108 protein-coding genes and 1 pseudogene (1 of these 109 running past the window's edge) are annotated in these 115343 nt (G+C 49.9%); 66 read left to right on the forward strand and 43 right to left on the reverse strand.

Going from position 1 to position 115343, the window contains the following annotated elements; translation table 11 throughout:
* Window positions 1-158 precede the first annotated feature (158 nt).
* Window positions 159-464, reverse strand: coding sequence for a hypothetical protein (locus tag FIM25_RS01960; RefSeq protein WP_139445490.1), 306 nt, complete (start codon window positions 462-464; stop codon window positions 159-161).
* A gap of 88 nt (window positions 465-552) precedes the next feature.
* Window positions 553-822 carry a hypothetical protein gene (locus FIM25_RS01965; RefSeq protein ID WP_139445744.1) on the reverse strand — a complete coding sequence of 90 codons (270 nt, stop codon included), beginning with the start codon at window positions 820-822 and terminating at the stop codon, window positions 553-555.
* A gap of 25 nt (window positions 823-847) precedes the next feature.
* Here FIM25_RS01965 and FIM25_RS01970 point away from each other — a divergent pair, with 25 nt between their 5' ends.
* Window positions 848-1660 carry an HAD-IC family P-type ATPase gene (locus FIM25_RS01970; protein ID WP_139445746.1) on the forward strand — a complete coding sequence of 271 codons (813 nt, stop codon included), beginning with the start codon at window positions 848-850 and terminating at the stop codon, window positions 1658-1660.
* A 4-nt stretch (window positions 1661-1664) separates the two neighbouring features.
* On the opposite strand, the gene FIM25_RS01975 is transcribed toward FIM25_RS01970, so the two are convergent.
* Window positions 1665-3071: an amidophosphoribosyltransferase gene (locus FIM25_RS01975; protein WP_139445749.1), complete on the reverse strand. Its 1407-nt coding sequence runs from the start codon at window positions 3069-3071 to the stop codon at window positions 1665-1667.
* Window positions 3072-3504: 433 nt separating this feature from the next.
* Between FIM25_RS01975 and ilvD the strand changes: the two genes are divergently transcribed.
* The 7 genes from ilvD to FIM25_RS02010 all read left to right on the forward strand — a co-directional run bounded on the left by ilvD (window position 3505) and on the right by FIM25_RS02010 (window position 12837).
* Complete coding sequence (gene ilvD, locus FIM25_RS01980; RefSeq protein WP_139445752.1) at window positions 3505-5175, forward strand: dihydroxy-acid dehydratase; 1671 nt, start codon at window positions 3505-3507, stop codon at window positions 5173-5175.
* Window positions 5176-5239: 64 nt separating this feature from the next.
* Entirely contained in the window at window positions 5240-6934 is a 1695-nt protein-coding gene (gene ilvB, locus FIM25_RS01985) for a biosynthetic-type acetolactate synthase large subunit (RefSeq protein WP_139445754.1), read from the forward strand.
* 12 nt (window positions 6935-6946) lie between these two features.
* Window positions 6947-7435, forward strand: coding sequence for an acetolactate synthase small subunit (ilvN, locus tag FIM25_RS01990; protein ID WP_139445757.1), 489 nt, complete (start codon window positions 6947-6949; stop codon window positions 7433-7435).
* A 185-nt stretch (window positions 7436-7620) separates the two neighbouring features.
* The gene (locus FIM25_RS01995) at window positions 7621-7953 is read left to right on the forward strand and encodes a CGGC domain-containing protein (RefSeq protein WP_139445759.1); all 333 of its coding nucleotides are present in this window, start codon (window positions 7621-7623) and stop codon (window positions 7951-7953) included.
* Between the two features lie 211 nt (window positions 7954-8164).
* Window positions 8165-9754 (forward strand): citramalate synthase, encoded by a 1590-nt coding sequence (gene cimA, locus FIM25_RS02000; protein ID WP_139445764.1) that lies wholly within the window; start codon window positions 8165-8167, stop codon window positions 9752-9754.
* Between the two features lie 498 nt (window positions 9755-10252).
* Entirely contained in the window at window positions 10253-11794 is a 1542-nt protein-coding gene (locus tag FIM25_RS02005) for a 2-isopropylmalate synthase (RefSeq protein ID WP_139445767.1), read from the forward strand.
* Window positions 11795-11949: 155 nt separating this feature from the next.
* The gene (locus FIM25_RS02010; RefSeq protein ID WP_139445770.1) at window positions 11950-12837 is read left to right on the forward strand and encodes a DMT family transporter; all 888 of its coding nucleotides are present in this window, start codon (window positions 11950-11952) and stop codon (window positions 12835-12837) included.
* A 4-nt stretch (window positions 12838-12841) separates the two neighbouring features.
* On the opposite strand, the gene FIM25_RS02015 is transcribed toward FIM25_RS02010, so the two are convergent.
* From FIM25_RS02015 to FIM25_RS02040, 5 genes are all read right to left on the reverse strand, one after another.
* Entirely contained in the window at window positions 12842-15475 is a 2634-nt protein-coding gene (locus tag FIM25_RS02015; RefSeq protein ID WP_139445772.1) for a hybrid sensor histidine kinase/response regulator, read from the reverse strand.
* On the reverse strand, window positions 15472-16614 hold the full coding sequence (locus FIM25_RS02020; protein WP_139445775.1) for an ABC transporter substrate-binding protein: 1143 nt from the start codon (window positions 16612-16614) through the stop codon (window positions 15472-15474). The genes FIM25_RS02015 and FIM25_RS02020 overlap by 4 nt, the downstream gene beginning before the upstream one ends.
* Before the next feature lie 36 nt (window positions 16615-16650).
* On the reverse strand, window positions 16651-18657 hold the full coding sequence (locus FIM25_RS02025) for a methyl-accepting chemotaxis protein (RefSeq protein ID WP_139445778.1): 2007 nt from the start codon (window positions 18655-18657) through the stop codon (window positions 16651-16653).
* A 575-nt stretch (window positions 18658-19232) separates the two neighbouring features.
* Window positions 19233-19496 (reverse strand): acyl-CoA thioesterase, encoded by a 264-nt coding sequence (locus tag FIM25_RS02035; RefSeq protein WP_179953084.1) that lies wholly within the window; start codon window positions 19494-19496, stop codon window positions 19233-19235.
* A gap of 75 nt (window positions 19497-19571) precedes the next feature.
* Complete coding sequence (locus tag FIM25_RS02040) at window positions 19572-20552, reverse strand: phosphotransferase family protein (RefSeq protein ID WP_139445785.1); 981 nt, start codon at window positions 20550-20552, stop codon at window positions 19572-19574.
* A 230-nt stretch (window positions 20553-20782) separates the two neighbouring features.
* On the opposite strand from FIM25_RS02040, the gene map reads away from it, so the two are divergent.
* From map to FIM25_RS02055, 3 genes are all read left to right on the forward strand, one after another.
* Complete coding sequence (map, locus tag FIM25_RS02045; RefSeq protein WP_179953085.1) at window positions 20783-21688, forward strand: type I methionyl aminopeptidase; 906 nt, start codon at window positions 20783-20785, stop codon at window positions 21686-21688.
* A gap of 113 nt (window positions 21689-21801) precedes the next feature.
* Entirely contained in the window at window positions 21802-22302 is a 501-nt protein-coding gene (locus FIM25_RS02050) for a YchJ family protein (protein WP_139445787.1), read from the forward strand.
* 19 nt (window positions 22303-22321) lie between these two features.
* On the forward strand, window positions 22322-23137 hold the full coding sequence (locus tag FIM25_RS02055; protein ID WP_246051966.1) for a 1,4-dihydroxy-6-naphtoate synthase: 816 nt from the start codon (window positions 22322-22324) through the stop codon (window positions 23135-23137).
* A 138-nt stretch (window positions 23138-23275) separates the two neighbouring features.
* On the opposite strand, the gene FIM25_RS02060 is transcribed toward FIM25_RS02055, so the two are convergent.
* On the reverse strand, window positions 23276-23482 hold the full coding sequence (locus FIM25_RS02060; protein WP_139445791.1) for a hypothetical protein: 207 nt from the start codon (window positions 23480-23482) through the stop codon (window positions 23276-23278).
* 461 nt (window positions 23483-23943) lie between these two features.
* Here FIM25_RS02060 and FIM25_RS02065 point away from each other — a divergent pair, with 461 nt between their 5' ends.
* From FIM25_RS02065 to FIM25_RS02080, 5 genes are read left to right on the forward strand one after another with little or no spacing between them, the layout of a single operon-like run.
* On the forward strand, window positions 23944-25413 hold the full coding sequence (locus FIM25_RS02065) for a 4-hydroxyphenylacetate 3-hydroxylase family protein (protein ID WP_139445793.1): 1470 nt from the start codon (window positions 23944-23946) through the stop codon (window positions 25411-25413).
* 25 nt (window positions 25414-25438) lie between these two features.
* Window positions 25439-25618, forward strand: coding sequence for a hypothetical protein (locus FIM25_RS02070; RefSeq protein ID WP_139445795.1), 180 nt, complete (start codon window positions 25439-25441; stop codon window positions 25616-25618).
* Complete coding sequence (locus FIM25_RS02075) at window positions 25615-26376, forward strand: SDR family oxidoreductase (RefSeq protein WP_139445797.1); 762 nt, start codon at window positions 25615-25617, stop codon at window positions 26374-26376. Before FIM25_RS02070 ends, FIM25_RS02075 begins: the two co-directional genes overlap by 4 nt.
* A 58-nt stretch (window positions 26377-26434) precedes the next feature.
* Window positions 26435-26569, forward strand: a complete 135-nt coding sequence (locus tag FIM25_RS17650) for a hypothetical protein (protein ID WP_265423928.1) — start codon at window positions 26435-26437, stop codon at window positions 26567-26569.
* A 38-nt stretch (window positions 26570-26607) separates the two neighbouring features.
* Entirely contained in the window at window positions 26608-26916 is a 309-nt protein-coding gene (locus tag FIM25_RS02080; protein ID WP_139445799.1) for a putative quinol monooxygenase, read from the forward strand.
* Window positions 26917-27209: 293 nt separating this feature from the next.
* Here the strand turns inward: FIM25_RS02080 and FIM25_RS02085 are convergent, their stop codons facing one another.
* Together FIM25_RS02085 and FIM25_RS02090 are read right to left on the reverse strand one after the other, a co-directional pair.
* Window positions 27210-28760, reverse strand: a complete 1551-nt coding sequence (locus FIM25_RS02085; protein WP_139445801.1) for a sigma-54-dependent Fis family transcriptional regulator — start codon at window positions 28758-28760, stop codon at window positions 27210-27212.
* Between the two features lie 161 nt (window positions 28761-28921).
* On the reverse strand, window positions 28922-29146 hold the full coding sequence (locus FIM25_RS02090; RefSeq protein WP_342774317.1) for a HAMP domain-containing protein: 225 nt from the start codon (window positions 29144-29146) through the stop codon (window positions 28922-28924).
* Here FIM25_RS02090 and FIM25_RS17655 point away from each other — a divergent pair.
* The gene (locus FIM25_RS17655) at window positions 29145-29279 is read left to right on the forward strand and encodes a hypothetical protein (protein WP_281279280.1); all 135 of its coding nucleotides are present in this window, start codon (window positions 29145-29147) and stop codon (window positions 29277-29279) included. The two genes, FIM25_RS02090 and FIM25_RS17655, sit on opposite strands and share 2 nt — an antisense overlap.
* Before the next feature lie 154 nt (window positions 29280-29433).
* On the opposite strand, the gene FIM25_RS02095 is transcribed toward FIM25_RS17655, so the two are convergent.
* Together FIM25_RS02095 and FIM25_RS02100 are read right to left on the reverse strand one after the other, a co-directional pair.
* A complete protein-coding gene (locus FIM25_RS02095) occupies window positions 29434-29871 on the reverse strand; it encodes an acyl-CoA thioesterase (protein ID WP_179953087.1) in 438 nt (145 codons plus the stop codon).
* Between the two features lie 309 nt (window positions 29872-30180).
* A complete protein-coding gene (locus FIM25_RS02100) occupies window positions 30181-31146 on the reverse strand; it encodes a class I SAM-dependent methyltransferase (RefSeq protein ID WP_139445807.1) in 966 nt (321 codons plus the stop codon).
* 255 nt (window positions 31147-31401) lie between these two features.
* Here FIM25_RS02100 and FIM25_RS02105 point away from each other — a divergent pair, with 255 nt between their 5' ends.
* The 3 genes from FIM25_RS02105 to FIM25_RS02115 all read left to right on the forward strand — a co-directional run bounded on the left by FIM25_RS02105 (window position 31402) and on the right by FIM25_RS02115 (window position 32788).
* The gene (locus tag FIM25_RS02105) at window positions 31402-31845 is read left to right on the forward strand and encodes a VOC family protein (RefSeq protein ID WP_179953088.1); all 444 of its coding nucleotides are present in this window, start codon (window positions 31402-31404) and stop codon (window positions 31843-31845) included.
* A gap of 85 nt (window positions 31846-31930) precedes the next feature.
* Window positions 31931-32293 (forward strand): NifB/NifX family molybdenum-iron cluster-binding protein, encoded by a 363-nt coding sequence (locus tag FIM25_RS02110; RefSeq protein ID WP_139445811.1) that lies wholly within the window; start codon window positions 31931-31933, stop codon window positions 32291-32293.
* A gap of 24 nt (window positions 32294-32317) precedes the next feature.
* On the forward strand, window positions 32318-32788 hold the full coding sequence (locus FIM25_RS02115) for a DUF4440 domain-containing protein (protein WP_139445813.1): 471 nt from the start codon (window positions 32318-32320) through the stop codon (window positions 32786-32788).
* Between the two features lie 114 nt (window positions 32789-32902).
* Here FIM25_RS02115 and FIM25_RS02120 read toward each other — a convergent pair whose 3' ends face one another.
* The 9 genes from FIM25_RS02120 to FIM25_RS02160 all read right to left on the reverse strand — a co-directional run bounded on the left by FIM25_RS02120 (window position 32903) and on the right by FIM25_RS02160 (window position 42178).
* Entirely contained in the window at window positions 32903-33361 is a 459-nt protein-coding gene (locus FIM25_RS02120) for a type II toxin-antitoxin system VapC family toxin (RefSeq protein WP_179953089.1), read from the reverse strand.
* The gene (locus FIM25_RS02125; protein ID WP_179953090.1) at window positions 33351-33650 is read right to left on the reverse strand and encodes a type II toxin-antitoxin system Phd/YefM family antitoxin; all 300 of its coding nucleotides are present in this window, start codon (window positions 33648-33650) and stop codon (window positions 33351-33353) included. Before FIM25_RS02125 ends, FIM25_RS02120 begins: the two co-directional genes overlap by 11 nt.
* Before the next feature lie 179 nt (window positions 33651-33829).
* Window positions 33830-34168, reverse strand: a complete 339-nt coding sequence (locus FIM25_RS02130; protein ID WP_139445820.1) for a type II toxin-antitoxin system PemK/MazF family toxin — start codon at window positions 34166-34168, stop codon at window positions 33830-33832.
* Window positions 34169-34417 carry an AbrB/MazE/SpoVT family DNA-binding domain-containing protein gene (locus tag FIM25_RS02135; protein WP_139445822.1) on the reverse strand — a complete coding sequence of 83 codons (249 nt, stop codon included), beginning with the start codon at window positions 34415-34417 and terminating at the stop codon, window positions 34169-34171.
* Between the two features lie 425 nt (window positions 34418-34842).
* Window positions 34843-37005 carry an L-lactate dehydrogenase (quinone) large subunit LdhH gene (gene ldhH, locus FIM25_RS02140; RefSeq protein WP_218961223.1) on the reverse strand — a complete coding sequence of 721 codons (2163 nt, stop codon included), beginning with the start codon at window positions 37003-37005 and terminating at the stop codon, window positions 34843-34845.
* A complete protein-coding gene (locus FIM25_RS02145) occupies window positions 36998-37573 on the reverse strand; it encodes a LutC/YkgG family protein (protein ID WP_139445824.1) in 576 nt (191 codons plus the stop codon). Before FIM25_RS02145 ends, ldhH begins: the two co-directional genes overlap by 8 nt.
* A 156-nt stretch (window positions 37574-37729) precedes the next feature.
* Complete coding sequence (locus FIM25_RS02150) at window positions 37730-39016, reverse strand: (Fe-S)-binding protein (RefSeq protein ID WP_139445826.1); 1287 nt, start codon at window positions 39014-39016, stop codon at window positions 37730-37732.
* 4 nt (window positions 39017-39020) lie between these two features.
* Complete coding sequence (locus tag FIM25_RS02155; RefSeq protein WP_139445828.1) at window positions 39021-40403, reverse strand: FAD-binding oxidoreductase; 1383 nt, start codon at window positions 40401-40403, stop codon at window positions 39021-39023.
* Window positions 40404-40486: 83 nt separating this feature from the next.
* Window positions 40487-42178: an L-lactate permease gene (locus FIM25_RS02160; protein ID WP_139445830.1), complete on the reverse strand. Its 1692-nt coding sequence runs from the start codon at window positions 42176-42178 to the stop codon at window positions 40487-40489.
* A gap of 506 nt (window positions 42179-42684) precedes the next feature.
* Here FIM25_RS02160 and FIM25_RS02165 point away from each other — a divergent pair.
* The 3 genes from FIM25_RS02165 (at window position 42685) to FIM25_RS02175 (ending at window position 48353) form a co-directional block, all read left to right on the forward strand.
* Complete coding sequence (locus FIM25_RS02165; protein WP_139445833.1) at window positions 42685-46098, forward strand: ABC transporter substrate binding protein; 3414 nt, start codon at window positions 42685-42687, stop codon at window positions 46096-46098.
* An 11-nt stretch (window positions 46099-46109) separates the two neighbouring features.
* Window positions 46110-47522 (forward strand): sigma-54-dependent transcriptional regulator, encoded by a 1413-nt coding sequence (locus tag FIM25_RS02170; protein ID WP_139445834.1) that lies wholly within the window; start codon window positions 46110-46112, stop codon window positions 47520-47522.
* 528 nt (window positions 47523-48050) lie between these two features.
* A complete protein-coding gene (locus FIM25_RS02175) occupies window positions 48051-48353 on the forward strand; it encodes a Dabb family protein (RefSeq protein ID WP_139445836.1) in 303 nt (100 codons plus the stop codon).
* A 61-nt stretch (window positions 48354-48414) separates the two neighbouring features.
* On the opposite strand, the gene FIM25_RS02180 is transcribed toward FIM25_RS02175, so the two are convergent.
* The 3 genes from FIM25_RS02180 to FIM25_RS02190 all read right to left on the reverse strand — a co-directional run bounded on the left by FIM25_RS02180 (window position 48415) and on the right by FIM25_RS02190 (window position 51097).
* Entirely contained in the window at window positions 48415-49686 is a 1272-nt protein-coding gene (locus FIM25_RS02180; protein ID WP_139445838.1) for a bifunctional folylpolyglutamate synthase/dihydrofolate synthase, read from the reverse strand.
* A gap of 166 nt (window positions 49687-49852) precedes the next feature.
* Window positions 49853-50056 carry a 30S ribosomal protein S21 gene (rpsU, locus tag FIM25_RS02185; RefSeq protein WP_179953091.1) on the reverse strand — a complete coding sequence of 68 codons (204 nt, stop codon included), beginning with the start codon at window positions 50054-50056 and terminating at the stop codon, window positions 49853-49855.
* A 369-nt stretch (window positions 50057-50425) separates the two neighbouring features.
* Window positions 50426-51097, reverse strand: coding sequence for an adenylate kinase (locus tag FIM25_RS02190; RefSeq protein WP_139445840.1), 672 nt, complete (start codon window positions 51095-51097; stop codon window positions 50426-50428).
* Between the two features lie 296 nt (window positions 51098-51393).
* Here FIM25_RS02190 and coaE point away from each other — a divergent pair, with 296 nt between their 5' ends.
* The 18 genes from coaE (at window position 51394) to FIM25_RS02280 (ending at window position 70478) form a co-directional block, all read left to right on the forward strand.
* Window positions 51394-52023 (forward strand): dephospho-CoA kinase, encoded by a 630-nt coding sequence (gene coaE / locus FIM25_RS02195; RefSeq protein ID WP_139445842.1) that lies wholly within the window; start codon window positions 51394-51396, stop codon window positions 52021-52023.
* A 316-nt stretch (window positions 52024-52339) separates the two neighbouring features.
* Window positions 52340-53587 (forward strand): transcription termination factor Rho, encoded by a 1248-nt coding sequence (gene rho / locus FIM25_RS02200; RefSeq protein WP_139445844.1) that lies wholly within the window; start codon window positions 52340-52342, stop codon window positions 53585-53587.
* 31 nt (window positions 53588-53618) lie between these two features.
* Window positions 53619-53837 (forward strand): 50S ribosomal protein L31, encoded by a 219-nt coding sequence (rpmE, locus tag FIM25_RS02205; protein ID WP_139445846.1) that lies wholly within the window; start codon window positions 53619-53621, stop codon window positions 53835-53837.
* Between the two features lie 238 nt (window positions 53838-54075).
* Entirely contained in the window at window positions 54076-55143 is a 1068-nt protein-coding gene (gene prfA / locus FIM25_RS02210) for a peptide chain release factor 1 (protein WP_139445849.1), read from the forward strand.
* On the forward strand, window positions 55130-56020 hold the full coding sequence (prmC, locus tag FIM25_RS02215; protein ID WP_139445851.1) for a peptide chain release factor N(5)-glutamine methyltransferase: 891 nt from the start codon (window positions 55130-55132) through the stop codon (window positions 56018-56020). The genes prfA and prmC overlap by 14 nt, the downstream gene beginning before the upstream one ends.
* A 196-nt stretch (window positions 56021-56216) precedes the next feature.
* Window positions 56217-57065 (forward strand): 30S ribosomal protein S2, encoded by an 849-nt coding sequence (gene rpsB, locus FIM25_RS02220; protein WP_139445853.1) that lies wholly within the window; start codon window positions 56217-56219, stop codon window positions 57063-57065.
* 138 nt (window positions 57066-57203) lie between these two features.
* Entirely contained in the window at window positions 57204-57800 is a 597-nt protein-coding gene (tsf, locus tag FIM25_RS02225) for a translation elongation factor Ts (RefSeq protein ID WP_139445855.1), read from the forward strand.
* A gap of 4 nt (window positions 57801-57804) precedes the next feature.
* Window positions 57805-58518, forward strand: a complete 714-nt coding sequence (gene pyrH / locus FIM25_RS02230; RefSeq protein WP_218961224.1) for a UMP kinase — start codon at window positions 57805-57807, stop codon at window positions 58516-58518.
* Window positions 58519-58605: 87 nt separating this feature from the next.
* The gene (frr, locus tag FIM25_RS02235; protein WP_139445860.1) at window positions 58606-59163 is read left to right on the forward strand and encodes a ribosome recycling factor; all 558 of its coding nucleotides are present in this window, start codon (window positions 58606-58608) and stop codon (window positions 59161-59163) included.
* Entirely contained in the window at window positions 59153-59893 is a 741-nt protein-coding gene (locus tag FIM25_RS02240; protein WP_139445862.1) for an undecaprenyl pyrophosphate synthase, read from the forward strand. Before frr ends, FIM25_RS02240 begins: the two co-directional genes overlap by 11 nt.
* A 102-nt stretch (window positions 59894-59995) precedes the next feature.
* The gene (locus FIM25_RS02245; RefSeq protein WP_179953092.1) at window positions 59996-60802 is read left to right on the forward strand and encodes a phosphatidate cytidylyltransferase; all 807 of its coding nucleotides are present in this window, start codon (window positions 59996-59998) and stop codon (window positions 60800-60802) included.
* Window positions 60803-60806: 4 nt separating this feature from the next.
* Entirely contained in the window at window positions 60807-61958 is a 1152-nt protein-coding gene (locus FIM25_RS02250; RefSeq protein ID WP_139445867.1) for a 1-deoxy-D-xylulose-5-phosphate reductoisomerase, read from the forward strand.
* Window positions 61959-62061: 103 nt separating this feature from the next.
* A complete protein-coding gene (gene rseP / locus FIM25_RS02255; RefSeq protein WP_139445869.1) occupies window positions 62062-63402 on the forward strand; it encodes an RIP metalloprotease RseP in 1341 nt (446 codons plus the stop codon).
* Between the two features lie 438 nt (window positions 63403-63840).
* Window positions 63841-66846 (forward strand): AIR synthase-related protein, encoded by a 3006-nt coding sequence (locus FIM25_RS02260; RefSeq protein WP_139445871.1) that lies wholly within the window; start codon window positions 63841-63843, stop codon window positions 66844-66846.
* A complete protein-coding gene (purQ, locus tag FIM25_RS02265; protein WP_139445873.1) occupies window positions 66843-67649 on the forward strand; it encodes a phosphoribosylformylglycinamidine synthase I in 807 nt (268 codons plus the stop codon). Before FIM25_RS02260 ends, purQ begins: the two co-directional genes overlap by 4 nt.
* A 104-nt stretch (window positions 67650-67753) precedes the next feature.
* Window positions 67754-67951 (forward strand): hypothetical protein, encoded by a 198-nt coding sequence (locus FIM25_RS02270; protein ID WP_139445876.1) that lies wholly within the window; start codon window positions 67754-67756, stop codon window positions 67949-67951.
* A gap of 131 nt (window positions 67952-68082) precedes the next feature.
* Entirely contained in the window at window positions 68083-69447 is a 1365-nt protein-coding gene (locus tag FIM25_RS02275) for a YjgN family protein (RefSeq protein ID WP_139445879.1), read from the forward strand.
* Window positions 69447-70478 carry a M48 family metallopeptidase gene (locus FIM25_RS02280; protein ID WP_139445881.1) on the forward strand — a complete coding sequence of 344 codons (1032 nt, stop codon included), beginning with the start codon at window positions 69447-69449 and terminating at the stop codon, window positions 70476-70478. The genes FIM25_RS02275 and FIM25_RS02280 overlap by 1 nt, the downstream gene beginning before the upstream one ends.
* A gap of 151 nt (window positions 70479-70629) precedes the next feature.
* On the opposite strand, the gene FIM25_RS02285 is transcribed toward FIM25_RS02280, so the two are convergent.
* The 13 genes from FIM25_RS02285 to gspG all read right to left on the reverse strand — a co-directional run bounded on the left by FIM25_RS02285 (window position 70630) and on the right by gspG (window position 84685).
* The gene (locus FIM25_RS02285; RefSeq protein WP_139445883.1) at window positions 70630-71169 is read right to left on the reverse strand and encodes a DUF3334 family protein; all 540 of its coding nucleotides are present in this window, start codon (window positions 71167-71169) and stop codon (window positions 70630-70632) included.
* A gap of 335 nt (window positions 71170-71504) precedes the next feature.
* Window positions 71505-73595 (reverse strand): elongation factor G, encoded by a 2091-nt coding sequence (gene fusA, locus FIM25_RS02290; protein ID WP_139445885.1) that lies wholly within the window; start codon window positions 73593-73595, stop codon window positions 71505-71507.
* Between the two features lie 332 nt (window positions 73596-73927).
* Window positions 73928-75598, reverse strand: coding sequence for a type II secretion system ATPase GspE (gspE, locus tag FIM25_RS02295; RefSeq protein ID WP_139445887.1), 1671 nt, complete (start codon window positions 75596-75598; stop codon window positions 73928-73930).
* Entirely contained in the window at window positions 75591-77630 is a 2040-nt protein-coding gene (gene gspD, locus FIM25_RS02300; RefSeq protein ID WP_139445889.1) for a type II secretion system secretin GspD, read from the reverse strand. The genes gspE and gspD overlap by 8 nt, the downstream gene beginning before the upstream one ends.
* Before the next feature lie 35 nt (window positions 77631-77665).
* Entirely contained in the window at window positions 77666-78532 is an 867-nt protein-coding gene (gene gspC / locus FIM25_RS02305; RefSeq protein WP_139445891.1) for a type II secretion system protein GspC, read from the reverse strand.
* A 7-nt stretch (window positions 78533-78539) separates the two neighbouring features.
* Window positions 78540-79412 carry a type II secretion system protein GspN gene (gene gspN / locus FIM25_RS02310; protein WP_139445893.1) on the reverse strand — a complete coding sequence of 291 codons (873 nt, stop codon included), beginning with the start codon at window positions 79410-79412 and terminating at the stop codon, window positions 78540-78542.
* Between the two features lie 15 nt (window positions 79413-79427).
* Window positions 79428-79967: a type II secretion system protein GspM gene (gspM, locus tag FIM25_RS02315; protein WP_139445895.1), complete on the reverse strand. Its 540-nt coding sequence runs from the start codon at window positions 79965-79967 to the stop codon at window positions 79428-79430.
* Between the two features lie 6 nt (window positions 79968-79973).
* Window positions 79974-81380 (reverse strand): PilN domain-containing protein, encoded by a 1407-nt coding sequence (locus tag FIM25_RS02320; protein ID WP_139445897.1) that lies wholly within the window; start codon window positions 81378-81380, stop codon window positions 79974-79976.
* A 212-nt stretch (window positions 81381-81592) separates the two neighbouring features.
* The gene (locus FIM25_RS02325; RefSeq protein ID WP_179953093.1) at window positions 81593-82645 is read right to left on the reverse strand and encodes a type II secretion system minor pseudopilin; all 1053 of its coding nucleotides are present in this window, start codon (window positions 82643-82645) and stop codon (window positions 81593-81595) included.
* On the reverse strand, window positions 82642-83355 hold the full coding sequence (locus FIM25_RS02330; protein WP_139445901.1) for a prepilin-type N-terminal cleavage/methylation domain-containing protein: 714 nt from the start codon (window positions 83353-83355) through the stop codon (window positions 82642-82644). Before FIM25_RS02330 ends, FIM25_RS02325 begins: the two co-directional genes overlap by 4 nt.
* Window positions 83352-83741 carry a type IV pilus modification PilV family protein gene (locus FIM25_RS02335; protein WP_139445903.1) on the reverse strand — a complete coding sequence of 130 codons (390 nt, stop codon included), beginning with the start codon at window positions 83739-83741 and terminating at the stop codon, window positions 83352-83354. The genes FIM25_RS02330 and FIM25_RS02335 overlap by 4 nt, the downstream gene beginning before the upstream one ends.
* Entirely contained in the window at window positions 83734-84216 is a 483-nt protein-coding gene (locus tag FIM25_RS02340; protein WP_179953094.1) for a prepilin-type N-terminal cleavage/methylation domain-containing protein, read from the reverse strand. Before FIM25_RS02340 ends, FIM25_RS02335 begins: the two co-directional genes overlap by 8 nt.
* Before the next feature lies 1 nt (window position 84217).
* The gene (gene gspG / locus FIM25_RS02345) at window positions 84218-84685 is read right to left on the reverse strand and encodes a type II secretion system major pseudopilin GspG (protein WP_139445907.1); all 468 of its coding nucleotides are present in this window, start codon (window positions 84683-84685) and stop codon (window positions 84218-84220) included.
* Window positions 84686-84868: 183 nt separating this feature from the next.
* Here gspG and ndk point away from each other — a divergent pair, with 183 nt between their 5' ends.
* The 5 genes from ndk to FIM25_RS02370 all read left to right on the forward strand — a co-directional run bounded on the left by ndk (window position 84869) and on the right by FIM25_RS02370 (window position 88604).
* The gene (gene ndk / locus FIM25_RS02350; RefSeq protein ID WP_139445909.1) at window positions 84869-85282 is read left to right on the forward strand and encodes a nucleoside-diphosphate kinase; all 414 of its coding nucleotides are present in this window, start codon (window positions 84869-84871) and stop codon (window positions 85280-85282) included.
* 2 nt (window positions 85283-85284) lie between these two features.
* A complete protein-coding gene (locus FIM25_RS02355) occupies window positions 85285-86064 on the forward strand; it encodes an RNA methyltransferase (protein ID WP_139445911.1) in 780 nt (259 codons plus the stop codon).
* Between the two features lie 429 nt (window positions 86065-86493).
* Window positions 86494-86958: a pyridoxamine 5'-phosphate oxidase family protein gene (locus FIM25_RS02360; protein WP_139445913.1), complete on the forward strand. Its 465-nt coding sequence runs from the start codon at window positions 86494-86496 to the stop codon at window positions 86956-86958.
* A 50-nt stretch (window positions 86959-87008) separates the two neighbouring features.
* Window positions 87009-87617, forward strand: a complete 609-nt coding sequence (locus tag FIM25_RS02365) for a superoxide dismutase (protein WP_139445915.1) — start codon at window positions 87009-87011, stop codon at window positions 87615-87617.
* Between the two features lie 123 nt (window positions 87618-87740).
* Window positions 87741-88604 (forward strand): LEA/WHy family protein, encoded by an 864-nt coding sequence (locus FIM25_RS02370; protein WP_139445917.1) that lies wholly within the window; start codon window positions 87741-87743, stop codon window positions 88602-88604.
* 125 nt (window positions 88605-88729) lie between these two features.
* Here FIM25_RS02370 and FIM25_RS02375 read toward each other — a convergent pair whose 3' ends face one another.
* Together FIM25_RS02375 and FIM25_RS02380 are read right to left on the reverse strand one after the other, a co-directional pair.
* Complete coding sequence (locus FIM25_RS02375; RefSeq protein ID WP_139445918.1) at window positions 88730-88990, reverse strand: hypothetical protein; 261 nt, start codon at window positions 88988-88990, stop codon at window positions 88730-88732.
* A gap of 125 nt (window positions 88991-89115) precedes the next feature.
* Complete coding sequence (locus FIM25_RS02380) at window positions 89116-91185, reverse strand: site-specific recombinase (RefSeq protein WP_139445920.1); 2070 nt, start codon at window positions 91183-91185, stop codon at window positions 89116-89118.
* Window positions 91186-91847: 662 nt separating this feature from the next.
* On the opposite strand from FIM25_RS02380, the gene FIM25_RS02385 reads away from it, so the two are divergent.
* Genes FIM25_RS02385 through FIM25_RS02395 form a run of 3 tightly spaced genes read left to right on the forward strand, consistent with a single transcriptional unit; the run spans window position 91848 to window position 95813 of the window.
* Complete coding sequence (locus tag FIM25_RS02385; RefSeq protein ID WP_139445923.1) at window positions 91848-93602, forward strand: ABC transporter ATP-binding protein; 1755 nt, start codon at window positions 91848-91850, stop codon at window positions 93600-93602.
* Complete coding sequence (locus FIM25_RS02390) at window positions 93589-95526, forward strand: ABC transporter ATP-binding protein (RefSeq protein WP_179953095.1); 1938 nt, start codon at window positions 93589-93591, stop codon at window positions 95524-95526. The genes FIM25_RS02385 and FIM25_RS02390 overlap by 14 nt, the downstream gene beginning before the upstream one ends.
* Window positions 95526-95813: a hypothetical protein gene (locus tag FIM25_RS02395; RefSeq protein WP_139445927.1), complete on the forward strand. Its 288-nt coding sequence runs from the start codon at window positions 95526-95528 to the stop codon at window positions 95811-95813. Before FIM25_RS02390 ends, FIM25_RS02395 begins: the two co-directional genes overlap by 1 nt.
* Window positions 95814-96221: 408 nt before the next feature.
* Here the strand turns inward: FIM25_RS02395 and FIM25_RS02400 are convergent, their stop codons facing one another.
* On the reverse strand, window positions 96222-96494 hold the full coding sequence (locus FIM25_RS02400; protein WP_139445929.1) for a hypothetical protein: 273 nt from the start codon (window positions 96492-96494) through the stop codon (window positions 96222-96224).
* Window positions 96495-96779: 285 nt separating this feature from the next.
* On the opposite strand from FIM25_RS02400, the gene FIM25_RS02405 reads away from it, so the two are divergent.
* Window positions 96780-97430 carry a TVP38/TMEM64 family protein gene (locus tag FIM25_RS02405; RefSeq protein WP_139445931.1) on the forward strand — a complete coding sequence of 217 codons (651 nt, stop codon included), beginning with the start codon at window positions 96780-96782 and terminating at the stop codon, window positions 97428-97430.
* A gap of 14 nt (window positions 97431-97444) precedes the next feature.
* Here the strand turns inward: FIM25_RS02405 and gspF are convergent, their stop codons facing one another.
* Entirely contained in the window at window positions 97445-98665 is a 1221-nt protein-coding gene (gene gspF / locus FIM25_RS02410; RefSeq protein ID WP_139445933.1) for a type II secretion system inner membrane protein GspF, read from the reverse strand.
* A 238-nt stretch (window positions 98666-98903) separates the two neighbouring features.
* Between gspF and FIM25_RS02415 the strand changes: the two genes are divergently transcribed.
* The 3 genes from FIM25_RS02415 (at window position 98904) to FIM25_RS02425 (ending at window position 103566) form a co-directional block, all read left to right on the forward strand.
* Window positions 98904-100622 carry a methyl-accepting chemotaxis protein gene (locus FIM25_RS02415; RefSeq protein ID WP_139445935.1) on the forward strand — a complete coding sequence of 573 codons (1719 nt, stop codon included), beginning with the start codon at window positions 98904-98906 and terminating at the stop codon, window positions 100620-100622.
* A gap of 39 nt (window positions 100623-100661) precedes the next feature.
* Window positions 100662-101219, forward strand: a complete 558-nt coding sequence (locus tag FIM25_RS02420) for a YqgE/AlgH family protein (RefSeq protein WP_139445937.1) — start codon at window positions 100662-100664, stop codon at window positions 101217-101219.
* A 79-nt stretch (window positions 101220-101298) separates the two neighbouring features.
* Window positions 101299-103566, forward strand: a complete 2268-nt coding sequence (locus FIM25_RS02425) for a dynamin family protein (RefSeq protein ID WP_139445940.1) — start codon at window positions 101299-101301, stop codon at window positions 103564-103566.
* A 23-nt stretch (window positions 103567-103589) separates the two neighbouring features.
* On the opposite strand, the gene FIM25_RS02430 is transcribed toward FIM25_RS02425, so the two are convergent.
* Complete coding sequence (locus tag FIM25_RS02430; protein ID WP_139445942.1) at window positions 103590-104210, reverse strand: putative metalloprotease CJM1_0395 family protein; 621 nt, start codon at window positions 104208-104210, stop codon at window positions 103590-103592.
* A 224-nt stretch (window positions 104211-104434) separates the two neighbouring features.
* Here FIM25_RS02430 and hisB point away from each other — a divergent pair, with 224 nt between their 5' ends.
* From hisB to FIM25_RS02485, 13 genes and pseudogenes are all read left to right on the forward strand, one after another.
* The gene (gene hisB, locus FIM25_RS02435; protein WP_139445944.1) at window positions 104435-105022 is read left to right on the forward strand and encodes an imidazoleglycerol-phosphate dehydratase HisB; all 588 of its coding nucleotides are present in this window, start codon (window positions 104435-104437) and stop codon (window positions 105020-105022) included.
* Window positions 105023-105089: 67 nt separating this feature from the next.
* Window positions 105090-105845 carry a 1-(5-phosphoribosyl)-5-[(5-phosphoribosylamino)methylideneamino]imidazole-4-carboxamide isomerase gene (hisA, locus tag FIM25_RS02440; RefSeq protein ID WP_139445946.1) on the forward strand — a complete coding sequence of 252 codons (756 nt, stop codon included), beginning with the start codon at window positions 105090-105092 and terminating at the stop codon, window positions 105843-105845.
* Window positions 105846-106004: 159 nt separating this feature from the next.
* Window positions 106005-107795, forward strand: coding sequence for a DNA primase (gene dnaG, locus FIM25_RS02445; RefSeq protein WP_179953096.1), 1791 nt, complete (start codon window positions 106005-106007; stop codon window positions 107793-107795).
* On the forward strand, window positions 107792-109657 hold the full coding sequence (gene rpoD / locus FIM25_RS02450) for an RNA polymerase sigma factor RpoD (RefSeq protein WP_139445949.1): 1866 nt from the start codon (window positions 107792-107794) through the stop codon (window positions 109655-109657). The genes dnaG and rpoD overlap by 4 nt, the downstream gene beginning before the upstream one ends.
* 169 nt (window positions 109658-109826) lie before the next feature.
* Complete coding sequence (locus tag FIM25_RS02455; protein ID WP_281279289.1) at window positions 109827-110360, forward strand: NAD-dependent epimerase/dehydratase family protein; 534 nt, start codon at window positions 109827-109829, stop codon at window positions 110358-110360.
* Window positions 110361-110685: 325 nt separating this feature from the next.
* A complete protein-coding gene (locus FIM25_RS02460) occupies window positions 110686-110919 on the forward strand; it encodes a type II toxin-antitoxin system Phd/YefM family antitoxin (protein WP_139445953.1) in 234 nt (77 codons plus the stop codon).
* The gene (locus FIM25_RS02465; protein ID WP_139445955.1) at window positions 110916-111302 is read left to right on the forward strand and encodes a type II toxin-antitoxin system VapC family toxin; all 387 of its coding nucleotides are present in this window, start codon (window positions 110916-110918) and stop codon (window positions 111300-111302) included. The genes FIM25_RS02460 and FIM25_RS02465 overlap by 4 nt, the downstream gene beginning before the upstream one ends.
* Before the next feature lie 176 nt (window positions 111303-111478).
* Window positions 111479-111631: a hypothetical protein gene (locus FIM25_RS16975; RefSeq protein ID WP_179953097.1), complete on the forward strand. Its 153-nt coding sequence runs from the start codon at window positions 111479-111481 to the stop codon at window positions 111629-111631.
* Window positions 111632-111670: 39 nt separating this feature from the next.
* Entirely contained in the window at window positions 111671-112606 is a 936-nt protein-coding gene (locus FIM25_RS02470; protein ID WP_246051987.1) for an Rpn family recombination-promoting nuclease/putative transposase, read from the forward strand.
* A 376-nt stretch (window positions 112607-112982) separates the two neighbouring features.
* On the forward strand, window positions 112983-113243 hold the full coding sequence (locus FIM25_RS02475; protein ID WP_139445959.1) for a hypothetical protein: 261 nt from the start codon (window positions 112983-112985) through the stop codon (window positions 113241-113243).
* Window positions 113244-114794: a DegT/DnrJ/EryC1/StrS family aminotransferase gene (locus tag FIM25_RS02480; RefSeq protein ID WP_139445961.1), complete on the forward strand. Its 1551-nt coding sequence runs from the start codon at window positions 113244-113246 to the stop codon at window positions 114792-114794.
* A 174-nt stretch (window positions 114795-114968) separates the two neighbouring features.
* Window positions 114969-115278: pseudogene (locus FIM25_RS17755) on the forward strand (Gfo/Idh/MocA family protein); the annotation flags it as partial.
* Window positions 115279-115296: 18 nt separating this feature from the next.
* Window positions 115297-115343, forward strand: the start of a protein-coding gene (locus FIM25_RS02485; protein ID WP_425456376.1) for a Gfo/Idh/MocA family oxidoreductase. 667 nt of this gene lie beyond the right edge of the window; 47 of the gene's 714 nt are visible here — the first part of the coding sequence; it begins with the start codon at window positions 115297-115299; its stop codon lies off the right edge, out of view.

Genomic DNA, 115343 nt, shown 5'->3' on the forward strand with positions numbered 1-115343 from the left:
GGAGGATGAGGCCGTGCCTTATGCACGGCCTCATCCTCCAGGCGGCGCATCAGACGACGCAGACTCAGAATCACAAAAAATATCAGAAAAATATTGGCCACCATGGGTATGGCAACCCAGTAAAGAAGCGTATCCACAGAGTCCTCTTCCAAAAGATGTCAGGCCCGGGTATTCACAAGACTTCCCACGCCTCCGGAGTGCTGCGTTTCCAACGCTTTCTCCTGCTTCTCCTGCCCTTCCCTTTTTTCCGAATCCCGGCCTTCCTGCCTGCCTTCCTTACCATCTCTCCCTGCTTTAAAGGCTTCTTCGCTGAGCTGTACTTCTTCACGCCTGCGGGCATCCCGCTCCGGCTGTACAGCATTGGCAGCCTGGGAGGAATCATAGGGCTGCGCCTTAAGATTATGGGCTTCCCGTACGGCCCCTCCCTGTTGAATCACCATATTGAGATTGGGTATGGTCGTCATGATGGCCTCCCCTTAAAAAGGTTTCTTAAATCAAAAAACAAAGCCCTTAAGGACTTTTTCATAAAAATAAGAAGCCCTTTATGAAAGCTCAACCCATGGAAATGCGGGTAAAGACCACCCGGAGTACCGGAGCGTCATGGAAAGACTCATTTAGAGCATCAATCAGGCTCTTTTGCAAGTTTTCTTCCGTAATTTCCGTATTTTTAGATGCATCCACAGCCCTTTTCAAAGACTGAAAAATCACATCCCGGAAACGGGCGGGTTCTTTCTCAAAAGATATGGCAGCCTGCTGGGAAAGGTCGATGGAGAGATCTGCCATGAGGTAGGCCGTGTGGGTAACCCCCGGCGAAGAAGGCACAATAAAACCGGGAAGGCCGCAGAGAATGAAGGACTGTTTCTTCCCCCTACAGAAAATTTCAGCAGGTGTGGGAGGTGCCGGTGTCAAGGCTTTGGTGGATGGTCATGCCATTTTAATTGGTCGGCCGGACTGGGTGGCGGATGAAGGTGTGGACATGGCATTCGGTGAAGGGGAAATTTTAAAGCTTCGCAGGGAGGGGAAAACCGTTCTGGCCCTTGGGATGGGAGGAAGGCTTGCTGGCCTTTTTGCCGTGGCGGACACCCTGAGACCGGAAGCTGCGGAAGTGGTGTCCCGTTTGAAATCCATGGGTATGCGTACGGTGCTCATGACAGGGGACACGCCGGAAAGTGCCGCAGCCGCAGCTTCTGCCTGCGGCGTGGATGAGGTGTTTTCCGAAGTTCGGCCCGAAGGAAAGTCCCTTACGGTGCAAGAGCTTCAGAAATCCGGCCGCAGGGTGGCCATGGTAGGGGACGGTATCAATGATGCGCCTGCCCTTGCCGTTGCTGATCTGGGGATAGCCATGGGTTCCGGAACGGATGTGGCCATGGAAAGCGGTGGTGTGGTTCTGGCCGGGGGGCGTCTTTCTCAGGTCCCCATGGTTTTCAGGATGGGCAGGGTGAGTCTGAGGGTAATCCGCCAGAATTTGTTTTGGGCTTTTTGCTACAATGTGCTTCTCATTCCAGTGGCCGCAGGGGTATTGGCATCCTTTGTTTTTCTTCCGGCCATGCTTCGTCATCTGGATCCCATGGCTGCGGCACTGGCCATGGCCCTGAGCAGCCTCACCGTGGTGAATAATTCCCTGAGGCTCTACCGATCCCGGCGTCTTTTCCGGGAGTAGGCTCTCAGTGGCCGTAGCTGGAACCATCCCAGCAATGGGTGCAGAGTTTTTCCTTGGGAAGACCGATGGCTCCCACAAGGTCTTCCAGAGTCTGGAACTTAAGGGATGTCAGTTTCATTCGTTTTTGTATCCATGCCACCATTTCTGCATTTTTCGGATCGCTGGCATCGGCGTAGCGGTGGATGTTGCCCGTTTCATTGCCTTCAAGATCCAGAATGGCTTTTCGGCCGATGAGCTCAAGGGATGACCTTGATGTGGAAAAATTAATGAATTCACAGGGAAAAATAAGAGTGGGGCAGGCTACCCGCATGTGTACATTTTCAGCGCCGTAGTTATAGAGAACCCGTGCATTGTCCGAAAGCTGGGTGCCCCTCACAATGGAGTCATCCATCAGAACCATGGATTTTCCCTCAATGAGGCTGCGGTTGGGAATCAGCTTCATCCTTGCAACCAGAGCTCTGGTTTTCTGATTCTGGGGCATGAAGCTTCTCGGCCAGGTGGGGGTGTATTTGACGATGGGCCGCTGATAGGGGATTCCCCTTGCATTGGCATACCCTACTGCATGGCCGATACCGGAATCCGGAATGCCTGCGGCAAAGTCTGCGGCTACGCTGTCTTTTGCGCCCATGGCCGCACCGCAGCGGTAGCGGAAGGCTTCCACGTTGATGCCTTCATAATTGGAGGAAGGGTAACCGTAATAAACCCAGAGGAAGGAGCATATCTGCATTTTATCCTTTGCAGGGATGCGTTTTTCCCAGCCCATGGGATTGATGAAGACCGATTCTCCGGGACCCAGATCCATCAGAGGTTCATAACCAAGGTTGACAAAGGCACTGGACTCCGAAGAAAAAACAAAACTTCCTTCCTTTTCTCCAAGAATCAGAGGTGTTCTTCCCAGAAGATCCCTGCAACCGTAAAGGCCTTTTTCCGTTAAGATGATAAAGGTGCAGGAGCCCTTTACCTTTTCCTGTACGGAAAGAATGCCTGCCTCAAAGGATTCTTCCGCACTGATGAGCATGGCTATTATTTCGGTGGGGTTGACATCGCCGGCGGAAGATTCACTGAAGGCATAGCGTCTCTGGTGGGCTTCTTTTGTCAGGGCTTCAATGTTTGCAATTTTACCTACGGTTACCAGGGCAAAACGACCCAGGTGGGATGAAAAAACCATGGGCTGGGCATCCGTGTCGCTGATTACTCCAATGCCCATATTGCCGGAAAAGAGACCAAGATCCGGCTCAAACTGGGTGCGGAAATAGGTGGATTCCAGACTGTGGATTTTACGGGTAAAGCCCGCAGGCCCGGCAACTGCCATGCCGCCCCGTTTTGTGCCGAGATGGGACAGATAATCTGTTCCGTAGAAAAGATCTCCCACGCAATCCGTTTTCCGGGCCACTCCGAACACGCCCCCCATGATGCTCCCCTTTTGTTGGATTTTTTTTTGATTATTCAGTATAAAGTCATAAGGCAGGATGTAAAGATATGCCCATCCTGCATGCCGGATCTTCATTGTTTCAGACAGGGGGCTTTATAGGCTTCATTGGCTTTCAAGTACAGAAAAAAAGTATCAAGGATGCGTATTTCTGATGAAAAAGGGTGTTGACAGCAGGGGGCTGCACTGTTAAAGGACAGTTTCAAATAAAGATTTTTAAGGAATGACAGCCAATGTTTAATTTTGTACTTACCAGCCTTATTCTCGTGCTTATCGTTCTCGTGGTGGTGGCGCCACCGCTTGAGGACCGGGCTTGGTAATGGCATTGTAACCGCCTAACGGAAGAATCAGAACCGTTATCAGCCTGACAGCTGGTAACGGTTTTTTGTTTTTTACATGTACGAAAGGAGTGTCCATGCGCAGCGGGCAAGTGAAAGACGGCATAGAAAGAGCGCCCCACAGATCCCTTTTCAAGGCCATGGGGTACACGGACGAAGAAATCCGACGGCCGATAATCGGTATTGCCAATGCAGCCAATGACATCATACCCGGTCATGTACACCTTGATAAGATTGTGGAAGCTGTCAGGGCCGGTATTTATATGGCTGGCGGGCTTCCCGTCACCTTTGGAGTCATTGGTGTGTGCGACGGTATTGCCATGAATCATACGGGCATGCATTACTCCCTCGGCAGTCGTGAACTGATAGCCGATACCATTGAAGTCATGGCTACGGCCCATGCCTTTGACGGTCTGGTCATGGTTCCCAACTGTGACAAGATTGTGCCGGGAATGCTCATGGCTGCAGCCCGCCTTGATCTGCCCACGGTGGTGATAAGTGGTGGTCCCATGCTGGCGGGCAAGCATCCTGAAAAGCCGGGTCAGAAGGTGGATCTTATTTCCGTCTTCGAGGCTGTTGGTGCCGTAAAAAGGGGTACCATGGATGAAAGGGAACTGAGGCTTATAGAGGATGCAGCCTGTCCTACCTGTGGTTCCTGTTCCGGTATGTTTACGGCCAATTCCATGAACTGTCTTACGGAAGTCATCGGTATGGGGCTTCCCGGTAATGGTACGGTGCCTGCGGTAATGGCGGAACGGCAGCGCATGGCCAAGTATGCGGGCATGAAGGTGATGGAACTCTTTGAGGCAGGCATCACTCCCCGCAGTATCATGACAAAAAAGGCCTTTGAGAATGCCCTGGCTGTGGATATGGCTTTGGGCTGTTCCACCAATACCGTGCTGCATCTTCCGGCCATAGCAGGCGAAGCCGGGGTACAGATTGATCTTGATATGATCAATGAGGTCAGCGCTAAAACCCCCCATCTCTGTTCCTTAAGCCCCGGCGGTAAGGACCACATTGAAGACCTCAATCGCGCAGGTGGTATTTCTGCTGTGATGAAGGTCCTCTCCGATGCTGGCAGAATTCACGGAGACTGCATGACGGTGACGGGTAAAACCGTTGCGGAGAATATAGCCACAAGCCGGGTGCTGGATACGGATGTGATACGGCCTCTGGATAATCCCTACCATGAGCAGGGAGGTCTTGCAGTTCTTTTCGGCAACCTTGCCCCCGAAGGCTGTGTGGTAAAGCAGTCTGCGGTTCGGGATGAAATGATGGTCCATGAAGGCCCTGCACGGGTTTATAACTCCGAGGAGGCTGCTTCCGCTGCCATCATGGCTGGGGAAATCCGCAAAGGTGATGTGGTGGTGATCCGTTATGAAGGTCCTAAGGGTGGTCCGGGGATGCGTGAAATGCTTACGCCCACCTCCACCATCGCAGGTATGGGGCTGGACGGGGATGTGGCATTGATCACGGATGGTCGTTTCTCCGGTGGAACCAGAGGGGCAGCCATTGGTCATGTATCTCCCGAAGCCAGTAGCGGCGGCCCCATTGCCTTTGTGGAAGAAGGAGATATTATTGCCATTAATATCAGAGAGAAAAGTATCTCTTTGAAGGTGGATGATACGGTGCTGGAAAAGCGGAAAGTCTCATGGATGCCGCCTGCACCGAAAATTACAAAGGGTTACATGGCCCGTTACAGCCAGAGGGTGTCTTCCGCAAGCAGAGGCGCTGTGCTGGACGGGTGATTTATTTTTGTTCTTTTTAGATTTTTGAACCAGTTTTTTTTACCCAAAACGAAGGATGATCCCTATGGAGTTGACAGGCGCACAAATTCTCTGGCAGTCGCTCAAGGACGAGGGCGTGGATACGGTTTTCGGCTATCCCGGCGGCGCTGTCATCGATTTTTATGATGCACTGGTACAATATGATATCAATCATATTCTGGTCCGCCATGAGCAGGGTGCCGTACATGCGGCAGATGGTTTTGCCAGGGCTTCGGGTAAGGTCGGTGTCTGCATGGTAACCTCCGGTCCCGGTGCCACCAACACGGTGACGGGTATTGCCACGGCCTACATGGATTCCATTCCCATGGTGGTGATTACCGGTCAGGTTCCCACCAGTCTCATTGGTAATGATGCCTTTCAGGAAGTGGATATTGTCGGGATTACACGTCCCTGCACTAAACACAATTATCTGGTGAAGGATATAACCAAGCTGGAACGTATCATCAAGGAAGCCTTTTACATTGCCCGTTCCGGACGTCCCGGCCCTGTACTCATTGATATTCCCAAGGATGTTACCAACAGCCGTACCCTTTATCAGGCGATTCAGGGTGTCCACATGGAATCCTACAATCCCACCTACCATCCCAACACCAAGCAGCTTGCCAAGGTGGTGAACCTGATCAAGGAAGCAAAAAAGCCCATTATTTTCACAGGTGGTGGAGTGGTGCTTTCCAAGGGATCCGAGGCCCTGACAAAGCTTGCCCAGAGAACCAATATCCCCGTAACCGGTTCCCTCATGGGTTTGGGGAGCTATCCGGGTACGGATGAAAAACTCTGGCTGGGAATGCTGGGTATGCACGGCACTTACCGGGCGAACATGGCCATTTCCGATGCGGATCTGATTCTTGCCATTGGTGTTCGTTTTGATGACAGGGTGACGGGCAAAACCGACGAGTTTGCCAGCAAGGCCACCATTGTCCATGTGGACATTGATCCAACGTCCATTCATAAGAATGTCACCGTGGATGTGCCTGTGGTGGGAGATTGTCGTCTGACCCTGGAAGCTTTGAACCAGCTTCTGGATGACGAAGATCCTGCTGTGATAGGGCCGGAGCGTACGGAGTGGCTGGCTCAGATAAAAAAATGGAAGGATACCAATCCTCTTGGCTACAATCAGAAGGATTGTGAAACCATCAAGCCCCAGTATGTAATTGAAAAGCTTTTTGAGCTGACCAAAGGCGATGCAATTATCAGTACGGAAGTTGGACAGAATCAGATGTGGGCGGCCCAGTATTATCATTTTGCTAAACCCAATCAGTGGCTGACTTCCGGCGGTCTTGGTACCATGGGCTATGGTTTCCCTGCGGCCATAGGTGCTCAGATGGCATTTCCGGATAAGGTGGTTGTGGATGTGGCAGGGGACGGCTCAATTCAGATGAATATTCAGGAAATGGCCACGGCGGTTCAGAATAAGCTGCCTGTGAAAATTGTTATCCTGAACAATCAGTATCTGGGCATGGTGCGTCAGTGGCAGGAGCTTTTCTACAAGAAGAATTACTCCCAGACAGACATGACCCATGCTCCTGATTTTGTTAAGCTTGCAGAGGCTTATGGCGCTGCCGGTTTCAGGGCAACTAAACCGGATGAAGTGGAAGAGGTTCTGAAAAAGGGACTTGCGACTCCAGGCCCTGTGATCATGGAATTTATGGTTTCCCGTGAGGAATGCGTGTATCCCATGGTTCCTGCCGGAGCCCCCATCACCAACATGCTCTTGGTCTGATACGGAGGCAAAATGAACGGAGACAAAAGTATTCTTTCCATTCTGGTGGACAACGAACCCGGTGTGCTTTCCCGCATTACAGGGCTGTTTTCCGGCAGGGGATACAATATCGAATCCCTTTCCGTGGCGGAAACCATGGAGCCGGGTATTTCCCGCATCACCATGATTACCCGGGGGGATAAGCACATTGTCGAGCAGATTAAAAAGCAGCTGAATAAGCTCATCAATGTAATCAAGGTGCTGGATTTTACTGATCAGCGCCATGTATTGCGTGAACTGGCCCTGATAAAGGTACATGCCCGTGCGGAAAGCCGGGCGGAAGTTTTGCGTATTGTGGATATTTTCCGGTGCAAGATTGTGGACTCCGGTCCGGATCACTATACCCTTGAAGTGGCCGCAGACGAAGACAAGCTTTCTGCCCTTCTTAACATGCTGCAGCCCATGGGTATCAAGGAAATTGCCCGCACAGGCAGCATTGCTCTGGTCAGGGAAATGCATTAATTTTTTTGAATTTACCCCTGGAGGGCAGAAGATGCTCTCCAGAGGTAAGGAATGTACTTTTTTGTATCAGTTGGCGGTGGAGTAGATTTTAAAATAAAAGACCTGTTCTTCCTTAAGAAAGAGGGCAGGTCTTTTAAGCCTTTGCATGAATTTTGTATAATAAATGATTTGGAAGGATTAGCTGTATGAAAAAAGCAGGTATTATCCGTTGCCAGCAGACCGAGGATATCTGTGCCGGAACAATGGATTTCAAGGTGGCAGGGCAGGGTAAGCTTGCCTTTGAAAAAACAGGCCCAGCAGATGTGGTTGGATTTGTCTCCTGCGGCGGATGTCCGGGAAAAAAAGCTGTGATGCGGGCAAAAATGATGGTGGATAAAGGTGCTGAGCTTATTGCCTTTGCTTCCTGTATATCAAAGGGAAATCCCATTGATTTTGCCTGTCCCCACTTTGAAACCATGAAAGCAGCCGTAGAAAAGAAGCTTGGTCCTGATATTAAGATCCTTGATTATACCCACTGATTATTTTGTATCCTTAATTTTTATGTTGTCTCTTAACAGTAATTGTTCCGGTTTTCTGGATTACCCGGATTAAGTTCCGGCTAATCCAGGCAGCCGGAAATATCTCTTTTCAGATATTTTCGGTAAGGGGCCTTTATTTAAGGATAAGGTATCCCGTGAAAAAGACCCTTTCCCCGGCAGAGGCCGGGTATGAACCATAAAGGCGGTTACCATGACATCCATGCTTCTCTATGACACCACCCTGAGGGACGGCGCCCAGGGAGAACACATCAATTTTTCCGCTGAAGACAAAATGAAGATTGCCCTGCGCCTTGATGATATGGGCTTTCATTATATCGAAGGCGGATGGCCCGGAGCCAACCCCAAGGATACGGCCTTTTTCGAGGCTGCCAGATCCATTACCTTTAAAAACGCAAAGCTTGCTGCCTTCGGTTCCACTTGCAGGCCGGGTATGAAACCGGGCGATGATCCTCTCCTCAAGGCGCTGGCCGCAAGTGAGGCACCGGTAATCACCCTTTTTGGTAAAACCTGGGATCTCCATATCGAGCGTATCATGGAGAATACCCTCGAAGAAAATCTGCGCATGATCCGTGAGTCCGTTGGCTGGTTTGTTTCTCTGGGTCGGGAAGTGATTTATGATGCAGAGCATTTTTTCGACGGATACAAGGATAACCGGGATTATGCCCTTGAAACCCTGGCTGCCGCATGGGAAGGCGGTTCTGAGGTCTTGACCCTCTGTGACACCAACGGCGGCAGTCTTCCCCATGAAATCGAAGCCATCATGGAAGATGTGAAGGGCTGGTTTGCCGAGCGCTCATTTGAAGATAAGCGTCCTCTGAAGTTAGGGATCCATGCGCACAATGATTCAAACCTTGCCGTTGCCAACAGCATTACCGCCGTGCGCAGTGGTGCTGTCATGGTTCAGGGAACCATCAACGGATACGGAGAGCGCTGCGGTAATGCGGATCTCACATCCATTATACCTGTGATGCAGCTGAAGATGAGCATTGATTGCATGGTGCCGGAGCGTCTGGCCCGCATAAAAAGTCTGTCCCGTTTTGTCAGTGAGACGGCCAATGTGCCTCCCTTAAACAGTCGCCCCTTTGTGGGAAAAAGTGCCTTTGCCCATAAGGGTGGTGCCCACGTGTCTGCGGTTCTCAAGGAGCCAAGGGGCTATGAGCATATGACGCCGGAGCTGGTGGGGAACGAGCGTCGGGTTATCATGAGTGATTATTCCGGCAAGAGCAATGTGACCTACAAGGCAAAGGAAATGGGCATTGATATGGAGGGTGTTGACTCCAGGGAAGTTGTGTCCGAAATCAAGCGCCTTGAGCAGGAGGGTTATCAGTTTGAGGCGGCGGAAGGTTCCTTCCGGCTTCTGGTGGAACGCATGGCTGGTCGTTTCAAGCCCCGTTTCCAGCTGAAAAATTTCCGTGTTACTGTGGAAAAGGACAAGGACAGGCATTGCAGCTCCCATGCCGTTGTGCATATTGATACACCTTTTGGTGAGGAAATGAGTGCCGCTTCCGGAGACGGGCCTGTATCTGCTCTGGACAATGCCCTGCGCAAGGCGCTGGAATGTTTTTACCCAAGAGATATGGCCCATATGCAGCTTGTGGATTACAAGGTCCGTGTGCTGGACGGGGCAGGGGGGACGGCTTCCAAGGTGCGTGTACTCATTGAGTCCAGAGATCCTGATACCATATGGAGTACCATTGGCGTTTCCGAAGATATTATTGAAGCCAGCTGGCAGGCCCTTGCGGACAGTTTCCACTACAAGCTGGGGTCTTCCGAGATTTAGGCTGGCAGGACTTTGTTTTTTGTAATTGTTCAGCATAATTTTCCAGGTATCATGCCTGCCAGATAGAGATGCACAGGCACCCAAGCTATTTGCCTGTGACGCAATCTTATTCGGGAGCTTCTTGCCCTGTGCGGAAGCGGCAAAAACTCGCAGCCACAGGCAGGATGAGCTTTTTTATTACCATAGCAGACTTTCGTACGCTGCCTTTGTGGCGGCTCAGACAGTTTGCTGCTTCTTATTAGCACTCCGGCACTCAAGCTTGCAAAAGCCCATTATTTTCATCGCAGGTTCTGGGTTTATGGCTTGAGTGCCGGACAAAGCTCTGATCCGAAACGATTGCAATGTCACTTGCAAACAGCCAGGGTGCCTTGCAATAGTACGAAGCTGCTGAAATTTCAGCGTTGGAATTTCTGAATAAAATGTGCTGAATACTTACGATAAAAAAATGATGGTCAGATGAATCTGTCCGCTTCTTTATGATCCTGAAAGGAAATCCCGATGAATAATCGTGTAATTATTTTTGATACCACCCTGCGGGATGGCGAACAGTCGCCCGGTGCCAGTATGAACACCCAGGAAAAAATCCGCATTGCAAGACGTCTGGAAGAGCTGGGTGTGGATGTTATTGAGGCGGGTTTCCCTGCGGCCAGTGAGGGTGACTTTGATGCGGTACGTCGCATTGCAGCCTCCGTGGAACGGGTGCAGGTGGCAGCCCTTTGCCGTGCTTCAAAGGCAGACATTGACAAGGCATGGAATGCCATCAAAGAGGCAAAGCACCCCCGTATCCATACCTTCCTTGCAACCTCCGATCTGCACATGAAGTACAAGCTTCAGATGGACCCGGATACGGTGGTGGCCAAGGCTGCTGAAGCGGTGCGCTATGCCAAAACCTTCACGGACAATGTGGAGTTTTCCGCAGAAGACGGCTCCCGTTCGGATAAGGATTTTCTCTGCAGGGTTTTTGCCGCTGTGATTGAAGCAGGGGCCACCACCTTGAACCTGCCGGATACGGTGGGCTATGCTGTACCGGAAGAATACGCAGCCCTCATTCGTTATGTGCTGGCCAACACGCCGGGCATTGAAAATGTTGTACTGTCCGTGCATTGTCACAATGATCTTGGACTTGCCACTGCCAACACTCTGGCAGCCCTCATGGCAGGAGCCCGTCAGGCGGAAGTGACCATTAACGGCATTGGTGAGCGTGCCGGAAATACTGCCCTGGAAGAAGTGGTCATGGCCATCAATACCCGGAAAAATGTTTTCGGTCTGGAAACGGGCATTGATACCACAAAGATTTATCCCGTGAGCCGTACGGTCAGAGAAATTACCGGTATGATGGTCCAGCCCAATAAGGCCATTGTGGGAGCCAATGCCTTTGCCCATGAATCCGGTATTCATCAGGACGGGGTTCTGAAAAATCCCATGACCTATGAGATAATGCAGCCGGAAACCGTGGGCCTTGCCAAGAACAATCTTGTTCTGGGCAAGCATTCCGGCAGGGCCGCCATCCGTGCCCGTCTGGAAGCCATGGGTTATACTTTGGAGCCTGACGAGATCAATGTTATCTTTGCCCGTTTTAAAGCCATGGCTGATAAGAAAAAGAGTATTCAGGATGAAGATCTGGAAGCTCTGGTCACGGAAAGTGTACTCCGGGCCAATGATGTCTTTGAAGTGGGGGATATTCAGATATCCTGCGGTAATACTTTCCATCCCATGGCAGGGGTTACCATCAAGCGTGAAGGCGTGCTGCTTGGTCCTGTATTCACCAGCGGTAACGGTCCCATTGATGCCGTTTTCAATGCCATCATGCAGCTGACGGGTATGTGTCCTGAGTTGCTGCGTTTTACGGTTTCTGCCATTACAGGGGGAACGGATGCCCAGGGTGAGGTTACGGTGCGGATTAAAGAAGGAGAAGACGTGGCTCTGGGAAGGGGGGCGGATCTCGATATCGTCACGGCCAGTGCGAGGGCCTTTGTCAATGGCCTGAACCGTCTTGTGGCCATACAGCAGAATCCGGATCGAAGCAGGGAGACGATCTGATATGTGAATCACTTGCAAACAGGCAGGGTATCTTTTCCTGATTTGAAGTGTCTATGTCTGAAAGATCGTGGAGTTTCGGGGCCTTTTTGTACAATAACATCCAAAGCCGATGATCCCTTTTGGGATATCGGCTTTCGGGTTTTTGCGGAGTTTTGATGAAAATCAATGAACTGCAGGCTTTTTTCCGCTCCCCTGCCGGAGCCGTGGCTGGTGGTGCACTTTTTCTTACCCTCGCGGGTTTCTTCCTTGCCCTGATGGGGGCCATTGTTAAAGCTGTGTCCGCAGAAATGTCCAATTCCATGGTTGTTTTTTTCAGGAATGCAGCCACCTGTTTTTTTATTATACCCCAGCTTTTTCTGGGGCCGGGTTCCAGGCTTGGTCTGAAAACCAGCCATTTTTCATTACATCTTCTTCGCTGCTGTAGTGGTCTTGCGGCCATGTATGCCTATTTTTACGCCTTAAGTGTGCTTCCTTTGGGGGAGGCGGTTCTTTTATCCTACACCAGTCCCCTGTTAACTCCCGTTGTGGCTCGTGTCTGGCTGAAGGAGCCTTTGGGTCCTGTTCATGCCGCAGGAGGATTAATCGGTTTTCTGGGGATTCTTCTGATTCTTCGCCCTGGTTTCCATGAAATCCATCCCGCAGCTCTCGTGGCACTGGTGTCGGCGTTTTTTGCATCCATTGCCATGGCTTCCGTCAGGAAGATGGGATCAACGGAGCCGCCTTTTCGTGTGGTGGCCTGGTTTACAATTTTAGCCACTCTTTTTTCTGCACCTGCGGCCCTGTCTTCATGGCAGACTCCGGATCTTTCACTGGCAGGGCTTTTTTTCTGCCTTGGTGCCGTGGGGTTTGTGGCGCAGCTCTTTCTTACCTATGGCTATGGCATGGCACCTTCTGCACGGATTGGACCTTTTACCTACACCACGGTTTTTTTTGCCAGCATTCTTGGAACAATTCTGTGGGCGGAAGTACTCCACCCTATGACAATTCTTGGAGGTCTGCTGATTGTGGGAGGGGGCATTTTGGCGGGTAGAAGCAAGGGATGATTTTTCAGGATATTTTGTCAGTTCCGGTCAGTTCTTCCATGGCAAACTGCAGGGCAGCCATGGAAAAGGGTTTTTTAAGAAAGCGGGATGGAGAATCTTCAGGAAAGATGTCCATGGCTGCCTCTTCGTTGTATCCGCTGCAGAGAATAATGCTGATATCCGGTTTTATCCTGCGTATGGCTTCAAAACAGGCTTTGCCATCCATACGGGGCATGGTCAGATCAAGGATTACACAGATGATTTCCCGGCTGTGTTTTTGAAAAATTTCCAGGGCTTCTTTGCCTTCACATGCGCTAAGGCTTTTATAACCCATTGTTTCCAGTGCATCAGCGTATAGTTTTCTGAGCATTTCTTCATCATCTGCTACAAGGACCATGCCCTTGTCTTTGTCCTCAGATTCCTGTCCCTCGTCCTTTGCCTCGCTGTCTCCATGGTCTTTTTTCTGTTTCCATGAATCGCTTTCGGGGAGTGCCGGGAAGAAAACCTGAAAAGAGGTTCCCTTATCCGGCCTGCTTTCCACCATGATGGCTCCGCCATGTCCCTGAATGATACCCAGAACCGCAGAAAGGCCTAAGCCCCGGCCTGTGAATTTAGTTGTAAAAAAGGGTTCAAAAAGGCGATCCAGGCTATCTTTATCCATGCCGCAACCTGTATCCTTTACCACAAGAAAAACGAAGTTACCGGGAGCAGGTTTTTTTAGTATTCGGCTGTTGTGGAAAAAATTTGATTCGCAGAAGCAGACTCCCGTATGAATGGAGAGGGTGCCGGGCCGTTCTTCCATGGCTTCGGATGCATTGGTGATGAGGTTGATGATCACCTGTTGCAGTTGTCCTGGATCTGCCATGATCTCAAGTAATTCCGGTGCTAATCTGGTTTCCATGGTGATGGTTTTGGGCATGACTGCCTGGAGCATGGTCATGCTTTCTTCAATGAAATGGTTGAGCTGGATGCGCTGGACCAGAAACTGCCCTTTGCCTGAATAGGCAAGCATCTGCCGGGTGAGGTCCGTGGCACGGCGTACGGCGGTACTGGCCTGGTTAACAGATTCCAGGGCAGGGGAGTTGTCGGGTATTTCCAGAAGGGCAAGTTCCAGATTTCCCTGTATGGCTGCAAGGATATTGTTGAAGTCATGGGCTATGCCACCGGCCAGTACGCCTAGGCTTTCCAGTTTCTGGGAGTGTAGCAGACGCCTCTCCATTTCAAGTCTCTGGGCCTGTTCTTCCTTTGATTTTGTAACATCAATGATGAATCCGCGGATACCGCTGGGGCTGTTATTGGTGAGGATGGTGGATATATGGAGCTGAGCATCAAAGATCTGTCCGTTTTTTTTCAGGGCCGTGAAGGATAGGGGACTGATAACTTCCTTTTCCATGGATTGCCACAGGTAATCAAAAATCAGATTGCGTTCTTCCTCAATGCTAAGATCCATCAGAGTCATTCCACTGGTCAGTTCTTCTTCCGTGTAAGCGAACTGTTCCATGGTTTTTTTGTTCATATACTGAAATGAATAGGAAGAATCCGTTTCAAACACGCTTTCCGGGAGTGCATCGCTAAGGTTTCTGAATCTGCTTTCACTGCTGCGCAGGGCTTTTTCCCTTTGGGCAATGGCATCTGCCATATCCAGAAAACCTTGACGAAGAATCTCAAGTTCCTGAAAGGGTGTTTTTTTGAGATTTGCGAGATAGCGGATATTTTTTTCTTCTCCCTTTTCAAGGCTGTCCATGGCTTCGGCAAAGATGGCAAGGGGGCGGGAGACTTCCTCATGCAGGTTGTGCTGAAGCAGCCAGACCGTGCTGGAGAGAAGAAACAGCAGCAGAACAGTCAGGATACCCATGGTAGCGAATACGGAGAAAAATTTTGCTCTGGCGTTCCAGGCTGTGAATACCACCCAGTCTCCGCCAAGAACCGGTGCGGCACTGAAAAGATGGTGGACGCCACTTATTCTATGGATACCAAGAAATTCGGCTTGCCCCTTCAGGCCCTGTTCCACAGCCTTAAAATTACCAAGGTTGGTTTGTTGGGCCACCATTTTCTGATCCGGGTGGGCCACAAGGTTACCATAGCGGTCTGTGATAAAGAAAAATGTGCTGTCTTTTGTTTGGCCAAGACCTGTTATGAAATTTTGCAGGCTGAACAGGTTCAGCTCTCCCACCACAAGTTTACCGCCTACTGGATAGCTGAAGAGACTGGCTGTTATATTGCTGCTTAAAGGGGCCTGATAGGGTGATGAAATGTAGACATCCTGTTTGTCTTTGTTCCTGTGGTCCATGGGCATTAGTCTTGAGTAGTCTTTAAGGGACCCAAGGGGCGGTATGGTGGCCAGCACCTCTCCCTGATCCGACAGGAGGAGAATTCTTTCAAAGGCATGGGAATGTTTAAGAAACTCGGGCACAATGGCTGGGAAAGCTGCCAGTTCAGAGGATTCTGCCATCAGGTTGATGATTTCTCTGGAAAAGCTGAGGTAGGTGGCCACATATTCCGACAAAGCCATGGTTTGAAGATGTTGTTCCCGTTGAATGTCCTGCCAGCGCTGCCATCCCAGCAGGGTGGAAAGACCCATAACCAGAAAAACCGCCGGGAGCAGAAGGCGAAGGGCCAGATAGCGGCGGAGCAGGGTGCTGATGGAGGCGGCTGTCATGGCATGGACTCCATAGGGATTGTGCTGAGAATGCGGAACTGACCGTCCTTTACCTCTGTGATAAAGATGGAGCTGACCACATCGCCATAGGCATCAATGGAAATGGGCCAGCGCAGGCCGGGGTAGTTTTCTGTTGCCACAAGGGCTTCAGGCAGTCCTTTCCTCTGGCCGCCGGTTTTCTGGAGGGCTTTGCCCAGAATGTGCATTGTGTCATAGGCATATTCTGCGGCAAAGGAAGGCCACTGGCCATAGCGCTTGTGGTAATTTTCAAGAAATTTTTCATACATTGATGTGGGATTTTCACTGAAGGCATGGCCTGCAAATATCATGGTTTCGACGGTTCTGCCCCCTGCGGTGAGCAGCTCTTCCGTCATGGCCCAGTTCGCGCTGAGAAGGGGCAGTACCGCATTTCGGGTCTGCATGGCCTGGGTCAGGGCGGCAGCATCCCTTGCGGAAAGAACCACAAGAAGGGCATCCAGCTCTGCCTCGGCCAGCTCCTCAGCCAGGGCATCCCAGTTTGGTCTGTCAGGAGAAAAAATGTTTTTTTCCAGTACAATTCTTCTTTCATGGGTGCTAAATTCTTTTGAAAATGCATTGTGAAAGGGCAGGGAAAAGGCCTTGTTGTTTTTGTCCCATACGGAGCCGATACGCTTTAAATCCATGTCCATGGCGGCATAACGGGCCAGAGCTGTTGCAGCAGTATCCGTCGTTGGCTGTATGCGGAAGAAGAAATCTTTAATACCGCTGAGTTCCGGTGTGGAGGTGGTGGGGCTGAACAGTACCATTTCGGCTTCTTCAATGAGGGGCATGGCCGCAAGGGTCTGGGAGCTTGTCATGTGTCCGATGATGGCCGTAACTTTTGCCTCTATCAGTTCCCTGTCCGCCTGAATGGCCCCTTCCGCAGTCCCTTTGTCATCCCGGCTGATCATCTCCAGCCTGCGGCCTGCAATGCCACCCTGGGCATTTATTTCTTCCAGGGCAAGCTGGGCACCGTTACGGCCGTGTATTCCAAGGTCCGCATAGGACCCTGTGAGGGGGCCGGAAAACCCTATCAGGACAGGCGGTTTTTCACAGCCCCAGAGAAGTGTGAAGGCGCAGAGGCTAATCAGCAGGGATAGTTTTTTTGTGTATGGCCCCATGGTCACACTCCTTTTTCATTAAGGTATAGACGGAGTTCAGGTGCGGAACCTTCCCAGAAGGGCCTGAAGTTCTTCGGCCAGAGACCGGAGATCCTGTGCATTTACGGCAACATTCTGACTGTTGATTTTCATTTCTGCTGCAGCACTGCTTACATCCCCTACATCCCTTGTGATTTCCTTGATTACATGGCTGCTCTGGGCCACATTGGCCGTTACTTCCTGAAGGCCTCTGGATGCCTGTCCCACATTGTCTGCAATTTCACGGGTGGCGGCGGACTGTTCTTCTATGGCTGTAGCAATGGTGGCAATGATATCATTGATTTCAAGGATTGTTTTATCGATGGTGCTGATCTGGCCGATGGTGTTGTGGGTACTGCCCTGAATATCATTGATGCGCTGCTTTATGTCTTCTGTGGCTGCTGCGGTTTGTTTGGCAAGTTCCTTGATTTCATTGGCTACAACGGCAAAACCTTTGCCAGACTCACCGGCTCTGGCGGCCTCGATGGTGGCATTCAGGGCCAGAAGATTGGTCTGTTCCGATATCTCGCTGATGGTGGCTGTCACTTTGCCTATGGCATCGGCGGCTTTGCCCAGAATATCCATGGATTCTGTGGCATTTCGGGCTTCCTTTACCGCCTGATCCGCAATGGCTCTGGCATTTTCCGTATTTTGTGCAATTTCAGAAATTGTGGCGGACATTTCTTCGGAAGCCGTTGCCACCATATTGGTGTTCTGGTTGGCTTCTTCCATGGCTGCGGCAATGGAACTGAAACCGGTATTCATTTCTTCTATGGCTGTGGCCACAGCCTGAGCTTTCCGGGCGGTTTCGTCCACCTTCTGATCCATGTTTGCGGCAATATCCATGAGCTTTCCGGAGGATCTGTTAACAAGACCGGCTCTGGTGACCACATCGGCCACTATTTCTCTGATTTTCTCGATAAAGGTGTTGAAGCCGGTGGCCATAACGCCGATTTCATCGCTGCTTTGAACCTTCAGCCTCCGGGTGAGGTCTCCTTCGCCTTCGGCTACATCCTGAAGCATTCTTGTGGTTTTCTGAATGGGTGTGGAGAGGGACAGGGCCATGATGTAGGCCAGCCCCATGAAAACAGCAAAAACAAGGATGCCTATGATTACCATGAGGCGCATCATTGCCCTGAAGCCTTCCATCACTTCACTGCGCTCAATTAAACCCACAAGCTTCCAGCCAAGTCCCGGAAGGGTGTGCACTTCGGCCAGCCATTCTGTTCCCTTGATTTCAAGGGATGCGCTCCCTCTGTCTGTTTTATCGAGAACCCTGAAGGCTTCAATGCCGCTTTCCGTCAGTTTTTTGAAGTTGGTTTCAGGGTTTCTGGGGTTGGCAAGGATAACTCCGTCGCCCTGCACCAGCATGACATAGCCCGTTTCTCCGATCTGGCTTCTCTGGATCAGGCTGGTCAAAGCGCCAAGACTCACATCCAGACCTGCGATGCCCACGAGTTCATTTTTTTCTGACTGTATTCCATGCATGAGGCTGATGACCGGTTCTCCGGTGGTGGACATGTAGGCATTGGAAATGCTGGGTTTTGATATGTCCCCCATGGCTTCTTTGTACCAGGGTCTTGCTCTGGGATCATAGCCTGCGGGCATGGGAGAATTGCCTGAGGATGTAAAGCCGCCCCAGCGGGTTCCAAGGAAGACTTCCACAAGATGGGGGCTGCTGTTTTCAATCTGCCCGAAGAAAGACCGGATTTTATTTTCAAGATCCGAGAGTTCCATATCTTTGGGGCTCATTTCCCGGCGGGCATCTTTATAAGAGCTTATTTCTTCATTAATCTTTCTGACATCCGGGTTGAGTGCCTGCATGCGCACCGTGTTCAGGGCATTTTCCATGAAAATGTCCATGGCAGCTTCTATATGGGTCAGCTCCTTGGCTGCCCCAGCATGGAAGTTTTCCACGCTGGTTTTACGGATCTGTATACCAAGAAAAAGAAAGGTGAGCAGAAGGGGAACAAGGATACTCATGGAAAAGGCAAACAGCAGTTTCTGGCGTATGGAAAAATGCATGGCAGGCCTCCTTAGAGGTATAAACAGGTAAGTTGATTTGGGGAAAGAACTGTATAAACAGGAATGCTTTAGTTTCTTTGCAGGGTCTGTAAAGAATTTGTCTTTAAGGTAAGGCTTTAAGGTACTGACTTTGGATATAGTGAGTTATTTTTATTTAAGAATCAAGGAAAATATGTGGTGCTCCGGGAAGTCCTGCATCTCGCTGTGTGTTCGTGTCTCTGCGGTGACGCAGTATTCAGCCCCAGTGCTGAGGAACAGAAAAGGGTAAAGGAGCAGCCGGTCTTTAAAACCCGGCTGCCGTAAAATGTATATTATTTCTCTAAAGAAAGGACATTCAGTAGAGATGATAAAGATGTGAAGGAAGATCAAAGCATCTGCAAGTCTTTAAAAAAGGTTTATTCCACCTGGGCTGCCTGGAAACGGCTAATGCTTTCTTTTAAACTTTCAGGGATGTGGCTTGCGGTAAATTTCGGGCCTATGCATACCAGTATGATTTCTGCCCTGTTACAGAGTTCCTCAATGCCATCCGTTTCTTTACTTATTTCCTGAATTACAGAAAGGCTTCGGGTTTTCATTCAGTTGAAACGGGTGCGGATAATGGCTGTTTCCATGTATCTTACAGGTTTGCGGAATTGCAGGTGGGCGTCGGCCACGGCCAGATGGTAATTGTTTTCCATCAGGATTGCATAGCTGTGGCCTGCGGCATCCATATACCGGTCACGGGCTTCGTGGTAAAGATCAAGATAACGGCTGTGGTAAACAACATTTCCCGGATCAACCATGGACATGGGGATACGGATGCGGGTTTCATGGGGGAAAAAAGCTTCAAACTGCTGCATGAAAAAAGATTCCTTGGTATGGCGTTTAAAAATAGGGGTCTTTAAAAGCCCCAGCATCAGATGGTTTTATCTCTATCATTTTTCCGGCAGGGAAAGCCAGAGATCGGAAAGGGCTTGTCTGTGGGATACAAGCAGCTCCAGATAATCACATTCCAGATCTATCATTTCCGAATCCTCTTTTCTCAGCCACTCCGAAAGCCAGCAGAAGCGTATGGCTGCCACCATGGAGGCCAGTGCCTGCCAGCCTGCAGGGGATACTAGTCCCGATGCCCTGAGATTTCTGAGAAGATCCCGCACAAAGGGCCCTTGCAATGCCATGGGATCTTCACTGCCAAGGCATCCGATGAGGTTGGCCGTGTCATGGATGTCTGGCTTGGGTCCACAGAACTCCCAGTCTATGACGTAAAGCAGTTCCTTTCTTCCGAAAAGGGCATTAACCGGGTGCAGATCCCCATGGCTGAGGGTGAGGGGGATTGATTCCAGAAGCGGGCCAAGATGTGCTTCAATTTGCTCGCTTATGGGGAGTATGCGATCATGGAGCCAGGTTTCACGGAGTTTTAGAATCTGCATCAGTTCTCTGATGTATGCAAGGATCTTAAAGGGTGGGGTATTGATACGGGCCATGGTGCCCTTTTTTAAAAGATTGATTATAAAGCCTGCAAAGGCTTTTCCCCGCCAGCTGTCTTTGGTATATTCCGGTCTGGGAAGCTCTTCTCCCTTGATATAGGGTGTGAACTGGAAGAAGGCGGCGTTTTTTTTGATCAGCGCCCTTCCTTTGTCATCCCGCAGTGGAAGAAGTATGTGGGGCAGGTCTAAGGCATCAAGGCGGAAAAGGAGATCTGCAATGAGGTTTTTACGGGGCCCCTGATTCAGGGAAAAACGCTCCAGAACAAAAATGCCCTTTTTGGTTTCCACAGCCATGCGGCTCTGGCTGCGTTCCGGACTGCCTGCAAGGCAGATGTCCGGTATTGGTTTGCAGTTTCCAAGGCCCATGTGCCCGGCAAGGGTTTGGATGGTATGGATATCCATTAAAGGTGGCAGTTCCTGAGTATTCATAGGGGTCTTTTTCAGTCATGAAAAAAAGGGAATTCGGGCGCAGTTCCGGACATATGCATGAACTTTTGCCATCAAGGTTGACTTGGCTTACATTCTTTTATAGTTTTCTTTCCTTTCAGGCCTTGCCTGAAATTTTACCATAGCAGCTTTTTGGGTCATCAGGAAAAGGAATGTCCTTTGTTTGTAAGATCCGAAGAGGCTGTGAGCAGGCATGAAAAGGAAGTCATCCAATGCAGCTTTTGATGAAAATCGGACGCAATGATCCCTGCCCCTGCGGGTCCGGGAAAAAATATAAAAAATGTTGTGCCAGCCGTAAAGAGCCCCTGAAGGTGGATCTCAATAAATATTATCAGCAGACCTATGGTGTGCGTCTGAAAAGCAAAGAGCAGATAGAAGGTATACGCAAGGCGGGTAAGCTTGTGATGGAGACCCATCAGCTGGTGGCAGAATATCTGAAATCGGGTATCACAACGGATGATGTGAATGAACTGGTGCATCGCCACACCCTGAAAAATGGCGGGATTCCCGCCCCTCTGAACTACAGGGGATTTCCCAAGAGCGTATGTGTTTCCCCTAACGAGGTTATCTGCCATGGTATTCCCGGAGGCAGGGTGCTGGCGGACGGAGACATTGTGAATGTGGATATCACCACCATTCTGGATGGTTATTATGCAGATGCCAATTACACCTATTTTATAGGTGCTCCTTCTCCCGAGGCAAGAAGACTGGTGGCCGCAAGCCTGGAAAGCCTGAGGCAGGGACTTGCCATGGTAAAGCCGGGTAATACCACAGGGGATATCGGGTGGGCCATACAGCGCTATGCCGAAGGGCAGGGCTATTCCGTGGTCAGGGAGTTTGTGGGCCATGGGGTGGGGCTGGAATTTCATGAGGGGCCGCAGATACTTCACTTCGGAAAGAAAGGTACCGGTGTTCCTCTGGTTCCGGGTATGACCTTTACGGTGGAACCCATGATTAACATAGGAAAAAAAGATCTTTATATTCTTGAGGATAAGTGGACGGCCGTTACCAGAGACGGCCGCCTTTCCGCCCAGTTTGAGCAGACCATTGTGGTGACCGAAGATGGCTATGAAAGCCTGACACCCTTTTCTCTGGATAGTTTTGTGCAGGCTGTGTGATGTTTTATGGTGCCATGCATCTGGCAGGGGATGGCCTTTTGTTTTAGTATTCCCCCTTAAGTCGGGTATCATGCCGCCTTGTTTACTCTGAAGAACAACCAAGGAGAAAAAAAATGGAACAATGTCCCTGCGGTTCTGGCCAGACCTTTGATGCCTGCTGTGAACCCTATATTGCAGGTTCTGTAAATGCCCCAACCGCTGAAATCCTTATGCGGTCCCGTTATACGGCCTATGCCCGCATTTCCATGGATTATATTTTTGAGACGACCCACCCGGATCAGCGGGGCGATTATGATGCCGAAGGTGCCAAGGCCTGGGCTGAATCTTCCCAATGGCATGGCCTTGAAATTCTTGCCAAAGAAAAGGGGCTGGAAGGGGATACGGAAGGCAATCTTGAGTTTGCGGCCCATTTTTCCCAGGACGGCAAGCGCTATGTCCACCATGAGCGGGCCTTTTTCCGTAAGGGTGATGATGGAAAATGGTATTTTTATGATGGCCAGCCCGTTACGGCGGAGACGGTTCGAAGGGAAGGTCCCAAGGTAGGCCGCAATGATCCCTGTCCCTGTGGCTCCGGTAAAAAATATAAGAAGTGCTGCATAGACAATGCCGCATAATCAAGGGGCCGGGCTCAGCTTGGCCTTTTCTCCCTGCCCCAATGACACCTTTATCTTCGACGCCCTGATCCATGGACGTGTACCTTGTCCCGGTTTTTCTCCGGAGGCCGTGCTTGCCGATGTGGAAACCCTGAACCAGTGGGCTTTTCAGGGGCTCTATCCTGTAAGCAAACTTTCCTTTGCCGCACTGGGAAGGCTCAGGGACAGCTATGCTCTGCTTCCTTCGGGTGCGGCTCTGGGGCGGGGCTGCGGTCCTCTCCTTACGGCCAGAGAGTCAATGGACAGGGACAGGCTGCGGCGTTCGGTCATTGCTGTTCCGGGTCTGGATACCACAGCCACTTTTTTGCTGCGTCTTTTTCTGGGGAAGGATCTGGATCTGCGGCCCATGCCCTTTGAGACCATTATGCCCGCCCTGCGGGATGGTCTGGTTGATGCCGGATTGATTATCCATGAAGGCCGTTTTGTTTTCAAGGAATATGGTCTGATCTGTATTCAGGATCTGGGAGCTTTCTGGGAGGAGACAACAGGCTTTCCCATTCCTCTGGGGGGTATTGCCCTTAGAAGGGATATGCTTTCTTCGGCAGAGCTGCTGAGCCGTGCCATCGGCGAAAGCATTCTCCATGCAAGGCGTTTTCCCGAAGGGGCCATGCCTTATATCCGTTCCCATGCCCAGGAAATGGTAGCGGATGTCATGGAAAGGCATATTGCCCTTTATGTGAATGATTTTTCCATTGATCTGGGGGAAGAGGGCAGGGAAACCGTGGCTTTTTTCTTCCGCAAAGGAGAGGAACTGGGGCTTTTTCCTGCATGTGAAAAGGATTTTATGGCCTTTTGAGGCTGCTGGCATCAATTTTCATATTTTTTTCAGACAAGGATACGCCAGCAACGGTGTATCTTTTTTTTTTGTTCTCGTAGTCTTCGGGAATGGTTTTTTGGGTGATCTCTTCGATTTCCCGGACTTTCAGGCTGTCCATCAGGGGCTCAAAGGCCTGATGGTTGGTGGAAAAAATACAGTCCCATCTTTTTCCATGACATCCAGAACCCTGTGCAGCAGTTCCGGATGATCTTCTGCAATATCAAAGGTTTTTCCCTTATCCCTCGCCGATGAGTAGGACGGGGGATCCACCATGGCAAGGGTGAAGGTCTCGCCGTTTTTCTTGAGAGTCTTCAGATGGTCCATGGCATCGGCCTGAAGCAGTCTGTGTTTTTTTCGTCGTTCCGGTCAACGCGGCCATAGCGATTTTCGTTGCACTTTAGGAAGATGCTGAATCCTTATTTTGATAATCGTCTGGAAGAAATAGAAGTGAGAAACATTATTCTTGCAGCCAGTTTGGAAAATCTGGAGGAATTTATTCTGCAGTATGTTTGGTTTGATGATTCCCCAGAGACAGGCACCTGAAAAATCGGCTCTTGAAAGCTGATGTCGTAAGGTAATAGAACTGAAAAAGGTCTTTATATCGTCCCTAGCGGGCGACATAAAGACCTTTTTTGTGTCCTGTTGTTGGGCGTGTTGTTTTTTTCTATTTAACTCAAATGTTTATTATTGCATCTTGTGTGGCACAGTCCTCGCTTTGGAGAATGGGCAGGAGTTCGTGTACCGCAGAATACGGTTTTTTTCTATTTCTTTTAAAGGAGGCTGCCATGAGAACAAAGGAACAATACGTTGCCGATCTGATGAAAATGAAGAAGAACATTTATTACAAGGGAGAAAAAATTAGCCGGGATCACGAGGAGCTGAAGATGACCCTGAATGTTCTGGGTCACACCTTTGATGCGGCAATGGATCCTGAGAAAGCCCACCTTTGCACGGCCAAATCCCATCTGAGCGGTGAAACCATCAATCGTTTCTGTCATATTCACCAGAGTCCCGAAGATCTGCATAAAAAGCAGGACATGACGCGCATGCTCTGCCGGGAAGTTGGCTACTGCATCGGTCGATGCATGGGCGCTGATGCCAGTAATGCGGTGAACATCATCTCCTATGAAGCAGATAAGGCCAATGGAGGTGCTACGGAATACCATAAGAATTTTCTCAGATGGCTGGATAATTTTCAGAAAAAAGACCTGGTGGTGGCCTGTGCTCAGACCGATGTGAAGGGCGAAAGGATGCTGCGTCCCTCCCAGCAGCCCGATCCGGACCAGTACCTCCATGTGGTGGAAAAAAACAGCAAAGGGATTGTGGTAACGGGCTGCAAGGTGCATATCACCCAGGCTTCCGTTGCGGATGAGATTATGGTGGTGCCGACCCGTTCCCTTACGGAGGAGGAGAAGGATTATGCGGTGGCTTTTGCCATTCCTTCGGATGCAGAAGGTCTTACCCAGGTGGTGCATCCCCATAATATGAGAGCCCGTAAGCATTTTAAGCGGGGGTTTGATTTTGGGGCCGCGGATTCCTATGTGATTTTTGACAGAGTTTTTGTGCCATGGGACAGGGTCTTTCTCTGCGGTGAGCATCTTCACGGAGGGTTGTGTGCCCTGCTGTTTGCCCTCTTCCACCGCCACAGCTATTCCGGATGCAAACCGGCCATTGGCGATATTACCATGGGGCTTGCCGCTTTAGCAGCAGAGGTGAACGGTATTGAGAAAAGCGCCCGTGTAAAGGAAAAGCTTGCCAGCATCATTCAGATTGCGGAACTGGGTTATGCCGCCGGCTATACGGCATCGTCCCTTGGTAAGGCAGAGATGACCATCCCGGGCATGGGGCCGGTGCCTTTTGGTCCGGGTTCCTGCATTCCCAACTCCATTTACTGCAATGTGGGCCGCTGCCTTACGGGTGAGGCTGTTTTCCATGAACAGGAGATACTCTGTGATATAGCAGGTGGTGTACCCGCTACCTTCCCCTATGAACAGGATCTGGTGAATGAGGAGCTCAGGCCCTATCTGGAAAAATACCTGAAGCGGAATACAAAGATACCCGTGGAGGACCAGATCCGTTTCTGGCTGTATTTCAGCGATTTGACCGTTTCTTCCCTTGCAGGAACCTTGAATTATGCAAGTTTCCACGGAGGAGGCTCTCCTGTTATGGAGCAGATTGCCATCACATCTCAGTACAATATTCAGGAAAGAAAGGATATTGTCAAACGGCTTGCCGGGATGTCCGCGAGTTGGTGATTCCCTTTGTATGGAAGGAGAAGCCATGAAAAAAACAGAGGATGCAGGCAGGGCGGAGAAGATTGAAGGGCCGAAAGCCGGATCTCCGAATTTGGATGCCATTGCCCGTGTGTTAGTAGAGAACCAGAGTGCTGCCATTCATGAAGTAAATGACAGCATGGAACCCGGACAGGTGAACGGCGGAGAAGGGGAGGTGAAGGAATGAATCTGTTTTCCCTTGAGCATAAGAAGGCATTGATTACGGGAGCGAGCAGGGGTATTGGTGAGAGTATTGCCGCAACGTTTGCGGAGTATGGCGCGCATTGTATTCTGGTGAGCCGTAAACTGGATAGCCTTGAGACTGTTGTGGACAGGATCCGTTCCCAGGGGGGCTCGGCCGAGGCCATGGCCTGTAACATGGGAGATCTGGATCAGATTGCCTCTCTCATGGATGCTGTGGAGGCAAAGCATGGGAGGCTGGATATCCTTGTAAATAATGCGGCAGCCAATCCCTATTTTGGTGAAATGCTCCATGCGGAGGCCTGGGCCTGGGATAAAACCCATGATGTGAATTTGAAAGGGCCCTTTTTTATGTCCCAGAGGGCGGCCATACTGATGAAAAAGAAAGGGCAGGGAGGCGCCATTGTCAACGTCTCTTCCATTAACGGAATCCGTCCCGCGCAGATGCAGGGGATCTATTCCATCACGAAAGCAGCCTTGATATCCATGACTCAGGCCTTTGCGAGGGAGCTGGCACCCTGTGGAATCCGTGTCAATGCCCTGTTGCCGGGTATGACAGAAACGAAATTTTCCAGTGCCATTACGGAGAACGAAGCTGTCAGCAAGGCGGTGATTTCCATGATTCCCCTGCAACGCATTGCCGCTCCCAGTGAAATGGCAGGCGCTGCCCTTTACCTTGTATCGGATGCGGCCTCCTATACCACGGGTACCTGCCTGATCTGTGATGGGGGCATGCTGGCCTGAATGCCGGAGCTGTCTCTATATTAATCATGAATCCGTAGTCCCTTTAATGGGGTGGATCATGGAGGATTGGATCTTTATGGACTGGAAGGACGTGGGCAGCCCCTTTTTGCCGGAAGTCCGTTTGCAGAGTCTTGCCGCAGGCTCTGCAAACGGAAACCAGGGTTCTTTGGGCCAGTCCTCTGTGCAGACATAAACGATGGGACCTTATAGCTTTGGTAAAAGGAGGAAGATATGGTGGTTACGGCGATGATACGGGTAAAGCCGGAAGCAGCAGTTCCGGCGGAAGAAAGGCTTGGCGAGCTTGTAAGAGCCGCAGCGTCAGAAGAAGGGGTGCTGGTCTACTCCCTGCATAAAGACCGGAAAAACCCGGGTGTTTTCTTTGTATATGAAAGATATGCGGACAGGGAAGCTTTTGAGCGTCATGGCAGCATGGCCCATGTGCAGGAGTTTTTTAAATGGGTGGGGTCTCATCTCCTGCAGCAACCTGAACTCACTGTCTATGAAGAGGTGGCTTCATTTGTAAAAGGAATGCCAGATTGATCTGTCATTTCTGCCGTTCATCTGCAAGGAGAGATGTAAACCTGATTATAGATGGGGGAGTTCCTGTTGTTTGGACAGAGCTCCCTTTTTATTGTCAGTGATTTTGGGAGGAATCGCTGGAATCTTCCATGAACTCCCATACCAGTGCAGGGGGCTGTGAACGGCCCAGCAAAAACAATGACCAGAGGTTTTTTTTCGTAGCTGCTAAAGAGAAAAGTACCGACTACCAATGCAATTAAACCAAGTAACAGGTTGAGTGATTTCTGCAATGGCAGCCTTTTTGTCTGTCTTTGTCAGGGTTCGGGAGATTTCCACGGATTACGGATGCCGAGTTTTTTCATTTTGGAGTAGAGGGTGGACGGTTTCAGTTCTAAAATGGCGGCGGCTCCACCCGCTCCCTTAATTCTGCCCCTGGCCTGTTGTAACGTGGAGAGAATCAGCTGGCGTTCTGCTTCGGCATGGTTCAGTGTTTCCTGTGGCTGGTGTTCATGACCGCCCGGAGGAGGGTGCAGGGAAAGGACAGCTCCCTGGGAAGAAATCATGGCGTTTTCCACCACATTTTTCAGCTCACGGATATTGCCCGGCCAGGAATAGGCGGTCATGGCTGCCATGTCTTTTTCTGACAAGGGACCAATATGCCGTCCCATGCTTTTGGAAAGCTGATGAATAAAAGAGTGCACCATTTCCGGTATGTCTTCCTGCCTTTCTCTTAGCGGGGGGACGAGTATGGGATACACATTCAGCCGATAGTAGAGGTCAGACCGAAACGTCCCCTCTTGCACCATCCGGGCCAGATTCCGGTTTGTGGCTGCCACAATGCGGACATTTACACGTACGGTGCGGTTGCTGCCAATGGGTTCAAACTCGCCGTCATCCAGTACTCTGAGGAATTTAGCCTGGAGATCCAGAGGCAGCTCCCCTATTTCATCCAGAAAAAGGGTGGAACCGTGGGCTATGGCAAAGCGCCCGATTTTTTTGTTTACTGCTCCTGTAAAAGCTCCTTTTTCGTGCCCGAAGAATTCGCTTTCCAAGAGATTGGATGGCAGGGCCGCACAATTGACCTTGATCATGGTTTTGGTACTTCGGTGGCTTATGGCATGGACCAGTTCTGCCAGAACGGTTTTGCCTGTGCCCGTTTCTCCCATAAGCAGAACGGAGGCATCGGTCACGGACACCTGTTCCATGCGGTTCAGCACCTCTGTCATGGCCGGACTGTTGCCGATAATGTGGGAGTAGCGGTTTTCACTGAGGATGGATTCTTTGAGATAACTGTTTTCTGCTTTCAGGCGTTCAGACAGTTTTTGTATGGTGTCAAAGGCTTTTCTGAGCTTGAGTTCGGTCTGTTTGCGTTCCAGCGCACTGGCAAAAACCTGGGCCAGAAGCCGCATGTGCCGAATGGAGGTTTCCGTCCAGTTCTGGTGTCTGCGGTAGGATTCAAAAATGATGACACCCAGTACAGACCCTCCGATCTTGAGGCTTACGCCCACACATGATTTGAGTCCTACCTTTTCCGCATACTGACGTTCTTCATGCCAGTCTTCCGGTGCGTCATCGGGAAGGCTGGAAAGGTTGACCACCTCGCCCCGCTTGAGGCGGAGGGTGATGTTAGGAGCTAGAGCATTGAGGATAATGCCCGGGTTTTCCGGCCATATATGGGCGGTATACCCGTGGCTTATTTTCAGTTCATGGCTGCCATCCCTGAATTCTCCGAAAACACTCTGGTCAATGCCGAGAAACTCCACAATTTTTCTGATGGCATCATTAATTTCCTGATCCACTTCCGAAGCAGGAATGTTGACGAACTTGGATGATATTTCAAAGAGGAGTCGTTCAAAGGTCATCATGGGGCTGAACTTTCTTTGAAGAATGTTGCTTGAGAATGGCGTAGCCGGGTCCACGAGATTCTTTTAATTGAATGCCTGTTGAAAAGCAAGGCAAGTAGGTTGGTCTGCTCCGATATTTCACTGATGTTAGCCGTAGCTTTGCCAATGGCTTCGACAGCCCCTCACAGAAAGTCCATGGAACGGGTTGCGTTACCGGAAGAGCGGTTGACAAGACCTGCTCTGGAGATAACATCGGTCACTATTTCATGGATTTTTTCAATGAAGGTGTTAAATCCGGTGGCCATGTCACCGATTTCATCCCGGCTCTGCACTTCCAGTTTACGGGTAAGATCCCCTTTGCTTTTTACCACATCCTGTAGCATGCGGGTGGTTTTGCGGATAGGAATGGAAGCTGTTCTGGATCAGGCAGGTGAGGGCGAGGATGCAACATCCAGACCTGCGATTCCTGTTGTGGGAGCGTATGGCCTGCAGTCCACCGTATTTAAGGCGTTCTCTACGAAAATATCCATGGCCGACTGAATATAGGTCAGTTCCTATGCCGCCGAGGCATGAAAGGTGGATACAGCCGATTGGTGCATTTGTATGCCAAGAAAAAAAAACATGCGCTTATCAGATTGCGGGTAGGGGGCTTCCGGTCATGGGGTGGAACCGGAAGTATGCCGGAATGCTCAATTCAGGCAGAGGTCTGAAAAAGGGCCAGTCTCTGAATGAAGGTATCGGGAATACGAATGGCTTTGAATTCTGGTCCGATACATACCAGGGTGAATTCGGCCCTGTTGCATAACTGTAATGTCCCGTTGACGTCTTTTGTCATTTCCTGAACAACGCAGAGGCTTCGGTTCCGGATCCAGGCAATGCGGGTGCGGATGATTGCTGTTTCAAGGTAGCGGATGGGTCTTTTGAACTGAATATGGGTATCGGCAACGGCTAGATGATAATTTTTTTCCATAATTTCTCTGTAGCTGCAGTCCGCGGCATCGAGATAATGATCCCTTGCTTCGTGATACAGGTCCAGATAGCGGCTGTGATAGATAACATTGCCGAGATCTACCATGTGCATGGGGATACGGATGGATACTTCATGGGGAAAGGCTGGGGCAAACTCCTGCATGCAAAACACTTTCTGAAGGAAAAAGGATAAGGGGGCCGGAGCCCCCGGACGGTTCTCATGAATGCTGGAAATTTTTATCACAGCCGTCTCCGGATTGAAAGGGAAAGGACGTTCACCCAACCCTCTCATCAAACTCAGTCATACCTTTCAGGCAGTTTGCCGATTATCTCGCATAGGCCTGCGAAGCTCTGTTCGTAACGATTGTAACGTTACTTTTAAACAGCCAAGGTACCTTCCAATGGTACGGAACTATTGAAGTTACAGTGTTGGCATTTCGGAATAAAACTGTGCTAAACAATTACATTTTTTTCAGACAAGGATACGCCAGCAACGGTGTATCTTTTTTCTTTTGTTCTGGTAATCTTCGGGAATGGTTTTTTGGGTGATCTCTTCGATTTCCCGGACTTTCAGGCTGTCCATCAGGGGCTCAAAGGCCTGATGGTTGGTGGAAAAAAATACAGTCCCGTCTTTTTCCATGACATCCAGAACCCTGTGCAGCAGTTCTGGATGATCTTCTGCAATATCAAAGGTTTTTCCCTTATCCCTCGCCGATGAGTAGGAAGGGGGATCCACCATGGTAAGGGTGAAGGTCTCGCCGTTTTTCTTGAGAGTCTTCAGATGGTCCATGGCATCGGCCTGAAGCAGCCTGTGTTTTTTTCCGTCCACGCCGTTGAGTCTGAAGTTTTCTCCTGCCCAGTCAAGATTGCCCTGGGACCGGTCAATGGAAAGGCTTTTTAAGGCACCGCCCGCTGCAGCGTAGCAGGTAAAGCTTGCCGTATAGCAGTAAAGGTTGAGAAACCTCGAACCTTCAGCCAGCTCCCTGACCATGGCTCTGGTATTTCTGTGGTCGGAAAAAAGTCCCGTATCCACAAAATCAGAGGGGTTGATCCAGAATTTCAGATCCCTTTCCCCCATGATGATTTTTTCGTCGGTCCGGTCAAGGCGGCCATAGCGTTTTCCGTCCCTTATGCCAGCATGCCTTTTTTTCAAATGAACCTTTTCCATGGGTACACCAAGGGCAGCGGCTGTAGCCTCAGCCATGGCAGGCAGCCAGTGGGGCTTAGACTGCTCCCGCATGTATTCCGCTATCACCAGATGCCCGCCGTACCAGTCCACAACCGCACGGATTTCCGGAATATCCCAGTCATAGAGCCGGAAAACCTCAAGGCCCTGACGCTGGAAACGTTTATGGAAATGCTTAAAACGTTTCTGGATGCGGTTTGCCAGCATTCTGGCCTGCTGCTCTGTTTTAGGATCTGTCATGGAATCTGGCATCTGCGTGGCTCCGGTTTTATAAAAAAGGTGTGTACACCCTGTGCGGTGGAGGATAGGTATCAGGCAGGATTTTTTCAGGTGAATCAGGAGGCTTTTTGGCCTCGCTTTATCCTGCAGCCGATTATTCTGAATCATTTGGTCATGGGAGGCAATCTTATTTCTCGGGAGATATTTTTATTTCCTATGGCCTTTGTCTTTCAGCCGTGTTTTTTCCAATATTTTTGATATCTGCTGAGGTGAATGATGATTCTGTGCATGGACCATTTGAATATTGTTGTGACAGACCTTGCAAAGGCAGCAGGCTTTTTTGAGGCTATGGGATTCAGGGCTGTGATGGAATCGGATCTGGACGGGGCCTTTCTTGAAAAGGTCACTGGCCTTTCCGGGGTGAAGGGGCGTTTTATTGCCATGGAGCATTCCGGGTCTTCCATGCGCCTTGAGCTTCTCGAATATCAGCCTGCCATGCTTCCGGATGGTCAGATAAGTATGGCAAATAAGGTGGGATTCAGGCATCTGGCTTTTCAGGTTGAGGATATGGAAAAAACCGTTGAGAATCTTAAGTCTTTGGGTGCTGTTTTCCTGAGTCCTGTACAGACCTGGGAGAAAACGGGTAAAAAACTTGTGTATTTTCTGGGGCCTGATGGTATTCTCATGGAGCTTTGTCAGTATCCGCTTGCATCTGAAGATCAGGAGTCATAAAATTATTTTTTTAATCAACGCTAATCAAAAGGAAAGGCACCTGTCCCCTGTGGATAATCAGCAGGAGGTCTGGTGAAAGTTATCAATGAAAATTGCATTGCCAACCAAAGAAAACAATACCATAGACAGCCATTTCGGACATTGTGAGTTTTTTACCGTGTTCACGCTGAACGAGAAAAAAGAGATTATCAATGAAGAAAAGGTGGCCTCTCCGGTGGGATGCGGCTGCAAGTCCAATATCGCAGGAACCCTGGCGGAGCTGGGGGTAAAGGTGTTGATTGCCGGTAATATGGGAGATGGTGCCATACGGGTGCTTGCAGCCAGTGGTATTGAGGTGATCCGGGGCTGCATGGGGGATGTACGGGCCATTGCAGATAAATGGATTTCAGGGGATTTAAGGGATTCCGGCATCGGTTGCATTGCCCATGGTCATGAGTGCGGGCATTGACAGAGAAGGAAAAAGGAAAAGAAGATGAAATACTTTTTTGTGTTTGCTGCGGTTCTCGCTTTTTCGGGCTGTGCCACATTTCAGTCGCAGAAGCCTCATTCCATGGAAGTCTGCAAAGAAAGCTCACAGGAAGAAATCGCCGCCCTCTTTGAACGCTGGAATTTTTCCCTTGAAAGCGGAGAACCCGAAAAGGTTGTGGAAAACTATGCGGCAGGCAGCATTCTTCTGCCTACAGTGTCCAACAAACCCCGTTTCACGGTTGCGGAAAAGCAGGATTACTTTGAGCATTTCATGGAAAAAAAGCCCTCGGGAAAGATTGACCTGAGCCACATCGAACTGGGCTGTAATGCGGCCATTGATTCGGGTCTTTATACCTTCACATTCAAAGAAACCGGAGAGAGGGTACAGGGCCGCTACACCTTTACGTACAGGTGGGATGGCACCAGCTGGCGTATAAGCAGTCACCACTCTTCGGCTATGCCTGAAAAACCATAAAATCTGGCCCATAAAAAAAGCCCCTGTGCCGGTAAGGATACAGGGCTTTTTGTTAAAGAATAAAGCAGGGGCTACACCCACCCATTTGTACAATACCTGGTGCAAACCCAGAATTTATTCCATCTTCGGATAATCTGATAATCTGACAATATGTCCAAAATGCTTCACTTTTGCAATATGTCTTTTGTCATTCGTTATAAAAATAGCGTCGTTCATGATGGCCAAGGCATGATAGATGCAATCTGTCAATTCAGGATAGCCAGTCTTCTTGTTTCCTGTTCTTGCGAGCTCCACTGCTTTCATGCGAGTTCTGGTATTTGGAACAACAATATTCAATACTTCTGACTCTGTAATTTTTTCAATATATTGCAAATGCTTCTCGACACTCTCAATGTTGTTCATATTACCGCACAAAACTTCCGTGATCTCATCCAGAAGAAGGCTTGGAACTATGACTTGAATTTTCTCCAGAATTGCATCTTTAATTATCTGTTTTGCCTTACCTTGTAACGAACGATTGTAAATATATTCCAGGAACACATTGGCATCCAGTATGTAGCGTTTATTTGTCATATTCATTGGCTGTCTTGATTCGCTTTTGCTCACGAATGGATCTAAGAACTTCAACCGGATCTTTATCTGTACCAATGTTAGGAAGACTATTCAGCTCTTTCAGTAGTGCTTTTTGCTGTAAAGAAATTGTTTTCTTCTCTTCTCGGTGAATAGATTGATCAAGAGGAATAATCCTTGCCAGTGGCTTACCTTTTCTTTCGATGGTAAAAATATCCCCTTTGTGGAAGACTTCGTCCAGAAGTGTTCCGAATTGCCTGCGTGCCGCAGTAACATCAATTGTTTTTTCCATATTATAGGCCCCCATGAAAGCAGATTTATGCCAAATGAACCATATCAACTATAATGGTTCGGAGCGGAGGAGGTCAATGCTTTATTGAATATTGTTCGGAGCATACGGAAAATAATCCTTTCCCACGGGCTCATGGCAAAGCTTTTGTATGGCAGCGGTCTGCTGATGCTTTGGTTGGCCTACTCGTATAGGCAAGCATCTAATATTGAAAGTACTTCAGACAACAGTTCATTGTTCCGCTGCTCGATACGTTTAACACGGCGAGCTCGGAAATCAACTGATTTTACTTGCTCAACCATGACGAAACCGCTCAACTTGCTTGCCTCTGGTATTGGTACATGAAAGGGAAAGTCACGGTCAGTATTTGTAATTGGGCACACAATGGCTAAGCCTGTGTTTCTATTGAATAGATCCTTGCTGACAACCAGTGCTGGCCGGCGTCCTTTTTGCTCATGCCCAGCTTGTGGATCAAATGTAATAGATATTATGTCGCCCTGCCTGGGAATATAGGCTGACATTTACCAGACCTCTTTTCCGACGGGTTCTCCCCAATCGGTTTCTTTGGTTTGGTGCCCTTTGGGAATTTTTGCTACAAGATCCTTGAGATTATATTTCTTGCGGACGCTTTGGGCCGGGGTGACAATTAAGGCACCGTTTTTTACAAGAATATTGACGTCATCGCCTACATTTATCTGAGCATCTGAAAGCAATGCCTTTGTGAGGCGAAGTCCTTGACTATTTCCCCATTTTTGAACTTTTGCAAGCATATGATCACCTCCTCATGTATATCCTAAGTTTATACATAAAAATTTTGACCGTCAAGGAGCTTTTTAGGCCAATAGTCCTATAAATTAAAATTTTCCATGTCTTCTGTTACTATTTTCAGGAAGGTTTTCCCTCCCTATACTGGCTGGTCTCACTGGATTGTGGCAAAGCTGCTTTATGGCAGAGGTCTGTGTTCTATGGAGTGTATTCGTCTGAAGATTGTGGCTTTGGATTTTGAGCAGGGCTGATTTGTGCGTGACGGGAAGGGGGTAGGGGCAGGCACAGGGGCCTGCCCCTACAAGGGAATTATATCTTTTTCCAGTTATTAGCTTCCCACTTTCTTCTATGCTTATTGGTAAGGATAAGCCCGAAGGAGAGGAGGATGTAAAACTATTGAAAAAACTATCTGATTCTGTTTTTAAAGACTTTATTCCTTTTTCCTGAACTCCTGTAAAATCTCCGCCATATGGCAGACCCGCATCCGGGAGGCGTGCTTGTCCATGCCGCCGGAAATCTGCATGACGCAGCCGGGGCAGTCCGTTACCACAATGTCCGCCCCCGTTGCCTCCATGTTGGCCACCTTGCGGCGGAGAAGCTGCTCGGAAACTTCCGGGAAATCAACGGAATAGGAACCGGAGAAGCCGCAGCACACATCTTCATCCGCAGCCGGGACATAGTCAAGGCCAGCAACCCGCATCAGCTCCCTTGGCTCTTCCACCACATCAAGGCCCCGGCAGAGATGGCAGGGTGCGTGGTAGGCCACCTTCTTGCCGCTCACACGGAAGTCATCCGCTGTCACTTTCAGCACATTTACCATGAAGGAGGAGAAATCAATGATCTTATCTTCAAGTTTTTTCACACCTTCAGGCACCGCATTTTCCTTTTGCAAGAGCTTGGGATAATTCTCTTTTATGTGGGAACCGCAGGAAGCGCAGAGGGTGAGGATATAATCGTACTTGTCCGTATTCAGGGCTTTCATGTTCTGTTCGGCCACTTCTTTGGCGGTTTCATTTTCCGCCATCATGAGAAGGGGCAGCCCGCAGCAGGTCTGGTCCATGGGAAGATCCACGTCCACTCCATAGCTGGCAAGAAGGGAAACGGCATCTTTTGCCTGTTGGGGATAAATGAAGTCCTGGGCACAGCCTGCAAAAAGAGCAACCTTGAGCTTGGGATTTTTGACCACTGGCTTGAAGGTGCTCCACTGATCCCGCAGGGGATGTTTGGCCAGCACGGGAATGGTGCGGAAATCGTGCTTGCGGCCAAAAATGGTGGGCAAATGCCGGATCTTTGGACCGTCGGCAATGGGAGCCTGAGCCATCCATGCATTTTTTAGCAGAGTGTGGAAGAGCTTGCGGTTGCCCATGACTCTGGCGAGCAGCCGGTTTCTCAAAGGTCGCTTGCCGTCTTCGTCCATGACTTCCCGGTATACCTTTTTAATGAGGTAGGGGAGATCAATTTTGGCGGGGCAGACCACCTTGCAGCTCTGGCAGTTGAGGCAGTTTTTCACGATGGCGCGGGCATTGTCCCTTCCATGGTAGAAGAAGGTGAGGATGAGACCGATGGCACCGATATAGACATGGCCGTAGGTGTGTCCGCCGAGGATGCGGTAGATGGGGCAGACGTTGGCGCAGGCTCCGCAGCGGATGCAGCGCAGCACTTCTGAAAACACCGGGTCTTTGGCAAGGGCCAGACGGCCATTGTCCAGGAAGACGATGTGTCGGGTTTTGACTTCTTTTTCCGAAGCGCCGCAGGGGGGCTGTCCTTTAATCCATGTAACATAGGAAGTTATGGCCTGACCTGTGGCGTTCCGGGTGAGGCCTTTTATGGCCGTGAGGGCCGTTTTGATATCCGGGATGAGTTTGTCCACACCGGCAAGGGTGACATGTACACGGGGCAGGGTGGTGGTGAGCCGGGCATTGCCTTCGTTGGTGACAATGCCGATGGCTCCGGAGTCGGCCATGGCGAAGTTGGCTCCTGAGATGCCCATGTCAGCCTCAATGAAGCGGGGCCGGAGCTGTTTCCTTGCCACCTTCACCAGCTTATCGATGTTTTCCGGATCCTGCTCTTCTCCGGATACACCGGTGAAAAGATCGCCCACCTGATAGCGGGAAAGGTGGATGGCGGGCATAACCATGTGGGAAGGGCCTGCGTGGCGCAGCTGGATGATCCATTCCCCAAGGTCTGTTTCCGTGACTTTCAGGCCCTGTTTTTCCAGATGATCGTTGAGAAAGGTTTCCTCAGCGGTCATGGATTTGGATTTCACGATGGTTTTTACATTGTTTTCCTTTGCAATGGCCGCAATGATGGCATTGGCCTCCTGGGCGGTTTTTGCAAAGTGCACCTTCACCCCGTCTGCTTCCGCATGGCGGGTGAATTCCTCCAGAAGCTCCTCAAGCCTTGGCAGGGCTGCATCCTTGGCGCAGGCAATTTCCTCCCGCAGCCCCTCAAGGTCCATGCCGCTGAAGGCCTTGGCTCTGGAAGCCTTGTAGCTTGTGGCAAAGTTGTTCAGGGTGGTCTGGAGGAATTTTTCCTTTAAAGTGGCACGGATCTGATCCGTGTAGTCCTTCATATTCTGGGGCGTTTTAATCATCGGCTTTTTCCTCCTTGAAAAGAATGTGCAGGAATTCAGGCCCATGGACGCCAATGCTCAACACCCGTTCAATGTCTGCTGTACGGCTTGGTCCTGTGATGAAAGCCATGTAGGCGGCACCGTTTTCTTTGATGGCTGCATCCAGAAGGGGAACCAGTTCATCGGTGGAAGGATAAATGGTGGAGGGATCCAGCACGCAGACATGGGTTTCCGCCAGCATGGTGGCGATGCGCAGGTTTTCATCGGCAGAGCGCAGCACCAGAGTTCCGGTCTGGGCTATACCCCAGAGGGCAGGGGTCAGGCCTGTGTGAATAATTTCAAGGTGGGGTCTGAAGGGAGGCTCCAGCACCTCAATGCCTTTGGCTTTGGCCTTTTCCTTTAAATCCGGAAGAATGGCTGCCAGGGTTTCTTCGTCAAAACCTGCAATGGCAATGGTCTTTCCACCCTGATCTGCGGTGAGATCCACGGTGTAGGCCGCAACATCCTCAAGGGTTTCTACGGTGCTGACCACGGTTTGCACCAGCTCCGCCTTTTCCTTGAACAGCTCTTTATCTTTTCCATTTTCCATGGATGTCTCCTTTGGATCTTCTTAAATAAGGCCATTTTCGGTATTGAATGTAACCGGAAATTGATCCATCACCCTCCCCCTTTGCTTCGAGAGCCTCAGCCAACACCCGGAGGGAGAGGGTGACATAAGGTGTTTGTATTTCAGAAAACCTTATGATTACAGCGTTTCCGCATAAAGTTCGATGCTGTGTTTCACGCGGACATTGTCACCTTTGGAAGCAAGCATGTCCGTGAGCTGCATCATGCATGCAGGACAGCCGGTGGCAACAATTTCTGCCTGTGTGGCAACAATATTGTCCCTTTTTTTCTGGCCGATCTGGGTGGAGGTTTCATAATGCTGGAGATTGAAACTCCCGCCGGAACCGCAGCAGGTATTGGCATCCTTCATTTCTTTGACGCTGTACTTTCCGCTGGCCTGAATCAGGGTTCTGGGCTGAGAGAAAACGCCCAGGGATTTACCGAGGTGACAGGGGTCATGGAAGGTGACGGCCCTGCCTTCTGCACCGTCCTTTGGACGCACACCCACTCTGTCCACAAGAAACTGGTTGATGTCCATGACCTTTGCGCTGAGGGCGTCGATTTCCCTGCGCCGTTTCATGTCCAGATTTTCGGCCATCATGGGCCATACCTTTTTAAGGGTGGCCGTACAGGTGGCACAAGGTGTCACCAGAACATCAAAGCCTTTGCCGGAAAAACAGTTAAGGTTGAGATCAACAAGTTTTTCAAAGGATTTTGTATCTCCCGATGCCAGAGCAGGCATACCGCAGCAGGCCTGATTTGCCGGAAGAAAGACACCGACTCCGTGGTGTTTCATAACTTTCAGTATGGCTTCCCCGATGCCTGTGTACATCTTGTCCACAAGGCAGCCCGGATAAAAGGCCACTTTCAGCCCTGATTTTCCGGCAGGTGTATCCATGGATGGATGGCTTTTTCGGAAAGGTCTTGAAGCTAGAGGAACAATCTGGCGGTTGCCGAGGATGGATGAAAGCATGGGCGCGCAGGAGGTACCATGGTAGGCATTGGCTTTTTTTGTCATGATCCCCTGGAATTTAGAACCCATGTTCACAAGACGGTTGAAAAGCTCAGGATGGGTGAGGGTGCCCCGGAAGATGGCCTTTTTAATGGGAGAAAGGCCGGTGTATTCCGTAAGGGCTGCCCTGGCCTTGAGAAAAATATCCGTAGCCTTGACACCGCTGGGGCAGCTGGCGGAGCAGGAGCCGCAGAGCAGGCATTTTTCAAGCTTACACTTAACGCCTTGGGCATCTGTAATCATCTGGTGGCTGAGGCCTTCCAGCAGGGCAATTTTGCCCCTGGCCACATCCCCCTCATTGAGTGTGCGTGCAAAAACCGGGCATACGGACTGGCACATGCCGCAGCGCATGCATCCGGCCAGCATATCGTCAATGTCCATTAGCAGACGATGTAAACGTTTCAGATCCCCCATGATGTCAGCCTCCGATAATTTTTCCGGGATTCAGGATGTTTTTGGGATCCACGGCGCGTTTGATTTTTCTGGAAAATTCGATGGAACCCCTTCCGATCTCTTTTTCCATGAAACCCGCCTTGGCAAGGCCGATGCCGTGTTCCCCGGAGAGAGTACCACCCATTCCAAGGGCCAGCTCAAAGATTTCTTCAACACCCTTTTCCACCCGGTGCCATTCCTCCCTGTCGCGCTTGTCACAGAGGATGGTGGGGTGCAGGTTGCCGTCTCCGGCATGGCCGAAGGTGCCTATTGTGAGTTTATGTCTGGCTGCAATGGCATCGAGGCCCCGCACCATGTCGGGAATACGGCTTCTGGGTACGGTGGCGTCTTCCAGAACTGTGGTGGGTCTCAGCTTGGCCAGTGCGGAAAGGGCCGTTCTTCTGGCTTCCCAGACTTTATTTCTCTCTTCGGCATTCTGGGCCACCTGAATGCGGCTGGCTCCGTTGGCTTTGCAGATGGTCTCAACTTCTGCCGCTTCATCTTCCACCTGTGCGGGGTGACCGTCAACTTCTATGAGTAAAAGGGCCTTGGCTTCCGTGGGAAGCCCCACCTTGGCAAAGTCTTCCACCGTGCGGATGGTGAAGTTGTCCATGAATTCCAGTGTGCATGGAATGATCTTGGCGGCAATGATGGCTGCAACGGTTTCCGCGGCCTTATCTACGGAATCGTAGACTGCCATCATGGATCTGGAGGCCTTTGGCGGAGGCACGAGCTTGAGGGTGATCTGGCTGTAAACTCCGAAGCACCCTTCACTGGCCGTCATGAGGCCTGCGAGGTTGAAGCCTGTGACGCATTTTACGGTTTTGGAGCCCGTGCGCACATGGGTGCCCGTAGCATCATAAAATTCCATGCCCATGACATAATCTTTGGTGACTCCGTATTTGAGTCCCCGAAGGCCACCCGCATTTTCCGCTACATTACCTGCTATGGTGGATACGGTCTGGCTGCCGGGATCCGGAGGATAGAAAAGCCCTTTGGCTGACACTTCCGCAGCGAGCTGGGCTGTGATGACTCCGGGTTCCACAATGGCGTACATGTCCGCCTCATTGATTTCTATGATGCGCTGAAGACCATTGGTGAGCATCACAAGGCCGCCCATGGAGGGAATGGTTCCGCCGCTTAAGTTGGTTCCTGCTCCCCGGACAGTGACCGGGATATTGTTTTCATTGCAGAGTTTTAAGATGGCACCGATATCTTCGGTATTTCTTGGCCGGACCACAAGGCCTGGCATGACAGGTGCAAGAACCGCCGCATCATAGGAATAGTTCATGCGGTCTGTTTCACTTTCCATGACGTTTTCAGCACCAATAAGATCTTTAAAGGCACCCACAAGGGAGTTTTTTTTCATGGGAATTCTCCATCCGTGTCAGGATTCTGAGGAACCGGCATCCGGCTGGAAAACCCGGCCGGATGCCATCGTGTTTTTGTTTGCTAGAAAGTTGCGGGGAAAAGTACAAAGGAAAAGAGAAGGCCCATGATACCCACAAGGATACCGTAAAGGACCATGGGGATAATGGTTTTTCTTATGATCAGACCTTCTACACCTACAAGTCCTACGGTGGCGGAAGCAGCCACAACGTTATGTACACAGATCATGTTGCCCATGGCGGCACCCACACCCTGAACACCCATGATGATTTCACGGCTGGTGCCTATGGTGGTGGCAAGCCCGTATTGGAAGTCGGAGAAGAGCAGGTCGGATACGGTGGCGGAACCTGTAATAAAGGAACCTAAGGCACCCACATAGGCGGCAAAGAAGGGCCAGCTCTGGCCTGCAACGGCAGCCACGGCTGTAGCCATGGAAAGGGGCATGGAGTGATAGCCCATAATATTGTTGCCGGATTGTCTCATGATTTCAACCAGAGCCACGGCAAAGAGCATGGCAATGGTGGGGTTTTTCAGGCGGATGAAGCTCTCTTTCCATGCCTGTGCTGCCTTGGCTGCAGGAATTTTGTGCAGAAAGATGGTGATGAGTGCCACCAGCATGAAGGGGATTACACCGGGCAGATAAAAAGGTGTCATGGTGAAGTTGACGGTTTCATAGCCGAGGATCTGGGTGAAACTGATTTTGAAGGAGGTAGCAAGAGCCTTGAAGGGCAGATCGTTCAGACGAGTAAGAACAAGGATACCTGCAATGAGTACATAGGGCAGCCATGCCATGAACTGGCTCATTTGGGGTTTCAGATCCTTGGCACCAACCTCAATTTCGCCCATCCATTCCTTTTCCCAGGAACTGCGCTCGCCGAAGTCCCAGTTTTTTTCGGGCATGAGGAAGCCTTTTTTGGCAGCAGTGATGACAATGCCAAGCCCCACAAGACCGCCGATGAGGGAGGGGAATTCCACACCCACGAGGAAGGCTGTGAGCAGGTAGGGTATGTTAAAGGCAAAGGAGGCAAAGAGGGCGAATTTCCAGGCACCAAGGCCTTCTTTCCAGGACTGGTTTTTGCCGAAAAAACGGGTAAGGAAGCAGATGAGGAAGATGAGGAAGCCAAGGCCCACAATGGCGTGCATGACAGCGGCCCACTGACCTACATTCATAAGAAAGCCGTTAAAGGTCGTGAATCCAATGTTTTCACCTGCAGCTATGGCAGCGTTCACAGGGGTTTCCAGGGTCATCATGCCAAACCAGATAGGTGTGCCCACGGCACCGAAGGTAACGGGAATGGAGTTGGAGATAAGGGCAACGCAGACCGCTGCAAGGGCGGGGAAGCCAAGGCCCAGCAGCAGGGGGGCTGCAAGGGCTGCCGGTGTTCCGAATCCTGCCGATCCTTCAATGAAGGCACCGAACATGAAGGCAATAATGATGGTTTGTATTCGTCTGTCCGGAGAAATACCCGTGAAACCATAACTGATGGTTTCCATGGCTCCGCTGACCTGCATGGTGTAAAGGATGACAATGGCGCCAAAAACGATGATGAGAACGTTGATGGCACTGCCGAAACCCGCCAGAGTTGAGGCGGCAATGAAGCCGAAATCCATGCCCCATGCGGTCATGGCAATCAGGGCACATACAAGCCAGGCCAAAGGCATGGCTTTGGTGGCGGGCCAGCGCATGCCAACCATGAGAACCAGAACAATGGCAATGGGTACAAAAGCGAGTAAAGCAAGCATTCCAATGGACATCACAGGCCTCCTTGATGGAAAATCCGGGGCAGGGTATGTTTCGGGGTCACCCTGACAGTAAAGTGGTTAAGGAATCACTCCGGGGGCATTCCAGCCGGGGAAGGGGGGGAAGCCGGAAATACCGGAACACCGTTTGCTTTTCGGGCGATGCTTCGCCCGGAGTGGTATCCGTTCTGGCTTATAGCTATATCTGTGCCATTGACGATAAATTTTATTATTTAAATGGTTTATCTTTTTTTGTCTGGTTCGGATCAGTGGGATGGCCGTGCCAAGGTCTGAAAAACAGGAATGGAATTCAGTGAGACGGGCTTTTGTTTGGCATTGTCGAACTGTTTTTGTGGTTTTGATCACTGCCTCCCCTTTATGAGTCCGGAAAAACGGATTGCTGGTTCTGCTTTTCAGGATTTCATCTGGTGATTAGGAGGAAACTGTTATATGTATAGTACCATGAACATGGTTTAAGTCCAGAAGGATTTTGGGCTTTGCCTCTGACCGAAAGAGAAAGCATGATATTTTTTCATAAAATAATAAAAGCAGGTCTGCTGTCTGTTTTTCTGGGCCTGCTGTTTTGTTTTTCCGTTCAGGCGGACATAAAAAAAAGGGTTGTCTATCTCAACTCCTATGAAGACGGATACGCATGGTCAGATACTTTGCTTGAGGGACTTCGTCTGGTCTTGGATACAGGTCCCTATACAGTGAATCTGCATGTGGAGTACATGGACACAAAACGTTATCCGGATCCGGAGCTGAGGCCCTACCTTGTTGACCTGTATCGTTATAAATATGGTGGGCTGGATATTGATGCCATAATTGTTTCAGATGACTATGCCTTTGATTTCATACTGGCATACAGGGATCAGCTTTTTCCGGGTGTGCCGGTTGTTTTCTGCGGAGTTAATGATTATCAGCCTTCCCGTATTGAGGGTGTGGAAAATATAACTGGCATGGCGGAAAGTTTCAGCGTGGTGGAAAACGTGGAGTTTGCCCTGCGCCTGATTCCTGCAGCAAGACGCATGGTGGTGGTCGGAGACGAATCGTTCACGGGAGGTGCCACCATGTCTGCCATCCGTCAGATGGCGCATCTCTTTGAGGATCGCCTGGAGATTGAGTACTGGTCGGATCTTGCAATGGAGGCAGCCATAGAAGCTGTATCCCGTCTTCCCGAAGACACTTTTATTTTTTATGTGCCATATTACGAGTATCTCAAGGGCAGTTTTTACAGTGCGGAAGATATTCTGGAGCGTATCTGTGAAAATGCCAGTGTGCCGGTGTTCACCTTCTGGGAGTTTCTTATGGGTTCCGGTGCCATAGGAGGACAGCTGACCAGCGGATACAGCCACGGAAAAATGGCCGGAGAGATGTTGCTCAAGGTTCTGGAAGGGATTCCCGCCGAATCCATTCCTGTAATCACGGAAGATCCTTATATTCTTCTTTTTGATTATGCAGCCATGAAGCGTTGGGGAATGGATATGGGGCTATTGCCCCGGGGTAGCACCTTCATTAATGAACCACGCCATTTTTATGAACTGAACCGGGAGGTTTTCTGGACCCTCATGGGTAGCATGATCCTTCTTTCCTCTGTTCTTGTTCTCCTTGTGCTCAATATTACCCACAGAAGGGTGGTGGAGGAAAAGATCAAGGACCAGCTTTCCTTTTTAAAGATTCTGATGAATACTATCCCAATTCCCATTTATTTTAAGGATAAGAGCGGCCGTTTTCTGGGATGCAACAACAGCTTTGAAAACTGGTTTGGTGTACAGGTACGTAATATTGTGGACAAGGGAGATGCCGTGTTGCAGGGGCGTTATCCCGTGCGCCTTTCCGATGATGTGGATGAGGCCCTTTTAAAAGAACCGGGTGTAAGGGTATACGAGAACCGTATCCACGATGTTTCGGGCGTTTATCGCCATGTGATTTTGACTAAGGCCACCTATCTGAATGCCAGGGGAGAAGTGCTGGGTCTGGTGGGGGTTATCAATGATGTGCACGGAATGAAAACGGCCCAGGAGAATCTGCGCATTGCCGAAGAGCGGTATCGCAGTATTTTTGAAAATGCATCCAAGGGTATTTTTATTGCCTCTCCCAAAGGCAGGCTGACCCACATGAACCGGGCTTTTGCACAGATACTGGGTTATGATAGCGAATATGAGGCCCTTAAAAATACAGGCGGGCTGCTGGAGTCCCATTACGTGGATCCGGAAAACAGGAAGGTTTTTTGGGAAATCCTTCTGGCGGGCCGGGAGGTGACGGGGTTTGAGGTTGCTTTTTATACCAGAGACAGAAAAATGCGCTGGGCATCCCTGAGCGCCAGGGCGGTATATGATTCCGATGGCCAGATGGTACATGTGGAGGGCATCGGTGAGGACATAACCAAACGCAGACATGCGGAAATGGCTCTGATGGAGTCCCGTCAGCGTCTCTGGCTGGTGCTGGACAATATTCCCCAGCTTGTTTTCTGGCAGGACAGGGAGCTGCGTATCATGGGGATGAATCGCAGCAGTGCAGAGTTCTTTGGTCTGGAAAACGGTCCCCGGGTGATAGGAAAAACCCTTTATGAGCTTTTGCCCGACAAGGAAGATGCGGCCATGCTCATGGAAAGGGGAGAACGGGCCGTTTTGCAGCATGAGCCTGTCTGCCGTTTTAAATGCCATATACAGGATGGCAGGGGGCGTAAGATCTGGCTGGAGATAAACAAGGTTCCCCTGCTCGGTGCCGATGGTGTGGCCAGTGGTGTTCTGACCTGTGCCGAGGACATCACCCGGAAGGTTACTTTGGAACGGCAGCTTTTACAGAGTCAGAAAATGGAAGCACTGGGAAGGCTTTCCGGTGGTATTGCCCATGACTTTAACAATATTCTCACATCCATCATCAATTCTGCAGAACTGGCCATGGAGGATCTGGAAGAGGGCAGTATGGGACGGAAGGATCTGGAGCGGGTGTTGCGGGCCGGAGAACGGGGCAGTGGCATGATCAAAAAGATTCTGTCCTTTAGTCGTCCCGGTAGGGAAGAATTCCAGTGCGTGGACTTAAGATCTGTGGTTCATGAGGGGCTGGATTTGTTGCGGACATCCATTCCCGGTCATATTCGTGTGAAAGAGGATTTCTGCGGTGAGCATCCGCTAAGTTGTATGGCAGACCCTGTTCAGATTCATCAGGTTCTTATGAATCTCTGTACCAATGCCCTGCAGGCCATGGGAAGTCATCCCGGAACTCTGGAAGTCCATCTTGCTACCCTGACTTTGGGGGAAAGCGAATCTGCCGGGCTTGGTGTGGTGCCGGGTTTCTATGGTTGTCTCAGTGTTGCGGATAATGGCCCGGGTATTGCCATCGCTGTACTGGATAAGATTTTTGATCCTTTTTTTACCACCCGTGAAAAGGGAGGCGGCAGTGGCCTGGGGCTTTCCATGGTGCATGGAATTGTGATGAACCACGGAGGGGCAGTGCAGGTAAGCAGTCTTCCCTTTGAAAGGACGGTTTTTGATGTTTTTCTGCCCCTTGAAAAACAGGGTGCTGTATCTTCTGTCACATGTGGTGAAAGGGCAGGGAACGGGAAGGAGCGTCTTCTTTTTGTGGAGGATGATATGGATCAGAGGGAAACCGTTCCAAGAATTTTAAGGAATATGGGCTACAGGGTGGTTGTGGCCGGGACGGCCGATGAAGCACTCTTTCGCATGGAATCTTCGGAAAATATATTTGACCTTGTACTGACGGATTATGATATGCCCGGGACCGATGGTCTTCGCCTTGCCCATCGTCTGGAAAGCATGAATCCTGATCTGCCGGTGATTCTTGCCACCGGCGGAGGCATGGCGGAAACCCTTCAGCCCAGAGGGAATATCCGGGCTGTACTTTCCAAACCCTATAATCGTGATTCCCTGAACCGGGTAATCCGCAGCGTGCTGGATGCAGGACCCTGTTGAAAGGATGTGCCGTGGCGAATATTCTTGTAATTGATGATGATGTGGATTTCTGTGAGACCATGGCCAGCCTGATACAGAGAATGGAACATGGATTCCATGCCTTTTATACCCTTCGGGAAGGTGTTGCTTTTCTTTCTGAAACAATTGTGGATGTGGTGTTTCTGGATGTACGCCTGCCAGACGGTAATGGTCTCGATGCCATTCCCCGTATCAGGGCTTCCCTTGGAGATCCTGATGGGGCTGAGCTGGCCATTGCAGCCGGTGTCTGGGATTATCTGGTCAAGCCTTTTTCCGTAAAACAGACACGATTAAGTCTGGACAGAGCATTGCGTTACAGGCTTGAAAAGCAGCAGGCACGGGAACCGGAACCTTTGGATCTTTCCTCTGTGGTGGGAGAGGGGCCTGCAATGAAGGCCTGTTATACCCTGCTTGCACAGGCCGCGCGCAGTGACTCCAGGGTGCTGATCACAGGAGAAACCGGCACGGGAAAAGAGCTTTTTGCAAGGACCATCCATGATAACAGCAGCAGATCAAAGGGCGAGTTTGTGGTGGTGGATTGTGCTTCCATCACGGAAACCCTTTTGGAATCAACTCTTTTTGGACATAAAAAAGGTTCTTTTACCGGTGCGGACAGTGACCGGACAGGGCTTGTTAAAATGGCTGACGGAGGTACGCTTTTTCTGGATGAGGTGGGAGACATGCCCCTTTCCATACAGAAATCTTTCCTAAGGGTTTTACAGGAAAGACGTTTCAGGCCAGTAGGTGAGACCCGTGAGCTGACTTCAGATTTCCGTCTTATTGCCGCCACCAACCGCAATCTTCAGGAGATGGTGGAGGAAGGAAAGTTCCGTCAGGATCTTCTTTTCCGCCTCTGGACCATTTCCCTGAGGTTGCCGCCTTTGCGGGAAAGGGGCGCTGAAGATATACGGGGGCTGACCCGGGTCCATATCCGGAATCTTTGCCAGAAGGCTGGCGTGGCCATGAAAGAGCTTGCCCAGGATTTTCTTGATGTTCTGCTGGCCTATGAATGGCCCGGCAATGTACGGGAACTTTTTAATGTGCTGGAAGTGGCCTTTGTGGCTTCCCGTGAGAATAAAACCCTTTATGCCATGGATCTTCCCCCAGAGGTTAGAATCAGGGTGATGCGTGCGGCCCTTTCTGACGGGAGGGGAGCCGATGATATTCCTGAAATCAGAGTTTTATCAACTGAGCAGTCTTTATCTGCCATGGAAAATTTTCTTCCCGATTCTCTGCAGGGGGATCTTCCCACTCTGAAGGATTTTAAAGCGGAGATGGAGGCTTTATATCTGGATATTCTGATGAAAAAGACAGGGGGCAGTCCTCAGGAGATGATGTCTGTTTCCGGCCTCTCCAAGTCCCATTTTTATGCCTTGCTTAAAAAATACGGCCGGTCTTTGAAATAAGCCCGGCATCCAAAAAGGAGGGCAGAACCTGCTTTTTTGGTGTCATCTTTTTTTCCGGACTGACGGTATTTTTTCCGGGAAAAAATACCTTATATTTAAGTTTCGTCAGAGGAGAAGGTAGAACACTGTAAAGATGGAGGTATTTATATTTATGCCTAATGGTGAGGCTGTATGGGATGTGGTTTTTTAAGGTTTTGTTTTTTTATAGGGTTTTTATGGTTTTTTTAAATGGGGATTTAAGAGGATCTTCAGGGATGTGGGGAAAAACGCTGCTTTTTATCGGGTTGGCATTTGATTTGCAATGTTTATGATTTAAAGCCCCCAGAGGGGTCCCGCCGAGATTCTCGGTGGTGGAAACCAGCGTACCGGGTAGCCTGTCTGGCATGATCCCCATCGGCAGTTTTCCTCTGATTATCTTTTCTGAAATTATCCCTTCCCGATTTTTTTTCTTATCTTCAGGCAACCCCGGTGCTGGTATTCTCAATTATGATAAAACACCGGATATCCCCATAATAAAGGAGTGATCGCATGTTTAAGCATATTGTTCTTTTTCGTTTGAAAAAAAATGCCAGGGGCTTAAGTATGGAAGAAAATATTGCGGAGCTTAAATCCATGCTGGAGGCTTTGCCGGAAAAGATTGCCGATATCCGTTTTCTTGAAGTTGGTGTGGACATACTGGGAACAGGGCACAGCAGTCATGTTTCCCTTATTACGGAATTTGATGATGATGCGGCTTTTACCCGCTATGTGCAGCACCAGGATCACCAGAAGGTTCTGGCCTTCCTTCAGGGCGTGCTGGAAGAGCGGCGTGTGGTGGACTATACCGTGTAGTTCATCTGAATATAAAAAGTAGCAAGTATGAAAACGGCTTTCCTGGTAAAGGGAAGCCGTTTTATGTTTTGTGGCTTTTTATGGCAAGAACTTCACCCGCAAGGTACAGGGAGCCTGCTATGCAGATACAGCCGGTTTTTTTTGATAGGTTCATGGCCGTTTCAAGGGCATGGGAAACAGGCGGACAGATCTCAAAGGGCATTGTCTTGGGGAGTATGGGCGCCAGCTTTTCAGGATCAAGACTTCTCGGTGTATCGGGGCGGGTAAGTATGATCCGGTCAAAAAGCGGTGTGAGTAAATCCAGCATGGCCTTTGCATCCTTGTCTTCCAGTACGCCAAAAACAAGGATTCTGGGTTCAGGTGTTCTTTCTCTGATGTATTCTGCAAGGGCCATGGCAGCTTCAGTGTTGTGGGCTCCGTCCAGAATCACGGCTGGATTTGTGCTGAGCTGCTGGATGCGGGCGGGCCAGCTGCGGTCTGCAAGGCCCTTGTGGATGATGGCCTGAGGGATGTCTGAGGCAATGATTCCCCTTTCCACCAGAGTTTCAAGGGCTGCAATGGCAAGGGCCATGTTGGTGGCCTGATGGTTTCCGGCAAGGCCTGGGTTCAGGTTGGTATAAGTCCGTCTTCCTCTGTATGTGAAAAGGTCTTGCCCTGTATTTTCAATATGAAAATCCCTACCCATGATTTTTATGGGGCAATTGCAGGCTTTTGCCTTCTGCATAATGACATCAAGGGCTTCTGGCTGCTTAACGCCTGTAATAACGGGGACTCCCTGCTTTATGATTCCCGCTTTTTCTCCGGCAATGGCGGCGGTGGTGTGACCCAGAAATTCCCTGTGATCCATGCCTATGCTGGTTATGATGCATACAGCAGGCCTGCAGACGTTTGTGGCATCCCAGCGTCCTCCCATGCCCGTTTCCAGAACAGCCATGTCAACTAAAGCTTCTGCAAAGAGAAGAAAGGCCATGGCTGTGGTGAATTCAAAAAAGGTGGCGGGGTTTTCCCTGTCCTCTTTTTCCTCTATGGATGTTACAAGCTTTTTCAGCAGGGCCGGGGATGGATTCTGGCCGTTTATCTGAAAGCGCTCACCAAAGTGTATAAGATGGGGTGAGGTGTAAAGGCCTGTCTGCAGTCCTGCAGCCTGAAGAATGGATGCGGCAAGGGAAGCTGTGGAGCCTTTGCCGTTGGTGCCTGCCACATGTATGGCAGGAAAACGGTTCTGGGGGTTGCCCATAGTATGCAGCAGTTTCTGAATACCTTCAAGTCCGGGGCGGATGCCCATACGCTGCCGGTGATACAGATGGGAAAAATCGGGTTCCTGAAGGGTCATGACTAGGTCCGGATAAGGGGGGAAAAGAAAACCCGGACAGAAAATCCTTTATAGGACTTCTGCCGGGTCATGAAGCATCCGCGTAATTCATTTAATGGCTGGAAAACAGATCCGTCTGTCCATAATAGAACATATTCAATGTTTAACAGCAAAGAAAGGGCAGGAATTACCGCTTATACTTGCGTGCCGCAGCTATCCGCTGGCGGCGTTGTGCTTCCCGCTGCTTGCGGCGTTTGTATTCGCTGGGTTTCTCAAAGCTTTTTTTAAGCTTGAGCCGTTTGAAAAGGCCGTCGTTCTGGATTTTCTTCTTCAGAATCCGCATAGCCTTTTCGAGGTCGTTATCCACAACACGCACTTCGATTTCCTTCACGGTACATCGCCCCTTTCTTTCCGCAATTCCGAATAAGGAAAAAATCTCGGAACCCGGGTATTGAAAACCTTGTATAAAAATTATCTGTTGAATGCAATTGCCGATGGAACTGCATTTAAAAAACCATAGAAAGTTTTTTAAAAAACCGAAAACATATATCTTTTTTCTATGGTTTTGTAAAGAAGATAATCGGTGCTGGTGGTTTTTTTGGAAAAAAACTATGGAGATAAGCCTTTGCTTAAAAAATGCTGATTTTTATGAGGGACTTCTTTTCGAGATATTACGGGCTTTTGTTGGCAGAAGAGAGTCGCCATGGAAAGCTTTGGAGCAGGACGGGGAAAGGAGTTGTATCCCTTCCCCGTCGGTTCATCAAAGTTGAGCTATCAGGGCATCGGTTACTTCTGGAACGCTTTTGGAGCCGTCCAGAACGATGTATTTGGAGCCGTCCTGGGCAGCACGGTCTCTGAAGTAGTAGGCTGAGGCCAGTGTGCCTTCCTTGTCATCATAGTAGATGTCATGGCGCTTATCGATGGCACCTTCATCAATGTCGTCGGTGCGGGTGGAAAGGGCACCACCACATACCCGGCATTTACCGTCTTTGGGGGCAATGGCGGGAATATTGACATTGTTGGGATGATTGGGATCGTTTTCACACAGGCGACGGCCGATGAGGCGTCCTTTGGCAATTTCACGATCCAGATTAATTTCCACAACAAAGTTCAGCTTTATGCCAGCACTTTTCAGGGATTCGTCCAGTTTTTGGGACTGTACCGGGGTTCTTGGAAAACCATCCAGCAGCCAGCCGCCCTTGCAGTCTTCCCGCTGCAGGCGATCAAGGATCATGGGGATGGTGATGTCATCGGGAACCAGATCCCCTGCATCAATAAAGCTTTTGGCTTTCATGCCAAGCTCGGTACCACCTTTGATGTTTTCACGGAAAATAGCACCGGATTCAATGTGGGGTACTTTGTATTTTTCTTTGAGAATAGCACCCTGAGTGCCTTTGCCGCTGCCATTGGGGCCGAAAAAGAGAATGTTCATCTTAAAAAAAGCTCCTTTCATAAATAATTACAATGATAAAACGGGGGTATGATATAAAGCATTCCAGAAAGGTTGCACCTTGTGGGGTGCCAGTATCCTTCGGCTGGATAAAAAGCCTGATTTTTAAGTCAGCATACCTATTAGAAGCCGGGTCGCTTGTCAAGCTGCCAGCACAGACATAAAAAGGAAAAGACATTTTTTTCTAAAAAAAACTTGCAAGAGGGCAGGTTAAACCGCTATTAAACAAGTCTTGGATATCATGCTGTATCTGCGGAGGCTCTGGATGAAGAAATTTTATGGCATCTGAAGTTGTTAAAATTGCCATCACTGGTGGTGCGGGTTCAGGGAAATCTTCGGCCTGCCGTCTTCTTAAAGACATGGGGTTCCCTGTGGTGGATCTGGATCAGCTTGCCAGGAAGGCTGTGAGGCCCGGTGAGTCTGCTTACCATGCCATTGTGGCGGATTTTGGTCCCGATGCTGTGGGGAAAAACGGTGAGCTGAATCGGGGCTGGCTGAGGGAACGCATAACCCGTGATCCCGGAGCAAAGCAGCGGCTGGAGAAAGCAGTTCATCCTGTGGTGTACAGCATGCTGGATAGGGAGATGGAGCGTCATGCTGCTTCGGGTGGCAGGGCGGTGGTGGTTGAATTTCCCCTTCTTTTTGAAACCGGAAGGGAATCTTTTTTTGATCTCGTTATTGTGGTTTCCGTTCCGCCTGAGGTTCAGGTGGAACGCCTTATGAAAAGGGACGGGGTGGATGGAAAATCTGCAAAAGCACTGATCGGGATACAGATTCCGCTTAAGGACAAGGCCGCCAGGGCGGACCTGGTACTGGAAAACAGTGGATCATTGGAGGATATGACTCAATGTCTTGAAAGCTGGGTGGAAAATGGAGAACTTTTCCCCCTGGAGGTGAAATTTCCTTGACCAGTCAAAGCCATTGGGATATTAATTAAAAACTATTGCTTTTTTGATAAAGGCGATAGGGGAATATGGCTTTTTGATGCATTTCCTGCCTTTTGTCTTTTTACCCACAGATTATCGCTGCGCTCCTAATTCTTTTCGGAACAAACTGAATCGATTTTCGACACGTTTTTCCATAGAACAGAAAAACGGGTATCATTCCGGCCGGGAATGGATTTTTATGATCTGTGTCTGCGGCCCTGAATTCCCCACCCGGCAGTCTGGACGACAGGTCTTCCGGAAGGGATATCCATACATTCATTTTAAGGTGTGAAGGTTCATGAACATCACCGAGCTTAAGGAAATGAAGATCAAGGATCTGACCCGTCTTGCCAAGAAATTTAATATTGATGGCGCTGCGGGCTTGCGTAAGCAGGAGCTTATTTTTGCCCTGCTTCAGGCTCAGATTGAAAAAAATGGTCTGATTTACGGAGAAGGAACCCTGGAAATTCTGCCCGATGGTTTCGGGTTTCTGCGTTCCACGGATTGCAATTATCTTCCAGGTCCAGATGACATCTATGTTTCACCTTCCCAGATCCGGCGTTTTAATCTCCGGACAGGGGATACGGTGTCCGGGCAGATTCGTCAGCCGAAGGAATCAGAGCGTTATTTTGCTCTCCTCAAGGTGGAGGCCATCAATTATGAGGATCCCGAGATTGCGCGGGAAAAAATTCTTTTTGATAACCTGACCCCGCTGTATCCGGATAAAAAAATTCTGCTGGAAGGTGCCCAGGATAATTATTCCATGCGGATAATGGATTTGCTTACCCCCATTGGTTTTGGTCAGCGCGGGTTGATTGTTTCGCCTCCCAGAGCTGGCAAGACGGTTCTGATGCAGAATATTGCCAACTCCATCATTGCCCACCATGATGATGTGGTGCCCATTGTGCTGCTCATTGACGAGCGGCCCGAAGAGGTTACGGACATGGCAAGGAACGTGAACGCTGAGGTTATCAGTTCCACCTTTGATGAGCCTGCGGAACGTCATGTTCAGGTGGCTGAAATGGTAATTGAAAAGGCCAAGCGTCTTGTGGAGCATAAGAAAAATGTGGTGATCCTTCTGGATTCCATTACCCGTCTTGCCAGGGCATATAACTCGGTCATGCCTCCTTCGGGTAAAATTCTCTCCGGTGGCGTTGATTCCAATGCCCTGCACCGGCCCAAGCGCTTTTTCGGTGCGGCCCGGAATGTGGAAGAGGGCGGAAGTCTGACCATTATCGCCACGGCCCTTGTGGAAACCGGCAGCCGTATGGACGAAGTTATTTTCGAAGAATTTAAGGGTACGGGCAACATGGAGCTTGTGCTGGATCGTAAGATTGCCGACCGCAGAACCTTCCCTGCCATTGATATTAAAAGATCCGGTACCCGAAAAGAGGATCTGCTTCTGGGGCAGGATGTGATTAACCGTGTCTGGATTCTTCGTAAGCTTTTAAGTTCCCTGAATTCCATTGACAGCATGGAATTTTTGCTGGATAAGATGACGGGTACGAAGGATAACGTAGATTTTATGAACTCAATGAACGCATAACCATATCCCTTGGGATCATCAGGAGTTGACGATGAAAGAAGGCATTCACCCCGAATATGCAAAAACAACAATTACCTGTGCATGTGGCAGTGTTATTGAAACGGCATCCACAAAAAAACAGATCCGGGTAGAAATCTGCTCTGCCTGCCATCCTTTTTTTACTGGTAAGCAGAAGCTTGTGGATACCGAAGGACGTATTGATCGTTTCCGTAAGAAATATGGAAACTACCAGCAGCAGTTGGCTAAATAGTTTTTGTAAGTTATTATTTGCCCCGCAGATTTTTTTGCGGGGTTTTTTTCTATGGAAAAGTGTACGCCGGCATCCGCCGGTTTTCTTTTTGGAAAAAAATGCCTGTCTGAGTATTCCTGACTTTTGATTTTCACATATTTTCTTATGCTTTTCTGCCAAAAGGTCTGTGCAGGAAGTTTTAGAGTAGAGAAGTGTTGTGGATCATTGGGGAATGGGGGGCAGAAGTAAGGTGTGCCGGATGTTTGAAAAATTAGCGGGAGTAGAAGACCGGTTTATGGAGCTGGAGCGCCTGATGAGCGATCCTGCGGTTCTTGCTGACCGGGAGGGCTACCAGAAATTTTTGCGTGAGCATGCTGAAATATCGGAGCTTGTGACTGTATTCAGATCCTACCGGGACGTTGTCCGGGAGCGTGAGGAAAATGTCCTGCTTTTGCGGGATGCGGACCCTGAAATCCGTGAGATGGCCCAGGATGAGGCCCGTCGTCTTGAAGTCCTTGAGCTTCAGTTGCAGGGGGAATTGAATCAGCTTCTTGTGCCTAAAGATCCCAACGATGGTAAAAATATCATCCTTGAGATACGTGCTGGTACGGGTGGGGATGAGGCAGCCCTTTTTGCTGGGGATCTTTTTAGGATGTATGCACGTTTTGCGGAAAACAGCGGCTGGAAAGTAGAAATTCTGGATGCCAGCGAACCGGATGTTGGAGGTTTTAAGGAAGTGGTGGCCATGATTCAGGGCCGGGGTGTTTATTCGGTTATGAAATATGAGTCCGGCATCCACCGTGTGCAGCGGGTGCCTACCACGGAAACTCAGGGTCGTATCCATACATCTGCTGTGACCGTTGCTGTCCTGCCTGAGGCGGAGGATGTGGATGTCCATGTGGATGAAAAGGACTTGAGAATAGATACCTACCGGTCCCAGGGTGCCGGTGGTCAGCATGTCAACACCACTGATTCCGCCGTGCGTATTACCCATATTCCCACGGGCATTGTGGTGCAGTGTCAGGATGAAAAGTCCCAGCATAAAAACCGTCTTAAAGCCATGCAGGTTTTAAGGGCCAGAATGTATGATGCCCTGGTGCAGGAGCAGGCGGCAAAACGCTCTGCGGACAGAAAAGAGCAGGTGGGGACAGGGGACAGGTCCGGAAGAATCCGGACTTATAATTATCCCCAGAGCCGTGTTACGGATCACCGTATCGGCCTGACGCTTTATCGTCTGGATGCTGTTTTGCAGGGGGATATGGCACAGCTGGTGGATGCCCTGAGAACCCATTATCAGGCGGAGGCCCTTCAGCATGGCGGCGCATGAGCCGGAAAAAAAGGATACATGGGATGTTGGAAGGGTTCTTCGATGGACCACGGAATACTTTGCTACCCATGGCATTGACAGTCCCCGCCTGACAGCGGAGCTGCTTTTGGCCCATTGTCTGGGTACTTCCCGGCTCAATCTCTATCTGCGTTTTGACCAGCCCCTTAATCCATCGGAGCGTGAAGCTTTCAGGCATCTGATACGGCGAAGGTCATCAAGGGAGCCTGTGGCCCATATTGTCGGAGAGCGCAGTTTCTGGACTCTGGATCTGGAGACCGGTCCCCAGGCGCTGATTCCAAGGCCGGATACGGAAACCCTGGTCTCTGAGGCCCTGAAATATCTGCCGGAAGACAGGTCCTGTCGGGTTCTGGATCTGGGAACGGGGACGGGTTGTATTGCTCTGGCTTTGGCGTCGGAACGTCCTTTATGTACTGTTTTTGCAGTAGATATTTCCCTTGCTGCCTGCTTGCTTGCTCAAAAAAATATTCGGAATGCGGATCTCGTTTCCAGGGTTTTTCCTGTAACGGCCAGCTGGTGCGGGGCATTTAGGCGGGATGCGCTTTTTGATCTTGTTGTTTCCAATCCTCCTTATATTCCTACTGCCCACATGGCAGCCCTTGCTCCGGAAGTGAAAGATCATGAACCTCCCCTTGCTCTGGATGGAGGTGCTGACGGGCTTTCTGCCTATCGCGGCCTTGTTTCCGAGGTCAGGAATGTGCTGGTGCCTGGTTCTTATTTTCTGCTTGAAATCGGGTATGATCAGTATGAGTATGTATCTTCCTTGTTTGCAGAGACCGGGGATTATGATGTTTTCCCCTGCGTCAAGGATATGGCAGGTAAGGAAAGGGTTGTGGTTTTACGGCGCAAACTCAACTAAGTGCTTGCCGACAGGACTTGATATCTGATACTGATATCAGGTTAATGAAAAGTCTTTGAGTGAAAGGGCTTTCATGTAAGGTATTTTAACACGTCTTTGGATCCGGATCCCGGTGCCGCATGCGGTTGGACCCGGAAAGGAAGAGGGCGGCAGATCAACCAAAAGAAGCGGTTTGTAACCGCAGGAGAAGTGGTACATGGCGTATGTAACAATGAAGGAGCTGTTGGAAGCGGGCGTACATTTCGGACACCAGACCAAGCGCTGGAACCCTAAAATGAAGCCCTATATTTTTGGTGCAAGAAACGGGATTTATATTCTGGATCTCCAGAAGACCGTCCGTATGTTCCGCAAGGCCTATGATTTCGTTGCGGATGTGGGGGCCAGCGGAGAATCCATTCTTTTTGTAGGTACCAAAAAGCAGGCCAGAGAAGCAATTTATGAAGAAGCCAACCGCGCGGAAGCTTATTATGTACAGAACCGCTGGCTGGGTGGTATGCTGACCAACTTTCAGACCGTAAAGCAGAGTATCGAACGTCTGAAGTACCTGAAAGATATCCAGAATGATGGTTCCATCGAGCTTTTTCCCAAAAAGGAAAGGCTTTCCATGATCAAGGATCAGGAAAAGCTGGAATCCACACTGGGCGGGATTCAGAACATGACCCGTCTGCCGGGTTGCATGTTTATTGTAGACCCAAAAAATGAAGCCATTGCCATAAAGGAAGCCAAGCGTCTCGGTATTCCAACGGTTGCTGTGGTGGATACCAACTGTGATCCCGATGATATTGATTTTCCCATCCCCGGTAACGATGACGCCATCCGAGCCATTCGCCTTATCGCTTCCCGCATTGCCGACGCTTATCTTGAGGGTCGGGGTCGTTATGAAGAAAAAATGCATGCGGTCACTGATAAGGAAGAGGGCGACGCGCCTGTTTCTGCAGATATGAAACCCGGCGAGCGTAAGATTATTGCCGATGGCAGCGACGGACCTGTGATTGAAGTGATTAAAAAAAGCACGGAACCTGCTGCGGGTGAAGTTTCTGAGTAAGCAGGATCATGTTCATAGTTTTTAATCCATATATATAAGATATGATGTACAGCTCCGGAGAACCTGCGGAATTTGTAATGATTCGTTACAAGGTTCTCCGGGGATGTATAGCAGACATCAGAAAGGGTAGACGTTTCCATGGCGGAAATCAGCGCAGAAATGGTTAAGGAGCTTCGGGGAAAGACCGGGGCTGGTATTATGGATTGCAAGGCGGCTTTGAAAGAAAACGATGGTGATCTGGAAAAAGCTGTAGATTATTTAAGAAAAAAAGGTCTTGCGACGGCCAAGAAAAAGGCCGGAAGGGAAGCTTCCGAGGGACGTGTGGAGGCTTATATCCATATGGGTGGCAAGATCGGTGTTCTTGTGGAAGTGGGTTGTGAGACTGATTTTGTTGCCAAAAATGATGACTTTATTGATTTTTGCCGCAGCATTGCCATGCACATTGCGGCTTCGGCACCCATGGGACTTGCTGCTGAAGATATTCCAGCCGACGTTATTGCCCGAGAAAGGGATGTGTATCGTGGCCAGCTGCTGGAAGAAGGCAAGCCCGAGAACATGGTGGATAAAATTGTTGAAGGAAAAATCAATAAGTTTTATAAAGATGCCTGCCTTCTGTCTCAGCCCTACATCAAAGATCCCAAGCTGACGGTTCAGGATATTGTGAATGAGACCGTGGGCAAAATTGGTGAGAATATCGTGATCAAGCGGTTTAGCCGCTACCAGATTGGAGCCTGATACCTTGGAGCCCAGATATAAGCGGATATTGTTGAAGTTGAGTGGGGAAGCCCTTATGGGAGATCAGGGCTTTGGCATCCGTCCGGATATTCTGCAGTATGTGGCAGAGGAAATCCGCTCGATACATGATCTGGGCGTAGAGGTAGCGGTGGTGGTGGGCGGAGGGAATATCTTCCGTGGCATAGCCGCCAGTTCCTACGGTATGGATCGTGCTTCCGCAGACCATATGGGCATGCTGGCAACGGTGATAAATTCCCTTGCCCTTCAGGGAACTCTGGAAGGCAAGGGGCTTCAGACCCGTGTTCAGTCGGCCATATCCATGCATGAGGTCTGTGAGCCTTTTATTCTGCGACGGGCGGTGCGGCATCTCGAAAAGGGGCGCATTGTTATTTTTGCAGCAGGTACGGGAAGTCCTTATTTCACAACGGATACGGCGGCGGTTCTGAGGGCTCAGGAAATCCATGCGGAAATTCTTCTGAAGGCTACCAAGGTGAACGGCGTCTATGATTCCGATCCTGAGAAAAATAAAGATGCAAAACTGATCAAAAAGCTTACCTATATGCAAGTCCTGGAGCGTCAGCTCCAGGTGATGGATATGACAGCTATTTCCCTTGCTATGGATAATGGGCTGCCCTTAAGTGTCTTTGATCTTCTTGGCAAGGGCAATATTGCCCGGGTTGTATGCGGTGATGAGAGTATTGGCACCCTGATCCGCTGATTTCTGACAGCTCTGCCATGGAACAGATCCTGATGCTTTTAGTCTGGGTTTTTTTGGAATGTCAGGTCACAAAAAAAGGATTGCAATATGCTGGATACCGTTTACTCAGAAACACAGGAAAAGATGGCCAGGGCCATTGATGGTCTGAAGGCTGAACTTTTGAAGGTGCGCACGGGAAGAGCTTCTGCAAATATGCTGGATTCCGTACGTGTGGATTATTACGGAACCCTTACTCCGCTGCACCAGATGGCTTCCATTTCCACACCTGAAAGCCGCCTTCTTGTGATACAGCCCTGGGATGCCACGGCCATGAAGGAGATAGAAAAGGGGATTCTTAAAGCCAATGTGGGGCTTACGCCCTCCAACGATGGCAAGGTGATCCGTATTTCCATCCCTCCTTTGACCGAAGAGAGACGCAAGGATATTGTAAAGCAGGTGGGAAAAACCTGTGAGGAATATAAGGTCGGCGTAAGAAATCTGCGCAGAGATGCCAATGAATCCCTGAAAGCCTTTAAAAAAGACGGTGATATCTCAGAGGATGAGCTGTTCAAGGGTCAGGATCAGATCCAGAAGCTGACCGATGATTATATCCGTCAGATTGAAGATCTTCAGAAGGTGAAAGAGAAGGAAGTCCTTGAATTCTGAACTGCCTGAGGGTTTTTCCGCTGAATCCATTCCTGTCCATGTGGCCATTATCATGGATGGGAATGGACGATGGGCTAAAAAACGGCTTATGAATCGTGTAAAGGGCCATGAAAAGGGCTCTGAAACCGTTCGTAATGTGGTGCGTACCAGCCGGGAAATGGGAATTTCCTACCTGAGTCTTTATGCCTTTTCCACGGAAAACTGGGATCGGCCCAAAAGCGAAGTGGCAACCCTTATGTCCCTGCTTCGCCGTTTTCTGGCTTCCGAACGTGAGGAGATGCTGGAAAATAATATCCGTCTCAATGCCATCGGAGAGCTGGACAGGCTTCCCGATAAGGTAAGGTCGGATCTTGAAAATATCATGGTGGAAACGGCAGGGAACACTGGCATGGTGCTGACCCTCTGTTTGAGCTATGGTGCCAGGGATGAGCTGACAGCGGCCATGCGTGCCGTGGCCATCAAGGTAGGGCAGGGCCTCTTGAACCCGGAAAGCCTTTCCCAGGAAGATCTTGCCGGCCACCTGTATACGGCGGGAATGCCGGACCCGGATCTTCTGATCCGCACCAGTGGTGAGATGCGCCTTTCCAATTTCATGCTCTGGCAGTTGGCTTATACGGAGTTTGTTTTTTCGCCGACCCTCTGGCCGGATTTTTCTGAGCAGGAATATCTGGAAATACTCAAAGGGTATCAGGAACGGGACCGGCGTTTCGGTAAAGTAAAAGATGCCTGATTCCATGGGAATATGCCCATGGCAGCCTGTGGGATCTTCCTGATAGGGAAGATCCTTTTTTTTCATCAAAAGCCGGATGATCCGGTTGAAACGGAGACCGATATGCATGGAACCCGTTGGCTTACCGCCATACTGGCCCTTCCCCTTCTGGTCTGGCTGATTGCGGCAGGGGGTCCTTTTCTATTTTTTCTGATGATACTTGCCGTGTCACTTATTGCACAGTCGGAATATCATCACATCATGGATGCAAGATCTGCTCTGTCTCCGGAATCAGAATTGCGCTGGGTTGCCCGTCTTGGACTGTCTTTTCCGGTTCTTTTTTCTTTCTGGGGGCTGGGCGGTCTTTTTGCCGGACTTTGTCTTGCTTTTTTTCTTCTTACAGCTTTCTGCATGCTCCGCTTCGGCCCGCGTCCGGGCCTTTTATCTGCCATTCCAGTCGAAATGCAGGGTTTTTTATGGATAGCTTTTCCTCTGGCCTGCCTCGGGGTGCTGCGTATGACAGACCATGGCATTGCCTGGGTTTTTTTTACCCTTCTCCTTGTAGCGTCCGGAGATACGGGGGCCTACTATGCGGGCAGGTTTTTCGGGAAGCGTAAGCTGGCTCCGGCCATTAGCCCGGCAAAAACCCTGGAAGGCTTTTTGGGTGGCGTGATTCTTACCCTTGTCATGGCCTTTTTGTTTAAAATCTTTTTCCTGCCGTCCTTTTCCATGATTCCCGTTCTTTTGACTGCCCTTGTAACTGCCTTTGTGGCCCCTTTGGGGGACCTTTTTGAGTCCATGCAGAAAAGGCTTTCCAATGTAAAGGATTCAGGAACCCTTTTGCCCGGGCATGGTGGTATGCTGGACCGCATCGATGCCCTTCTCTTTGCGGTGCCTGTGGTCATGATGATGCGGATATGGGTGTGCTGAAACCATGAAAAATCTTTGTATTTTGGGATGTACAGGCTCCATCGGCTGTAATGTGGTGGAAATAGTCCGCAGGTTTCCGGACCGTTACAGGGCCATTGTCCTTGCGGCGGGGGACAATGTTGATCTTCTCTGTGAGCAGATTGTTCTGCTGAAACCCCTTGTGGTGATTCTGCGTACGGAGGCTGGAGCCCTTGCACTGAAAAAGAGTGGTTTTGCCCAGGGTATTGAAATTCTTTACGGTGATGCCGGGTATGTTGCTGCGGCTACCCATCCGGAAGTGGATACCGTGGTTGCCGCCATTGTCGGAGCAGCAGGCCTTCTGCCCACCATGGCCGCTGTGGATGCGGGAAAGACCCTTGCCCTTGCTAATAAGGAATCCCTTGTTGTGGCTGGTGGACTCCTGATGCCCCTGGCCCGCCAGCGGGGAGTGGATATCCTTCCCGTGGACAGTGAGCATTCCGCTGTGTTCCAGTGTCTTTCCGGTCAAAGGGAAAGGGATGTGGCAAAGCTTCTGCTCACGGCATCCGGAGGCCCCTTCAGAACCCGCCATAAAAGTAGTTTTAAAGATATAAGGCCCGAAGATGCCCTTGCCCACCCCACATGGAATATGGGCAAAAAAATATCCATAGATTCCGCCACCCTGATGAATAAGGGACTGGAAGTCATTGAGGCCATGCATCTTTTTTCAGTTCCCGTGGAAAAAATTGATGTGGTGGTGCATCCCCAGAGCATTGTGCATTCCATGGTTGCCTTTTGTGATGGTACGGTGATGGCACAGATGGGAATTCCTGACATGAAAGGGGCCATTGCCCTCGCTTTATCCTGGCCTGATCGGCTGCCCCTGAATCTGCCTTTGCCGGATTTTTCTGATCTGGATATGCGCATGGAGGCCCCGGATCTGGAACGCTTTCCCTGCCTAGGCCTTGCCTTTGATGCTGCCCGTGAAGGGGGGATTTTTCCTGCTGTCCTGAATGCTGCCAATGAAGTGGCTGTGGATGCTTTTTTACAGGGCCGCATTCCCTTTACCCGAATTTCCGAGCTCATTGCCGAAACTCTGATGCGCACTGAGAATAGGAATGTCAAAGACCTGGAGGATCTTTTGCAGGCTGATGCCGGAGCCAGGCAGACAGCCCTGTCTTTGATCTGTAGTTTTTGAATGTTTTTCTAAGATTAAAGAGCAGATGATTACTTTCATGAGTATATAAGGACTTACCTTTATACAGAACAGTTGCACATAATTTCTGGCATTCGGAGGTTCCATGACCAGCCTTTTATCATTTCTGGTGGTCTTGAGTGTTCTTATTTTTATCCATGAGCTGGGCCATTATCTTCTGGCGCGTTTGCTGGGAGTAGGGGTTGAGCGTTTTTCCATCGGTTTTGGTCCGCGTCTTGCCGGATGGAAGTCCGGACGGACGGATTTTCGTATTTCCGCCATTCCTCTGGGTGGCTATGTAAAAATGGTGGGAGACGAGCCAGGCGCAGAACTGCCCGCAGAGGATATTCCCTTATCTTTTACACACAAGCCCGTATGGAAGCGGATGCTCATTGTGGCGGCGGGACCTTTTTTTAATCTCCTGCTGGCTGTGATTTTTCTCTGGGGCCTTGTTTTCTGGTACGGTCTTCCTGTGATGGATCCTGTGGTGGGGGATATTGTTTCTGATTCACCGGCGGCTTCTGCGGGTCTTCGCACCGGAGATCTTGTACTCAGTGTGGATGGCAGGGCTGTGGATACCTGGGAGGATGTTCAGAAGCGGATTAAACGCTACTCGGGCCGGGACGGGCTGGTTTTTGAAATAGACAGGGCAGGGGATAAAAGGCAAATCATGGTTTTCCCTGAACCCATGCCCACAAGGGATGCCCTTGGTGCTACCGTGATGCGGACGGGCATTGGTGCAAATCCCTTTGTTCCTGCGGTGATCGGTTTTGTGAATCCCGGTTTTCCCGCAGAGGATGCCGGACTTAAGTCCGGAGACATGGTTTTGCGTATCAATGGTGAACCCGTGAACACTTGGATGCAGATGGCAGGAAGAATTCAGGCATCCAGAGGTGAGTCCATGGAGCTGGAAGTAGAGAGGGCCGGGGAACTGATCCGTCTTCACCTGCAGGCAAGGGAAGAGACCATGGAAGATGGCATGGGAGGAAAAGTGACCCGCCATGTGGTGGGGATTTCTCCGGAGCCTTATGCCAGGGCCAGCCATTTGGGCTTTTTTGGTGCCATGCTGGAAGGAACAAGGCAGACAGGAGAAATTGTCAAGGTGACGGGTATTGCCCTGGCCCGTATGGTCAAGGGCAGTCTGTCCAGGGACAATCTGGGAGGTCCCATTTTCATTGCCCAGATGGCCGGAAGCGAGGCCAGTAAAGGGATTGCCCACCTTCTGGCCTTTATTGCTGTCATCAGCGTGAATCTGGCCCTTTTGAATCTTCTGCCCATTCCCGTTCTGGACGGGGGGCACTTGCTTTTTTACACCATTGAGCTTATCCGGGGAAAACCCGTCAGCACCCGGGGCCGGGAAGTTGCCCAGCAGGTGGGTATTTTTCTTCTTTTAAGTTTAATGGTCTTTGCTTTTTATAATGATATTCTGCGTCTGTTTCAGGGATGACGGTAAAGGAGCATGAACAATTTTTAAGTTTTTGACCTTGATACCCATATTTCAAGATGCTGTGTAATTATTAAGTACCGTTTATTCCGAACTGCCAAAGCTGTAGTTGCAGCAGCTTCGTACTATTGCAAGGCTCCGTGGCTATTTGCAAGTGACATTGCAATCGTTTCGGATCAGAGCTTTGCAGGCCTGTGCGAAAGAAGCGGCAAATTGTCTGAGCAGCCACAAGGCAGCGTGCTTAAGCCTGCCATGGTAATCAAAAAGCTTATTCTGCCTATGGCGGGGAGTTTTTGCCGCTTCCGCACAGGGCAAGAAGCTCTAAGAATAAGATTGCGTCACGGGCAAATAGCCTGGGGCCTGTGCATTTGTCTTGCAGGTATGGTACTTGGAAAACTGTGCTAAACAGTTACGATTCTGTGAACAAGGAAAAGAGATAATATGCAGGCAAGATTAGAAATCACCCTGAAGCCGGAGCTGGAAGATGCCGAGGGCCTGGCCCTGCAGAAAAAGGTGAAGGATGTGTTCGGTATCGAACTGGATTCGGTTCGTTGTATAAGGATTCTTACCTTTGATGCTGAGCTGACGGAGGCGGAATGCATACTGGCCAGAGACCGGATTTTCTGTAATCCCGTGAGTCAGCAGGCTTCCTTTGAGCCGCTGGATCTGGATTTTGACGGCTGCATATGGGTGGGGTTCAGGCCCGGTGTCCGGGATAATGCCGGGGCTACGGCCATGGAAGCATTGTCCGATGTGCTGGGCCGCACCTTCGGGCCTGATGATACGGTGTATACTTCCAGACGCTACTGTATAAAGGGAAAAGGGCTGACGGAAAAGCTCATGGACCGCATTGCAGGTGAGCTTCTGGCCAATGATATTATTCAGCAGTGGAAGGTTTTTACTAAGGAAAGCTGGGATGTGAAAGAAGGAGTCGGGCTGATCCTTCCCAAGGTTCGTCTGAACCATGAACCCGAAGTCACCAACATTCCCATAGACAGTGATGCCTCCCTTCAGGCTGTAAGTCAGGCGAGAAATCTTGCCCTGAACCCCAATGACGTTCCTGTGATACGCAGGTATTTTCTCAATCCGGATACCTTGGCTCTGCGAAGGGAAAAGGGGCTGGAACAGCCAACTGACATAGAAATTGAATATATTGCCCAGGGCAGGAGTGACCATTGCAATCACAATACCTTCCGTGGACTTTTCCGGTACAGGGATGTGGAAACCGGTGAGCTTGAGGTCATCGATAACCTCTTCAAGACCTGCATACAGAATCCCACCCTTAAAATGCAGAAGGAAAAGGACTGGGTTGTTTCCGTTCTCTGGGACAATGCCGGTGCCGCCCGTTTTGATGACCAATGGAACTATGTCATTACAGGAGAAACCCACAATTCACCCTCCAACATGGAGGCCTATGGCGGTGCCATTACCGGTATTGTGGGCGTTTACAGAGATCCGCTTGGTACGGGTAAGGGTGCCCGTCTGATTATGGGCAGTTACGGTTTCTGTCTGGGTGATCTGGATTATGACGGTCCGCTGAAGCCTCGCCTGCATCCCCGCCGTATTCTGGATGGTGTGGTGGAAGGAGTGAGGGATGGTGGAAACAAGTCTGGCGTTCCCACGCCTTTTGGTCAGGTGACTTTCCATTCCGGTTATATGGGAAAATGCCTTGTCTTTGTGACGGCTCTGGGCATCATGCCAAAAACCGTGGCAGGTGTACCGGGCCATGAAAAGACCACCAGCCCCGGTGAACACATTATCATGTGCGGAGGCCGTGTGGGTAAGGACGGCATCCACGGTGTCACTGCTTCTTCGGAAACCTTCAGTGCCCATACGCCTGCAGGGCATGTACAGATCGGAGACCCCTATACCCAGAAGAAGATGCATGATTTTCTACTGGAGGCCAGGGATGCAGGTCTCATTGCCTTTATAACTGACAACGGCGGTGGGGGGCTTTCTTCTTCCATAGGGGAATCCGCCCGTTTTGCAGGTGGCTGTACCGTGGAACTGGATAAGGTGCCCCTGAAGTATGAGGGACTGGATCAGTGGGAAATCTGGGTGTCCGAGTCCCAGGAGCGGATGACCGTTTCCGTGAAACCGGAGCATCTTGAGACCTTTATGGCTCTTTCTGAAAAACATGCCGTGGAAAGTACCGTTATCGGTACCTATACGGATACGGGATATCTGGAAATCACCTGGAAGGGGAAAACCGTTGCCTGGATTCATATGGATCTTCTGGAAGAGGGTTTTCCCCAGTGGGAATTTGACTGTGAGTGGATTCCTCCGAAACTTAGGGGAATTTATGAGCCTGTCGTCGGTGCACCCTTGGATTATAATGGTCTTTTGAAAACCCTGCTTGCAAGGCCCAATATTGCCTCAAAGGAATGGATTGTCCGGCAGTATGACCATGAGGTGCAGGCAAATTCCGTTATCAAGCCCCTTGTGGGCAAAGAGAGGGATATTCCTTCGGATGCGGCGGTGATTCGTCCGGTTCTGGATTCCGAAAGGGGTATTGCCTTTACCCAGACCCTGCTTCCCACCTATTCTCAGATTGATGCCGGAGCCATGACAGCAGCGGTGATTGATGAGGCCGTACGCAGGCTTCTGGCCGTAGGTGGTGGACTTTCTGAAATGGGCGGTGTGGATAATTTCTGCTGGCCGGATATCCAGTATCATCCTGATAAAAATCCCGATGGCCGTTTCAAGGCTGCCCAATTGGTGCGCTCCTGCAAGACTTTGCAGGCCATGTGTGAGGCCTATCAGATTCCCCTTCTCTCGGGTAAGGATTCCATGTATGTGGATGGTCATCTGCAGGGGCCTTTCGGAGAAACCCGTAAGGTATCCGGTCTGGAGACCCTGCAGTTTTCCGCAACTGCCATGGTTGAGAATGTCTGGCTTTGCCAGAGCATGGATGTGAAAAATCCCGGAGACCGGCTTTATCTCTTAGGAGAAACGGCCAATGAGCTGGGTGGTTCGGAATATTATGAATGGATGGGCTATGTGGGACTTAATGTGCCTGAGGTTTATCCTGAGATTTTTCTGCCCCTGTATCAGGCCCTTGAAAAGGCCATTAAAAATGAGCTTGTGAACAGTGCCCATGCCCTTGCCCGGGGGGGGCTGGGTGTACACCTTGCCCTTGTTGCCATGGCAGGATGCCGTGGTCTCAATGTGGATCTTGGGCGGGTGAAAATAAGGGGGGAGATTCCTTTGGAGCGGGAGGACATTCTTCTTTTCTCCGAATCCTGTGGTCGTATGCTGGTGACAGTGCCCAGGGAAAAGGAAAAGACCTTTACGGAACTCTTTGATGGCTTTCCCTGTGTATGTATCGGGGAAGTTATGGAAAATGACATTCTGCGCATATGCGGGCGGCAGGGAAAAGAGCTGGTTAACACCTGTGTGGCAGACCTCAAACAAAGCTTTAAACAGCCTTTCGGAGATCGGATATGACAAGGCAGGTAAAGGTTCTGGTTCTGACGGGCTATGGCCTCAATTGTGATATGGAAACGGCCCATGCCTTTGAAATGGCAGGCGCTGCCCCTGAGAGGGTACACATCAACAGCCTGATCGGCGGAGATGAGCGTCTGGAAGATTATCAGATTCTTGTTTTTGGTGGCGGATTCAGCTGGGGGGATGATCATGGTGCCGGTGTGGTACAGGCCGTGCGTATTATGACCGGCCTTGGAGATCGTATCCGGCGTTTTATTGCCGAAGGCAACCTTGTCATGGGCATATGCAACGGTTTTCAGACTCTGGTCAATACAGGGCTTCTGCCTGGTTTTGACGGGGACTACACCCGCAGGGAAGTGGCACTTTTGCATAATGACTGCGGGAATTTCCGGGATCAGTGGGTGGATCTTTCCGTGAATCAGGCAAGCCCCTGTATTTTTACCAGGGGAATGGATTATCTGCCTTTGCCAGTACGCCATGGAGAGGGTAAGTTCTATGCGGCTCCTGAAGTTATTGACAGGCTTGAGAACTCAGGTCAGGTGGTCCTGCGCTATGCAGGAAGGGAAGGCAGTCCTGCCCGTGGTGCATTTCCCTTGAATCCCAATGGTGCGGTGAATGATATTGCAGGCATCTGTGATCCCACGGGCAGGGTTTTTGGACTCATGCCCCATCCGGAAGCCTTTACCCATTTTACACATCATCCGGACTGGACAAGGCTGAAGGCTGAAGGCTGTGTTTTACAGGAAAAAGATCTGCCGGGTTTAAATATATTCAGGAATGCCGTGGCTTTTTTTAAAAAATAAGGCAGTATTTTTAATACCAGCCTTGACAAATGAGCTGAAAATTGATTCAAAACGAAGATAAATAAAGATTCTAACCCCATCAGAAAAGAAAAAGGAGAAAGACAATGGAGTTTCTTCCCATTAAGCCCAGTGTGCTGAATGCCCTTGTTTGGCTGGCTCTGGTTCTTACTGTTCTTGGTCTCAACGCAGGTATTGGTACGGCAGAGGGTGCCCGGTATCTTCTGGGTGGTGTATTTTTGGGTTTTCCCGCTTATTTTGCCAATATTCTCTGGATTGAAGGCTTTGCCCGGGGCAATCATTAATTTTTGATTTTTCTGTGTGATGTAACGAAAGCCTTTCCGCAGCCTTGTGGAAAGGCTTTTTTTTTGCGTAAGGTGTTTTTTGGTCTGATCTGCCAGCATGGTAGCTGTAATGAAATTTAAAAGAGGGAAAGATGATGAGCCAGCTTCGTTTTGATGTGGTTTTTCAGGGCCGTCTGATGGACGGGCACAAGCCTGAGGATGTGGCGGATCGTCTCTCCCGCATGTTCGGTCTTCCTTTACAGACAGCAGAAAATCTTATCCAAAGTCCGAGGGTGGTTTTGAAAAGGGGCCTGACGGAGGAGGCAGCAGCAGATTATGTCAATGCCCTGCGCAAAGCGGGTATGGAGGTGGTTCTTGAGCCTTTGCTGGATCAGGGACTGGATGCAGAAGTTCTGCCTCCTCCGGATGCGGGAAGGGGTGGAACAGGCGGTGGAGACGATGCCAGTGCTCCTGACGGGAAGCAGGAGGTCCTGCAGCGTCTTCCCTTTTCCTTCCATGGCAGCGGGGCTGAGTATTTCCGTATCTGGATTGTTAATCTTCTTCTGTCCATACTGACCCTTGGAATATATTCCGCCTGGGCTAAGGTGAGGCGCAGGCGTTATTTTTATATGAATACTCACCTTGATAAAAAGGGATTTGCCTATCTTGCGGACCCTGTGAAAATTCTCATCGGCCGCATTGTTGTGGTTGCTGTCTTTGCGGTTTATTCGTTTACATCCAGCCTGAATTCTTTCATAGCCATTGGCTTTGCAGTTTTATTTCTGTTTTTTTTCCCATGGATCATTGTCCGGTCCCTGGCATTCAATGCTAGGAATTCCAGCTACCGGAACATCCGCTTTGCATTTCATGGCAGGGTCTGGGGGGCGGCCAAAGCCTATATCCTGTGGCCCCTTGCGGGTATTCTGACCCTGGGACTTTTGTGGCCCTTTGTTGTGTTTCAGCAGCATCGTTTTCTTATAGCTGGCAGCTCTTACGGAAGCACCCGTTTTTCCTTCCATGCTGCGGTCCGTGATTATTACCGGATGTTTCTTTCTCTGACCCTGCCCCTTTTCATAATGCTATGTGTCTTTGCAGGTATTTTATTTGTTTTGTATTCTATGGTTAAGACTATCTTTATTCCGGGAGGAATGTTTTTTTTCTCGTCTCTGTTCATTTTTCTTTTCATGGCATTTTTGTATCTTTTTTTTATGTCATGGTATGCGGTAAAGACTACCAATATTTTTTATGGCGCAGCTCTTCTTTCCGGGCATGGTTTTGAGGCGGATCTTAAGGTTTTTGAGTATATGATCATCCTTGGTGTGAATACTCTGCTGACTGTTCTAACCCTTGGGTTTTTTCATCCCTGGGCAAAGGTAAGGATTGCACGCTACAAGGCAGATCATATGGCTTTTCTTGCCGCCGGATCTCTGGAACATTTTCTTGCGGGAGAAGAAAAGCGTGTGGCTTCTCTGGGTGAGGAAGCTGCTGATTTTATGGATTTTGATTTTGGAGTATAATGAACATTTCCGGCTTGTTCTATGATGGCAGAAGTTCTGCGGCAAAAATTGCCCGTCTTGTTTATCTGCCTGAGACGGAGCGTATCCGTATGGAAGATGCTGAGGGTAACTCCATGGCAGAAGCTCATATTTCGGAGCTTGTATTTGCACCGCATATGGGCAGAGTTCACAGGAGTTTTAACTTGCCCTGTGGCGGCCTTTTTGAAACAGAGGAACATGGGGCCATGGATGCTCTTCAGGTATCCATGAAAAATGGAGCATTCTGGCGTTTTGTGCATATGCTGGAATCCCGCTGGATCTGGGTATGCCTTGCTCTGCTATTTGTAATGGCGACGGTTTTTCTGTCTTTTCGATATGGTGCGCCCCTGCTTGCAAGGGAAATTGCCCTGCGTCTGCCGCCGGGTGTCCTGCATAGTGCCGGAGAAAATACCCTGAAAACTCTGGACCGGATGGTTTTTTCACCTTCCGATTTATCTTTTGAAAAACAGGAAAAAATTATAAATGAATTCAAAGATCTTTGGGATGCCCATCCAGACTTTCAGCTTTATTTCCGGAAAGGCGGACAGCTTGGTGCCAATGCCTTTGCACTTCCTGGAAATATGATTGTTGTTAGCGATGAACTGATCCGGCTTGCGGAAGATAATCCTGATGGCCTGGAGGCTGTGCTTGCCCATGAAATTGGACATGGTGTTCATCAGCATGCCGCAAGGCGGGTGATTCAGGACAGTATGCTTGCTTTTCTTCTGATGGGCTTAGCCGGGGATGGCAGCGGCGTTGCAGAACTTTTTATGGGGTTGCCGGTGCTGGTAACGGAGATGGCCTACTCAAGGGCCTTTGAGCGGGAAGCGGATGCCTATGCCATGGAGTGGCTGGCTTTTCAGGGAAAAGATGCGGAGGGCTTTGCCCGTCTGCTGGTTCGTTTGCATGAAGAAGGGGGCAGGTCGGATAAGGAGAGCCGTTGGCAGGGCTGGCTATCCACACATCCGCTTCTGGAAGAACGTTTGGAAGCCATGGGTTTTGCTTTACCCTGATAAGGATTGAGATATTTCAGGGGTGGCGGATATTATCCGCCTGCTGCCAGGCATTAGGCACCCTTCACCATGTAGATTCAATGGAAAAGCCTCCGGCAAGCAAGCTTGCGGAGGCTTTTTAAGCGTATCCACCGTATGGCTATCCGGTTTTTCAGGTCTGGATGAATTCGGTTTTTTCCAGTGCCAGCTCAATATGAAATTTTTTTCCGTCCACATGGAAAACCATGCGGCGGTTGTCTCTGTAATCGCAGTCCAGAATCAGGGTTATGGCTGAGTTAAGGGCCAGGGCTTTGGGCTGACCACAGAAACTTGAGAGCTGAAATTTGTCTTCCACTGTACGCATGAGAAGCCCCATGATCTGATTGGTCATCTCTCCTATGCTGTCCGCTACCTCGTTGGAGGTGTAATCCCTTGCAAGCTCATCCTCGGGAATTCCCATACGGGTCATGTATTTGCTGTAGAGTTCCATGGAGGCACCTGCAGAAAAATTCATGACCACAAGGCCGTTGTAGTCTCCCGTAAACTGCACAAAGCAGCCAATTTCTGGCTTCATGGTAACTTTTGGGATTTCCTGAAAGGTTGTGGAGTATTTGATGGGAAGTTTTGTGCTGGATTCCAGCACATGGCGGGTCGCTTTGCAGAGTATGAGGGCTATCTGATCAATGGTGGAAAGATTTTTTTCCGTATCCATACAAGGATTTCCTTTCCCTGGTTTTGTGAGGACTGGTCTCTGTCTGAATCCTGTTTTAACAGATGAACTGAATCCTTAAGGTAAAAGTTAAATGTAGGGGATCATAACGTAAGAAGGCATGGGTTTCCAAGGAAAAACAGGAAAAAGAAAAATATAGCAGTATTTTTTGAATGTTTTCAGAACCTGTGGGTGGCTGCTAAAATTTTTAGCGTATAAAAAAAGGTCCGCAGCATGGCCGGACCTGAGGCACTGTCTGTCCTTCCCGGCAAGGGGAGGACAGACAGGCATATCAACCGGATGAAGATGTGCAATCCCATCAGGTTTTTGTTCTGGTACTATTTGCCTCTTTTTTTCTTCAGCTCTTCCACTTCTTTACGAATATCTTCCATAACGGACACAGGTACCTGACGGTAGGTGGCAAATTCCATGGTAAACTGGGCCTTGCCCTGGGTGCCGGAACGGAGAATTGTGGAGTAGCCGAACATTTCAGCCAAAGGAACCTGTGCCTCAATGATGGACATGGGGCCTTCATCTGAAGAACCTACAATCATGCCCCTGCGCTGGTTTATGGTTCCCATGACATTGCCCTGGAACTCGTTAGGTGTTTCCACAACCACCTTCATGATGGGCTCCAGCACCGTAGGTTTGGCTTTTGCGTAGCCTTCAAGGAAGGCACCGCGGGCAGCAGCCTGGAAAGCCATTTCAGAGGAGTCCACCGCATGGGAGGCACCGTCATTGATGACAACCCGGACACCGGTAACGGGGAATTCCAGGGATGGACCCTTGGTCATGCAGGCTTTAAAACCTTTTTCACAGGCTGGAATGAAGTTGGTGGGAATGGCACCACCGGTGACATTGTTTACAAATTCAAATTCACCGTCTTCAAGGGGCTCCATATAACCGGCAACACGACCATACTGGCCGGAACCACCGGTCTGTTTTCTGTGGGTATAGTTGAATTCGGCTTTCTGCAGGATGGTTTCACGGTAGGCAACGCGGGGCTTGCCAGTTTCTACTTCCGCCTTGTATTCCCGCTTCATGCGCTCCACGTATACTTCCAGATGAAGCTCGCCCATGCCCTCGATGATGGTTTCGTTGGTTTCATCATCCACAAAGGTGTTGAAGGTGGGGTCTTCCTTGGTGAAGCGGTTCAGGGCTTTTGACATGTTGATCTGTGCCTTGTTGTCCTTGGGAATAATGGACAGGGAGATAACAGGCTTGGGAACAAACATGGAGGTCAGGGAAACGTTGACGGAAGGATCGGCAAAGGTGTCTCCGGAAGCACAGTCTACGCCGAAAATGGCGCCGATCATGCCGGCTGGAACCTTGTCGATTTCTTCCATCTGATCCGCATGCATACGCACAAGACGGCCCACCTTGATTTTTTTACCGGTACGCACATTGATAACCGTGGAACCTTTTTCCAGTATGCCCTGATAGACACGCAGATAGGTCAGCTGACCATAGGCACCGTCTTCCAGTTTAAAGGCCAGGGCCACAACGGGTTTTTCCGTTTCAGATGCAAGAACAATGGGTTCTTCCGCATTGTCGAGGTCAAGGGCCTCATTTCTGACATCGGGAGGCGCAGGCAGAAGGGCAGTGACGGCATCCAGAAGGAGCTGAACACCTTTGTTTTTATAAGCAGAACCCATAAATACAGGAGTCATCTGACGCAGCAGGGTGCCCTGACGGATGGCATCCATCAGCATTTCATTGGTGACTTCGCCTTCTTCAAGAATGACTTCGGTCAGTTCATCGGAAAAAAGGGAGGCCGCATCAATGAGTTCTTCACGTTTCTGTTTTGCTTTTTCCAGAAGATCCGCAGGGATTTCTTCCTCACGGATGTCATCGCCATTGTCACCATCAAAATAGAAAGCCTTCATGGTGATGAGATCCACAACACCTATGTGGTCGTTTTCAAGGCCTATGGGAATCTGCATGGACCAGGCATTGTGCCCCAGTTTTTCCCTGAGCTGTGAGATGACACGGTCGGGACTGGCACCGGTGCGGTCACATTTGTTTACAAAGGCGATGCAGGGTACGTTGTAGCGTTTCATCTGCTGGTCCACCGTAATGGACTGGGACTGAACGCCGCCAACGGAGCAGAGAACAAGGATGGCACCATCTAGAACCCGGAGAGAACGTTCCACTTCAATGGTGAAGTCCACATGGCCCGGTGTGTCAATGAGGTTGATGTCGTGGCCCTTCCACTCACAGAAGGTGGCTGCTGAGGCAATGGTGATACCACGTTCACGCTCCAGTTCCATGGAGTCCATGGTGGCACCCACACCGTCTTTACCTTTGACGTCATGGATAGCGTGAATTCTTTTGGTAAAGTACAGAATGCGCTCGGAAAGGGTGGTCTTACCGGAGTCAATGTGGGCGCTGATGCCGATGTTCCGGACTTTCTGGATATCGTATTTCATTTTTACCGAATCCTTGAAAAACAAAAAATAAGGTTGTTTGATCATGGTGTCTGCCCATCAGGCATAACCATAATCGAAATTTGTGGCCAGGATACAGTTGTTCTGTTTGGATTCCATTAAAGATGATCCGGAATGAAACAAAGAAACCTGACACGAAAGCGGCAATTTAAGAACCGCCCGTACCGAAATCTTCATGCCGGTCTTGAGGGGGGGTTCGGAACCATAAAAAAATCATCGTCCTCCCTTTTAAGAGCTTTAAGGAGAAAGATGACCTTAAAACAAAATCAGTGTATTTTAATTGCAATATTCTGTTGTGTCAAATATTTTTTCATTCAGGTCACCCGCAGCACTTCGGCAATGGTGGTAAGACCTTCCCTGATTTTCCTGATACCGTCTTTACGCAGGGTGATCATTCCAGCTCTCACAGCTGCATTCTGGATGGGATTGGAGTCCGATGTTTTTAATACCAGCTTTTTCAGGGTACTGTCCATCTCCATGATCTCGTAAATGCTCATGCGGCCCTTGTATCCTGACTGCAAACAGGCAGGGCATCCTCTGGGCTGATAAAGCTCATGCCCCCTGAGACATTCCGCATCCGGCCCCAGGGTATCAATTTCCTCGGGAAGGGGCTGATAGGCAGCCTTGCACTCCGGGCAGAGGATACGCACCAGACGCTGGGCCATAACCGCCTTGACGGCCGAAGCAATGAGAAAGGGTTCAATACCTATATCCACAAGGCGGGTAATGGCACTGGCCGAATCATTGGTATGCAGGGTGGAAAAAACCAGATGCCCTGTCAGGGCAGACTGCACTGCTATTTCAGCTGTTTCCTGATCCCGGATTTCCCCGACAAGAATCACATCCGGATCCTGACGCACAATGGAGCGCAGACCCTTGGCAAAGGTAAGCCCTATTTTAGGATTCACCTGAATCTGACCTATGCCGGAAATCCGGTATTCCACAGGATCCTCAATGGTTACAATATTTACATCCTCGCGGTTGATTTCTGCCAGGGCTGCATACAGGGTAGTTGTTTTGCCGCTCCCCGTGGGACCGGTAACCAGAATTATACCGTTGGGAAGATGGATGAGGCGGTTGAGGGCAGCATAGGTATCCTCTGACATGCCGAAATCCGAAAGGCCAAGCAGGGTGTTGGCCTTGTTGAGCAGACGTAAGACCACCCTTTCACCGAATGCCGTGGGAACCGTGGAGATACGTACATCCACGGACTGTCCCCCGATTTTCACCTCCAGACGGCCATCCTGGGGCAATCGCTTTTCAGCAATATTGAGTTTTGCCATGATTTTAATTCGGGAAGCCAGCGGTGACTGCATCCATTTGGCAGGTCGCATCAGCTCATAAAGCATACCGTCCATACGGTAACGGATCACAAAACGGTCCTGATATGGCTCAATGTGAATATCCGAGGCATTGGCTTTAACGGCCTGAGCGATTATATGGTTCACCAGCTTGATAATAGGGGCATCATTGTTGTCATCGAGAAGGTCTGCAGCTTCTTCAATCTCGCTAAGTATGGATTCTCCGGATTCTTCATCCAGATTCTGGGCCAGCTCTTCCACAGATCCCCTGGTCTCATCATAGGCCCGGTTGATGGCGGCAAGGATGCGGGCTTTAGGGGCCAGCACCGGAGAAAGGGGACCAATACCCAGAAGGGGGCATAGATCACCTGCTGCCTCAAGGGATGCAGGGTCATGCATGGCAACCTTCTTCTCATGTATAAGGGGAAGAAGCAGGTGCCGTTTTAAAAATTGAATGGGGATCTTTCGTGCAAATTCCATTTCTCCTGTATCCAGCTCCGGTTGCCGAAGAAATGGAATACCAAAGGCAGCGGAAACCGCCATGAGCACAGCTTCTTCATCTCCGGCCCGGTTTTTCAGCAGGCCCTCCACCAGCCCTTCTTCAGTCTGATGCAGAAGATCTGTGACAAGCTCCCTGCGGCATCCCAGGGAAAGTGCCAGTTTTTCCACCAGAGACTCACGCATCAGAACTTCCTTCACCTTCTCCGGTTTCGGGTGCTGAGCTCTCAGCTGGTGCAGGCTCCTTGGGCATCGGCATGGGTGGCGGCATTGTTTTGTTTTTCTGATTCTTTTCGTAAAGGGGAATAACCGTGGGGGAGAGTTCATTGATAGTCTCCAGCCGGTCTCCTGTAAGACGATTACCATCCTCTACGGTACGGATGATATGGGGAGTGATAAAAACAAAGAGATTGGTTTTTTCCTGCTCTCTCCCCCTGCTGCTGAAAAGCATGCGAAGCCCGGGAATATCTCCCAGACAGGGAACCTTGTATGTGGATTCTGAAAAACTGTCATCAATTAAACCACCTATGACAACGGTATTGCGATCCCGTACCAGTACCGTTGTATCAATGCTGCGCTTAAGGGTGGTGGGCAGTTCGTTGAGATTTCCTGCGGCAGAGAGAAGTCTTGTCACTTCCTGGGAAATATCCAGGCGGATCAGTCCTTCCTTGCTGATCTGCGGCGTAATTTTCAACTGCACGCCTACATCTTTGTATTCATAATTGTTGTAGGTATTGTCACCGGTGGCGGATCTGATCAGGTAGGGGATATTCCTGCCCACGGTGATGCTGGCCTCCCTGTTATCAAGGGTGGTGATCTGGGGCGTAGCTAAAATGTGGGAATTTCTGTCTGAGGCAAAGGCCTGAATAACAGCACCAAGATTGGGAAAGGATATTTCCCTGCCACCGGACTTCAGAACAAGGGGGGCTGCGGCCACACCTACGGAAAAACCGCTGGGCAGCATGCCCGTTTTTGCCATGCCAAGGGTGCTGGACCAGGCAGAGGTCCCGCCGGTTCCTGAAAAACCGCCACCAAAGGCCGCATCGGCATTACCTTTGGAAAAGGTGTCTCCTGCTGCCCACTCCGTACCCAGTCCAAAGGTACTGCTGACGGCAACTTCCACAATCAGAGCCTCAATCAGCACCATGGCCCGCGGAATATCCAGGCGGTTTATAACATCGGCCAGTACCGCATGGTCCCCCTGATTGGCCATGATCACAAGACTGTTGGTGGCCTGATCCGAAGTTACGGTGACATTGGAAGAGACCACAGTCTCAGTTCCACCAGCTGTTGTGCTGCCTGCTGCTCCTCCTCTGCCCACCATGCTCTGGAGTACTTTGGCAAGGTCTTCGGATACGGCATTTTCAAGGTAATACACATGGACCCTGCCCCGGCCCTTGGGCAGGGCACTGTCCAGCTTTTCCACAAGGGGCACCACCCGTTCCAGATCCACCATACTGGCCAGAATAATCAGCGTATTGGTCCTTTTATCAGCAACAAATTTCACAGTATCTTCAGTGACACTCCTGCCTTCCTCCCGGCGGGTCTGACGGAATACGGCTTCAAGGGTACTGACCAGCTCTGCGGCATCAGCATGGGCCAGGGTAAGAATGCGGATCTCCCTGCCCTTGTCCCTCACATCAATATACTTTACAATTTCAAGGATTCTACGAATGTTGGATTCCACATCCGTCACGATTAGCATACGGCTGGAGGCATAGGACAGGAGTACGCTGGTTTTGGAAACAAGGGGGGCAAAGAGCCTGCGCAGCTCTTCGGGTTCTGCGTACTGCAGGGGAATGATCTGGGTGATCAGGCGATCGCTGTCCGTCAGCCAGGCATCTCCGAAATTGGTGTGCATTGCTTTGGTCCGGGCATCGGGCTGGGTTACAACTTTATAAATACCTCCCGAGGGCATGGCTGCAAAGCCGTGGACATCCAGCACGGATTCAAAAATGTCCCAAGCTTCATCCACACTCACCGCCCCCGGAGAAACAATGGTGATCTTGCCCCTCACACGGTTATCAATTACAAAGTTTTTGCCTGTAACTTCGCTGATGTATTTTATAAAAACAGTGATCTCCACATCGTTGAAATCAATGTTTACCTGCCTGCTTTCACCATAAACCGGAAAGGTTGCCGCAAAAAAAAGCAGCAGACAGAAAAAAGGCATCAAAAGGCATCGGGCTTTTAAAAATTTTACTGGCGTCAGAATCATCCGCTGTGGCTCTCCATTGGCGGGCAAGGTGCCCGTCAGTTTCTGATGGTATAGGAAAGGGTCTGGGGCGCACCCCTGCGTTCCACCTGAAGGGAAACGGAAGTGGCATTTCTCAGTTGCTCATAAAAGGTCAGGGCATCATCCACAGACTGGATATCCCTGCCATTGACTCCCTTGATCACATCGCCGTTTTCAAGGCCCAGCTCCCGGAAAATGGAATCCGAACGCAGGCGGTCCACCCGCAGACCCGCAGGTTTTCCATCCTCAAAATTGGGACGAATCCGTATCTGGCGCATGAGAGTATTGATATCCTGCATGGATTCATCAATCATCTGTCTTGAAATTTCCTGGGTTGCAGCTCCGGAAAAAGCCGGCTGGCGTATTTCCGGATCCACACTCCGCTGTCCTTCCTCGGGGTCCATTTCCAGGACCTCGTCCTGGCCCCTGCGGGTCAGCACTACCTTCTGCCGGAAAATCATGCGGACCGTGGCATCCTGAATTTTATCCCCCACACGGTAGAGTTCCTGCACTCTTTTTGTTGTATCTTCAATAACGGCAAAGGCTTGCCTGCTGTTTTCAGAAGCAATGGTGCCCCACAACTTTAAACGAAGGCTGGTACGTTTGAGTGCATCCAGATCAATGGCAGGGGCTTCTTCTTCCTTTTTCGTTGCAAGGGTACCGAAAAGATTTTTTTCATAAATTACGGCATAGGCGGCCGCATCTTTCCGGGAATGCTCCCGCCCCGGCCGAAGTATTTCCGCAGAATCCGGAGTTAGAGTTTCAGACAGTTCCGTTCGGGCATGGAGCTTTTCAGACAGCATACCGTATCCCAGAGATACCGCAGCATAGGCGCCTATGGGAACCAGCAGAAGGTTCCATAAAAAAAAGAGATATTTTGCCATAGAGCCTCTAAAGCCGTATGCCCGCAAGGGTAAGTTGCGGACTTTCAAGGGTTCCTGCAATGCGAACGGGTATTTCCCGCTGACCTGCAAACCTGCTGACCATGGGACCAATTCCCCCCATGCGGGTCAGCTGCTGTAAAAAGACCGAATCCGGACGAATACCCCCGGAAAGATTGAGACGGCCGGATGGTCCCAGAACTCCGGTGATGCTTCCTGCAAGATGCAGGGTACCGAAACTTCCTGAAACCAGAATGTTTTCTATTTCCAGACGTCCTTTTTCCAACTGGCTTTCAAGTTGAACCGAGTTTAAACGTATAGCTGGAAATTCACCCATGGGAAAATCCACAAGCAGATCCCCGCCGCTGATGTCCAGATTTCCCCGTACTCCAAGTTTTTCTTCCACAGGCTCCCAGATGAAACGCCCGGATACCCGTCCCTGTACTCCGAAGGGAAGCGGCTGTGGAGAAAGGGCCAGAAGGGCATCCATATCCAGGTTGGAAAGCTGCATCTGCCCTCTGGCCTCAAGGGGAGAAGACATGGGCATGCGCATGACAGCAGAAATATCACCTCCGAGGGTACGAAGACTGAGTTTTCCCCCTGCCTGTCCCCTGAAAAAGGCAGTAAAGGAAGGACTCAGATCTGCTTTTTCCGCCTTGAGACTGAAACCTTTTCTGCCCTCAATGGTGCTGTTTCCCATGGAAATTTTCAAAGGAAAAACCAGGGAAAGACTACTTACCTGAAACACCACGCCTGTTCTTTTGTGCAGCTCTTTTTCCGCGAATATGCGTAAGGCATCCGCCGGAAACAGCAGATAGACAAAAAAAAGTACTGTTCCAAGAATATAGAATAGCCATGCGCTCAGCTTTAAAAAGGACTTCATTTACTCAGGCACCCCTCATCCGGCAATGGTCTGGGCATTGAGAACAACGGAAAGGGTGGCAGGCTCCCTTCCGCCCTTCCGTGTAATGGACAGGGAGCGGATCTGAATATTTTCGCGTGCGGTTTCCAGGCGGAAAAGAAGGCGGGTGAGATCCGTCATACTTACATCTTCCAGCCGCATCTCCACTACGGAAAACCGCATTCCCGTTGTCCGGTCTTCGCTGCTGCCCGGTTTCATGGAAGCAATGTTTCTTTTCACCCCGGTTTCTCCGGCTACACGCTCCAGAAATCCAAAAAGGGTAAAATCCTGCTGCCGGGCGGCAAGGGTTTCTGCAGCCCCCTGATCACTGCCCTGCAGATTGCGGTAACGCAGGCTAAGGGCCTGAAGTTCTTCCAGGGTTTCACTTTTAACGCTTATGCTGCGGTCCAGACGGTTGCGCCAGTCCCGCACAGGTGAAAAGATCATCAGGTCCATCAGCATGACCAGTACCAGCACACCGGCTGCCATGAGAATTTTATTTTCCCTTGTGGAAAATGAAAACGGAAATGAAAACATGGTCTCCTATCGTAAATCCACCCGTAGATTAAAATGAATTCTGCCTTCTTCCTGATCCGCAGCAGCCCGTGTAATGGTTACCCCGGAAAAAAGGGCATGGGCTGAAAGCCGGTTTTTAAGGCCATCAACATTATTATAGGTATCGGTATCACCGGAAAGGGTCAAGTGATCCCCTGTAATGGCAAGGCGGGAGAAATTCATGGGTGCTCCCTCGGGAGCACCTTCGGTCAGGGCTTTCAGAATATCCACCATACGATGGTCTCCGGAACCACTTGCAGCAAAGGCCGATGCCTTTTCAAGGTCACCAAGATGGGTTCGCATCTGATGCAGAGGATCCACAATACGGGTTACACCGGGAAGGGTGGTGGTAAAGACTCTGCGGATCTCCGCATCCAGCCGCTGATCTGTCTTATTTAACCTTTGTATATCCAGAAAAACATGGGCAACCAGAACAAGCAGAACAAAAAAGGTGGAAAAACCGGATATGGCAAGAGACTTTCCATGGGCAGCAAAAAAATGATCCCAGCGCCAGCCCCTTTCCCGAAAACGCAGCCCGGCTTTTTTGCGGGAGCCTGTAAAGGCGGCCAGTACCCCGCGCAGGCCCCCATAATCTTCCGTCAGAAGCCCCTGAGGGTCAGGACCTTTGACCGAATCAGGATCAGGGCATTTTACGGTGATGCCTGTTTTTTCCGCAAGCGGCCCTTCAAGGGACAGAGCCTGTGGCCCGACAAGGCGTAGAAACTCAGGTGTATGATCCGGAAAACGCAATGTCCCCAGCTCAGTCAGGGCTGAAAACACCGCATCAATAAAAGGCTCTTCTCCCTGTTGTGCAGAGGGAAGCAGCCGGACACCAAGGGGCCTGTCTCCGTCCATGAGGAGCAGGGCTCCACGGGTATCCACAAAGGCCCAGCTGCCGGTCTGTCCCTCCATAAGGGCCATTGCCCTGGCCGCAGCCAGATGGGATACATCAAGGGAGGATACAAAAAATCCGGCATCCCCAAGGACCCGGATCAGATGTTCATGGCGTGTATTTTCCAGTGCAAGGGCGAAAACCTCAGTACTGCCGGCCATCTTAGATGTTTCAAGAAAATGAACCTCAAAGGCTTCCGGGGAAATCCCCAGGCCGCCTCCCATTTCCATGGGCAGAATCTGAGCAATTTTCCCTGCGCCCCGAAAGGGCAACCGCATATTCCGGGCCATAAAGTCCCATACCGGCAGATACAGCTGCACCTCACCCTTTTCCGCCTCTACAGTCTCCAGCACATGTAAAGCCGCAGATTCCAGGGACTCATCTTCTCCGGGAACACGAAAGGCGGTTTTGCCAAGACAGATGCGGCCTCCCTTTTCACGAACAAAGGAGAAGGCTCTTACGCCATGATCAGCGATTTCTAATGCAAGAAAGGCATGGGACATAAAAAAACAAACCCCGTTCTTAAACTCTATCGATACGAGAAGGCTGTCACCTCAGGCCCGGACAAGGCACACAGGCCAAGAAGCTCCCGAATAAGATTGCGTCATGAGCAAATGGCCTTTGTGCCTGATATCAAGAGAACCTGTTATAATTAGCATACACCTGTTCAAAAAAACCATGCAGGGAAAGCTGAATAAAGAATAATTCTTATAAATCATTCTTCAGACCAGCGCAATATCCTGCAGAAATAACGACCGGATTCCTCATTCTTTTCCCGGCGTACCACGGCAGTGATTTCAACCTCACTGCCCGATTGGCTGGCACGGGAAACAATACGGAAAATGTCACTTCTTCTGGTAATCAGATTTTCCGCAAGGGGGACGTCCTCACATCCTGCACAACGTCTGTACCATTCTCCTTCAAGATCATTGACGTAAATCCCTTCACTTTTTTCATCCCGGAAAGCCTGAATCTCTTCTGCCATGTGCAGGCTTGAGGTCTCCGTAATCAGGGTGGCAATCACCTCCAGAGGGGCCGTGTTAATGTTGATACGACCATCCACCTCCACCCGCCTGCCGGAACGGGTTTCCACTCCCCAGATGGTCATGAAACGGCTAAGACCCTCAGCCCCGCCCACCTTTGCCCACAGCTCAGGAGTTATGCCCCGCACCCGCTGCAGTTCCGATAAATCCGTAAATGGACCGTTGCGGGGGCCATAGGGTGGATCAAGGGTGGCATAATAATCGGCCTCGGCACCATCAAGCCCTGTGATGCGGTCATCATCTCCGGAGTCCAGCCAGTCAATAAGAGGATTGATAATGGAGCTGGGTCGCATGCCAATGAGACTGTCATCGTTGAGGATCAGGGCCGTCAGAAAACGATCCCAGAGCTTCACCTGATCCCCATTGACCTCATTGGGTCGATGCACAAGGGCATTCACCTGAATTTTTGACAGTTCATCCTCTATATAAATCTCAGGCAATGGTGACAGACCCGTAGCGGCCAGTGCCATGTGCAGGGCTTCGGGATCATTCCATATGTCCTGAAGGGAATCGCTATCCGTCAGCTCCCTGTCCCTTGCCAGAATGGCCATGGCCACTTCCACACCACCTGAAGCAGCGGCTCTGGCCTGCATTTTGTCCCCGGTTTTCCGTGCGGCAAAAGCTGTGTCCCCCATCTGCCGGTGCAGAGCCGTCACCAGTGCCACCAGCACCAGCATCATGCTCAAAACGGCCACAAGGGCCATGCCGGAAGATTTCTGTATCATAAATCTCCCTGGGATTCCCGCCATACGGGAATGCTTATTTCTGTTTCCATGGGCTTTGCATCAGCTCCCTTTCCCGTTTCCAGCCGCACCCGCACCGCTCTGGGAGTAGCCCAGCCGTAGCGGTTGCTTTCCGAATCCCATTCCCTGTGCCATTCTCCCTTTTCATCCAGAAAATCCAGGGTAAACTTTTGGATATTTTCACTTACCAGAAAACGCAGTACCTCCGTACGCTCGTGATCCGGATAGGGATGGATATGGTCACTGCGGTAAAGGGCAAGGCTCCCGTCCTTTTTCTCTCCAATGGTGTAGGATATAAGGGTAACCCCCTTCAGGGTCGATCCGAAAAGTGAAAGATGGGCATCTGCTGTAAAACGGACTCCTGAAAAACGCCCATTGCCAAAGCTTTCTTCCCAGGCTTCAAAACGAAAAGGATCCGGTTCATCTTCAAAGAGTTCCGGTTTTCTGTAGGCAGGTGGCAGGGAAACGCTGGTGGAAGAAAAATCCCTTTCAAGCCATACCACTGTTCTGCGGGCTTCTTCCAGATTTTTCAGCATGGGCCCCATGGCCTGATCTGTTCCGGCAAGGGCGGAAAAGGATGCGTAGGAAGCTCCCATGACTATGGCAAGGATCACAATGGCAACCATGATTTCCATGAGGGTGAATCCAGCTTCGGATTTTTTTCCAGTCAGAAATTTTAACTTTATTTTCATGGAAGAACCCCCCTCAGGGTTTCAAGGCGGAAGAGGAGAGTCTTGTGTCTTAGTATGCGCACATCCACAAAAAACAGATATCGGCTCTCCTCTTCGGCAACCATGCCGGCAGCGAGGCCCGGTGCGGGCGTAACGGAAGCCTGCCAGGAAAGATCCGGAAAACGCTCAAAGTTTCCCTGAAGGGAGGCAGGGTCAGGAAGCTCTCTGGAAATGCTGCTGAGGACTTCGGCAGCCAGATATGGAGCCAGAATATCCGCACTGGAACGATCCAGCATGGTTATGCTCCGGGCATGGAGACTCAGGACCGCTGTCAGCACAATGGCAAGGATGCTCAGGGCAATCATCACCTCAAGTAGGGTAAAGCCCTTCTGTCCATGTTCATTCATGGTCCCAGCCCTCGGGGAAAATGAAACCGTCCACAACCTCCACCCTCATAATAAGCGGATGCATGATCAGGGTTCTGCGTCCCCGGACACCGTCTATCCAGAAAAAAACAGGGTCTGAGTATCCTTCGGGATAAAAGCCGATCTCCCGGGTTTCAGGAAAATCCTTTCCCGCCCGCCGCATGGTCTGCACACCAAAACTGTCGGGAAAGTCAAAGATATCTCCTTCTCCGCCCGTTCCCTGCATACTCCGGCCATCGGCAGCCAGCACTAAAGTTATTTCCTCTTTTTTTTCATAAGCCTGTTTTCCGCTATTCTCAAGCATCACAATAAAACGCTCCACGGCTCGTCTATGCTGATCCGCCTCCATGGATGTGCGTATTCTTGGAAAACTGACGGAAAGGATCACAGCCATCAGAGCCATGACCACAACAAGCTCCATCAGTGTAAAGCCTGAAAATTTTGAGGTATTTTCCAAATCAGTCCTTTTCCCATGAAGTGATATCCGCATTGGCACCTTCGCCTCCGGCCACGCCATCGGCACCATAGGAAATAATGTCGTATTCTTCATGGATGCCGGGAGAAAGATAGATATAGGCATTACCCCAGGGATCAAGGGGAATCCTGCGACTTTCCAGATAACCGCCTTCACGCCATCTCTCCGAGGCGGAATCCGGCTTTCGCACCAGTGCTTCCAGACCTTCTTCCGTGGTGGGATAACGGCCATTATCCAGCCGGTAAAGCCTCAGTGCGGTCTCAAAGGAAGCAATATCCATCTCCGCTTTCACCTGTCTTGCATCATCGGTTCTTCCCAGAAGCTTGGGAGCAATCCAGCCCGCAAGAATCCCCAGTATGACAATTACTACCATCACTTCAATGAGGGTAAAACCCTTCTGTGAGATATTGCCCTTCATTTGTCCTCCGTGAAAAAGTCTGTTTTCTGCCATATCAGGCCAGATTATCCTTACGCCCATGTGTACGTAAAAAAAAAACAAAAGGCAACGCCACCTTGACCAGGTACCTTCCCTTTGTTAAAAAATAACAGAGTACACCGGTTTTGGATTTTTCCCAAACCGGTTTTTTCATTGCTGCCCGTTAAGCATCCTCAACAGGAAAAGAAAGGTTCTGCCATGGAACAGACACTGGCCCTGATCAAACCCGATGCCGTTACCAAAGGCAGTATGGGTGCCATTCTCCAGCGCATGGAAAAAGAAAATTTCCGGATATCTGCCATGAAAATGCTTCAGCTTTCCCGGAAGGAAGCTGCAGCCTTTTACCATGTTCACCGGGAAAAAGGCTTTTTTGACAGCCTTGTGGATTTCATGACCTCAGGTCCTCTGGTGGCCCTTGTGCTGGAAAGGGAAAATGCCATTTCTCACTGGCGCAGTGTCATGGGTGCCACAGACTACAGAAAAGCAGAAGAAGGTACCATCAGAAAAGAATTTGCCACTGCCCTTGAACGTAATGCCGTACATGGCTCAGATGCAGAGGATACGGCAAAAGAAGAAATAAGCTTTTTCTTCAGCAAGAGGGAGCAGGTCTGATCATGGATGACCAGATCATGGACAGTACTTTAAGCAATAAAGTTCGCATTGTTCTCTGCCGGCCAAAGTTTTCTGAAAATATAGGTGCTTCTGCCAGAGCCATGAAGAATATGGGATTTTCCCGGCTTGTGGTGGTAACGGAAGAAAAGCCTGAGATGGAAAGGGTGTACCGTATGGCAACCCATGCGGCAAGGGATGTCATCGATTCCATGGAATTCCATGAAAATGTAATGGATGCGGTTTCCGATGCCGGGTATGTGGTGGGTACTACGGCAAGGCTTGGCAGAAACCGGAAAAGGAGCCTGCTTACTCCCCTGCAGCTGGCGGAACAGGTCTGCCTCACAGCGCCTGAAAATGAAATAGCCATTCTCTTTGGTTCCGAAGACCGTGGACTTGAAAATGATGACCTGCGGCTCTGTCACGCTTTTGTAAATATTCCCACAGCGGATTTTTCATCTCTAAACCTGGCCCAGGCCGTCATGGTAATTACCCACACCCTCTTTTCCTACAAAGCCCCGGAACGGCAGGAACCCCTGCCTAAACTCGCCACACGCCAAGAACTGGAAGACCTTTACCGACACATGCAGGAAGTGCTCATTCGCATTGACTTCATGCGACCGGACAATCCGGATTACTGGCTGGATAACTTCCGCCACCTCATCTCCCGCATGCCCCTCAGATCCAGAGAAGTGCGTATGCTCAGGGGTATCTGCCGCCAGATTCAGTGGTATGGGGAAGATTCCTATGGAAAAGGCATAAAAGAAGCCGAAAAAGCCCGCTGAGTTTTCAGGCATCTTCATTCATAAAAATTATTTGCCCCGCTTCCGGACTGAGAGGGCCGGATTTTTGGGGGAAAGGTTTCAGGAAGCAAAACGCCCCGCACCGAAAGATGCAGGGGCTTTTTTTATCGATCAGTGCCGGGGTTTGCGTTGCAAGGGGCGGAGCTGCCACGGAAAAGCGACCTGTTCTGCCGTCACTTTATCACTGATGCCTATGATCAGCCGTTTCTTTTTTTATTGATGTTGCGGATTAAAAAGATTTCTGGGAAATGTCTGTGGGGCTTGTCAGGGGTGGATGGGTGGGATAAGAAATAAGGATATTTTTTTAAAAGGTGCAGTGGGGTTTGTGGGTAGCATAATTTATCAGTCTGTATACTTTATTTAATTTTATCAGGTGGCAGTTGAGTCTGTCGGAAGGAAACAAGCTTCTGTATGAACGATCTCATGGCAAAGAACCCTGGTGATATAGATGAAACTATCCGGCGTGTGCTTGAGCGGAACCGGCTGGCTGTGCTGGCTACTCAGCGTGAAGGTCAGCCTCACGCCAGCCTGATGGCCTTTACGCCGCTGGAGGGCTTGCGCTTCCTTGCCTTTGCGACCTACCGTGATACACTCAAGTACGAGAGCATCCAGCAGGACCGAAGGGTGGCTATTCTTGTGGAGGATCGAGAGAGAGATGACAGTCAGCCCGGCAGGCGGATTGTTCTTACAGCGCTTGGTGAAGCTGTCGAGACTCCCGAAGAGGAGCGTCAGGCAAATATTGCGACGCACTTAGCACGTCACCCTGACCTTCAAGGATTTCTCAGTTCACCTGAGTGTGAGTTTATACGTGTGGCTGTTCAGGCCTATCAGGTGGTGAGCGGCGTTGACGATGTCCGCTGGTACCAGATTGATTGAGTCTTTTTTTAGTTGTTTTAAGAAGTATCAAATCCAAAAAGGAGGTTTCCATGAATCAGCAGGTATCCCCCCATGTTCTGCCCGTTCTTCCCTATGCAGACAATGCACTGGATCCGGTGATCACGGCCAGCACCATTGGATTCCATTACGGAAAGCATCACAGGGCCTATGTGGATAATCTGAACAGGCTCATTGCCGGTACGGAATATGCTGATATGTCTTTGGAAGACATTATTAAAGCGACATCCGGCAAGGCAGACAGGGCCGGAATTTTCAACAATGCCGCCCAGATATGGAATCATACCTTTTACTGGAAAAGCCTCAGCCCTAATGGCGGTGGCGAACCCCCTGCAGCTTTGAAGCAGAAAATGGAAGCGGAATTTGGCAGTGTGGAAGTCTGCAAGACAGCGTTTTCCGAAGCAGCCCTTACACAGTTTGGCAGCGGATGGGCCTGGCTTGTAATGGATGGGGATAGCCTGAAGGTCGTCAAAACAGCTAATGCGGATCTTCCGCTGACTACAGGTCTCAAACCTCTTCTGACCCTTGATGTATGGGAACATGCCTATTATCTGGATTATCAGAACAGAAGGCCTGATTATGTGAAGGCCGTTCTTGAGAAGCTTGTTAACTGGGAGTTTGCCCTTGAAAATGCTTTCTGAGAAAACCGTTTTTAAACTGCGGCCAGTGGTTTCAGTCAGGCGGGATAGCTGTGTCCTGCCTGACTGCTGTCATGGAACCTGCTGTGCGTTATGCTGTCGGGCCGGATCGGAGGATGATTTATTTTGAAAAAACAAGTATTTAAATATATTGCGATGTTGAGCTTTGTTATATTCTTCGTATCCGGCTGTGCCCTGCTGCAGGATGCAGGGGTATGGCAGCAGCCCGAGGTCCGCGTTACGGACATGCGCCTGACGGGCCTTACCATGCATGGTGCAAGCCTTGGTCTGGAGATTGAGGTCTTTAACCCTAATCCATACAGTATTCATCTGGGGGCACTGGATTACTCCCTTGACATTCAGGAAGCACGGGTGATTTCCGGTAAACAGACAGAAGGTAACCGTCTTGATGCCGGGCAACGGCGAAAGCTGGTGTTGCCGCTGGAGCTTGAGTTTGGTGAGCTGGCAAAGCTTGTGCAGAATTTTAAGGATATGAAAAGTTTCACCTGCCGTTTTGCAGGAGGCATGAGTTTTGAGATCCCTGTGGCAGGGATGATAAGGGTGCCCCTGAGTGCGGAGGCGGAAATACCTGTTCCCGAATTTCCGGGCATCCGTGTTGCGGGCATGAGTCTTGAGCACTTAAGTCTTGGCGGTGCGGAAATGAAGCTGCGACTGGCCATTAAAAATCCCAACAGCTTTACTCTTCTGCTGGAACACTTCAATTATTCACTTGCTTTGAATGGCAGTCCTGTTGCAGAAGGTCAGGTTGATCGTAAAATGGCATGGGATGCCGGTATGGAAGAGGAGCTGGAAATCCCCCTGCGCCTTTCATTCAGCGAAGCCGGGCTTGCCCTCTACAATGCATTGCGGCGCAGTGGCGAGCTGGATTATCGTTTCGGGTTTGAGAGCGAGATGGGAAGCAGTCTGCCTGTATTGAAAAACATTCCATTCAAAACAGAACAGCAGGGCAGGGTAGCCCTGACACGCTAGGATGTTGTTTGAATCCCCATAAAAAAAGGAATCCCAAAACACCGGGATTCCTTTATCTTTTTATGCTTTAAGTGGGGAGGGCAGTATCAGAAATCTGCCTTTAGCTCTTGTTTTTTTCCACTTGTCTAATGAAATATCACCGTTCGGTTGCCTTGGCCAAAACTCAGATCCCAGGCTTCTCTGGCAACTTTTCTCCAGTTTTTATAACGGAGAGCCTGAAGGCTTGGCACTTTTTCCTTGTATCCGGCAACGGCTGTGGGTGTTTCTACAGCTACGCCATGTGCTCTGGGATTGTCTGCCTTCCAGTGGGCCACCACATCCATTCTTTTTCTTCTTACTCTGGCCCTGTGATGTCTGCGTTCCGCCTGTCTTGTGCTTTTTTCCATGGTTGCTCCTTTCTTTAAATGACTAAGGGCATCCGGCTTTTCTTTAAAAGCCAAAAAGCTTGATTACACAGTAAGGCATTCATGGGAAAAAAACAAGTGCTGTTTTAATGGTTTTTTAATAAAAGTTAACCAGTCTGGTTTTTTTCCTGTTCTTTGGTTTGGCCGTTTAAGGGTTTTTCTGTTTTTTCAGGTTCTTTCTTTATGGTATCCGCCGGTGGAAACAAAAGGGAAAAGGGTGCAGCTTTCACCTGCTGGCCCAGAGCGGATAAAACCTTGGGAAAACTTTTTATTTTTGTATCCCTGGCTTTCAGTGCCACTGACAGGGCCAGACCGAAACTGACCCAGAGATTGCAGAAGGAAATGAGGCAGACAAAAAGGAAGTAGAGGCAAAAAAGGGGAAGCCCCGGAAAAGAAAAGGACATGGCATAACCGAGATTGCCCGATGCAAAGGCCACATGGCGTATGCCAAGGGGCAGACCGAGCAGAAGTCCGATATAGGCCGTACTGCCCAGCAGAATACCAAAGAAGAAATTTCCCATAAGGGACCCGTAGTTTTTGTGCATATAGTCTGCAAACTTTTCCCTTGCTCCTGCTGAGGGTAGCAGACGGCGGAGAAGGGGGTGGTTTTTAAGGCGGGCACTGAGTCCTATATAGGCTGCCCGGTTGTCAAAAAAACCCGCCGTAAGACCGGCGAGAAAAAGCCAGACACCCGCAATACAGGCATGGAGCAGGGCAAGGCTTTCAAAGGGTTTTAATTCATAGATCTGGTATTCTGAAGCCTGTTGACTGAGTACGGGTATCCCCCAAAAAAAATTGAAGGCCCATCCTATGCCGAAGGCCAGGGAGAGGGCTACGCTCACGTTGCCCACAATGGCGATGAACTGTGACCGGCATACCCGTATAAGGAGGTCGGCAATCATTTTCGGATTGGCTCCTCCATGTTCGCCCTGCTGCACGGCCTCTGCCAGCCGGGCTGCCGTCATGGCAGGCTGTTTGGTGGCAACGGTAAAGTGCAGAATGTGAATTAGCATAAAGCCGAGGCCATAGTTGAGGCTCACAAGTATGGTTTCAGGAAAAGGGTTCAGTGCCATGTCCATTATAAGTATTTTTATGAGGGCCATCAGGGCAATGATGATGCCGCCCCCCGCACCGGAGCGCAGCATGGCAAGGTATTCTTTGCGGTTGCCTGTTATATAGTGCTCCCCGTGGTCACTGGTGTTTTCTGTGATGCTTCGGGAAAGCAGTTTGACATTGCGCTGAAACAGGGCACGGACACTGCGTCGCTTCCTGCTGGCCGTCACCAGTTCCTTGAAAAGGGGAATGGCGGTCTGCCTTGCACTTACCGGATCTTTGGGATCCAGCAGATTAAGGATGTCTTCAATTCGTTTCAGGGTCTGATCCAGCCGCTCCAGAAGGTAGGAAAGGGGGATGCTGGTCCCCTTTGTTACGGATTTTTTACGAAAAGCCCTTACCGCATCCATGCACTGTGCCAGAAGTACCCGTGCATGGGCATCATCTTCCAGTGTGCTCTTTTCACCGGAGATCCATGCATCATAGCAACGGCAGTAGCGGGAAACTTCCCTTTGCAGGGCCACGAAAGCCGAGTCCCTTGAAACAATTCTTGGTTCCAGACGCACAAGGTCGGCTTCCAGCTCCTCGCCTGCCACCCATATGGATAGCATTTCCAGAGCATAGAGCAGCTCGCTGATGGTTTTCCATAAAAGCCTTGGTGCATCACCGCTTTTAGCATTCCACAGGATTCTGAAAAGTTTCATCCAGCTTTCATGGGGAAGTTCATTGACCCACTGGGGGTCAGTTTTATTGTGGAAAATCAGGGTCAGGGCATCGGAGAGGCTGTCAGGATTCAGGGGGGATGGGTTGATATGTTCGTAAATACGCCTGCCCAGCTCCCGGAGAAATCCCTGACGGGGAAAGAGCCCAAGAACTGCAAAGGCAAGAAAGTAATTGGCTGTACCCAGCCAGTCCTGCAGAATGCGGGCAATGGTATCACTGGCATCCTGATTTTCACTAAGGGCTTTTTCCAGAAGATCGATGCGCTGGCACACAGCCTCTATGCTTTCGTCGGGTCCGGGTCTAAGCCAGTCTGCAATTTGCCGCAGAAGACCTGTGGCGCTGATATCTTCTGAAGTCAGGCTGTTGAAAATCTGCCGGGGTGTGGGTCGTGTTTCAGGCATGGTGGCTATTTTCCTAAAAAATGATCTGCCGGGGCAGAGGGTTGCAATGATGTTTTGCTTAAAATTCATTGTAATTATTCAGCACGGTTTATTCCGAACTGCCAATGCTAAAGTCGCAGCAGCTTCGTACTGTTGCAAGGTTCCGTGGCTATTTGCAAGTGACATTGCAATCGTTTCGGATCAGAGCTTTGTCCGGCACTCAAGCCATAAACCCAGAACCTGCGATGAAAACAATGGGCTTTTGCAAGCTTGAGTGCCGGAGTGCTAATAAGAAGCGGCAAACTGTCTGAGCCGACACAAAGGCAGCGTGCATAAGCCTGCTATGGTAATCAAAAAGCTTATCCTGCTTGTGGCGGGGAGTTTTTGCCGCTTCCGCACAGGGCAAGAAGATCCCGAATAAGATTGCGTCACGGGCAAATAGCCTGGGGCCTGTGCATCTGTCTTGCAGCTATGGTACTTGGAAAACTGTGCTGAACAGTTACAATTCGTTGTAATATAATTCATGCCATCCGGGTACACAAGCAAGGATGACGGCAAAAAGTTCGTCTTGACCTGCAGGGCACTGGGGTGCATGGTGCCATGGAGAAGGAAGGCAGCCGTTTTTATTCGGATGAAAACATATAAAAACAGGCAGTGCAGCTTGCAAAAAGAGAGAAAAGCCCATGAAACCCTACGCACTTTTACGTCCCCATATTGTGGAAAACCGCCACCTGCTCCTTGCTGGTTTTTTGTGCCTTCTGTTGGTGAATGGTTTGCAGCTCTGGATTCCCCGGGTGATCAAGCATGTTGTGGACGGTCTTTCCAGTGCTCAGGCAGGGCATGGGGAGCTGATGCGCTACGGCCTGACAGTGGTGGTTATTGCCCTTTTTATTGCGGTATTTCGATATGGATGGCGCTATTGCCTGATCGGAACATCCAGAAAAATCGAAAGGGATCTCAGAGACAGGCTCTATGCCCATCTTTTGACTCTGGATGCTCCCTTTTTTGATCAGAACCGCACTGGCGATCTCATGTCCAGAGCCACCAGTGATATCATGAATGTGCGCATGGCCACAGGTATGGGAATTGTTGCCATGACCGATGCCATCCTGCTGGGTGGAGCTGCCGTGGGTTTCATGCTCTGGATCAGCGGACCCCTGACTCTGCTGGCCCTGATTCCCATGCCCTTTATTGTTCTCACCACTCGCCTTATGAGCACAAGGATGCACAAAAATTACACCGCTGTTCAGGAAGGTCTTGGAGAGATGACTGAAATGGTCAGGGAAGCCTTTTCCGGCATAAGGGTGGTGAAGGTTTTCGGTATGGGATCGCTTATGGATGCAAGGCTCAGACGTTTATCCGATGATTACCTTGCCCGCCGCATGTCCCTTGCAAGGACAACGGGTCTCATGATGCCTGCCATGGTGCTTTTCACCAATATGGCCCTGGCCATTGTTGTGGGGGCAGGGGGCTGGATGGTGATAGAGGAGCGCATCAGTACCGGAGATTTTGTGGCCTTCCTTTCTTATCTCGGTCTTCTGACCTGGCCCATGATGGCCCTTGGCTGGATGACCAACCTCATTCAGCGGGGCAGAGCTTCTCTGGAGCGCCTTGCTGCTGTCATGGGCGAGGAACCAAGGGTAAGGGATGCTGCGGATGCAAGGCCCCTTTTATCTTCTGGAGGGGGGCTTGTCCTGAAAAATGTCTGTTTTGGATTCCGAGGGGAAGGACCAGAGGTTCTTTCTGATATTTCCCTTAATATTCCTCCGGGAAGCAGGGTGGGTATTACGGGGCCACCGGGTAGCGGTAAAACCGCCCTTTTGCAGTTGATGGCAAGGCTTTATGACCCTGATTCCGGTACAATTCTTCTGGATGGCAGGGATGTGAAAACCATCCGGCTGGAGGATCTGAGGCGTCAGGTACTTTTTCTGCCCCAGGAGCCCTGGATTTTTTCAGGAACCCTTAAGGATAACATTGCAGGACTTGGAGCTGTGGATGAAAAAAAGCTTGGGGCGGCATGCAGGGCGGCGCAGTTGGATGATACCCTTGCCTCCTTTCCCATGGGACTGGAAACCCTTGTGGGTGAAAGGGGTGTTACCCTCTCCGGCGGGCAGAAACAGCGGGTGGCTCTGGCGAGAACCCTATTAAATCCTTCGCCGCTGCTGCTTCTGGATGATCCCGTCAGTCAGGTGGATACGGTAACCGCAGGTCATATGCTGAAAGCTCTGGACAGCCTTGAAGGAAATACCAGAATTCTGGCCTCCCACCGCTTTTCAGCCGTGTCCCATGCTGACCTCATCGTGGTCATGGAAAATGGTCGTATTCGGGCCACGGGGGATCATCAGCGTTTAATGCAAAGTGATGATTACTATGCTAAAACATGGCGTATTCAGGCCATGGAGGCTGCCCTGAGGGAGGATGCCCATGGAGACTTTTAAGGAAAAGGCTCTGGACAAAAAGGATGATATGGGCCTTCTGCGCCGGCTCTTTCCTTTCATGCGCCCCCACTTGGCTGTTTTTTCTCTGGCCGTCTTTCTGGTTTTTGGCCTGACGGCTTTAGACCTTGCCATTCCCTGGCTTACCAAACAGGCCGTGGACCGCCACATAGTACCTGTTCCAGCCCTTGCCGGTGAAAGTCTTGCCGTGGACCCGGAAAACCCTCTGGTGGCGGCCTTCATTGAGACTTATCCGGAAGCCATAGACAGGGAGAAGGAAGGGCTTCATATCTATCGTGAGGCTTTGGGTCATGCCGATGGAAAGACAGCTTTTGCTCTGCGTAAAGCAGACAGGGAAGGGGTTATTTATCTGGCCCTTCTTATGCTGGCCGTGGCCATCTGCCATGGGAGTATTGCCTTTGCCCATACCCTGTTGCTGGAGCTGGGCGGGCAGCGCATCATTTATGATATCCGGCTGGCGATATTCACCCACCTGCGCAGCCTTTCCATATCGTATTTTCATGAAACGCCCCTGGGCCGTATGGTCACCCGTGTGACCGGCGATGTGGAAAACTTAAGTGAGATGTTTACTTCCGTGGTGACCTTTGTGTTCAAGGATTTTTTTCTGGTGCTGGGCATTGTCATCATGCTTTTTGTTCTGGATGTCCGCCTTGCTCTGGTCACGCTGATGATTCTGCCCCCTGTCATCCTGACGGCTGTGTTTTTTGCAAAAAGTTCCAGAAAAGCTTTTCGGCAGCTCAGGGTTCTCATCGCAGAAATCAACTCCCGTTTTTCTGAAACCATAGGCGGCATGACGGTGATCCGGCTTTTTGGCTGGAACAAGGAAACGGAGAGGGTTTTTTCCGGGGTCAGCCGCAGTCATTATGATGCAGGCATGAGGCAGGTGAAAATATTTGCCGTATTTATGCCTGCCATGGAAGTTTTGAGTTCCATAGGACTGGCTCTGGTTCTGTATTATGGGGGGCTTCGGGTGGTGTCCGAAGACATCTCCTTAGGTGTTCTTGTGGCCTATATCAGCTATCTGAGGATGTTTTTCAGGCCGGTACGGGATATAGCTGAAAAATACAATTCCCTTCAGAATGCCTTTTCCAGTGCGGAGAGGCTTTTTCAGATTCTGGATGAGCCAATGGGACCTGAAGGGAAAAAGGGCGGTGTGAATCCCGGCCCCGTGGAAAGACTTTCTTTTTCAAGGCTTTCCTTTGGTTATGAAAAAAATGCTCTGATTTTAAAGGATCTGGATTTTACTGTTCAGCGGGGGCAGACCATCGCCATTGTGGGACCTACGGGGGCGGGCAAGACATCCATGGTCAGCCTGCTGGTGCGTTTCTGGGATCCTGTTGAGGGAAGCATCCTTGTAAACGGAGTGGATCTGCGGAAACTCTGCCTGCATACCTGGCGCAGCCGCCTTGCCATGGTCATGCAGGATCCCTTTCTTTTTGCAGGCACCCTTCGGGAAAACATTCAGCATGGGGCAGATGCCAGCTCCGATGAAAAACTTGAGGCCCTTCTAAAGGATGCCGGTTGTGAGCTGCTCCTTTCAAGGCTTCCCGAAGGTCTGGATACGGTGCTGGAAGAGGACGGCAAGCCCCTCTCCAGTGGAGAGAGGCAGCTGGTTTCCATAGCCAGAGCCTTTTCAAGGAATCCGGAGATTCTGATTCTGGATGAGGCCACAAGTTATGTGGATTCCTTATCCGAGGGTGTTGTGCAGGAAGCCCTTGCCCGTCTGATGCGGGGCAGAACCACCTTTCTAATCGCCCATCGCCTGTCCACTGCACGCCATGCGGACAGGATTCTTGTCCTGAAAATGGGGAAAATTGCGGAAAGCGGCACCCATGCTGAGCTTCTGGACATGGGTGGCCTCTACTGGCGTATGCAGCACCTTGAAGCTGTGGAAGGGGGAAACTGATGGGAAAAGGGATGGAAAAAATTGTACTGGATCTTTCCCGGCACTGTGTTCTTACGGAGATCCGAAGGCAACAGGAAAGGGCCGTTGCTCTGGCCTTAAAGGGCAGGGCGGATGAAAAGGTGTTTGAGCAGGCAGAAGTGCTGAAGGAAATCCTTGAAAGCGTGGATCTGAAAAGTCTGAGGGGGAAGTATCCTCAACTGCAGGGCGGGAACGAAGACAGGGTGGAGCTTGTTCTGGAAGGGGAGAAAAGGACTCTTCGTTTTTTGGATATGGAGCTTGTGCTGTAACTTCCTCTGTACTTTTAAAGTTTGCTAAAGCTCATGCCCGTCAGGTATATGCATAGGCATCTAAGCTATTTGCCCGTGACGCAATCTTATTCTTAGAGCTTCTAGCCCTGTGCGGAAGCGGCAAAAACTCCCCGCCACAGGCAGGATAAGCTTTTTGATTGCCATAGCAGGCTTAAGCATGCTGCCTTTGTGGCGGCTCAGACAGTTTGCCGCTTCTTTCGCACAGGCCTTCAAAGCTCTGATCCGAAACGATTGCAACGTCACTTGCAAATAGCCAAGGTGCCTTGCAATAGTACGAAGCTGCTAAAGAATATAGTGCTGGAATTTTAGATAAAATGTGTTGAATAGTTGGGTTGTTCTCAGGACAAAAGACAGGACGGCCTGAAAAGACCGTCCTGTAGAGATTCTTTATTTGATTTCCCACTGACCTTTTTCGTTTTTCACAGCCTGAACCTGACCTTCTACACTGATGGTTCCGGCAACCTCCACAAGGGCGGTTTCTTCAATGGTTTCAATAAGTGTGAAGGTGAGTCCGGAAGTATCTGCCTTCAGGCCTTCGCCAAGGACAATCTGACCTTTGACAAATTTGTCGGCAGCGATCTCAGGAGTGCTTTTTTCTGCGGTGCAGGCGGTGAACATCAGGGCGGAAGCGGCAAGGGCTACATAGAAAAGGTTTTTCACGGTTAATCCTCCATTTTATTGTTTTAGTTTGATAAAATCATTTGGTTTACCATGGTCATTTTTTTAGATTCTATGCCGTCACAGGGGCAGAGTTTTTTGTCCTTCTGGATAAAACGGTCTGATTTTTTTAGTCCGGCCCTATTTATACCCTCTTTTCTGTTTGCGTCAAGGCAAGGATTGTGTTTGTTATGGGGATCTGCTGGAAGAAGGCTTTGCCGGAAGAAGAGCAGGTTGTTTTTATAAAAAAATATCTGCCACCGTGAGTGGGGTGAAAGGAAAGATGTTTTGGCAGTTAATAAGAAAGCAGGTCTTTTTTTTCGGGGGGCAGGATTTTTTCTGCTTGTCTTTGTGCTTTTATGGCTGTGGCTTGCATTGGACAAAGAGATTTTTCTGGCATGGAAGCAGCAGGCAGGGCCATTTCCTTTTTTCCTTGCCCTGACCCTGCTGCCCCTTTTAGGTTTTCCCACAACGCCATTTTATATACTGGCAGGTGCAACCTTTGGCTGGGCAACAGGCCTTCTGGGCTCAGGCCTTAGCCTTGCGGCCAATCTGGTTTTATGTCACTGGGTGAGCAGGAGCGGGCTGCGTCCTTTACTGGAAAGGGTATTGAGAAAAACATCTTTCCGTATTCCTGAAGTGAAGCCCGGACGTTTTCTGCCCTTTATAATCGGTGCCAAGCTTGTCCCCGGTGTACCCGCCTTTGCTAAAAATTATCTGATTGCTTTGAGCGGAGTACCTTTCCGTATCTATTTCGGCATCAGTTTTTCAATCAGTATGGCCTATGCCTCATCCTTTGTCCTTTTAGGGGAGTCCATTCTGGAAAAGGACTGGGGCATGCTTTCAGCCGTAGTGGTTGTACTGGCTCTGCTTGTGATCGGGTTCTGGTATCTGCGGAGAAGGAGCCACTATCTGAAAAGCACAGATTCTGAAGCCTAAGCCTATGCAATTGATTATCGTATAAGCTGATTCATTTCAAAGATGGGCAGGCAGATGGCAAGAACAATCAGGCCCACACTGACTCCCATAACCAGAATCACAATGGGTTCCAGCATGGAGGTGAGGGCAGTTACCGTATTCTGGCTTTCATTCTGATAGATGTCCGCAACCTTTTCCAGCATGGCTTCAAGACTTCCGCTGCGCTCGCCAATCTGAATCATCTGAAGGGCCATGTCAGGAAAACCCTGTCCCGATGCAAGGGATTCGGCTAGGCCGTCCCCCCTTTCCACGGCCTTGGCCGCCTGAGCAATACTTTTTGCCAGAAGCTTGTTGCCCACAACGTTTTCAACTATGCCAAGGGCCGTCAGAATGGGTACTCCATTGGCAAGGAGGGAACCAAGGGTTCTGCAGCAGCGGGTTACGGCCAGCTTGGTGGCAAGACTTCCGGCAATGGGTATTTTCAGGATAAAGGCGTCCACCTGTGTTCCCAGCCTCTGGGATTTCCGGGCCTGCCTGAAGATAAAGGGCAGGGATGCCAGCAAGGGCAGCAGCAGCCACCATGTGGCCTTGAGGAATTCACTGATGCTGAGCAGAAGCTTTGTGGGTCCGGGGAGTTCCTGCTGCATGTCCGCAAAAATAGCCACCAGCCCCGGTACAATGAAGGTCATGAGGGCAAAGAGAACCAGACCGCCGAAAAGGGCCATTAGAATGGGATAAGCCAGTGCGGACTGGATTTTTGATTTCAGGGCCTGCTGATTCTCCAGAAGATCCGCCAGCCTCTCCAGTACCAGTTCCAGAGTGCCGGAGCTTTCTCCGGACCTTACCATATTAACGTAAATTGGAGAGAAGGTGCCTGATTCAGCATCCAGGGCATCCGCAAAGCCAGCGCCGCCTTCCACGGCATCCTTGATGCGGGAAAGGGTACGCTTCACAGGCGTTGAGCGGGTCTGGCTGATCACGGAGCCTAAGGCCGTCACAAGGGGAAAGCCTGCTCCCGTCAGGGTGGCAAGTTGTCTTGTTATCAGGCTGATATCCTTTGGCCGGAGGCGGGTCTGGGAAAAAAAATGAAGGATATTTTTTTTTTCCTGTATGCGGCTGTGGGCTTCCCGCACTTCTGTGGGGTAGAGGCTGCGTTCCCGGAGGCGTGTACGGGCTACCGGCATACTGTCGGCATCAATGATGCCCTGACAGCGTTTTCCTTTGGCATTCAGGGCTATATATTCGAAAACGGGCATGTTTTTCTCCGCCGTAAAAAGATGGCTGTTTTTGCAAATCCTGTACTGTAGACAGTTCGGGCTGATATTCATTCTTTCGAAATAGAGAACATTTGCAGTGATACTTGTCAAGGTGTGAAGTTGATGCTTTGCAAGGAGATGGCTTTGACGTATAAATAAAAGATCTGTTTGTTATAAGTGACGGATACCGGGACAAAGAACACCGCTTGCCTATCCCTTCACCAAGGAGACTGCTTTTATGAAATTTAAGGATTTAAGTGTGCGCTGGAAGATTCTGGCCATCGTGGCATTTGGCCCCCTGGTAGTGGCTTTGATTCTCGCCGTCATGAGGGTGGAAGATATCCGCAGGGGAGCAGAGGAGGGCATTCTTGAAAAAAGCCGTGCCATTGTTCTGATGGCGGAAGCGGCAAGAAACGAGATGGCAAAAAAGCTGGAAATGGGTGTCATGCGGCCCTACGAAGAGCTGGAACGCAGCCAGATTATGGAGGCTGTGCCTGTCATCACAGCACTGAATATGGCTGCCATCAATGCCGAAGAAGCGGGATATCGCTTCAGGGCACCCAAGATCAGTCCCAGAAATCCTGTGAATAAACCCGATGCCGTGGAAGAGGCGGTGTTAAGGGAGCTGGCCCGGGGGCAGATCAATGAAAAGGTGATATTCGAAAAAGATCAGGTGCGTTATTTTAAGGCCATTACCCTGACCCAGGAATGTATGACCTGTCATGGAGATCCCAAGGGAACGAGAGATCCTGTGGGTGGTATCCGTGAAGGCTGGAAGGTGGGCGAGGTGCATGGTGCCTTTCAGATTATTTCTTCTCTGGAAGGGGTACACAGGGCCGTGGCCCGTGCAAAAATTTCCGTTGCCCTCTGGGTGCTTGGGATTCTTACCGTGGTTATTGGCCTTGGCTGGTGGCAGATCCGGCGGAATGTGCTGCGTCCTCTGGCCCTTTCGGAATCCATTACCCAGGCCGTTGCTTCCGGTGATCTGACCCGTCAGGCAAGTTATGATTCAGAAGATGAATTCGGACGTATGGTCAAGGCCATGAATACCATGTCTTCAGAGCTGCGGATCATGATGGGAAGCATTGGAAAATCCGGTGTTGAGCTGCAGTCCATGACGGATGACCTTGGCAGGATTTCGGAGCTTCTCAATGAAAATGCCGAGGAAAACGCCTCAAGGGCCAATTCCGTGGCTGCGGCCAGTGAAGAAATGAGCAGCAACATGAATTCTGTGGCTGCCGCAGTGGAGCAGACTACTACCAATGTTTCCATGGTGGCTCAGGCCGCAGAGCAGATGACAGAAACCATCAATGAGATTGCTTCCAACTCTGAGCGGGCCCGTGCCATAACTGAAGATGCCGTAGCTCAGGCAGAAGAGGCATCACGGCAGATGGAAACCCTTGGCAATGCAGCAAGGGAGGTGGGTAAGGTTACTGAAACAATTAACAATATTTCCGATCAGACCAACCTTTTAGCCCTTAATGCCACCATAGAAGCGGCCCGTGCCGGAGACGCAGGCAAGGGCTTTGCCGTTGTTGCCAATGAAATTAAAGAGCTGGCAAAGCAGACAGGCAATGCCACCGAAGAGATCCGGGAAAAGATTGACGGCATTCAGCAGTCCACATCCCTTACGGTGGATCGTATTGCAAAAATTCTTACGGTGATACAGGATGTGAACGCCATTGTGGTTTCCATTGCAACGGCGGTGGAGGAGCAGAGTAATACCACAAGGGAAATAGCAGACAATGTTGTGCAGGCATCTCAGGGGATTCAGGAGATGAACCATAATGTTTCAGAAGCTTCCATAGCTGCTTCTGAGATTGCAAAGGACATTGTGGAGGTACACAGATCCACAGATGAAGTGGTGCAGAGCAGCCGTACCCTGAACCAGCAGTCTTCAGCCATGAGAAAGCAGATGGCAGAGGTGCAGTCTCAGGTACAGCGTTTCAGGATTTAATGAAGGTGGATGAAACGGGTGTAATGTGAGGTGCTGGTGATGGACAATCCTTTTGCAGGACAGTCTCTGGTGGCCATGCCGAGACTGGATGATCCATGGTTTTCAAGGGCCGTGGTCTGCATGGCCATCCACGATACAGGCGGAAGTTTCGGGATTGTGGTGAACAATCCCGTCGCTGATGTCACCGAAGCGGATGTCATGCGTTCCATCGGAATTTTTCCAAAGGAAGATCGGGTTTTCCCCCCGGTTTTCTGCGGAGGACCTGTCAGGGAAGATGGCCTTTTTATTCTCCATGGTCCGCCCTTTGACTGGAAAAGCTGCCTGTCCATCACCTCCTCCATTGCCCTTAGTTTTTCAAGGGATATTGTGGAAGCCATTGCCGAAGGAAAAGGGCCGCAGCAGTACAGAATGATGCTGGGCTGCTCAGGATGGAGTCCGGGGCAGCTGGAAAATGAAATCTGTGAGAATGTATGGCTGATACATCCTGTTTCTGCGGATACTCTCCTTTCCTTGCCTGCGGAGCGCTGTTGGGATAGGGTTCTGGCGGAAATGGGTATCAGGCCTGAGTTTCTGTCGGCAGATGGCGGGAATGCCTGAAAGCTGTTCCTGTTTATATATGAGAAGGGTATGCCGGAATTGCTGGCGTTAAGAGGCTAAGAATTAAGGGCGTAATTATATGATGGAGAAATATCAGGGCTGGAAAGAGGGGCTTGTGTCCCTGGCGGAAAAACTTTCAGAGCTTACGGAAAAATACAGGGAAAACGGTGCATCCGATGCCGGAGTTACAGCATCCTGGTCCTCGGATACCCGTGAAATTCTAAGGCAGTTTCGGGAGGAAACCCTCAAGGTTGCTGTGGTGGGAACCATCAAGTCCGGTAAAAGTACCCTTGTGAATGCCTGGCTGGGTGCGGATCTGCTCAAGCGGGGAGCCGGTGTTGTCACTTCCATTGTGACCCGTGTACGCAAAGGAGAGAAGCTTTCGGCAAAGGTCCGGTTCAAGGGCTGGGATGAAATCAATGCCGACATAGAAGGGTCTCTGACCCTTTTTCCAGCAAGCGGATGGCGCAGGGTGGATGCTGGTTTTGATATCCGCAGGGATAAAGACAGGGAAGACCTTGCCGCAGCCCTGAAAACTCTGGGCACAGACCAGCTGATAACAGAGGATGCGAGAAACATCCACAGTGTCTATCTTTCTTCCTATCTGGAAGGCTATGGGGCTGTGCGTTCCTTTATTACCTCTGATGTCCCTGAAGCGGTTTTTGAAGGGGATGCTTTTTCAGATTATCAGAATTTTGTGGCGGATGAGGTGCGGGCTGCCTATGTGCGGGATATTCTCATAACCGTAGATGATGACCGTATGCCCGGCGGGATTGAGCTGGCCGACTGTCAGGGCAGTGATGCCCCCAATCCCCTCCATATTGCCCAGGTGCAGGATTATCTTTTTCAGGCCCATATGGTTCTTTATGTCATCAGCAGTCGTACAGGTCTTCGTCAGGCGGATCTCCGCTTCTTAAACATGATCCGTAAGATGGGGATTCTGGATTCTGTTATTTTTGTTCTGAATACGGACTTCAGTGAGCACGGCGATGAAGGTGATATCCGGCGGGTGAGGGAAAAGGTGGAGTCAGAGCTGGGCCTTCTTTGCCCCGGTGTCAGGGTGCATGTGTTTTCGGCCCTTTATAAGCTTTTGAAAGACATAGAAGAAAAAGATGGTTTCCCTGAAAAGGAAAAACTCAGGCTGGTTCAGTGGGAGGCGGATTCTTCCATGACAGAACAGAGCCGGGTTTCCTTTGATGATTTTGAAAAAAGTATGCAGACACGTATGAACCGTGACCGGGCAAGGCTGCTTTTAATGAATCAGGCTGCACGGCTGCGTCAAATCCTTGCTTCCATGGCTAATCACTGCCGCGTGGACAGGGATATCCTTGGCGGGGATCAGGAGCAGGCCCGTCGTATTCTCGAAGAGGTAAGGGGGAGGCATAAGAGGATCGCTCAGGTGCAGGGGCTGATCCGGAATACCCTGGACGGCTCCGGTGCCATTCTGGAAAAGGAGCTGAAAACAAGGATGGATCGCTTCTTTGACGGAGCTTCCGGGGAAGTGCTGCCGGATATCCTTGCCTTTATCCGTGATTACAGGCCTGAGATGGATGCCTATGCTCCTGTACTGGAATCATCGGGACTTTCAGTGGCCCTTTACCATGCTTTTCAGGATTTCAGGCAGGCCCTTGACACTTTCATGACGGACAGGGTGAATCCTGAGATAGTGCGTTTTATCCGGGAGCTGGAAGCCCGTATGCAGGAACATTATGCGGAGGTGGCAAGACCCTATGCTTCCATGGTGGATGAGGTGCTGGAGGAATACTGCACAGGCCTTGAGGGCATGGGAGTAAGACTGGACCTGCCGCCTTCGGTTGGAAACTCAGGAATTCTGGTTGATCCCAGAGTCCATGCGGAGCGCATGGGCCTGCATCTGCCCCCGGCCCATGCAGTGACAAGGTATACGGCGAAGGTAAAGGCGGAAAGCCACGTTCTTTTTGGATTTCATCGCTTTAAACGCTGGGTTGCTGGCTTTTTTTCAAAGGACAGGGAAGAAAATACGGAAAATCTTAAGGGAAGGGATGGACTTAAGGTTCTTGCAAGAAGTCTGAAAAAGATCTGTAGGGAAACGGAAAAGCAACTCCTTGAACATATGGTGGATTATAGGGAAAACATGAAATTTCAGTATGTTCTTGCCCTCTCAACTTCACTGGCTTCAGCTCTTCAGGCGGATCTTGAGGCAAGGTTCAGTACTTGTGTCACGGAGATGGATATGCTGGATAAGACCGCCGCAAAAAAAGGTGTCAGTCAGCAGGAACGCCTTGAGAAGGTGGCTTTTATCCTTGCGGAAAGTGATGTTCTGGACAAAGATTTTGCTAAAATTCAGGAGGAGATGGGGCGCAGCTAAGGCATGGACCTGAGATCTGGGGGTCAGGCCTGAATACTGAAAAAACTGCCGGGATGGATTTCTGTGTGACCATAGGGTTTTTCTTCTGCTTTGCCTTCCTTTACGGCCTGATTTTGCCTTTCTTCCATCTGCATCAGGGCAATTTCCTGAAGAGCATCACTGCGGATCATTGTCGCACGGGTCGCCACATTGCGGTCTTGGGGGGAGGGGTCCATGGGAGCAAGGGCTGCACGGCGTACCTGTTCCATTTTTCTGGCTGTGGCCTCAGGATCTCCGGGTACGGGGGAAACGTCTATGGAAACTTCACCACCAATGGCATACATACGGCCATCCGGGCCTTTCTGATAGTCATAGCGTATACCGCCACTGACATGGCCGCCTCCGGCGGCAACATGGGCCTGCTCGTGGGCTCTTACTTCCTGATCCCGGCTTTTGAGTTCCGACAGCATACGCATCTGGGCCGGGGTGAGCCGGGCAAGGGTCGTAGAGCTGCCGGTGTTTTCTTTTTCTTCTTTATCGGGGGAGATTTCCGGGCGCAGGGCAACAGGAGCAGCCGGTTGGGTCCGGCCTGATGTTTCCCCTTTTTGAATGCGGGGACCGGTATAACTTTCCGGTTGAATGTGGATGGCGGTTTGGATTTCCATTCCCGTCTCCGTTGTAAGAAGCCATCAGTTCCGGGACGATGATATATCCCAAGAATCTTTATACAAAAAGATAATAAGGTCTTTTTTGCTTTTTGTAAATCCTTGAGATGCTGCCGAAAGGTTCAGGCGGATACTTTCATCCATTACGGGTTTTGTCTGCGTTGACCGGAAGGCATGGCTTTGTTATAGATTCTATCTTTTTGATTTAGAAGACAGGAGCAGGTATGGAGCGCAGGGCTGTTGTGGAAAGAAAAACCGGGGAAACGGATATAAGGGTTTCCTGGAATCTGGATGGCAGTGGAAAGGCCCGTATGGCAACGGGTATTCCTTTTTTTGATCATATGCTGACACTTTTTGCGGTACACGGCTGTTTTGATCTGGAGGTGGACTGTAAAGGAGATATTGATATAGACTGGCACCACAGCGTGGAAGATGTGGGTATTGTCATGGGGGATGTTCTGGCTGAGGCCCTTGGAAGCCGTAAAGGGCTGGTCCGTTACGGGGATTCTGTGGTGCCCATGGATGAAACCCTTTGCAGGCTGGCGCTGGATCTCTCCAACCGGCCCTTTCTGGTTTGCCGTTTGCCGGACCCTATCCGTTGTCCCGGTCCCTTTGATCCTTATCTTGCCAAAGAGTTTCTGCGGGCCTTTTCCCTGCGTTCAGGAATGACACTGCACATTGATGTGGTTTACGGAGAGAACAGCCACCATATTGTGGAGGCCATGTTCAAGGCGCTGGGCAGGGCGCTGGATAAGGCCGTCCGGCTGGACCCCAGGGTTGCCGGTGTCCCTTCCACCAAAGGACTGCTTTAAGCTGAATGATGTTAAGAGTTCCTGAAGCTTATGAACTATGGTTAGATTTATCTGAAAGGCAGATATTATGATACTGATTCCGGCTGTGGATATTAAAAACGGGCGTTGCGTGCGTCTTTTTCAGGGACGTATGGATGCTGAAACGGTTTTTTCCCATGATCCTGTGGCACAGGCCCGGCAATGGGAAGCTGAGGGTGCTCTGCGGATACACATTGTGGATCTGGACGGAGCGGTGGAACAGAAGCCCAGAAATCTGGAGCTGATTGAAAAAATTGTTTCAGCTGTTGGTGTTCCTGTGCAGGTGGGAGGCGGTATCCGGTCCATGGAAACCATATCTCATTATCTTTCCATTGGTGTGGACCGGGTTATTTTAGGAACGGCAGCCCTCAGAAATCCCGAACTGGTGCGTGCCGCCTGTGCGGACTGGCCGGGACGTATTGTGGTGGGCATTGATGCCAGGGCTGGTATGGTGGCCGTGGACGGATGGGTAGAAACCAGCGAAACCACAGCCATTGAACTGGCCCGTCGTTTTGAGGGGGCAGGTGTGGCAGCCATTATATTTACGGACATTGGCAGGGATGGCACCCATGGCGGCGTGAATCTTGAAGAGACTAAGGCCCTGGCAGAAGCCGTATCCATTCCTGTTATTGCTTCCGGCGGTGTTTCCACCCTGAAGGACCTTGAGGCGCTGCTTCCTCTGGAGGCTGCCGGAGTAGAGGCCGTGATCAGCGGCAGAGCCCTTTATGAGGGAACCCTTACCATTGCAGAATCCAATGCTCTTTTCCAGTCGTCTGCTCTGGCCGTGGATGCAGGGAGATCCTAGTGCAGGTTAGGTAGTGCCTGCTTTATATTTTTATTTTTTCTTGACAGAAAAGTAAAACAGGTTAACTTTTGCAGGTTACCCCCTTTGCATGAAGGGGTTGTTTTTCCGTTGGTTTAGTATACCGTAAGGCTTTTGACGCAAATATGGAAGAGGGCCGCCTTGGGTACAAGGATTACGGATGAAACCATTGAAACGCTTCGGAATGTTGCAGACATTGCCCAGGTGGTCTCCGATCGTGTGACATTAAAACGATCGGGTAGGCGGCTGGCGGGGCTATGTCCTTTTCATGTGGAAAAAACCCCCTCGTTCTCGGTGGATACGGAGAGACAGATGTACCACTGTTTTGGTTGTGGTGCAGGAGGTGATGTTTTTTCTTTTGTCATGCAGAGTGAGGGGCTTTCTTTTCCGGACGCCGTAAGATCCCTTGCGGATCGTTTTGGTGTCCCCCTTGCGGAGAATAATGATGAAAATGATCCTGCTTCAAGCGAAAGGCAGGCACTTCTTGACATCAACCGCATGGCTTCAGGTGTTTTCCGCTATGGCCTTTTAAAGAGTTCCCAGGGGAGTATTGCAAGGGAATATCTGAAAAAACGCAGGATCTCAGAAGAATTTTCAGAAGTTTTCAGTCTGGGTTTTATACCGGATGGCTGGTCTTATCTTCTGGACTATATGGTAAAAAAAGGTTTGAACACTGCATTGCTGGAAAAAGCAGGCCTTGTGGTATGTGGCAGGCAGGGGCGTTTTTACGACCGTTTCCGGAACCGAATCATGTTTCCCATTCAGGATATTCAGGGTCGTGTTATCGGATTTGGCGGCAGGGTGCTGGGGGATGAAAATCCAAAATACCTGAACTCTCCGGAAACTTCCCTCTACCATAAAGCAAGGTCCCTCTATGGTCTCTATCAGGCTCGCCATGAGATCCGGAAAAAGCGTGTGGTTTATGTGGTTGAGGGCTATTTTGATGTGATTTCCCTGCATCAGAACGGTATCCCGGAAACCGTTGCCGGTCTTGGGACAGCCCTGACCCGGGAACAGGTACAGTTGCTCAGGGGATATACGGAACGGGTTGTCCTTGTATTTGACGGGGATGCTGCAGGCCTGCGTGCCGCAGAACGGGCTGCGCCCATTCTGCTTTCCCTTGCTATGGATGCCCGTGTTCTCTTACTGCCTTCGGGTGAAGATCCCGACAGCTTTGTGCGCAGTTATGGAAAAGAGGTGTTTCTTGAAAAAGGGGCAGAGGCAGAACCTTTGTTTTCTTTTTTAATTCAGTCTTCCCTTCAGCGATGGGGACGTAACCCCGCAGGTCGTATGCGTTCTCTGGAATCCCTCCTTCCTGTCATTGAAAATATAACGGATTCTGTGGTCAGGGATATTTACCTGCGGGAGCTGGCCGATGGTCTTGATATAGAGGAAAGAGCCGTTCGGGATCGTCTGGGAAAACAGGTTCAGCCAAGGCATGGGCAAAAGCAGTCCCGGGAAGCAATGCCTGTTTTTTCAGAAAATCTGCGTATGGAAGAAGCTTTGATTTCCCTTCTGCTTTCCGTTCCCCAGTCCAGGGAGCGGGTATCCGCCATGAATGCCCAGGATTTTTTTTCTGATCCTGTATTAAAACGAATTGCCGTTTGTCTCCTGAAAAAAGATGGAGCAGGGACTGCCCTTAATTCTTCTGAGATACTTCAGGATGAAGAGGTGCAGAAGCGTCTGGCCCGTATTGGTTTTCAGGAATCTGTCTGGAATATGGAAAATGCAGATACTTTAATTTCGCAGTTCCAGCGTCTGCAGCAGCAGACGCAGAGAGGCTCCGGTCTGATGGATCGTATAAAGGCTGCGGAAGCTGGCAGAGATCAGGCCCGGCTTATGGCCTTACTGGAGCAGAAACAACAGCAAGCCCGGGAAGCGGCAAAAATCGGTCTGTCCCGTGTGGTGACCCCTAGGAGGCATATTCAATGACTCAACCGTCCACTGGCGATAAAAAAGCGCGTGCGGCACAGAAAAAAGAGCTTAAGGCCCTTCTTGACTTGGGGAAAAAGCGCGGTTACCTCAGTTATGATGAGGTGTATGAGGTATTGTCGGATTCGGTTACGCCTGAGCAGATGGATGCTGTTTTTGTAACGCTTGGTGAGATGGGCGTTAAGATTATCAAAGCTTCGGATCTGCCTGCAAAAAAAGTTTCCAAAAGAAGTGACGAGGCTGAAAATGGTGAAGATTTTCTGGACAGCCCTGATTCCGAAGAGGACGACGAGGAAGTCGAAGAGATTGAAGAAGCTGAAGAAGTTGTAACAAAAAAAGCCGTAACCAAGGCTCCGGGTACAGATGATTCTGAGGTTGATTTTGGTTCTGTGACTGATCCGGTAAAGATGTATCTCCGGGAAATGGGCATGGTAACCCTTCTCAGTCGGGAAGGTGAAATTGAAATAGCCAAGAAGATTGAGCATGGCGAACAGGAAATTCTCAAAGCCATGCTGGAAATGACCGTATCCGTTGAGACCCTTATCAGTCTTGCTGATCGTATACAGGCCGAAGAGTTAAGGCCCAAGCATGTTCTGCGGGACATTGATGAGGGTGATACTCTCATGGATGAAAACCGTCAGATCGGGCAGTTTCTGGAAGTGATTCAGGAGATCAAGGTTCTGCACGCAGAAAATGCGGAGCTGAGGGAGCTGATTTCGGATCCTCTCATGGATTATGAGGAAAAAAGAAAACACCGCAGGGTGATTGCCAAGCGCAATGAGAAAATTTTTGAATATATAAAAGAATGGCGCCTTGAAAGTAGTGTGACGGACCGTATCGAAAAGAAAATCCGGCATCATATTACATGGTTTGAAATAATGAATAAGCTTATGGTGCAGAGTGCAGAAGCCTTTGATACTACCATAACTGATTTCAGGATCAAGCTGCAGGATGAAGAAGAATTTCTGGACTGGGCTGTGGAAAGATCGGATCAGTCCAGAGATAAGCTGCAGGATGTTTTTCAGGATCTGAGAAGTATACAGGCCCAGATCGAAGCCCGTGAATATGCCCTTAAGGCTAACATCCGGTCCTTAAAAAAAGTAGTCACCAACGTGGATGAAGGCAGGGAATGTGCCAAGAAAGCCAAGAGTGAACTGGTTCGGGCTAACCTGCGTCTTGTGGTGAGTATTGCCAAAAAGTATACAAATAGAGGTTTGCAGTTTCTGGATCTTATTCAGGAAGGCAATATCGGCCTTATGAAGGCCGTAGATAAATTTGAGTATCGAAGGGGATATAAATTCAGCACCTATGCCACATGGTGGATTCGTCAGGCCATTACCAGAGCCATTGCAGATCAGGCCCGGACCATCCGTATTCCCGTTCATATGATTGAAACCATCAATAAGCTGATCCGTACTTCCCGTTATCTGGTTCAGGAACTGGGTCGTGAGCCGAGTCCGGAAGAAATAGCCGAAAAGATGGAAATTCCGCTGGATAAGGTTCGCAGAGTCTTAAAAATTGCAAGGGAACCCATTTCCCTTGAAACACCCATCGGTGAAGAAGAAGACAGTCATCTGGGGGATTTCATAGAAGACAAGAAGTTTATGCTTCCTTCCGATGCTGCCATCAATCTGAATCTTTCTGAGCAGACACGCCGGGTGCTGGCAACCCTTACTCCAAGGGAAGAAAAAGTTCTGCGTATGCGTTTTGGCATCGGAGAAAAGGCCGATCATACCTTGGAAGAAGTGGGCAAGGATTTTGCTGTTACCCGTGAGCGCATAAGGCAGATTGAGGCAAAGGCTTTAAGAAAACTCCGGCATCCCACCCGCAGTAAGAAGCTTAAAAGTTTTATTGAATACTGATTGATTCTATGGGTTTGTATTTTACCCATGGAAGGTATCAATGAAGAACAGGTTTTGATCGAAGGCTATATTCTTTATAAAACCGAAAATCTGTAAGAAAAAGGGGAGCAGACCTGAATAGCTTTGAAAGTGGTCTGCTTTTTCTTTATGCCTGGTTTCTGAAAAACATATTGATAGCGCCCACACCTACAGCCATCTCTATGGTCTGCCCACCACGGGCCTGCGTTTTTTTACGGTTTACGGGCCATGGGGAAGGCCGGACATGGCCCCATCCCTTTTTGCTTCCGCCATGATGGAGGATAGACCCATCCGTGTATTCAACGAAGGCCGAATGCAGCGGGATTTCACCTACATTGATGACATTGTGGAAGGTGTTTTGCGGATAATGGATGTGCCTGCTATGCCCGATCCTTCATTTAACCGGAATCATCCGGCTGCTGCCATAAGTGATGCCCCTTTCCGGGTGTACAACATCGGTAACCATGAGCCTGTGGAACTGATGACCTTCATTGAAACCATGGAAAAAGCCATGGGCAGGGAAGCTAAAAAGGAAATGCTTCCCATGCAGCCGGGGGATGTACTGGCAACCTGGGCGGACATTGATGCCCTGTATGGGGTTTCGGGGTTTAAACCCTATACGCCACTGGAAGAAGGTATCATAAAATTCGTGGAATGGTTTGCGCAGTATCACAGGCTGAAATAATCCTGACAGAAATATCCATTCAAATCAAAGAATTTTCCTTGCCGGCGGAGACAAATGCTTTGATATCCTTTTGCCCAAAGATGAGAGAAAAACATAAAAAAGGGAGGGGGTTTTCTTTTCCATGATTGCAATGGTCAAGGTAGCTTTGGGAGCGTCTGAGATCACAGGTTTTGTAGGGGGCCTAAACTAGGACCCTTGCGCCAACATCTTCGAAGAATTCAGTTGCCGGGAGTGGTCAGGGTTCTGCCCGATCCAATTCTTGACTTGCTGATTTTTAAATATTAAACTAACTTAGTTTATAGTTGATGATTGCAAGGAGGCTTTAATGGAACAAATAAATATTCATAAAGCAAAAACACAGCTTTCAAAGTTGATTGTTTATGTTGAGAATGGCAATGAAATTGTTATTGCCCGTCATGGTGAACCTGTTGCAAAATTGGTTCCTTTTAAATCTTCTAAACCTAACCGAAAATCTGGATCGGCTAAGGGAAAGTTCGATATTCCCCCTGATTTTTTTGAACCGCTTCCTAATGACTTGATAGAAGGTTTTATAAAATGAAGATCCTTCTTGATACGCATGTTTTTTTATGGTGGATTATTGACGATCCACAGCTTTCACATTTAGCTTGTGAATTAATTGAAAATGTGAATAACGATTTGTACTGGAGTACAGCAAGTTCATGGGAAGTGGCAATAAAGTATGCACTTGGGCGTTTACCGTTACCTGATGAACCTTCTGTTTTTATTATTGAAGAACTTGAAAAAAATCAGATAAAATCGCTTTCTATAAGCAATATACATGCGTTTGAGGCTGGCTTGCTTCCCCTGCATCACAAAGATCCTTTTGACCGGATGCTGATTGCTCAGGCACGCAGCGAATCAATGATTATTTTATCCTGTGATTCATGCTTTGATTTTTATGAAGTAAATGTAAAATGGTAATTCGATCTAAAAGAGGCCTGACCTTTTCTTTATGCGCCTTAAGAAGAGGGTTTCTGGTTCAATCATTATGCAATGTTGAATACCCGTGCCCACAAACCCATCTTCAATCACTGGTACCTGTATTATATTGAATTTGTAAAGTATCTTCGCATTCTTGAAAAAAAGGCTGAAGTATTATGGAAAACATCTTAAAGAATAATCCTCAGATAGCCAACGCCAGAGAAAAGTACCTGAGCTTTACCCAGGATGAACATATGCGTGAAGCCTATAATTCCCACATCAGATGGAAGCGGGATCATGATTCGGCTTTCTGGTCCTTCCTGCCATAAGACACTTTACCACCCTGCATGGAGGCCCCATTGAATCAGATGCTTACGGATTTTTATGTAAAGCCCACATCGGATATTTTCATAAAGTATCTCTTCGGCAAGGAAGAGCATAAGCCCATTCTCATTGATTTCATCAATGCCGTTATGAAAAACTCAGGATTCCCTTTGATCACAGACCTTGTGATTAAAAACCCTTTCAACATCCAGACCATCCTCAATGCCAAAGAAACCATACTGGATATCAAGGCAAAATCTTCTGACGGCAGGTGGATTGATATAGAAATGCAGAACTCGGATAAGGGCTTTTTCGGGGAACGGGCTTTGTATTATTGGACTGCCCTCTACGGAGATCAGCTGGTTGCAGGTGAGAATTATGCTACCCTGCGTCCTGTGGTCTGTATCAATATCCTTGATTTTAAGATGTTTAAGAATGTGGATCGATACCACCTCTGCTTCATGCTCCGGGAAAAGGATACGCCGGAACTGCTTCTGACGGATCACCTTTCCCTGCATTTCCTTGAACTTCCCAAGATTACTGCTTACAATCTGGATAAGAGTCTGGACAACTGGCTTTATTATCTCAAAAATGAAGGCCTGAACAAGGAGGATGGTATTATGGAAAATATCTTGAAGAACAATCCTCAGATAGCCAACGCCAGAGAAAAGTACCTGAGCTTTACCCAGGATGAACATATGCGTGAAGCCTATGATTCTCACATCAAATGGAAGCGGGATCATGATTCGGCTTTGTTTTTTGCGGAGCAGAAGGGGCTGGAGACTGGTACCGTTAAGGGCCGCCATGAGGGACGCCATGAAGAGAAGTTCCAGACCATCATGCGTTTACAGAAGTACAGGATGCAACCAGAAGAGATCGCAGACATTACGAGTCTCACCCCTGAAAAGGTAAGGGCTGTTATTGCCGCAGGAGACAAGGGTCTGGATCTTCTGATGGAAGAAGATGCTACCAGACATTAAGCCTTCTTGCTTTGCTTTTTAAACCGCATTCAGCCAGGAGTGTGTCTTGTGTCCGTTTAATGCCTTGAGGATTATTTTTGTGGTTTCGGTGTGAGAGTGTGTGACTCTTGTAAAAAAGAAAAGGTAGAAGCAGAGCTTGAAAAAAGAGTTGTTCCCATAGACATTGGTGCTGGTGAGTTGTTACTGCCTTATGTAATAAGAATTTTTAGCCAGTTTGGTTTTTCAGATACACATATTGATGTGATGTTAAAGTAAATTCTATGAAATCTGTTAACCGGAGTAGACGGCTCCATCGGCTCTCACCTCACAAAATATCTTGTGGCTAAAGGGTACCAGGTGAAAGCCCTTTTTTTAAATCCGCACCAAGGAGCTTACTATGCAGATCGAAGCCATATACAATAAAGGCCGCATTGAACTGCCCCCCCATCTTCACCTGAAGCAGGATGTGTTCAAGGTACGCATAGAAATTCCTGAATATGCCTATTCAGAAAAGGGGTCAGACCCCTTTATGGATTGGCAGTCAAAAATGGAAAAAATTAAGAAGAGTGTATTGAATATGGATGAAAAAGCACTGCCGGAGCTTTCACTTAAGCAAAACGAGTCTCTGGATGCTTTTCAGATACGCGAGGATCAGTAGATGGATGTTCTTCTTGATGTTAATATAATACTGGATGTCTGTGCTGTACGGAAGCCATGGTTTGATAAGTCCTTTGAAGCCATTGCGTGTTGCCGCAGATCCGGCGGGCAGGTATGGGTTTATGCGGGTTCTGTGCAGACGTTGCACTATACCCTTGCCAATGTTCATCTGCAGCAGGCCAGGGAAAATGGAGAAAATATTTCCAGAAAAGCCTGTCTGGAAATAGCAGCCAGGCAACTGAAGGTCTTTACAGAAAATATCCAGTGGCTTTCTGCCCTTTCGGGTGAATGTGATGTCTTTGAAGATCAGGACCCGGAGGATATGCAACTCATCTGCTCTCTGGATCGTTTCAGGAAGGGTTCCATTGCCTTGATTACCAGGGATCAGGGCCTGCTTTCACGGGGAGATCCCCGGATTTTAACACCAGACGCCTATATTGATCAGTCAAAGGAAGGTCAATCCATTCCCTTCATCGACCTCGCCGCCCAGCAGCACATCATTCGCCCAATCTTAGAAAAAAATATCCATAAAGTCCTTGCCCATGGACAATACATCATGGGGCCGGAAGTCAAAGAGCTTGAAGAACGCCTTGCCGCCTATGTAGGTACAAAATATGCCATTGGCCTTGCCAGCGGTACGGATGCCCTGATGGTTGCCCTCATGGCCTTAGGCATAGGCACAGGGGATGAGGTCATTACAACCCCCTTTTCCTTCATAGCCACAGCAGAAATCATAGCCCTTCTCGGGGCAAAGCCCGTTTTTGTGGATGTCTGCCCTAAAACCTACAATATTAATCCGGATCTCATTGAAGCCGCCATTACCCCCAAAACAAAAGCCATCATGCCCGTTAGTCTTTATGGCCAGTGTGCGGATTTTGATGCCATCAATGCCATTGCTTCAAAGCATAATCTTCCTGTGATTGAGGATGCAGCCCAGTCCTTTGGGGCTACATACAAGAGCAGAAAATCCTGTGCCCTCTCCACCATCAGCTGTACATCATTCTTTCCATCAAAGCCACTTGGCGGATACGGCGATGGCGGAGCATGCTTTACGGATGACGACAATCTTGCCAAAGCCATGCGTGAAATCCGTGTGCATGGTCAGGACAGACGATACCATCATCCCCGAATAGGCTTTAACGGCAGGCTGGACACCCTGCAGGCGGCCATTTTACTTGCCAAGCTTGATATCTTTCCGGATGAGGTGGAAAAACGGGGCCGCATTGGTACACAATATTCAGAAAAAATTCAGACTGAATGCCTGGGTATTGTCACGCCTTATATCGAGGAATGGAACACCAGCGTTTATGCCCAATATACTGTGCAGGTTGAAAATCGGGATGCCGTTCAGAAAATACTAAATCAAAATGGAATACCTACGGCTGTGCACTATCCTGTTCCTCTTCATCATCAGCCTGTTTTTGAGGATTACAAGACAAGCCTGCCAGTATCCGAAACCCTTGCCCAAAAAGTGATGAGTCTTCCCATGCATCCCCTTCTGGATGAAGAAACCATCAAAAAGATTGTGGAAGTTCTGAAAAAAGGGGTTTGATCTTAGGCCAATTTCTGGAATGAAAATATTTTTTGTCTCTCTTTTCCGAAGGGAGAGAGGAGAAAAACAGCCATCCTCAAGGCTCCCTCTCCCTTTGGGAGAGGGCCGGGGTGAGGGCTCAATTTTCGGGTATATTTAATCTTGGAAGCAGCTTTTTAAAAAGGAGTGAATACCATGCCCGGTTTTATAAAGGACAGAAAAATACGCACTGCCATTGTGGGCTGTGGTCGTATATCCAAAAACCATTTTGCTTCCCTTGAAAAGCATAAGGAGAATATGGAACTGGTTGCCGTATGTGATACGGATGCAACCCTTCTTCAGCTCTTACGGTGTTGCGGGTTACAGGTCCATGCAGAAAATGCTCGAAAAGGAAAAACCGGATCTTGTCTGCCTCTGTACTCCAAGCGGTCTTCATGCACGGGAGATCATCCTTGCTGCGGAGCATGGGGTTCATGTTATGACGGAAAAACCCATGGCCACCCGCTGGAAAGATGGTCTTGCCATGGTGGAAGCCTGTGACAGGGCAGGTGTGCGTCTTTTTGTTGTAAA

It is taken from the genome of Desulfobotulus mexicanus (assembly GCF_006175995.1).
Taxonomy (GTDB): domain Bacteria; phylum Desulfobacterota; class Desulfobacteria; order Desulfobacterales; family ASO4-4; genus Desulfobotulus; species Desulfobotulus mexicanus.

Bases quoted from the DNA above. Each gene is read 5' to 3' on its own strand.
- FIM25_RS01960 (WP_139445490.1), bottom strand. From the start codon at position 464: ATGACGACCATACCCAATCTCAATATGGTGATTCAACAGGGAGGGGCC.
- FIM25_RS02105 (WP_179953088.1), top strand. From the start codon at position 31,402: ATGGACCATTTGAATATTGTTGTGACAGACCTTGCAAAGGCAGCAGGC.
- FIM25_RS02335 (WP_139445903.1), bottom strand. From the start codon at position 83,741: ATGAATGAACATGGACAGAAGGGCTTTACCCTACTTGAGGTGATGATT.
- gspE (WP_139445887.1), bottom strand. From the start codon at position 75,598: ATGCGTGAGTCTCTGGTGGAAAAACTGGCACTTTCCCTGGGATGCCGC.
- gspG (WP_139445907.1), bottom strand. From the start codon at position 84,685: ATGGCAGAAAACAGACTTTTTCACGGAGGACAAATGAAGGGCAATATC.
- map (WP_179953085.1), top strand. From the start codon at position 20,783: ATGCAGCTTTTGATGAAAATCGGACGCAATGATCCCTGCCCCTGCGGG.
- FIM25_RS17655 (WP_281279280.1), top strand. From the start codon at position 29,145: ATGGAAGCTGTTCTGGATCAGGCAGGTGAGGGCGAGGATGCAACATCC.
- FIM25_RS02150 (WP_139445826.1), bottom strand. From the start codon at position 39,016: ATGGGGGATCTGAAACGTTTACATCGTCTGCTAATGGACATTGACGAT.
- FIM25_RS02470 (WP_246051987.1), top strand. From the start codon at position 111,671: ATGCTTACGGATTTTTATGTAAAGCCCACATCGGATATTTTCATAAAG.
- cimA (WP_139445764.1), top strand. From the start codon at position 8,165: ATGACATCCATGCTTCTCTATGACACCACCCTGAGGGACGGCGCCCAG.
- FIM25_RS02110 (WP_139445811.1), top strand. From the start codon at position 31,931: ATGAAAATTGCATTGCCAACCAAAGAAAACAATACCATAGACAGCCAT.
- FIM25_RS02365 (WP_139445915.1), top strand. From the start codon at position 87,009: ATGAATCAGCAGGTATCCCCCCATGTTCTGCCCGTTCTTCCCTATGCA.
- FIM25_RS02060 (WP_139445791.1), bottom strand. From the start codon at position 23,482: ATGGACCATCTGAAGACTCTCAAGAAAAACGGCGAGACCTTCACCCTT.
- FIM25_RS02475 (WP_139445959.1), top strand. From the start codon at position 112,983: ATGCAGATCGAAGCCATATACAATAAAGGCCGCATTGAACTGCCCCCC.
- FIM25_RS02320 (WP_139445897.1), bottom strand. From the start codon at position 81,380: ATGTCCCATGCCTTTCTTGCATTAGAAATCGCTGATCATGGCGTAAGA.
- FIM25_RS02100 (WP_139445807.1), bottom strand. From the start codon at position 31,146: ATGCCAGATTCCATGACAGATCCTAAAACAGAGCAGCAGGCCAGAATG.
- tsf (WP_139445855.1), top strand. From the start codon at position 57,204: ATGGCGGAAATCAGCGCAGAAATGGTTAAGGAGCTTCGGGGAAAGACC.
- FIM25_RS02155 (WP_139445828.1), bottom strand. From the start codon at position 40,403: ATGAAAAAAAACTCCCTTGTGGGTGCCTTTAAAGATCTTATTGGTGCT.
- rpsB (WP_139445853.1), top strand. From the start codon at position 56,217: ATGGCGTATGTAACAATGAAGGAGCTGTTGGAAGCGGGCGTACATTTC.
- FIM25_RS02080 (WP_139445799.1), top strand. From the start codon at position 26,608: ATGGTGGTTACGGCGATGATACGGGTAAAGCCGGAAGCAGCAGTTCCG.
- ldhH (WP_218961223.1), bottom strand. From the start codon at position 37,005: ATGATTAAAACGCCCCAGAATATGAAGGACTACACGGATCAGATCCGT.
- FIM25_RS02160 (WP_139445830.1), bottom strand. From the start codon at position 42,178: ATGTCCATTGGAATGCTTGCTTTACTCGCTTTTGTACCCATTGCCATT.
- FIM25_RS02050 (WP_139445787.1), top strand. From the start codon at position 21,802: ATGGAACAATGTCCCTGCGGTTCTGGCCAGACCTTTGATGCCTGCTGT.
- FIM25_RS02270 (WP_139445876.1), top strand. From the start codon at position 67,754: ATGGAGTTTCTTCCCATTAAGCCCAGTGTGCTGAATGCCCTTGTTTGG.
- FIM25_RS02095 (WP_179953087.1), bottom strand. From the start codon at position 29,871: ATGCAGGAGTTTGCCCCAGCCTTTCCCCATGAAGTATCCATCCGTATC.
- FIM25_RS02330 (WP_139445901.1), bottom strand. From the start codon at position 83,355: ATGAAAATAAAGTTAAAATTTCTGACTGGAAAAAAATCCGAAGCTGGA.
- FIM25_RS02480 (WP_139445961.1), top strand. From the start codon at position 113,244: ATGGATGTTCTTCTTGATGTTAATATAATACTGGATGTCTGTGCTGTA.
- FIM25_RS01975 (WP_139445749.1), bottom strand. From the start codon at position 3,071: ATGGGGGGCGTGTTCGGAGTGGCCCGGAAAACGGATTGCGTGGGAGAT.
- FIM25_RS02020 (WP_139445775.1), bottom strand. From the start codon at position 16,614: ATGGGGCCATACACAAAAAAACTATCCCTGCTGATTAGCCTCTGCGCC.
- FIM25_RS02465 (WP_139445955.1), top strand. From the start codon at position 110,916: ATGAAGATCCTTCTTGATACGCATGTTTTTTTATGGTGGATTATTGAC.
- rpmE (WP_139445846.1), top strand. From the start codon at position 53,619: ATGAAAGAAGGCATTCACCCCGAATATGCAAAAACAACAATTACCTGT.
- FIM25_RS02175 (WP_139445836.1), top strand. From the start codon at position 48,051: ATGTTTAAGCATATTGTTCTTTTTCGTTTGAAAAAAAATGCCAGGGGC.
- FIM25_RS02380 (WP_139445920.1), bottom strand. From the start codon at position 91,185: ATGCCTGAAACACGACCCACACCCCGGCAGATTTTCAACAGCCTGACT.
- FIM25_RS02420 (WP_139445937.1), top strand. From the start codon at position 100,662: ATGGACAATCCTTTTGCAGGACAGTCTCTGGTGGCCATGCCGAGACTG.
- prmC (WP_139445851.1), top strand. From the start codon at position 55,130: ATGGCGGCGCATGAGCCGGAAAAAAAGGATACATGGGATGTTGGAAGG.
- gspC (WP_139445891.1), bottom strand. From the start codon at position 78,532: ATGGCAAAATATCTCTTTTTTTTATGGAACCTTCTGCTGGTTCCCATA.
- FIM25_RS02460 (WP_139445953.1), top strand. From the start codon at position 110,686: ATGGAACAAATAAATATTCATAAAGCAAAAACACAGCTTTCAAAGTTG.
- purQ (WP_139445873.1), top strand. From the start codon at position 66,843: ATGACAAGGCAGGTAAAGGTTCTGGTTCTGACGGGCTATGGCCTCAAT.
- FIM25_RS02250 (WP_139445867.1), top strand. From the start codon at position 60,807: ATGAAAAATCTTTGTATTTTGGGATGTACAGGCTCCATCGGCTGTAAT.
- ndk (WP_139445909.1), top strand. From the start codon at position 84,869: ATGGAACAGACACTGGCCCTGATCAAACCCGATGCCGTTACCAAAGGC.
- FIM25_RS02425 (WP_139445940.1), top strand. From the start codon at position 101,299: ATGATGGAGAAATATCAGGGCTGGAAAGAGGGGCTTGTGTCCCTGGCG.
- hisA (WP_139445946.1), top strand. From the start codon at position 105,090: ATGATACTGATTCCGGCTGTGGATATTAAAAACGGGCGTTGCGTGCGT.
- FIM25_RS02070 (WP_139445795.1), top strand. From the start codon at position 25,439: ATGAAAAAAACAGAGGATGCAGGCAGGGCGGAGAAGATTGAAGGGCCG.
- gspD (WP_139445889.1), bottom strand. From the start codon at position 77,630: ATGATTCTGACGCCAGTAAAATTTTTAAAAGCCCGATGCCTTTTGATG.
- fusA (WP_139445885.1), bottom strand. From the start codon at position 73,595: ATGAAATACGATATCCAGAAAGTCCGGAACATCGGCATCAGCGCCCAC.
- FIM25_RS02360 (WP_139445913.1), top strand. From the start codon at position 86,494: ATGAACGATCTCATGGCAAAGAACCCTGGTGATATAGATGAAACTATC.
- FIM25_RS02125 (WP_179953090.1), bottom strand. From the start codon at position 33,650: ATGGAAAAAACAATTGATGTTACTGCGGCACGCAGGCAATTCGGAACA.
- rseP (WP_139445869.1), top strand. From the start codon at position 62,062: ATGACCAGCCTTTTATCATTTCTGGTGGTCTTGAGTGTTCTTATTTTT.
- FIM25_RS02280 (WP_139445881.1), top strand. From the start codon at position 69,447: ATGAACATTTCCGGCTTGTTCTATGATGGCAGAAGTTCTGCGGCAAAA.
- rho (WP_139445844.1), top strand. From the start codon at position 52,340: ATGAACATCACCGAGCTTAAGGAAATGAAGATCAAGGATCTGACCCGT.
- FIM25_RS02135 (WP_139445822.1), bottom strand. From the start codon at position 34,417: ATGCTTGCAAAAGTTCAAAAATGGGGAAATAGTCAAGGACTTCGCCTC.
- FIM25_RS02010 (WP_139445770.1), top strand. From the start codon at position 11,950: ATGAAAATCAATGAACTGCAGGCTTTTTTCCGCTCCCCTGCCGGAGCC.
- gspM (WP_139445895.1), bottom strand. From the start codon at position 79,967: ATGTTTTCATTTCCGTTTTCATTTTCCACAAGGGAAAATAAAATTCTC.
- coaE (WP_139445842.1), top strand. From the start codon at position 51,394: ATGGCATCTGAAGTTGTTAAAATTGCCATCACTGGTGGTGCGGGTTCA.
- FIM25_RS02120 (WP_179953089.1), bottom strand. From the start codon at position 33,361: ATGACAAATAAACGCTACATACTGGATGCCAATGTGTTCCTGGAATAT.
- FIM25_RS02015 (WP_139445772.1), bottom strand. From the start codon at position 15,475: ATGACAGCCGCCTCCATCAGCACCCTGCTCCGCCGCTATCTGGCCCTT.
- FIM25_RS02385 (WP_139445923.1), top strand. From the start codon at position 91,848: ATGAAACCCTACGCACTTTTACGTCCCCATATTGTGGAAAACCGCCAC.
- FIM25_RS02325 (WP_179953093.1), bottom strand. From the start codon at position 82,645: ATGATACAGAAATCTTCCGGCATGGCCCTTGTGGCCGTTTTGAGCATG.
- FIM25_RS02025 (WP_139445778.1), bottom strand. From the start codon at position 18,657: ATGCATTTTTCCATACGCCAGAAACTGCTGTTTGCCTTTTCCATGAGT.
- ilvD (WP_139445752.1), top strand. From the start codon at position 3,505: ATGCGCAGCGGGCAAGTGAAAGACGGCATAGAAAGAGCGCCCCACAGA.
- FIM25_RS02040 (WP_139445785.1), bottom strand. From the start codon at position 20,552: ATGAATACTCAGGAACTGCCACCTTTAATGGATATCCATACCATCCAA.
- gspN (WP_139445893.1), bottom strand. From the start codon at position 79,412: ATGAAGTCCTTTTTAAAGCTGAGCGCATGGCTATTCTATATTCTTGGA.
- ilvB (WP_139445754.1), top strand. From the start codon at position 5,240: ATGGAGTTGACAGGCGCACAAATTCTCTGGCAGTCGCTCAAGGACGAG.
- FIM25_RS02130 (WP_139445820.1), bottom strand. From the start codon at position 34,168: ATGTCAGCCTATATTCCCAGGCAGGGCGACATAATATCTATTACATTT.
- FIM25_RS02285 (WP_139445883.1), bottom strand. From the start codon at position 71,169: ATGGATACGGAAAAAAATCTTTCCACCATTGATCAGATAGCCCTCATA.
- FIM25_RS01970 (WP_139445746.1), top strand. From the start codon at position 848: ATGAAGGACTGTTTCTTCCCCCTACAGAAAATTTCAGCAGGTGTGGGA.
- FIM25_RS02430 (WP_139445942.1), bottom strand. From the start codon at position 104,210: ATGGAAATCCAAACCGCCATCCACATTCAACCGGAAAGTTATACCGGT.
- FIM25_RS02145 (WP_139445824.1), bottom strand. From the start codon at position 37,573: ATGGAAAATGGAAAAGATAAAGAGCTGTTCAAGGAAAAGGCGGAGCTG.
- FIM25_RS16975 (WP_179953097.1), top strand. From the start codon at position 111,479: ATGGAAAACATCTTAAAGAATAATCCTCAGATAGCCAACGCCAGAGAA.
- prfA (WP_139445849.1), top strand. From the start codon at position 54,076: ATGTTTGAAAAATTAGCGGGAGTAGAAGACCGGTTTATGGAGCTGGAG.
- FIM25_RS02085 (WP_139445801.1), bottom strand. From the start codon at position 28,760: ATGATGACCTTTGAACGACTCCTCTTTGAAATATCATCCAAGTTCGTC.
- FIM25_RS02355 (WP_139445911.1), top strand. From the start codon at position 85,285: ATGGATGACCAGATCATGGACAGTACTTTAAGCAATAAAGTTCGCATT.
- FIM25_RS02180 (WP_139445838.1), bottom strand. From the start codon at position 49,686: ATGACCCTTCAGGAACCCGATTTTTCCCATCTGTATCACCGGCAGCGT.
- ilvN (WP_139445757.1), top strand. From the start codon at position 6,947: ATGAACGGAGACAAAAGTATTCTTTCCATTCTGGTGGACAACGAACCC.
- FIM25_RS17650 (WP_265423928.1), top strand. From the start codon at position 26,435: ATGGAGGATTGGATCTTTATGGACTGGAAGGACGTGGGCAGCCCCTTT.
- FIM25_RS02075 (WP_139445797.1), top strand. From the start codon at position 25,615: ATGAATCTGTTTTCCCTTGAGCATAAGAAGGCATTGATTACGGGAGCG.
- FIM25_RS02260 (WP_139445871.1), top strand. From the start codon at position 63,841: ATGCAGGCAAGATTAGAAATCACCCTGAAGCCGGAGCTGGAAGATGCC.
- FIM25_RS02165 (WP_139445833.1), top strand. From the start codon at position 42,685: ATGATATTTTTTCATAAAATAATAAAAGCAGGTCTGCTGTCTGTTTTT.
- FIM25_RS02115 (WP_139445813.1), top strand. From the start codon at position 32,318: ATGAAATACTTTTTTGTGTTTGCTGCGGTTCTCGCTTTTTCGGGCTGT.
- FIM25_RS02415 (WP_139445935.1), top strand. From the start codon at position 98,904: ATGAAATTTAAGGATTTAAGTGTGCGCTGGAAGATTCTGGCCATCGTG.
- FIM25_RS02275 (WP_139445879.1), top strand. From the start codon at position 68,083: ATGATGAGCCAGCTTCGTTTTGATGTGGTTTTTCAGGGCCGTCTGATG.
- FIM25_RS02005 (WP_139445767.1), top strand. From the start codon at position 10,253: ATGAATAATCGTGTAATTATTTTTGATACCACCCTGCGGGATGGCGAA.
- frr (WP_139445860.1), top strand. From the start codon at position 58,606: ATGCTGGATACCGTTTACTCAGAAACACAGGAAAAGATGGCCAGGGCC.
- FIM25_RS01995 (WP_139445759.1), top strand. From the start codon at position 7,621: ATGAAAAAAGCAGGTATTATCCGTTGCCAGCAGACCGAGGATATCTGT.
- FIM25_RS02065 (WP_139445793.1), top strand. From the start codon at position 23,944: ATGAGAACAAAGGAACAATACGTTGCCGATCTGATGAAAATGAAGAAG.
- FIM25_RS02245 (WP_179953092.1), top strand. From the start codon at position 59,996: ATGCATGGAACCCGTTGGCTTACCGCCATACTGGCCCTTCCCCTTCTG.
- rpoD (WP_139445949.1), top strand. From the start codon at position 107,792: ATGACTCAACCGTCCACTGGCGATAAAAAAGCGCGTGCGGCACAGAAA.
- gspF (WP_139445933.1), bottom strand. From the start codon at position 98,665: ATGCCCGTTTTCGAATATATAGCCCTGAATGCCAAAGGAAAACGCTGT.
- FIM25_RS02375 (WP_139445918.1), bottom strand. From the start codon at position 88,990: ATGGAAAAAAGCACAAGACAGGCGGAACGCAGACATCACAGGGCCAGA.
- hisB (WP_139445944.1), top strand. From the start codon at position 104,435: ATGGAGCGCAGGGCTGTTGTGGAAAGAAAAACCGGGGAAACGGATATA.
- FIM25_RS02390 (WP_179953095.1), top strand. From the start codon at position 93,589: ATGGAGACTTTTAAGGAAAAGGCTCTGGACAAAAAGGATGATATGGGC.
- FIM25_RS02395 (WP_139445927.1), top strand. From the start codon at position 95,526: ATGGGAAAAGGGATGGAAAAAATTGTACTGGATCTTTCCCGGCACTGT.
- FIM25_RS02190 (WP_139445840.1), bottom strand. From the start codon at position 51,097: ATGAACATTCTCTTTTTCGGCCCCAATGGCAGCGGCAAAGGCACTCAG.
- FIM25_RS02035 (WP_179953084.1), bottom strand. From the start codon at position 19,496: ATGCAGCAGTTTGAAGCTTTTTTCCCCCATGAAACCCGCATCCGTATC.